This is a genomic window from Nonomuraea sp. NPDC003560, from assembly GCF_042878785.1.
In the GTDB taxonomy this organism is placed as follows: Bacteria; Actinomycetota; Actinomycetes; order Streptosporangiales; family Streptosporangiaceae; genus Nonomuraea.
Genome location: NZ_JBIAOF010000001.1, coordinates 569,641 through 679,961 on the forward strand (window position 1 = coordinate 569,641; position 110,321 = coordinate 679,961).

Below are 110,321 nucleotides of genomic sequence, written 5' to 3' on the forward strand. Positions count from 1 at the left end.
GGGCGGGGTCACAGGAGGCTCCGGGCGTGGCGGGCGGCCTCGGCGTTGGAGACGAACACGGCCGCCCCGGCCTCGCGCAGCGCCGCCGCCTGCCGGTGCAGGTCCTGGGGGTCGCCCGCGCTGCCGACCAGCGCCACCACGACGGTGGCCGGCGTACGGGCGACGGCCGGCGCGAGCGAGGCCGCCGGGTCGGGGTCGGCGGCGTGGCCGAGGACGACGTCCATGAGCACCACCTCGTCCGCCCGGACCCGCGACAGGGCCTCCAGGCGCAGCGTCGGATCGATCATCGGATGCGCCCGTCCCCTGGTGTAGGCGTCGTCCCCGAAGTCGGTGAACTCGCCGGGCCCGGCCAGGACGGCGGCCTCCGCGCACAGCGTGCCGCCCGCGTACAGCCCCCTGACACTGCGCGGCTCCCCGCGCAGCGCCCCCGGCCAGGACGGCCATCCGGGCACGCCGCGGCCCAGCGCCCGCAGCGCCCGCCCGGCGGCCTCGGTGAGGTCGGTCTCCGGCAGCACCGCCTCCACCACCGGCGTGCGCAGCCCGGCCGCCACCTCCCGGACGGCCCCTGCCACGCCGGGTCCGGGCGGCTTGCCGACCAGCACGATCAGCTCGGTGGCCGGATCGTCGTCGAGCAGTCGCAGGGCGCGCATCGTGGCCAGCCCGCCGACCTCGGCCGACAGGTCCCTGCCGCCCACGCCGAGGATGTGGCTGATCCCGGCCTCCGCCCAGTCGAGCAGGCAGGACACCTGCTGGGCGCCCGTGCCGGAGGCGGCGACCAGGCCGACCGGCCCCGGCCGCAGCACGTTGGCGAAGCCGAGCCCGACGCCCGCGATCGAGGCGGTGCCGCAGTCGGGCCCCATGACCAGGACGCCGCGCTCCTCGGCCAGCTCCTTGAGCCACCGCTCCTGGGCCGGCGGCACGCCGTCGCTGAAGATCATCACCGGCAGTCCGGCCTCGACGGCGTCGCGGGCCTCGCAGAAGGCGTGCTCGCCGGGCACGGACACCAGGACCAGATCGGCCGGCGTCCTGGCGGCCGAAAAGGTCGTGCGCGGCGGCTGCTCCCCGGACTCTGTGGCGGCCCTGGTGGTGGCGGCGGTGGCGGCGGTGGTGGCGGCCCGCGCGGTCAGCCGGGCGTCCAGCTCCTCGACGGCCCGTGCGGGGTCGGCGCCGCGCAGGGCGATGAGCAGGTCGCCGGGGCCCGCGGGCGGGGGCTCGAAGCCGAGGTCGCGGACGATGGCGAGGTTGAGCTCGGTGGCCATGGCCACCATCGCCACCTCCACGCCCGGCATTTCGGTCAGCGCACGACTTATTCGCATCAAGGTGACGGAGTCGTGGTACGTCCCTTTTCTCAGCTGGATCAGGTCGTCGCTCACGGGCGCCCGCTCAACGCCCGGACCGAGGCGAGCCCGATCGAGATGCCCTGGGCGAGGTCGGCGCCCGAGGTGTGGCCGAGTCGGTGCAAGCGCCGCAGCGCCGGTTCGAGCGCCTGCCTGCCCGCGATGCCGCGCAGCACGCCGGTCACCTCAGGGCTGGCCTCGCCCCTGGCCGCGCAGTGCAGCAACGTCGCCGAGATCGGCGTCGTACGGGTGCGCGCGTCGTAGGTGACGGTCGCCGCCAGCCAGTCGGCCAGCCAGACCGCCCGCCGCGTGCCGGTCGCCGTGCCGAGGTGCCTCAGCGTCACCAGCAGCCCGGCCAGCACGTCGTCGCCGCTCGGGGTGAGCCCGGGACCGAGCCCCACGAGCCGTTCCGCCGCCGTCACCGCGCCCAGCAGCCGGGCCTGCGCGCAACTGCGCGCCAGCAGCTCGACCGCGTCGTTGCCGGCCAGGCCGGGCCGTCCGGGGCCGTCCAGGACGACGTCGGCCAGGCTCAGCGGGTCGATCGGGCCCAGCGCCGGAGCCGGGTCCCACCAGCGGCGCACGCCGAGGCTCAGCGAGCCCAGCTCGATGCCGCGGTCGCCGACGGAGGCGTCGTCACCCACCGTGACTTTCGGCAGCGGCGTGGCCAGCAACACCGAGTTGGGCAGCCGGGCCGCCTCGCCGGTGATGAGGGCGATCACCGAAGGCTCGCAGTCGGTCCTGACCTCCAGGTATATCCCCGCGGAGAACGCCGCGAGCACCCGGGCCGGGCTGCGCGGGGCCTCCAGCACGGGGCGCACGGCGGTGCTGGCCGCGCCCGTCACGCGGACCCGGGCACGCCGCGCATGAGTACTGACGGTCACCGAACCTCCCATCGGACCCTGGTCCTGACCGTAGAACGGCCGGAGAACCCTCCGTACGGAGAAATTTGCCAACAGTCAGCGGGAAGGTTGGCTCTTCCTGACAGACCATCCGGGGAGTCACAATCACCACATGGAGCCCCCCGTGCGTCTGGCCAGCACCGGAACGATCATCCATGGCGTCTCGGTCGGGGAGGTGCTCGGCGTCTCGACGCTGGCCGAGGCCAGGCTGATCGCGGGGGAGAGCGGGCTCGGGCGCATCGTGCAGCGGCTCAACGTCATGGAGGTGCCCGACATCCTGGCCTGGGTCAAGCCGCACGAGCTGCTGCTGACCACCGGCTACCCGCTGCGCAACACGCCGCAGTCGCTCGGCCGCCTGGTCGCCGACCTGGACGAACGCGGCCTGGCCGCCTTGGCGATCAAGCTCGGCCGGTACGTGGACGAGCTGCCCGCCGAGATGACCGAGCAGGCCGACCGGCTCGGCTTCCCGCTGATCCTGCTGCCCAACGACGTCGGCTTCGACGACATCCTCAACCAGGTGCTCACCGACATACTCAACCGCCAGGCCGCCGTGCTGGCCCGCGCCGAGGAGGCGCACCGGGCGCTGGTCCACGTGGTGCTGGCCGGCGGCGGGCTCAACGAGGTCGCCGCCGAGGTGGCCCAGCTCCTCGACGTGGCCGTGGCCGCCGTGGACGGCTCCGGCCGGGTCCTGGCCACCGCCGGGGCGGCCGAGCACGTCGCCGCCCTGCGCGAGTCGATCTCCCGTGAGGGCCCGCCGCCCGCGCGGTCCGCCGACACGCCGGGCCGCGGCAGGGCGTTCGCCTCGGCCCCCGTGCTGGCCGGCGGCCACCACCACGGCCGGATCGTCGCCTACAGCGCCACCGGCGCGATCCGGGACAGCGACATCGGCATCCTGGAACGCGCCGCCACCGTCGCCGCGCTGGTCGTGACCCGGCAGGAGGCGGTCAACGCGGTCGAGAGCAAGTACCGGGCCGACTTCCTGCGCGACGTGCTCACCGGCCGGGCCGGCACGCCCGAGCGGGTCGACGCCAGGGCCAGGGCGTTCGGCTGGGACCTGGCGCGGCCGGTGACCGTGCTGGTGGCCGAGCTCGACCCCGACGGCGACGAGCGCAGCGCCCAGGACCGGCTGGTGTCCTGCTGGACGGCGGCCGTGCGGCGGCACGACCCGCGCGGCGCGGTGGCCGGGTTCTCGCACGAGGTCGTCGCCGTCGTGGACGCCTCGCTCGACGCCGCCAGGGTGGCCAAGGACGCCGCCTCGGCGTTCGCCGACGTGCCGCCCGCGACGTTCTCGACCGGCACCTCGCGGCCGAGCCCGGGGGCCGGGACGCTGCCGGAGGCGTACGCGCAGGCGATGAAGGCGGCCCGGGTGGGCCGGCAGCTGCACGGGCCGGGCGCGGTCGCGCACTTCGACCAGCTCGGCGTCTACCGGCTGCTGTCGCTGGTGAACGACACCGGCGAGCTGCACGCGTTCGTCCGCGAGACGCTGGGCCCGCTGGCCTGGGACGAGGACGCCGAGAACGCCGACCTGCGGCGCACGCTGCAGGTGCTCCTGGAGACCAACCTCAACGTCGCCGAGACCGCCCGCCGGCTGCACTTCCACTACAACACGCTGCGCTACCGGATCGGGAAGCTGGAACGCCTGCTCGGCAACTTCACCGACGACCCCCACCTGCGGCTCAACCTGACCCTGGCCCTGCACGTGCTGCGCATGCGCGGCATCTAGGCTTGGGGCTCGTGGATCTGGATTTCGAACTGCGTTCCGAGTACATCCCGCTGTGCGACCTGCTGAAGTACTGCGGGGTCACCGAGACCGGCGGCATGGCCAAACACCTCATCGCCGAGGGCCTGGTCCAGGTCGACGGCGAGGTCGAGCTGCGGAAGACGGCGAAGATCCGTACCGGCCAGGTGGTGAGCGGCGACGGGTTCACGATCCACGTGCAATAACGGCCCGCCGTATCCGGATGGTCGCGACACCCCTTATTGTGCTCTCCGACATACTTCGGAAGACGTCGCCGCTGGTCAGGCGGAAGATTGAGGTGGGTTCGCGGTGTTCGGGTGGAAGCTGCACGGCGACGGGAAGCATCTGACGCCGGGAGAGGTCGTCAAGCCTGACGAGCGGCTCTCCTGGCCCCGGATGGTCGGCATCGGCGCCCAGCACGTCATCGCCATGTTCGGCGCGACGTTCGTGTTCCCGCTGGTCATGGGGCTCGACGCGAACCTGGCCGTGATGATGTCCGGCGTCGCGACGATCCTGTTCCTGCTCATCGTCAAGGGCAAGATCCCCAGCTACGTCGGGTCGAGCGCGTCCTTCGTGGGGGCCGTGGTGGCGATCAGGGCGGCCGGGGGCGGCGACGCGACCGTCACCGGCGCGCTGCTGGCCGTCGGCGTCGTGCTGGCCGGCTGCGGGCTGGCCATCCACCTGCTCGGCGTGCGGATCATCCACCGCGTCTTCCCGCCGATCGTCACCGGCGGCGTGGTGATGCTGATCGGCTTCGGCATGGCCTACGTCGCGGCCGACGTCTACTGGCCCAAGGACCCGTGGGTGGCGCTGCTCACGATGGCGGCCACGTTCGTGTTCATCGGGGTCTTCAAGGGCTTCCTCGGCCGTATCGGCGTGCTGCTCGGCCTGGTCTTCGGGTTCGTGCTGTCGTGGGTCTGGGACGTGGTGGGCGGCAAGATCCTGGCCCCCGACGCCACCGGCAAGGTGACCGAGCACTTCCGCGTCAACCTCCAGGGCGTCGCCGACGCCGACTGGATCGGCCTGCCGTCGCTGCACGGGCCGGTGTTCGAGGTGTCGGCGATCGTGCTGGTGCTGCCGGTCGTGATCGCGCTCATCGCCGAGAACGTCGGCCACGTCAAGGCCGTCGGCGAGATGACCGGCGCGGACGTCGACGGCTACATGGGCCGCGCCATCATGGCCGACGGCGTCGGCACCGTGGTCGCCACCTCGGTCGGCGGCCCGGCCACCACCACGTACGCCGAGAACATCGGCGTCATGGCGGCCACCAAGGTCTACTCCACGGCCGCCTACTACATCGCCGCGGTCATCGCGATCCTGTTCGGCCTGTGCCCCAAGTTCGGCGCGCTCGTGGCCGCGACCCCCGACGGCGTGCTCGGCGGCGTCACCACCATCCTGTACGGCATGATCGGCCTGCTCGGCGCCCGCATCTGGATCGAGAACAAGGTGAACCTGTCCGACCCGGTCAACCTGGTCCCGGTGGGCGCGGGCATCATCATCGCCATCGGGCCGGTCGCGTTCCCGATCACCAGCACGTTCTCCCTCAGCGGCATCGCGCTCGGCACGATCGTGCTGCTCGTCGGCTACCACCTGCTGCGCGCCACGCGCCGCGAACCGGTGCCCGAAACAGGCCGATAACCCCCTCTCTGACCGGCCGGCGACTTCTCCGTACGGAGGTTCGCTCTGGTGACCGCGGGATATTTGGCAGATCATGCCCGTGTAGCCGCATCCCAGCGGTCCTAATGTGCCCGCAAAGGCACGGTCGCCGGCCCGGAAGAGAGGGCGCAGATGGTTTTCGGATGGACCAGACACGGTGACGGCAGGCATCTGGCGCCCGGCGAGGTGGTCAGGCCCGACGAGCGGCTGAGCTGGCCGCGCATGGTCGGCTTCGGCGCCCAGCACGTGATCGCCATGTTCGGCGCCACGTTCGTGTTCCCGCTGGTGATGGGGCTCGACCCGAACGTCGCCGTGATGATGTCCGGCGTCGCGACGATCATGTTCCTGCTGATCGTGAAGGGCAAGGTGCCCAGCTACCTGGGCACCAGCGCGTCGTTCGTCGGCGGCGTGTTCGCCATCAGGGCCGCCGTCGGCACCGACCAGAGCGTCGCCGACGCCATCGTGACCGGCTCGATCCTGGTCGCCGGGCTCGTGCTGGCGCTGGCGGGGCTGGCCGTGCACGTGCTCGGGGTGCAGATCATCCACCGGGTCTTCCCGCCCGTCGTCACCGGCGCGGTGGTGATGCTCATCGGGTTCGGGCTGGCGTACGTGGTCGCGGACGTCTACTGGGGGCAGGACCAGTGGGTGGCGCTGATCACGATGCTGGTGACGTTCGTGGTGATCGTGGCGTTCAAGGGGTTCGCCGGGCGCGTCGGGGTGCTCATCGGACTGGTCACCGGGTTCGCGCTGTCCTGGGTGCTGGACCGGGTGGCGGGGCCGGTCACCTCCGTGCTGCCCGGCCAGAACCTGCGCGACGCGGCCGGCGCCGCCTGCCCGGCCGAGGGCACGTACTGCGTGGCCACGGCCTTCCCGCACGACCGGGTCAGCTTCGACGCCGTCGCCAAGGCCGACTGGTTCGGGCTGCCGGACTTCCACGCGCCCGACTTCCGGTTCTCCGCCGTGCTGCTCGTGCTGCCCGCGGTGATCGCGCTCATCGCCGAGAACGTCGGCCACGTCAAGGCCGTCGGCGAGATGACCGGCACCGACGTCGACCCCTACATCGGCCGGGCGATCATCGCCGACGGCGCCGCCACCGTCGTCACCAGCGCCGTCGGCGGCTCGCCCACCACCACCTACGCCGAGAACATCGGCGTCATGGCGGCCACCAAGGTCTACTCCACGGCCGCCTACTACATCGCCGGCCTGATCGCGATCCTGTTCGGCCTGTGCCCGAAGTTCGGGGCGCTGGTCGCCGCCACGCCGGGCGGCGTGCTCGGCGGCGTCACCGTCATCCTGTACGGCATGATCGGACTACTCGGCGCCAAGATCTGGATCGAGAACCGGGTGGATTTCGCCGACCCGGTGAACATGGTCCCGATCGGCGCGGGCATCATCCTGGCGATCGGACCGGTGACGCACATGATCGGCGGAGACTTCTCCCTGGAGGGCATCGCGCTCGGCACCGTCGTGGTGGTGGGCGGCTACCACCTGCTGCGCGTCATAGCCGGGCGCTCACCGGGACCGGCCCGGAGACCGGCCCCGGGCGAGGCCGGGTGAAGCCGCCGCCGTTCACCCACCACGCCCCCCGCGACCTGGAGGCGGCGCTGCGGACGCTCGCCGAGGTGCCCGGCAAGGTGCTGGCCGGCGGCCAGAGCCTGATCCCCATGCTGAACATGCGGCTGGCCGCGCCCGAGCACATCGTCGACATCAACCGCCTGACCGTCCTGGACACGGTGGAGGCGGGCGGCGACGGGGTGCGGGTGGGCGCGCTGGCCCGGCACTCGCGGGTGGCCCGGTCCGGCGCGCACCCGCTGCTGACGAAGGCGCTGCGGCTGGTCGCCCACCCCGTGATCCGCAACCGGGGCACGGTCGTCGGGAGCCTGGTGCACGCCGATCCCGCCGCCGAGCTGCCCGCGGTGCTGGCCGTCCTGGGCGGCTCGGTGCGGCTGGCCCGCTGGACCGCCGCCGGCGTCGCCGAGCGGGACGTGCCGGCGCGGGAGTTCTTCGTCGGGCCCATGGAGTCCGGCGTCCGGCCGGACGAGCTGGCCGTGTCGGCCTACTTCCCGGCGCTCGGCGGGCGCGCCGGGACGGCGTTCGAGGAGGTGTCCCGGCGGCACGGCGACTACGCCCTGGCCGGCGTCTGCGCCGTGGTCACGCTCGACGACGACCTGCGCGTCGCCGCGGCCAGGGTCGCCTGCGTCGGCGTGGGCCCGGTCCCCGTCCTGATGGACGTGACCGGAGCGTGCGGCCACCGGCCGGCCGCGAACGTCGACTGGCCGGCCGTCGCGCGGACCGTGCGGGACGGGACCGACCCCGAAGGGGACATCCACGCCACCGCCGCCTACCGGCGGCACCTGGTGGGCGTGCTGGCCGAACGAGCCCTGCGCGAGGCGGCACGGGAGGGGACGGCGACCGGTGGAACATGAGATCACGCTGACCGTGAACGGCACGGCGAGGCGGGTCAGCGTCCCCGGACGCCGCCTGCTGTCCGACTGCCTGCGCCACGACCTCGGCCTGACCGGCACGCACGTCGGCTGCGAGCACGGCGTCTGCGGCTGCTGCACGGTGCTGCTCGACGGCGAGCCGGTCCGGTCGTGCCTGACCTTCGCGGTCACCGTGGACGGGCACGAGATCACCACCGTCGAGGGCCTGGCCGGCCCGGACGGGCTCTCACCGGTGCAGCGGGCCTTCGCCGAGTGCCACGGCCTCCAGTGCGGCTTCTGCACCCCGGGCTTCCTGTGCACGGTGACCGCCCTGCTGGCCGACAACCCGGCGCCCACCCACGAGGAGGTGCTCGAAGGCGTGTCCGGCAACCTGTGCCGGTGCACCGGCTACCAGAACATCGTCAAGGCCGTCCACCGCGCCGCCGAGCTGCTGGCGGAGGAGTCGTGAGCGGCGCGCGGGCCGGCGGGCCGCGACGGGAGGGACCGTGACGACCAGGATGTTCGGCGAGCCGGTGCGGCGGCGGGAGGACCCGAGGCTGCTCACCGGCCAGGGCCGCTTCCTCGACGACCTGGGCCGCGACGCGCTCGCCGCCGCGTTCGTCCGGTCACCCCACGCCCACGCCCGCGTCGGCGACATCGACGTGTCCGCCGCGCTCGACGTGCCGGGCCTGGTCGCGATCTACACCTGGGAGGACCTGCCCGAGCGGGTGGGCCGGCCGCTGCCGCTGCTGATCCCGCACCCGGCGCTCACCCACGGGCGCACGGCGTACCCGCTGGCCAGGGAGGTCGTCCGGCACGTCGGCGAGCCCGTGGTCATGGTCGTGGCCGCCGACCGGTACGCCGCCGAGGACGCCTGCGCGCTCATCGAGGTCGCCTACGAGCCGCTCAAGCCGGTCGTCGGCCTGGCCGAGGCGGTGCAGGGCGCCCAGCTCGTGCACGAGGACGTGCCGGGGAACGTGGGGGCGCACCTCGTCCAGGAGGTGCCGGGGGCCGACGGCAGGGGGGCGCGCGAGGCCGTCGAGAGCGCGCCGCACACGCTGGCCTTCCGGCTCGACATCGAGCGCAGCGCCAGCATGCCGCTGGAGGGCCGCGGCGTGCACGCCCGCTGGGACGGCCGCGACCTGCGCGTCCACTCCAGCACCCAGACCTCCACCAGCGTGCGCATGGCCGTCGCCGCCGCGCTCGGGCTGCCGCTGCCGCAGGTCGAGGTGATCGCCCCGGACGTCGGCGGCGGCTTCGGCGTGAAGATCGTGCACCCGTGGCCGGAGGAGATCCTGGTGCCGTGGGCCGCGATGACGCTCGGCCGCGAGATCAAGTGGACCGAGGACCGCAGGGAGCACTTCATCTCCTCCGCGCACGAACGCGCCCAGATCCACCACGTGCGCGTCGGCTTCGACGACGACGGCCGCGTCCTGGGCCTGGACGTGACGATCCTGCACGACCACGGCGCCTACACGCCGTACGGGATCATCGTGCCCATCGTCACCTCCACGCAGTTGCTGGGGCCGTACAAGCCGGGGGCCTACCGGGTCGAGTTCACCGCGGTCTACACCAACACCGTGCAGGTCACGCCGTACCGGGGGGCCGGCCGGCCGCAGGGCGTGTTCTGCATGGAGCGGACCATGGACAAGATCGCCCGCTACCTGGGCAAGGACCGCACGCAGGTGCGCGCGGCCAACTTCATCCGGCCCGACGAGTTCCCCTACGACCAGGGAATGACGTTCCAGGACGGCCGCCCGCTCATCTACGACAGCGGGAACTACCCGGAGATGCTCCGCATGATCAAGGAGCTGATCGGCTGGGACTCCTTCGAGCGGCGTCCGGGCCGGGGGATCGGCATCGGCTGCTACGTCGAGGGCACGGGCGTGGGCCCGTACGAGGGCGGGCACGTGCAGATCACCTCCGACGGCCGGGTGCACGTCTCGACCGGCCTGACCTCCCAGGGGCAGGGGCACGAGACCGCCTTCGCCCAGATCGCCGCCGCCGAGCTGGGCGTGCCCATCGAACGCGTCAGCGTGGTCACCGGCGACACCCGCAGGTTCGGGTACGCGGTGGGCACCTTCGCCTCCCGCGCGGCCGTCATGAGCGGCAACGCCATCGCCCTGGCCTGCCGGAAGGTCAAGGAGAAGGCGCTGCGCATCGCGGCCGACGCCCTGGAGGCCGACCCGGCCGACCTGGAGATCGACGACGGCCTGGTGCACGTCGTGGGCGCGCCGACCGCCGCGATCCCGCTCTCGACGGTGGCGGTGCTGGCCAACCCGCTGCGGTACGCCTTCGACGAGGAGACGGCCAGGGCGACCCAGTTCTCCGGCGCGGCCGACCCGGCCCGCCCGCCGGTGGCCGAGGGCGACGAGCCGGGCCTGGAGGGGCGGGAGTTCTACTCGCCGATCCGGTCCACGTTCGCCTCCGGCATGCACGCGGCCGTCGTCGAGACCGACCCGGACACCGCCGAGATCAGGGTCGTCAGGTACGCCGTCGTGCACGACTGCGGCCGGCTGATCAACCCGATGATCGTGGAGGGCCAGATCCACGGGGGAGTGGCCCAGGGCATCGGCGGCGCCCTGTACGAGCGCATGGAGTACGACGTCCACGGCCAGCTCGTCAACGCCTCGTTCATGGACTTCCTCATGCCGTACGCCACCGAGATCCCCCCGATCGAGACCGCCCACCTGGAGACGCCCTCGCCGCTCAACCCGCTCGGCATCAAGGGCGCGGGCGAGGCCGGCGTGATCCCGGTGTCGGCGGTCATCGCCTCGGCGATCGAGGACGCCGAGGGCATCGAGATCGACCGCATGCCCATCTCGCCGTCCGACCTGTTCGGGCTGCGTATGCGATGATCGGCGCCATGCTCGCTCCCGGCGCCGGCCTGACCCGCTTCCCCGACGTGCCCGACGACGTGCGCACGATCGACCTGGCCTGGAACGAGATCACGCACGTGCCCGCCCGGGTGGCCGGGCTGGCCGGGCTGGAGGAGCTGCGGCTCGACGGCAACCGGCTGCGCGAGCTGCCTCGCCTGTCCGGCCTGACCGCGCTGCGCGCCCTGCACCTCGACGGCAACGAGCTGAGCGAGGTCCCCGACTGCCCGCCCGGCCTGGAGACCCTCTTCCTCTACGGCAACCGGATCGAGCGCCTGACCGGCGACCTCGGCCCGCGCCTGCGCCACCTCGCGCTCGGCGGCAACCGGCTGACCTCCGTGCCCGCCGGGCTGTGGAAGCTGACCGGGCTGGAATCACTCAACCTCGCCGAGAACGCCCTCACCGAGATCCCCGCGGCCATCGGCGGCCTGACCCGGCTGCGCATGCTCGACCTCGGCCACAACCGGCTCGCCTCGATCCCGCCCGAGGTCGGCGACCTGCCGCTCACCGACTACCTCTACCTGAGCGACAACGGGTTCACCGACGTCCCGGCCGCGCTCGGCCGCCTCGACCGGCTGGCCTACCTCAACCTCACCGACAACCGGCTGACCAGGCTCCCGGACACGCTCGGGTCGATGGCGTCGCTGGTGGAGCTGCGCCTGTACAACAACCGGCTGGAGGCGCTGCCGGAGACCGTCGGCGGGCTCGGCCGGCTGCGCGAGCTGCACCTGCAGGGCAACCGGCTGACCCGGCTGCCCGCCGCCCTCGCGGCGCTGACCGAGCTGCGCGTGCTCGACCTGCGCGACAACCAGCTGAGCGAGCTGCCCGCGCTGCCGTCCGGCCTCACCCATCTCGACCTGCGCGACAACCGGCTGCGCGAGCTGCCCGCCGCGGTCGCCGAGCTGACCGGCCTGCGCAAGCTCGACCTGCGCTGGAACAAGCTCTACGACGACCCGCCGGTGCTCGATCTGCTGCGCGCCCGGGGCTGCGTCGTCCTGCGCTGAACCGGCGCGGGGGGCCGTGCGTATCTCCGCACATGACGACACTTCCACGTCTGGCCGTCCTCGCGCTGCTGGCCGGGCTGGTCGCCGCCTGCTCCGCCGGCGGCGGCTCCGGCGCTCCGGCGGCGGCCGGCCGGAACGCCCCGCGGGCGGCGGCGCCCCAGACGGTCGAGCAGCTCGCCGCCAAGGTCGGCTGCAAGCCGCGCATGCAGGTCGACGCCGCCGAGATCCGTACGGGCTACTGCCGGACCGCCGACGGCCAGTTCTTCGTCACGACGTTCGCCAGCCAGTCCGGCAAGGACGCCTGGATGGACGCCGCCCCCGAGTACAACCCGCACCTGGTCGGCAACCTGTGGACCGTGCTGTCCAGCCGCAAGGTGCTGGAGCTGCTGAAGGAGCGGCTCGGCGGCGACCTCCACCTGAAGGACCACCGCACGAACCAGATGCGCACGGTCGGCTGAGGCGCCCTACGCCGCCGCGAGCATGACCCGCTTGCGGAACACCCAGTACGTCCAGCCCTGGTAGACCAGCACGAACGGCAGCGTGATCAGCCCGATCCAGCTCAGCATCGTCAGCGTGTACGGTCCCGAGGCGGCCGCCGCCAGGGTCAGCCCGGGCAGCGGCGCGACGCGCAGCTCCATGAAGACCGCCAGCGTGGCCAGCACGATGCCCGCGGCGGTCGCGCCGAACGCCCAGCCCTCCCTGCGCCGCCAGATCAGCGCCGCCGCGGCGGCCAGCGCGGCCATGGCGGCCAGGGCGGGCAGCGAGCCCAGGTTCGACAGGGTCAGCACGGCCACCGGGATGGCCACCGCCGCCGCGGCCATGGCGGCGGTCCTGGCCCGGCGGCGCACCGGGCCGGTGGTGCGCAGCGCGAGGAAGACCGCGCCGTGCAGCACGCAGAGCGTCAGCGTGAACGCGCCGCCGAGCAGGGCCGCCGGGCCGCTGTCGAACAGCACGTCGGCGAAGATCGCGCCCCACAGGAACGCCGGGAGGCCGCTGCCGACCAGGATGCCGAGGTCGCACCAGATCGGGTTGGCGACCTTGCCGCGCCACTCCAGCCCGACGCCGCGCACGATCAGGCCGACCAGGATGAGCGTGACGGGCAGGTAGAACGCGCTGAACAGGCCGGAGTACCAGGCGGGGAAGGCGGCGAACATGGCGCCGACGGCCGTGATCAGCCACACCTCGTTGCCGTCCCAGACCGGGCCGATGGTCTGCAGGCTCTGGCGCTGCTCGGCGGCGTTCCTGCTCAGGAGCGGCGCCAGCAGGCCGACGCCGAAGTCGAAGCCTTCGAGGACGAAGTACCCGGTCCAGAGGAAGGCGATGATGACGAACCACAGGTTGATCATGGTCTGGTCCCTCTAGTACATCAGCGACGGTTCGAGCGGCTGCGCCTCGGGAGCGGGCTGCCGCTCCTCGACGCCCTTGCGCACGTGCTTGGCCAGCAGGACGACCTCGGCCACGGCCAGGCCGCCGTACAGGAGTGTGAAGACGGTCAGCGAGATGGCGACCTCGGCCAGGGTCACGCCGGGCGAGACGCTTGAGGCGGTCAGCAGCTCGCCGGCGACCGTCCAGGGCTGCCGGCCGATCTCGCTCAGCAGCCAGCCCGCGATCACCGCCGCGAACGGCAGCGGCAGCGCCGGCAGCAGCGCCCGCGCCAGCCAGGACGGCACCTCGCGCCTGCGCCGGGTCAGCCAGAGGCCGAGCAGCGCGAGCCCCGCGGTGGCCATGCCGAACACGATCATCACGCGGAACGACCAGAACACGATCGTCGGGTCGGGCCGGTAGTCGCCGGGGCCGAACTGCTGCTCGAAGCGCTTCTGCAGGTCCTCGGTGCCCTGGACGGTGGCGTCGGGGTCGTTGGTGGCCAGGAAGCTGAGCACCTTGGGGATCTCGATGCCGGGCGCGAGGGAGAAGGCCGCGCCCGCGGTGTCGCGCTCCAGGCCCTCGGCCGCGGCCAGCTTCATGGGCTGCTGCTCGTACATCAGCTTGGCCGACATGTCGCCGGTGCCCGCGACGACCGCCCCCGCGATCGCCGTCATGACCAGCGCGCCGCGCGCGGCGCTGCGCCACATCGGCGCGCGCGTCCGCAGCAGCCAGTAGCCGCTGACCGCCAGCACGAACCCGCCCGCCACGATGAACGCGGCCCCGATGACGTGCGGCACCTGCGCGACCGCCGTGGAGTTGGTCAGCACCGCCCACAGGTCGGTCATCCTGGCCTTGCCGTCCACGACCTCGTAGCCGACCGGGTGCTTCATCCAGGCGTTGGCCGCGAGGATGAAGTAGGCCGACAGGTTGGAGCCGATCGCGGCGGCCCAGATGCTGGCCAGGTGCGCCTTCTTCGGCAGCCGGTCCCAGCCGAAGATCCACAGGCCGAGGAACGTGGACTCCATGAAGAAGGCCAGCAGCGCCTCCATGGCCAGCGGCGCGCCGAAGACGTCACCGACGAACGTGGAGTACTCACTCCAGTTCATGCCGAACTGGAATTCCTGCACGATGCCGGTCACCACGCCCATGGCGAAGTTGATCAGGAACAGCTTCCCGAAGAACTTCGTGAGCTTGAGGTAGTGCTCCTTGCCCGTGCGGTGCCAGGCCGTCTGGAGGCCCGCGACGAAGATGCCCAGACCGATGGTCAGGGGCACGAACAAGAAGTGGTACACGGTGGTGACCCCGAACTGCCACCGTGCCAGGTCAAGCGCGTCCATCAATCCCCACCCGCTCATAGCTCTACAAGCTGTAGTACTTCTACCTGTAGTAGTACTACAGGCCGTAGAGCATCGCGATGCGACGTTGGTCACATCCCCCGGTTCTGCCTACTTTTCGAGGATCCCGTACGGGTACGTCCCGGCGCGTCACCCGCCGGGCGGATTGCGCACTACCCCGCCCGGCGGACCCCGCCCGCGGCGTCGAGGTAGGCCTGCAGATTGCCCAGCTCGAAGCCGCGCCGCTTGATCTTGTCGATCAGCACCCGGAAGTCGGCCGCCAGGTTGGGCCGGAAGTGCAGGAGCAGGATGTCGCCCGGACGCAGGCGCTTGTCGGGCACCTGGTAGGCGATCTTGCCGCCCGGCTGCACGGTGGCGGTCCACAGCAGCACGGCCTTCACCCCGCACCGCCGGGCGGCCCGCAGCGTGTCGGTGTTGTAGCTGCCGAACGGCGGCCGGAACAACACCGGCCGGGTCCCGATCTCCTTGCCGACCACCTGGGCCGCGCCGCAGATCTCGCGGCGCTGCCCGTCGAGGGCCAGGCGGCGCAGGTCGGGATGGGTGAGGGTGTGGTTCTCGACGGGCACGTGGACGTCGCGGAGCTGCCGGAAGTACCCCCACTTGCCGGCGCCCACGTAGCGGCCGGGGCCGCCGGCCGGGTCGGGGCTGCCCTTGGCCTCGACCGCGTCGCGCATGGCGAAGGCGGTGATGGGGACGCGCCGGTCGCGTACCAGCTTGACGAAGCCCGGGTCCTGCTCCCAGCCGTCGTCGATGGTCAGGAAGACGACCTTGCGCTTGGTGGGGATCGAGCTGATCACCGGGGGCAGGCCGTGCTCGCCCCTGATCGGGCCCACCTCGCCGGCCCGCGGCAGCGCCCCCGGCGGGCCCTGCGAAGTGGGCCGGGACGTGGGGACGCCGGTCGCGGACGGCTTCGCCGACGGCCCGGTCACGACCCCGCCGGTGCCGCCATCGGTGCCGCCGGTGGCACACCCGGCGGCCAGCGCCACCAGCACCCCGGCGAGCACGGCCGGCCCCAGCCCGCCACGCCCGGCCCCGCCCCTGACCGTTCCACGCCCCCAGCACATGGAGCACCATCTTGCCAGCCCTGATCAGCACGACGCGTCGCCCGACTGGCAGGTCTTGCCCTTAACCAGCCGGTCACCGGTGCCTAGAGTGGCCGCATGAAGGTGGCGGGCAGCGCCGTGATCGGCGTACAGCGAGATCGAGTGTGGGCCGCGCTCCAGGATCCGGCGGTGCTCGTGCGCACCATCCCGGGCTGCGAGCGCCTGGAGGAGACCGGGCCGGACACCTACAGGATGACGGTCAACGCGGGCGTGGCGTCCATCAAGGGCGTCTACCAGGGGGAGGTCGCGCTGGCCGAGCCGCGCGCGCCCGAGAGCTTCACGCTGCGGGCGCGCGGCCAGGGCGCGCCGGGCACGGTCGAGGCGACCGTCCTGGTACGGCTGAGCGAGATCGACGGCGGCACCCGGGTGGACTACGACGCCGACGCGGTGATCGGCGGGATGATCGGCGGCGTCGGGCAGCGCATGCTCGGCTCGGTCGCGAAACGCACGGCGGGCGAGTTCTTCTCCGCCGTCGAGGGCCACCTCAGCGCCTCGCCCCCGATCCCGGCGGCCCAGACCGCACCGGAGGCCGCACCGCAGACCACACCGGCCGCCCCGGCGGTCTACGAACGGCCGCCCGCGCGGCCCGCCGAGCCCCGCCCGTGGGCGCTGCTGGCCGCCTTCGGCATGGGCGCGGCCGCCGCGCTCGCCGGCGTCGCGGTGGGCCGGCTGCTCGGCCGCGACACAAGTGGCCGGCGCGGCTGAGGGACGCGCCACGACGACCCTCGCGGAAAAGGATCTCCCGGCGTAGCGTGGCGGTATGCGGCAGGCACACGCTGAAGACGCACGGAACGAAGCCAGGCGCATCGTACGCAACCTGCTGGGGGAGGAGCGCCCCACCGCCGAGTCGCTGGTCGCCGAGGTGCGGCCGGTGTTCGGCGACCAGCGGACCGACCGCGCGCTCGGGCTCGCGCTCGGCGCGTCGCTCACCCGCCGATCGGCCGAACTGGCCGCCATCGCCGCGCTCCTCGTCGGCGCCCGCGAGCTGGGCGCCGGCTGGTGGACGCGGCCCAGGGGCGGCAAGCTGCCGCCGCCCGACGAGGTGCTGCGCACGGCCGTCGCGATCGAGCCGTGGACCGACCTGACCGCGCTGGAGATGCTGGCCGCCTGGATCGCCGACGACGCCGCCGACCAGGTCTGGGGCCGGCCCGTCGCCGAGGTCGACCTCAACTCCTGGCAGGCCGAGGACCGCTTCGAGCTGCCGCCGGGGGTCCGGCCGGGTCAGCGGCTCGTGGTGCACTTCGACGCGGGCGGCCGGCTCGACGCGGTCGTCGCCCGCCGTCCCGACGACGCGCTGGGGTCCAACCTCGACTTCCAGTCGCTGCGCTACTCCAGGCCCGCCGAGGCCCAGTGGAGCTGGGGGGTGGCCGCCGGGCTCGGGCCCCACCGGCTGCCCGGCGAGAAGCCCGACCCGTACGCCCGCGAGATCCCGGCCGCCGCCGCGGGCGTGCTGCGGGCCTGGGCCGTCCGCCACGGCGTCACCCGCGAGGAGCTGGGCGAGCGGTGGGGGACCGTCGGCGACGTGGTGGCCGCCATCGAGCGGGTCGACTGGATGTGGCGCAGCGGCGAGTGGTTCGGCTGGTGGCGCGGCGCGTCCGCGCTGGTGGACGACTCGGCCTACCTGCCGTACCGGCTGGAGGAGCTGGCCGCCGGGTGACCCGCGGCCGGCGGAATCGTCGTGCGGGCCGCGTGGTTGTCGATGGGGTGAAAGTCGAGATCTTCTCCGATGTCGTGTGCCCCTGGTGTTACATCGGGCACGTCAGGTTCGCCCGCGCCGCCGAGCGTTTCCGTGCCAAGGGCGGCACGATCGAGGTGACCATGCGCCCGTTCCAGCTCAACCCCGACGCCCCCGTCGAAGGCGAGCCGCTGATCCCGGCCCTTGAGCGCAAGTTCGGGCCGGGCGCGCGGCAGATGACCGAGCGGGTCAAGGCCGTCGCCGTCGAAGAGGGCCTGGAGATGGACTACGAGCGGGCCGTCAACGCCAACACCTTCGAGGCCCACCGGCTCATCGAGGCCGCCACCGCCCAGGGGCTCGGCAAGGAGATGGCCGACCGGCTGTTCCGGGCGTACTTCGGCGAGGGCGCGAACGTCGGCGACCCCGCCGTGCTGAGCCGCCTGGCCGGCGAGGTCGGCGTCCAGGACACCGGCGAGGGCGCCGAGCAGGTGCGCGAACACCTGGCCAGGGCCGGCGCGCTGGGTGTCAGCGGGGTGCCGCTGTTCCTGTTCGAGGGCAAGTACGCGGTGTCGGGCGCGCAGCCCGAGGACGCCTTCGCGGCGGCGATCGACGAGGTCGCCGAGCGTACCGGCCAGACGCCGATCACCCAGCTCGCCCCGCCGGCCGACGGCTGCGACGACGACGGCTACTGCGCGGTCTGAACGGCCCCGCCCGCGGCGGTGCGACAATCGGAAGGTGTCGAGCCGCCGCCTTGGTTACCTGCTCAAGCATGCCGCGCTGCGCCTGGCCGAGTTCACCGGCCCGGCGCTCGCGCCCTACGGGATCGACGGGCGGGAGCTCGGGGTGCTGTCGGTGATCGACGCCCCCGAGCCGCTGTCGCAGCAGGAGGCGGCCCAGCGGCTCGGCATCGACCGCACGACGATGGTCGCCATGGTCGACGCGCTGGAGGGCAAGCGGCTGGTGGCGCGGCGGCCGCATCCGGGCGACCGCCGCAAGAACGCGGTGGAGCTGACCGAGCACGGCCGCGAGACCATGCGCCTCGCGGTGCCGGCCGTGGAGGAGGCGGAGCGCGCCTTCCTGTCCGCCCTGCCGGAGGACGAACGCCGCCTGTTCCACGCCGCCCTCGACCGGCTGGTGTGAGCCACGCGGCTCAAGCCGGGGCCAGGCACGCGGCTCAGGCCGGGGCGCCGCCCTCGCCGAGCTGGCCGGAGCGGTGGTGGCGGCGGCAGAGCACCTGGTAGCGCACCGGCGAGGCGTCGGTGTCGCCGATCACGACCTGCTCGCCCGTCCGCGCCAGCACCCCGCCCACCACGCGCGCGTTGAGCTGCCCGGGGCGTCCGCACCAGCACAACACCTCGACCTGCAGCCGGCACACCTCGTCGGCCAGCTCGAACAGCCGCTGCGCGCCGGGGAACATGACCGATCTGAAGTCGGAGGCCAGCCCGAAGGCGTAGACGTCGATGCCGTGCTCGTCCACCAGGTCGGCGAGCTGCTCGATCTGCTCGACCGTGTAGAAGCAGGCCTCGTCGCAGATCAGGTAGTCGATGCGCTCGTGCGAGGTGACCAGGCCGACGAGGTCGAGGGAGTCCTCCACCTCGATCGCCTCAAGGCCCAGCCCGATCCGGCTGGTGACCTTCGGTCCGCCGGAGCGGTCGTGCTTGGTCAGGACCAGCCCGCGCCGCCCCTGGCGGCCGTGGTTGTAGTTCATCTGGAGCGCCAGAGTGGACTTCCCGCAGTCCATGGGGCCGAAGTAGAACTTCAGCACGGCGTCCCGGGCTCCGGATGGCACGGCTGACAAGGCAGACAGTTCGGTCACAGGAGGCCAGCTTAGCGGCTTGGCTTGTTCCATGACCTCGTGGGACATTTCTCCCCTGGACTATCAGGAGGAACTGTGGTCACCGACAATCCACCGACGCTCGACGCGATGCTGACACAGGACGACGTGACGGCCGCCCAGGCCGACGCCACCCGATGGCGGTACGGTTTCCTGGTCGTCGTGGCGGGCATCGTCGCGATCCTGATCGCCTTCGGCGCCGCGGTGTTCGCCACCAAGGAGTTCGCCGCGCTGTTCGCGGGCGTGGCCGGGGTGGTGGGCACGATCATGGGCGCCTATTTCGGCGTGCAGGCCGGCCAGTCGGGGAAGGCCAGAGTCGAGGCCGAACTGGCAAAATCCCAAGAGCTGGTGGTGCGCCTGGCGGCCTACGTCGGCACCCAGAACGCGCCCCGGGTCATCGACGAAGTTCTCGGCCGTCGCCGAAGCTGAGGAGCCATGCGTAGCGTCCGAATCGGAGTGGACACCGGGGGCACGTTCACCGACGTCGTGGCGGTGGACGAGCAGACCGGTGAGATCGTCACCACCAAGACCCCCTCGACGCCCGCGAACCCGGCCGACGGGTTCGTCGCGGGCATCGGGAAGCTGGGCGAGCTCGACGTCGCCTCCATCGTCCACGGCACCACCGTCGCGACGAACCAGCTGCTCGAAGACCGCATCGGCAACCTCGGCTTCATCACCACCGAGGGCTTCGAGTTCATCCTGGAGATCGCCAGGCAGAGTGTGCCGGACGGCTACGGCAACTCCTACTTCTGGGTCAAACCGCCGCGGATCGTCCCCGTGCACCTCGTCAGGACGGTCGGCGGCCGGCTCGACCACCTCGGCAACGAGGTGCGGCCGTTCTCCGAGGAGCAGGCCGTCGAGGCGGCGCGCTGGCTCAGGTCGAAGGGGATCACCGCGGTCGGCGTGTGCTTCCTGCACTCCTACGCCAACCCCGAGCACGAGCGCCGCATGCGCGAGATCCTCTGGCGCGAGCACCCGGAGGCGGTGATCTCGCTCTCCAGCGACGTGCTGCGCGAGTACCGCGAGTACGAGCGCTCGATAACCACCCTGGTGGACGCCGCGGTCAAGCCCGCCGTGCGCGGCTACATCGCCGGACTGTCCAACCGGCTCGGCATGCCGTTCTCGGTGATGAAGTCCAACGGCGGCGTGCTGTCGGCGCGCGAGGTCGTCAACCAGCCGATCACCACCGTGCTGTCGGGCCCGGCGGCGGGCGCGCTCGGCGCGGCGCTGATCGCCTCCACGGCCGGGCACCCGTCGGTGATCACCCTCGACGGCGGCGGCACCTCGACCGACGTGGCCGTGGTGATCGACGGCGAGCCGTCCCTGACCACCGAGGGCACGGTCGGCCGGTACCCGTGCAAGATCCCGATGATCGACATCGTCACGGTCGGCGCGGGCGGCGGCTCGGTGGCCTGGATCTCGCCCGAGGGCACGCTGAAGGTCGGCCCCCGCTCGGCCGGCGCCGATCCGGGGCCCCTGTGCTACGGCAAGGGCGGCTCGGAGGTCACGGTCACCGACGCGCACGTGTTCCTCGGCCGCATCCCGCCCCACCTGCTGGGCGGCGAGATCCCGCTCGACGCCGACGCCGCCCGCCAGGGCGTCGAGGCGCTGGCCGACAAACTCGGGCTCAGCCCCGAGCGCACCGCGACCGGCATCCTGGAGATCAGCGCGTTCAACCAGAGCAACGCGATCCGGCAGCTCACCGTCAAGCGCGGCCTCGACGTACGGGACTTCCCGCTGGTGACGTTCGGCGGGTCCGGGCCGCTGCTGGCCTGCCGCCTGATCGACATCCTGGGCCTGCCCGCCGTCGTCGTGCCGCGCGACCCGGGCAACGTCTCGGCGTTCGGCCTGCTCACCGTCGACGTCAAGAACGACTACGTGCGCACGTACGTCACCCGCGACCTCGCGCTCAAGACCGCCGCGCAGATCTTCCAGGAGCTGGAGGGCCAGGCCGCCGAGGCGCTCGACCGCGAAGGCTTCGACGACCCGGTCCACGTGCGCAGCGCCGACCTGCGCTACTACGGGCAGGCGTTCGAGGTGCGCGTCGCGGCTCCGGCGGGCCCGCTCGACGACGACTGGAAGCGCACGGTGATCGACGCCTTCCACGACGCCCACGAGAAGCTGTACGGGTACGCCTACCGCGACGACCCGCGCCACGGCGTCGAATGGGTCAACCTGCGCGTCTCGGGCATCGGTCCCATCACCCGTCCGGCGATCCGGCGGCTCGGCAAGCCGGGGGAGGGGGCCACCTCGGTCCGTCCCGTGCACTTCGATGAGACCCGCGACACGCCGATCCACCAGCGGGCCGCGCTCGGGCCGGGCGCCACCGTCCAGGGCCCGGCGGTCATCGAGGAGTACGGATCGACGATCCCCGTGCACCCGGGCTTCACCGCGAAGGTGGATGAATACGGAAATGTGGAGATCCGACGTGATTGATCCGATCCTGGTGGAGATCGTCGAGGGCACGCTGGCCTCCGTCGAGCGGGAGGTCGAGACGGCCATCGCCCGCACGGCCCGCTCCCCGATGATCCGCGACGCGCACGACTTCCGCGCCGGCATCCACGACGCCCGGCTGCGCAAGCTCACCGGCCGCTCCTACAGCGCGCTCGTCCAGCCGATCGTGCGCGACTTCCCGATCGAGACGATGAAGCCCGGCGACGTCTACTTCCACAACGACGTCTACCTGTCCGAGGGCGGCATCGGCCACCTGCCCGACCTGTGCGTCACCGTGCCGGTCTTCCACGACGGGGCCGTGGTGGCGTTCGTGCAGGCGTTCGGCCACCACGACGACATCGGCGGCGCGGTGCCCGGCTCGATGCCCTCGCACGCCCGCTCGGTGTACGAGGAGGGCCTGATGATCCCGCCGATCAAGCTGTGGGACCAGGGCGTGCCGAACGACACCGCGCTGCGCATCATGACCCGCAACTCCCGCATGCCCGACTCCCTGGCCGGCGACCTCGACGCCGAGTGCTCGGCCTGCCTCATGGGCGCCCGCCGCCTCGGCGAGCTGTTCGACCGGTACGGCAGGCAGGCCGTCGAGGACTGCTTCGACGCGATCGTCTCCAAGACCACCGAGACCTTCCGCAGGGAGCTGCTCGCCAAGATCCCCGAAGGCACGTACGTCTGGGAGGACTACGCCGAGCACGACGGCGTCGACGAGCCCCGCCTGCACGCCCAGCGCATCACGCTCACCGTCGACCACGCCGCCGACGCGCCGCTCACCATCGACTTCACCGGCACCTCGCCCCAGGCCAAGGGCCCGATCAACCACGCGGGCGACTACGCCGACGGCGTCTTCCTGAAGAAGTGGCTGGCGCCGGTGCTGCGCAACCTCGCCGACACGCCAGAGCGCATGGCCGAGCTCGACGTCAACGAGGGCGTCGTGCCGCTGATCAGGATGGTCTTCCCGGAGAAGGGCACGCTGCTCACCCCGGTCTTCCCGGCGCCCACCAACGCCCGCACGTTCGTCATCCTGCGCCTGCTCGGCGTGCTGGCCGGGGTGCTGGCCAAGGCCACCGGCGGACGCATGCCCGCCGACCAGGAGACCATCCGCTACACCGGCGTCTACGGCAGCGACGCCGACGGCACGCCGTACCTGATGCGCGAGGTCCTGGGCGGCGGCTCGGGCGGCCGCTGGTACGCCGACGGCGAGGACACCATCCACATCGTCCCCGACTCGCGCAACATCCCGGTCGAGTTCGCCGAGGCGCGCTGGCCGTTCCGGGTGGAGCGGCTGGGGCTGGCCTGCGACTCGGGCGGCCCCGGCATGTTCCGCGGCGGCCTGGGCTACGACAAGCACATCAGGATGCTCAGGGACGCGTCGTACATGTCGATCGCCGACCGGTCGATCCTGTCGTGCTGGGGCGTCAACGGCGGCCTGGCCGGGCGTCCGTTCCGGGTGGAGATCGCCGGCAAGGAGATGGACGGCCTGGTGGACGACCACCCCGTCCAGGCCGGCGACCTGATCCGCATCCGCACCACGGGCGGCGGCGGCTGGGGCTCCCCCTACGACCGCGACCCGCGGGCGGTGGCGGCCGACGTCCGCGACGGCAAGGTCTCGATCGCCGGCGCCCTGGGCGACTACGGCGTGGTCCTGGACGGCGACCGCATCGACGAACGCGGCACCGCCGAGCTCCGCGCCCGCCTCCGCCCGCCTGCTGACCGCTTCTTCGACCGCGGCCCCGGCTACCCGAGGCTGTCCGGCGGCAGGACGTTCGCGGAGGTGGACGAACTGTAGGGAACCGGCGAGGGCTACTCCTCGTCGAAGCTGGCGAAGTAGGTGGCCACCATGTCCTGGTCGCCGTGCCCCTGCGCCTCGGCGCGGCGCAGGCGCTCGCCGGCCGCCGCCACCATGTCCAGCCGCACCCCGGCCGACTCGCCCGCCTCGGTGATCAGCCGGGTGTCCTTCTCGGCGTTGTGCACGGTGAAGGACGGCTCCAGGTCGCCCTCCAGGATGGCCTTCGACTTGGCCTGGAAGTAGACGTTGTCCAGCGGGCCGCCGGTGATCACCTCGCGGACCAGGCCGGGGTCGACGCCGAGCCCCTTGGCCAGGGCCAGGGCCTCGGCCACGATGCCGGTCATCGAGATGGCGTAGCTGACGGCGGCCATCTTGAGCCGGGTGCCGGTGCCCTGGGCGCCGTCCTCGCCGAGCCACAGGGTGCGCGCGCCGACGGCGTCGAACACCGGGGCGAGCGCCTGCCTGGCCGGCTCGGGGGCGGCCGCCAGGATGAGCAGCGTGCCCTGTTCGGCCGGCTGCCTGGTGCCCTGGACGGGCGCGTCGGCGAAGGTCAGCCCGTGCTCGGCGGCCAGGGCGGCCAGGCGGCCGACCGCCGCCACGCCGACCGTGCTCATCTGCGCCCACACCTGGCCGGGGCGCAGCGCGGGCGCGGCGGCGGTCATCGCGTCGTGCACGGCGTCGCCGTCGCTGAGCATCGTGACGATCACGTCGGCGCCCTCGACCGCCTCGGCGGGGGAGCCGGCCACGACGGCGCCGTCGGCCGCCAGCGGCTCGGCCTTGTCCCGCGTGCGGTTCCACACCCTGACCGGCAGGCCGGCCTTGAGCAGGTTGCGGGCCATGGGAGCGCCCATGAGCCCGGTCCCGAGCAATGCGACTTCAGTCATGAGGATCACCCTACGACGGCCCGCTCCGGCGGCTTCGGCGAGGTACGGCGTCCGGATGCGAGGATGGCGGCCATGGGACCTTCGCGGATCGTCGCCGTACGCCACGGGGAGAGCCAGGCGAACCTGGCGCACGCGCAGGCCGGCGACCGGCCACTGGTCTACGAGCGGGGCGACCACGAGGTGACGCTGACCGACCTCGGCCTGCTCCAGGCGCGGGCGCTCGGCCGGATGCTGGCCGGGCTGCCCGCCGGCGAGGCGCCCGAGGAGGTGTGGTGCTCCCCCTACCTGCGGGCCCTCGACACCTGGAAGGCCGCCCAGGAGACCTGGGGCGCCGGCGCGCTGCCGGTGACCGTGGACGAGCGGCTCAGAGACCAGGAGTCGGGCGATTTCGCCCGGTTCAACCTGGCCGCCATCGGCGAGCGGTTCCCCGGCGAGGTGCGGCGGATGCGGGCCGAGGGCCCCTACGCCTACCGCCCGCCCGGCGGCGAGTCGCTGGCCGACGTGGTGGCCCGGCTGAAGGACTTCCTGCACGGGCTGCGCGCGGCGGCGGACGGGCGGCGGGTGCTGATCGTCGCCCACGACTCGGTGGTGCTGGGCCTGCGGCACGTCATGGCCGGGCGGGACGACGCCGACCTGGCCGACGTCCTGCGCTTCGCGCCGGTGCCGAACGCGTCGGTGTCGGTCTGGCGGGCCGCGGGCGGAGGGTTCGAGGTGGTGGCGTTCAACGACGTCACCCACCTAGATCCCGCTTGAGCCGCAGCAGCCGCGCCCGCCGCGCGTGGGCCTGCCCGGTCAGCACGGCGCTCGCCGCCACGAACGCCAGCCCGAGCGCCAGCGCGCCGGTGGCCACGGCGGCGACGAGCGCGGTGGTGAGCAGGGCCGCCGCCAGGGCGATCCAGCCGGCGATCACCCGGTCGCGGGCGAACAGCGGCGTTCTGCGCGTGCTCAGCCAGCCGCCGTAGCAGGCCCAGGCCAGGCAGAACGCGGTGAGGGCGGCGAAGGCCAGGTGGGTGCGGCCGGGCAGCGGGCCGGGCTCGGTCCACCACAGGGCGCAGACGAAGACCGTCCCTGCGGCCCCGGCGAGCAGGGCGGTCAGCGCGCGCACGCGCCGCCACGGCGACAGCGACGGTTCGAGGCGCTCGATGATCTGGTCGGCGGTCAGGCGCGGCTCATCGGTCATGGTCGGTCTCCTTCAGGTGGTCGCGCAGGAGGCGGCGGGCGCGGCTGAGTCTGGACTTGACGGTTCCGGCGGGGATGCCGCAGATCTGGGCGCACTCCTCGACCGGCAGGTCCTCCAGGTAGTGCAGGACGAGGATCTCCCGCTCGGGAGGGGGCAGGGCGGACAGGGCGGCGAGCAGGCCGGCGCGGTCGACGACGGCCTCGGCGGGGTCCTCGGTCACCGGTTCCGGCTCGGCCGCGCCCTCCGCCCTGGCGTACTCCTCGCGCAGGCGGTCGGTGACCGCCCGGCGGGCGATGGTGAACAGCCAGGGCGCGAACCGTCCGGGCGCGCGCAGCCGGGGCAGGCCGCGCACGACGGCCGCCCAGATCTCCTGGGCGACGTCGTCGGCCCGCTCGGCGTCCAGCATGCGCCGGACGTAGGTCCAGACCGGGGTGTGCCAGCGGCGTACGAGTTCGGCGATCGCCGCGCGCTCGCCCAGCTGGGCGCGTACGACGAGCAGCTCATCTGTCATGTCGTCCTTCCGTCACCCTGCTCAGTCGGGCGGGAGGGCGACCCGGTTCACGTCTCGACGACGAGATCGGCGCGCTCGCGGGTGCGGTCGGCGGCGAACCAGGCCCGTTCGGCGGCGAACCACTGCCGCCACCGGGGTTCGAGCTCGGGGCCGTCGCGGTCGAGGACGCGCCGCAGCCGCACGGCCTCGGGGGCCTCCACCCAGACGGCGAAGGCCAGCAGGCGGGCGGCCGACCGGCGGGCGGTGCCGACGCCCTCGACGACCAGCACGGGCGCGGGCGGCACGGAGACCTGGTCGGCGTAGCGTTCGCGCACCCAGTCGTACCGGCGGAAACCGGCCGGGCGGCCGTGCCGCAGCGGTTGCAGGACCTGCTCGTCCAGCAGCCGGAACCAGGCGCCGGGGCCGTCGTCCCAGTGGACGGGGAAGTCGTCGCTGTGGATCACCTGGCAGCCGAGCGCCGCGCCGAGCCGGCCGGCGAACGTGGTCTTGCCCGAGCCCGCCGGGCCGTCGACGGCCACCAGGCGGACGGGCCCGCAGGAGGGCGGCAGGGCCTGGATGCGGCGGGCCAGGGACTTCACCGGACCAGGGTAGGCGATGGTGGACGGCCGCCTGAGAGAATATTCTTCCGGCCCAACGCAAGCTGGAGGTTGACCTTGCTCGGACCCCTCGGCGACGTCGTCGTCCTCGATCTGTCCAGGGCCCTGGCGGGGCCGCACGCCGCGCAGATGCTCGGCGACCTGGGCGCCCGGGTGATCAAGGTGGAGCACCCGGACGGAGGTGACGACTCGCGCGGATGGGGGCCGCCCTTCGTCGGGCCCGACCACGACATCTCGACCTACTTCCTGGCGGCCAACCGCAACAAGCAGTCCATCGCGGTCGATCTCAAGTCCGCCGAGGGCAGGCAGCTCATCGAGCGGCTCGTCCGCCAGAGCGACGTGCTGATCGAGAACTTCCGCACCGGCGTGCTCGACCGGCTCGGCTTCCCCGTTGAGCGCCTGCACGAGCTCAACCCGCGCCTGGTCGTCCTGTCGATCACCGGGTTCGGCCACGACGGGCCCGAGGGCGGCCGGCCGGGCTACGACGTGATCGCCCAGGGCGAGGCGGGGCTGATGTCGCTGACCGGGCCCTCGCGCGAGGAGCCGTACCGGGTGGGCGCCTCGATCGCCGACCTGCTGGCCGGCATCCACGGCGCGTACGGCGTGGCGGCGGCCCTGTACGAGCGCGAGCGCACCGGCCGGGGCCGGGTGGTGCGCACGTCCCTGCTGGCCGCGGTCACCGGCGTCCACTCCTACCACGGCACGGCCTGGACGGTCGGCGGCCAGGTCCCCGGCGCCAACGGCAACCACCACGCCTCCATCGCCCCCTACGGCGCCTTCCGCTGCGCCGACGGCATGCTGCAGATCGCCGTGGCGAACGACGGCCAGTGGAAGAAGGTCGCCAAGCTACTCGACATCGACCCTGATGTGGCGAAATATGCGACCAACAGGCAGAGATTCGCACACCGGGACGAGCTGATCGCCGACATGGAGAAGGCCCTGGCCGACCACGACCGCGCCCACTGGCTGGCCAGGCTGGGCGAGGCCGGCGTGCCCGCGGGCGCGATCAGGTCGATCGACGAGGTCTACGCCTGGGAGCAGACCCGCTCCCAGGGGCTCCTGGTCCAGGTGGACCATCCCGTGCTCGGCCCGATCGAGCTTCCCGGGCCGCCGCTGCGCTTCGACGGCCTGCCCGCGGCCGAGCACACCGCGCCCCCCGCGCTCGGCCAGGACGGCGAGGCCGTGCTCGCCTGGCTCGAAGAGCGGGAGGGATGATCGGCAATTCCCGGCTCCGGCATGTACCCTCGTGCGTCACCATGGCATCATCGGTTGATCGTTAGGAGCGATAGTGAGCCGTCCGGACGCGCGCACACTGATCGAAGCGGTCCTCGACAGGGGGTCGTGGAAGTCGTGGGACGCGCCGCCCGCCGATCCGGCGGAGCCCGGCTCCTCCTATGCCGAGGAGCTGGCCGCGGCCCGCGTGAAGTCCGGCTACGACGAGTCGGTGATCACTGGCGAGGGGCTGCTCGACGGCCGCAGGGTCGCCGTCGTGGTCTGCGAGTTCTCCTTCATGGCGGGGTCGGTCGGGGTCGCCGCGGCCACCCGCATCGCGGCCGCGGTCGAGCGCGCCACGCGTGAGCGGCTGCCGCTGCTGGCCGCCCCGGCCTCGGGCGGCACCCGGATGCAGGAGGGGGCGCTGGCGTTCGTCCAGATGGTCCGGATCACCGTCGCGGTGCAGGAGCACCGCGCGGCCGGGCTGCCGTACGTCGTCTACCTGCGCCACCCGACGACGGGCGGCGTGCTGGCCTCCTGGGGCTCGCTCGGGCACGTCACGGCGGCCGAGCCGGGGGCGCTGATCGGGTTCCTCGGGCCGCGGGTGTTCGAGGCGCTGCACGGCTACCCCTTTCCCGAGGGCGTCCAGGTGGCCGAGAACTTCTACGAGCACGGCCTGGTCGACGCCGTCGTGTCGGCCGACGACGCCCGCAGGGTCGCGATCCGGGCCCTTTCCGTGCTGTGCGCCGCGCGTACCGGCGTCGAGGCGGGCGAGCCGCCCGCGGAGGACCTGCGGCCGGTGGAGGCGTGGGAGGCGATCACCCGCTCGCGCCGCGACGATCGTCCGGGCGTGCGCACGCTGCTCAAGCTCGCCGCCACCGACGTGACGCCGCTCAGCGGCAGCGGCGCCGGCGAGAACGAGCCGGGGCTCGTGCTGGCGCTGGCCAGGTTCGGGTCGGCGCCCGCCGTGGTGCTCGGCCAGGACCGGCGAAGACAGCGCCGGCGCTCGCCGCTCGGCCCGGCCGGGCTCAGGGTGGCCAGGCGCGGCATGCGCCTGGCGGCCGAGCTGGGGCTGCCGCTGGTCACCGTGGTCGACACCGCCGGGGCCGACCTGTCGAAGTCGGCCGAGGAGGGCGGGCTGGCCGCCGAGATCGCCCGCTGCCTGGCCGAGCTGGTCACCCTCGACGCGCCGACCGTGTGCCTGCTGCTCGGCGAGGGCGCGGGCGGGGCGGCGCTGGCGCTGCTGCCGGCCGACCGGGTGTTGTGCGCGCAGCACGCCTGGTTGTCGCCGCTGCCGCCGGAGGGCGCCTCGGCCATCCTCTACCGGTCGGTCGACTTCGCCCCCGAGATCGCCCAGGCCCAGCACATCCGGGCCACCGACCTGCGGCGCGACGGCATCGTCGACCGGGTGATCCCCGAGCTGCCGGACGCCGCCTACGAGCCCAGGCAGTTCTGTGAGCGCGTGGGGCGGGCGCTGGAGCACGAGATCGCCAAGCTGCTGGAGGTGCCCCCGGCCGACCGCCTGGCGGCTCGCCTGGCCCGCTACCGCGCCCTGGGCTGACCGCCTACGGCACGGGGATGCGTTCGACGCGGATGGAGAAGACCTCCTCGCGCGGCACGACCACCTCGTACGCGCCGTGGTCGACCATCCAGTAGCCGAGCGCCTCGGCCTTCATGCCGCTGTGGCCGGTGTAGGCGATGTGCAGGCCGTCGTCGTCCTCGTCGAGGACGATGCACGGCTCGCCGCCGAAGGCGCCGACGGTGCGGACGAGCACCAGCCACTCCAGCCGCGATCTGGCCACCACCCGCCGCCAGTAGCCCGAGGCGGGCTCGAAGCCGTCGAGCTCCACCTCGCTGAACAGCACCACCTGGTCGTTGTCGGGGCCGAGCGCGGCCGGCAGCGTACGCTCGCCGAACCGGGCCACGAAGCCGGAGGCGACCGGCGTGATCTCCTCGCTCATGCGGCGGGCCGCCAGGTCAGGCCGTCGTAGCCGGCGAAGGGCCGCTCGCCCTCGCCGGTGACGTGGACGATCTCCGCCCCCGCCGGGATCGGCATCGGGACGGTGTGGAACTGCGGCACCACGTGGTCGGGCGAGGTGGTGAACCCGTTGCCGGCGAACGGCGGCACGTCGCTCCAGTCGCCTCCCATGTGCGGGCCGTAGGGCACCGCGTAGGTGTCGACGTCGCGGGCGTGCCAGCGCATCAGGTAGAGCTCGGGCACCTCGGGGAACAGCTCCGAGCCGTCGAAGGACAGGTCGAGGCCGTAGTAGAGGGCCGCCGGCGTGGTCAGCCTGACGCAGTCCTGGACCCGGTAGACGTAGCCGGAGATCACCGTGCGCTTGCCCGACAGGTACGGCACGAGCAGACGCGGCGGCACGACCTTCTGCATCTGCGTTCCGCTCATGGCTCTACTTTACGGTCGGTTGACCCTTGAGCACCCGGTGATCCAGACACGGGAGCATGGCCCTGGCGGTGGCCGTCCATTCGGTGTCGAGGCGGACGAGCTGGACCCCCGGACCGGTGCCGAGGTCGGCCCGGACCACTCCGAGCGGGTCGACCAGCATGCTGCGGCCCACGCCGAACCCGTCCTTCGACTCCTCCGGGTTGGGCGCCTGGCCGACGGCGGCCGTCCACATCGTGTTCTCCAGGGCCCGTGCGCGGACCAGCGTGACCCAATGGTCCTCCTTCAGCGGGCCCGACCCCCAGGCGGCGATCACCGCGAACAGGTCGGCGCCCTTGTCGACCAGCGCCCTGGTCAGCTCGGGGAAGCGGATGTCGTAGCAGGTGACCAGCCCGACGCGCAGCCCGGCGAGCTCGACCACGGCCGGCTCGGTGCCCGGCGCCACCAGGTCGGACTCCTTGGAGCCGAAGGAGTCGAACAGGTGGATCTTCCGGTAGGCGGCCTTGATCCCGCCGTCGGGGCCGATCGCCACGGCCGTGTTGTGCACCTTGGCGCCGGCCGGGCCCTCGCCCGGCTCGAACACGCCGGCGATCACCGCCAGGCCGTGGGTGCGGGCCGCCTCCGCCAGTCCCGACACGAACGGCCCGTCGAGCGGCTCGGCCAGCTCGGTGACGCGCCTGCCGTAACGGGTGAGCGTGGCCTCGGGGAAGATCGCCAGGTCGGCCCCCTCGGCGCGGGCGAGCGCCTCCCTGGCCCTCTTGAGGTTGGTGGCCGGGTCAGGAGAGACCGGAATCTGGCAGAGGGCGATTGTGGTCACGGCCCGACTCTAACCGGTTGGGCACCAGTCGAAACCAGGTCAGGCACCGCCAGATCCACTCAAGTGGGCCGTACCGAAATCTGGTGAGCCACCAGCCGCTGAACAACGTCTGCGCCACCACGGTGGTCAGCGCCACCGCGAGCACCGGCCAGCGGGTGTCGCCGGTCTTCAGCGGGACCGTGCACAGCGCGATCACCGCCGTGCCGGTGACGTAGTTCGTCAGCGCCATCCGGCCCAGCGGCTCCAGCAGGGCCGACGACCATGGCCGCAGCGCCAGCAGCAGCCCACTGGCGTACGCCGCCGCCCCCGACAGCGCGGCCACGCTGTAGACGGTCCAGTCGCCGGCCCCCGGCACGTCCGCGACGCCCGCCCAGCTGACCGTCAGCACCAGGGAGGTCAGCGCCGAGGCCGCGAACACGGGGGCCAGCAGGCTCCGCGGCGGGCGCAGCCGCATCAGCCCCATGCCGACCAGGAACAGCCCGGGGATGAGCGACGGGCCCGCGCCGTGCCAGGTGGCCCAGACGGTCGCCACGACGCCGAGCGCCAGCACCGGCAGGCCGCCCGGCAGGAACGAGGCCGGCAGCAGCACCACCAGGCCGTAGAGGGCGTAGTCGGTCAGCACCTCGCCCTCGTAGAAGGTGTGCTGGAGCAGGCCGAAGCAGGCCAGCCAGGCCAGCCGGCGGGCCAGCGCCCAGCGGCTTCCCGAACGGTCGAGGAACAGCACGAAGCTGATGCCGAACAGCAGCGAGAAGATCGGGTAGAAGCGGCTCTGGAACAGCGCCTCGATCGTGCGGTCGATGCCGGTGTAGGGCTCGTGGCTGGCGTGCTGCCAGGTGTTGACCAGCATGATGCCGCCCACCGCGAAGCCGCGGAGGGCGTCCAGCTCACGGATGCGCGTCACAGGAACCAGGTGAACCACCATACGAGGAATCCGGCGCCGGCGACCGCCGCCACGATGTGCGGCCACCGCCGATCGTGGAACAGGGCCGCGACGCTCAGCACGGCCGAGGCCACCGCGATCCACGTGTACAGGCCGCCGACCGGGGCGGGGACGCCGACGGCCAGGGCCGTCTCGTTCCTGCTCGCCATGCCGTAGACGGCCTGGCCGGTCAGCCCGGCGAACGCCACGCCGGCCAGCCCCGCGAAGGCGGTCACCGACCTGCCGCGCAGCGCGCCCGCGGCGAGCTGGACGAGCGAGACGAGCGCGAACAGCGCGAAGGGCGCGGCCAGCCAGGGCGCCTGCGAGATCCGGTACGGCGCGCCGGTGACGTGCGTGTCGGCGAGCCGGAGCGTGGGCGGCAGACCCGGGTCGGGCTCGCACGGCTTCGGCGACACGCGGTCCGGGGCCTCGACGAACTCGGCGATGTGCCTCCTGGCGCACGCGCTGGTGAGGAAGACGGCGTGGCTGCCGCGGAACGTCTCGAACCGGGCGCCGGGGATGGCTTCGGCGGCGGGCCCGGCCGTCCTGGCGGGGGTGGTGGGGTCCCGGTCGCCGCCGACGACGTAGACGGGGGCCTTGGGGACGGCGTTCACGGGGGCGGATTTGGGAAGTTGCCACGCATCACACACCGCTTTATCCGCGTTTACCGTGAAAAGTCGGGATTTGGTGGTGAAGGTGTTGAACGGCACCTCGTCCTGGCACTGCACCGCGTGGTACAGCCCGAACTCGTGCGACACCAGCCCCTCGCCCACCGCGTCAGCCAGCGGTCGCAGCAGCTCGTCGTGCCCCTCGGCCAGCCCGCCGACCAGCGCGGGCGCCACGGCCGACACGTCCGCCTCGTGCAGCGCCTCGGCCAGCACGGTGGCCACGTCGTCACCGGACATCGTCGCCGTGAACGGCCGGCCGAGCAGCGGATCGGTGGTCGGCACCCGGGCGGGGGAGCGGTTGAGCCCGGCCACCACCCGGTCGAAGGCGTCGCCCACGCCGAGCGCGGCCACGGTGTCGCGCAGGTTGCGGTCGGCGTCGTCGTACCAGGCCACGGACTCGGGCAGGAACGAGTCCAGCACGACCGACCGCACGCCCTGCGGATCGGCCGCGGCGACGTCGGCCATGACCCGGGTGGAGTAGCTGACGCCGAACAGGTTCCAGGAGGGGAATCCGAGCGCCTGGCGCAGGGCGACCACGTCGGCGGCGATCTCCTTGGTGTTGTAGCCGCGCAGGTCGACGCCCTGCTCCTGGAGGCGGGCGCGGCAGCGCCCGGCCGCCGCGCCCACGTCGGCGGGCGGCCTGCGCAGCCGTCCGAGCAGCGCCTCGGCCGTCTCGGGGCAGCCCAGCACCGGACGGGAGTACTTCCCGCCGCGCTGCTCGATCGTCACCACGTCGCGGTCGGGGAACATCTGGCTCAGGAACCCGGTGAGCTGCAGCGACGACGACGCCGGCCCGCCGCCCATGTAGACGATCGGGTCAGGTTTGCGGCCGGCGGCCGTCGAGGTGTGCACGGCGTACCCGACCTTGATGGTCCGGCCCGGCGTGTCGCGGCGCTCGGGGACCAGCAGGAACCCGCAGACGGTGTGCTCCGGCACGGCGACCGGGCAGGGCGCGGACTCCACGGGAGGAGGCGTGGCAGGCGTGACGAGGGGAACGCTCAGGGCGAGGGCTAGCACGACCCGGATGATCACGAGACGAGACTAATAGTGTGGGGGCGTGACCGAACCACTTGTTTCCAGGATGCGCGCCTTCGGCACGACGATTTTCGCCGAGATGAGCGCGCTCGCCGTGCAGACCGGGGCCATCAACCTCGGACAGGGCTTCCCTGACACCGACGGCCCGGCCGCCATGCTCGACCGCGCCGTGCAGGCGATCACCTCGGGCGCCAACCAGTACCCGCCGGGGCCTGGGGTGCTGGAGCTCCGGCAGGCGGTCTCGGAGCACCGGATGGCCCACTACCGGCTCGACTACGACCCGGCGGGCGAGGTGCTGGTCACCGTGGGCGCCACCGAGGCCATCGCGGCGAGCGTGCTGGCGCTGTGCGAGCCGGGCGACGAGGTGATCGCGTTCGAGCCGTACTACGACTCCTACGCGGCCTCGATCGCGCTGGCCCAGGCCAGGCTCGCGGCGGTGACGCTGCGCCCGGTGGACGGCCGCTTCACCTTCGACCCCGACGAGCTGCGCGCCGCCGTCACGCCGCGTACCCGGGCGATCCTGGTCAACTCACCGCACAACCCCACGGGGACGGTCTTCACCAGGGACGAGCTGACGGTCATCGCCGAGCTGTGCCATGAGCACGGCCTGATCGCGATCACCGACGAGGTCTACGAGCACCTCACCTTCGACGGCGTCGAGCACGTCCCGCTGGCCACGCTGCCCGGCATGCGCGAGCGCACGGTCATGATCTCCTCGGCGGGCAAGACGTTCTCGGTCACGGGCTGGAAGACCGGCTGGGTGTGCGCGCCGCCCGAGCTGGTGCGGGCGGTCTCGACGGTCAAGCAGTTCCTCACCTTCACCGCGAGCGCGCCCTGGCAGCTCGCGGTGGCGTACGGGCTGCGCACCGAGCTGGAATGGGTGGCCGCGCTGCGCGCCGGGCTCCAGGACAAGCGCGACCGGCTGATGGACGGGCTGGCGGCGGCGGGCTTCGAGGTGTTCGGGCCGGCGGGCACGTACTTCGTGCAGACCGACATCCGGCCGCTGGGCTTCACCGACGGCCTGGAGCTCACCCGCCGCCTGCCCGAGCTGGCCGGGGTGGTGGCCATCCCCACGCAGGTCTTCTACGAGCACCCCGAACGCGGCTGGCACTTCGTCCGCTTCGCGTTCTGCAAGAAGGACGAGGTCATCGACGAGGCGGTGACCCGGCTCAAGCGCCTGTCGCAGGGGTAGCCCGGCGCAGGCCGTCGAACAGCACGGCCAGGGCCCTGGCCCGCAGGTCGTCGCTCCAGTTGTGGTGCAGCGCCGCCAGGCAGGCGGCGCTGAGCAGGGCGAGCAACTCCGCCATGCCCACGTCGTCGCGCACCGCCCCCGCCCGCTGCGCCCGCTCCAGCAGCGCGCCGATCGCGCCCCTGATGTCGGGCGCGCCCGCCTTGGCGTCGATGCCGGCGCTGGCCAGGGCGTCCACCAGGATCTTCTTGACCGTCGAGTAGGCCACGATGCGGTCGAAGAACTCGAAGAAGGCCGCTCCGGCGTCGGCGGCGCCGGCCAGCTCTTCGGCCATCTCGGCCAGCCGCTCCTGCCGGTCGGCCACGATCGCCGCGTACAGGGCCTCCTTGGTGGGGAACTGGCGGTAGATCGTCCCCACGCCCACGCCGGCCAGCGCGGCGATCTCGCGCATCGAGGCGTCGAGCCCGTCGCGGGCCAGCACGACCTCGGCCGCCTCCAGCACACGGGCGCGGTTGCGCCGGGCGTCGGCACGCATGGGCCCTCCTTGCGTTGACATCCTCGCGTTGACATCCGGAACCGTTGTTCCGTATCGTTCCCCGCATCCAAGCGGAACAGTCATTCCGATTCTAGGGGTATCTTCGTGCACTTCCAGACCATGGGACGTTCCGGGCTGCGCGTCTCCCGCGCCTGCCTCGGCACCATGAACTTCGGCACCGAGCACGGGCTGGCCGCGGGCGACGCCGCCGAGGCGGGCCGCGTCATCGACGCCTACCTCGACGCGGGCGGCAACTTCATCGACACCGCCGACCTCTACCACCGGGGCGAGACCGAGGAGATCGTCGGCCGGGCGCTGCGCGGCAGGCGCGAGTGGGTCGTGCTGGCCACCAAGGGCGCCATGCCGGTCGGCCCGGAGGGGCGGGGCCTGTCCAGACGGCACCTCACCCGCGCCCTGGAGGCCAGCCTGCGCCGCCTCGGCACCGACTACATCGACCTCTACCAGTGCCACCAGTGGGACCCGGGCACGCCGATCGAGGAGACGATGGCCACCCTCGACGGCTTCCTCCGTTCGGGCAAGGTGCGCTACCTCGGCTGCTCCAACTTCACCGCCGCGCAGATCGTCGAGGCGCAGTGGGCCGCCGAGCGGGTGGGCGGCACGCCGTTCGTGAGCCTGCAACCGCAGTACTCGCTGCTCCAGCGGGTCGTCGAGGCCGAGATCCTGCCCGCCTGTGCCCGGTTCGGCCTCGGCACGGTGGTGTACGGCGCGCTCGGCGGCGGCGTCCTGACCGGCCGCTACCGGCGCGGCGAGATCCCCGACCCGGACAGCCGCATGGGCCGCCTGCTCGGCGCCGCGATGCCCGGCGCGGCCCGCTGGGCGCAGTCGCTGCTCAACGACCGCAACCTGGCCGTCGCCGAGGGGCTGGCCGAGGTCGCGGCCGAGCTGGGGGCCGACCCGGCCGCGGTCGCCCTGGCCTGGGTCGCCGGACGTCCCGGCGTCACGTCGGTGCTGCTCGGGCCGCGCTCGGTGCGGCAGTTGCGGGAGAACCTGGCCGCCTTCGACCTCACCCTCCCGCCGGAGGCGGCCACCCGCCTGGACGACCTCTCCGACCCCGCCCACACCCCCGCCGACGGCTCCTTCTTCCACCTCGTCCCCCGCTGACCCCGTTCACGAGGTGAGCTTGACCGGGAGGCGGCGTTGGCGGATGGCGGTGCGGACGGCCTTGGCGAGCTGGTCGTACTCGGCCGCGCGGGCCGAGGAGGCGCGGTAGGCCAGGCCGATCGTGCGGCCGGGGGCGGGGGCGGCGAAGCGGCGCAGCGCCAGGCGTACCCGCTTGCCGGTCTCCACCGGCACGGCCGACTCCGGCAGCAGCGTCACGCCGAGGCCGCCCGCCACGAGCTGCACCAGCGTCGGCAGGCTGGTCGCGTACGTGGTCGCGGTGGCCCGCGCGCCCACCTCGCGGCACACGTCTATGGCCTGTTCGCGCAGGCAGTGGCCCTGGTTGAGGAGCACGATGTCCAGGCCCTTGAGCGCGTCGCGGTCGAGCGGCGCGGGATCGGCGGCCAGGGGGTGGTCGTGGGGGAGCGCCAGCAGGAAGTCCTCGTCGTAGAGCGGCGTCTCCACCAGGCCGCCCACGTCCGTCGGCAGGGCGAGCAGGACCAGGTCGAGCCGCCCCTCGCGGACCTCCTCCAGGATCGTCTCCGTCTTGGCCTCGTGGACGGTCAGCTTGAGCTGCGGGAAGCGCTGGGCGAACATGGGCAGCAGCGCGGGCAGCACGTACGGCGCCACGGTGGGGATCACGCCGAGGTGGGCCGGGCCGCTGAAGGGCTCGCGGTTCTGGGCGGCCTCGCCCATCAGATCCTCCACGGCGGCCAGCACTCGCCAGGCGTGCTCGGCCACGCGCTCGCCGGCGGAGGTGAGCAGCACCTTGCGGGTGGTCCGCTCCAGCAGCTGTGTGTCCAATATCTCCTCCAATGAGGCGATATTTCCGGACAGGGTGGGTTGGCTCATCTTCAGTGCCGTCGCCGCCTCCCTGAAGTGGAGATGCTCGGCCACGGCGAGGAAGGAACGCAGCTGAGCGAGGGTGGGCATGGGCTCACTGATAGGAATCACCTCTCAGATTGGTCCAACTACTCGATTTCTCGAATCAATGCTAGGTGCGGCAACGTAGGTGCCCTGACCCGCACTTCCTCCGAAGGAGTAGGAACTTGCTCACCGTCGGTGACCGCTTCCCCGAGTACGAACTCACGGCCTGTGTCGACCTCGACCCCGACAAGGCGTTCGCTGAGATCAACCACAAGACCTACGAGGGCAAGTGGCGCGTGGTGTTCTTCTGGCCGAAGGACTTCACGTTCGTCTGCCCGACCGAGATCGCCGAGTTCGGCCGTCTCAACGGCGAGTTCGCCGACCGTGACGCCCAGGTGCTCGGCGTCTCGATCGACTCCGAGTTCGTGCACCACGCCTGGCGCAAGAACCACGAGGACCTGCGCGACCTGCCCTTCCCGATGCTGAGCGACATCAAGCGCGAGCTGTCGCAGGCCTGCGGCGTGCTCGGCCAGGACGGCGTCGCCCAGCGCGCCACGTTCATCGTCGACCAGAACAACGAGATCCAGTTCTCGATGGTGACCGCCGGTTCCGTGGGCCGCAACGTCAAGGAGGTCCTGCGGGTCCTCGACGCCCTGCAGTCCGACGAGCTGTGCCCGTGCAACTGGAACAAGGGCGAGGCCGGCCTCGACGCCCAGAAGCTGCTGGCCCAGTGAGCGTCGACACCCTGAAGTCGCTCCTGCCCGACTACGCCAAGGACACCAGGCTCAACCTGGGCTCGGTCACGACCACCTCGTCGCTGACCGACCAGCAGCTCTGGGGCACCGTCCTGGCGTGCGCCCTGGCCACCAGGTCGGCGCGGGTCATCGCCGAACTCTCGCAGGACGCCGCCGACCACCTGTCGGCCGAGGCGTTCACCGCCGCCAAGGCGGCCGCGTCGATCATGGCGATGAACAACGTCTACTACCGCGCCACCCACCTGATCGGCGACGAGACGTACGCGACGCTGCCGGCCAGGCTCCGGATGACCGTGATCGGCAACCCGGGCGTGGACAAGACGGACTTCGAGCTGTGGTGCCTGGCGGTCTCCGCGATCAACGGCTGCGGCCGCTGCCTGGAGTCGCACGAGCAGGTGCTGCGGGGCGCGGGGCTGCCGCGTGAGCAGGTCCAGGAGGCGCTGCGGGTGGCCGCCGTGATCAACGCCACCGCCGCCACCCTGGAGGCCGAGGCCGCGCTCCAGACGGTCTGACCTCCCCGCGGAACCGCGTAACCGCGAAAGCGTGAAAGCGTGAACCGCCCTGCGGAACCCGAAAACGCGAACCGCGTAACCGCAGGACCGCGAAGGCGGGCGCCCGTACGGGTGCCCGCCTTCGGCGTGTGCGGGGTGCTAGCTGCTCTGGGGTTCGTCGAGCGGGGTGAGCGCCTGGCTGGCCTGCTCGTGCTCCAGGCCCGTGGCCTGCAACAGGTCCACCGCGATCGACCGCAGCTGCGCGATGATGACGTGCGCCGAGAAGCCCAGCCGCTCGGGCCGTTCCCGGCCGGCCACCGCGAGCAGCGCCTGCCGCGCCAGCAGGGGATCGCGTCCGGCGGCCAGCTCCAGCTGCAGCAGCAGCGCCGCCTCCGAGACCTCCCGCATCGCCTCGGCCAGCGCCGTGGGCGGCGGGCTCGCCTCGCCCAACGCGGCCAGCGTGCGGCGGACCATCACCCGGGCGTTGCGCAGGGCCAGGTCGACGGGGACGGCGGCGGTCTCGTACCGGGCCAGGGCGGCCCGGCGATGCCAGTGCAGCGGCGAGATCATGGTGATCTCCTTGCTGGTCTCCAGCGCCATCGCGAACTCCTCGACGGCGGCCTGCGTCGTCCGCGCCTCCTCCAGCGCCTCGGCGGCCAGGTCGACGTCCCGCTTCTCGATCGCCTCCGCCGCCTGCTCCAGGACGGTGGACAGCGCGTCCAGCACCCCCGACAGGTGTTTGGCCGCGATCGTGAACGGGCTGGCGGGCATCAGCGCGACCGCCGCCACGCCGATGACGCCGCCGGTGAGGGCGTCGGCCATGCGGTCGAGGCCGCCGGCGTTCTCGCCCGGCAGCAGCGTGGCCACCAGCACCGCCGACGAGCCCGCCTGCGCCACGAACAGCGCCCCGCCGTTGAGCAGCAGCGCGACGGCCATGGCCAGCCCGACGACCAGCGCGAGCTGCCAGGGACCCGAGCCGATCCAGGACACCAGCAGGTCGCCGACGCCGACGCCGAGGCTCACGCCGACCACCAGCTCGGCGACGCGCCGCAGCCGCTGGCCGAGCCCCACGCCGACGCAGATCAGCACGGAGATCGGCGCGAAGAACGGCCGGGCGTGCCCGAGCAGGTCGACGGCGACGATCCAGGCCAGCGCCGCGCCCACCGCGCACTGCACGATCGAGGGCGCCATGAGACCGAACGTGCCCAGTCGTTCCCTTACGTGATCGCTGAGCCTCGTTCGCACCTTTTCACCTTGGCGGATCTTTGTGACATTGAGGTCACGTTTGCCCCGTGACATCCGGCTGAACCGCGCCGGGGGCGAGCCGCCTGCGGACGAGCACGATGATCGCGACCACGACCGGCGTGGCCATCCACAGGAACGTGGAGTCCTCGCCGACGCCGAACGCCAGGACCGCGCTGACCGCCCACAACACCCCGCAGCCCCAGTACACCCAGGCCGAGGTGGCCATGCGCCGCCTGCTCGCGTGGGCGTTGAGCAGCCCCTGCGACAGGGCCAGCGTGAACAGCGCGCCCTGGCAGAACATCAGGAGCGCCTCGGTCCCCGCGAACAGCGCCAGCGCCAGGCCCTTGGACGCCTGCACGTCGATGTCGGCCGCCGACATCTCGCTCCACAGGTTCATCGTGTACGGCAGGAACGCCGAGCACAGCAGCAGCGGCACGTGCAGCAGCAGGACCGGCTGGGAGACCCGGTGGAGCTGGTCGAAGAGCGTGTGGTGGGCCCGCCAGCTGAACCACAACATGAGGAAGGCCAGCGCGAACGCCGCGAACGAGCCCTGGTGATGGCTCAGGAAGCCCGCGAGGTCACGGAAGTCGTCCTCCGCCGGGCGGGGGATCTCCAGGACGAGCAGCGTGATCGCGATCGCGAAGACCGCGTCGCTGAACATCCCGACCCGCTCCGGGGTCATGCCGGGACGGGGGGCCGGTGGGGGGCTGGACACAGCGGGTCTCCGTGAATCGTGGGGGGACGACCAGCATAGAGGTCATGGCCTGCCTGGGCTCACCTGTCCAGGAAGGCGTCCACCGCGGCCAGGAAGGCGGCCCGTTCGGTGGCGTGGACGAGGTGCCCGGCCTCGATCGTGACCAGCTCGGCGCCGGGGATCAGGCGGGCCAGCCCGGGGGCGTCGAAGGGGCTCAGCCGTCCGCCGGACAACACCAGCGTGGGCGCCGTGATCTTCCCCAGCTCGGCGGCCAGCGCCGGGTCGGGATCGACGATGTACGGCTCGGTCTGGTGCATCATCCGCCAGTCGAAGCCGGTGGAGTCGTCCTCCACGAGCGGCTGCCGTCCCTCGATCGGGTACGGCGCCGTGACGTCCTCCAGCACCAGCCGCTCGACCCGCTCGGGGTGGCGCATGGCCACGTGGTAGGAGACCATGCCGCCGAGCGAGTGCCCGACCAGCCGGACGCGGTCGAGGCCCAGGTGGTCGAGGAGCGCCACGACGTCCTCGGCCATCGTGTCCACCGCGTACTCGCCCGGACGGTCGCTGGCCCCGTGGCCGCGCAGGTCGGGGGCGAGGACGTGGTGACGGGCGGCGAAGTGCTGGGTGATGCCGTTCCAGTCGTTGTGGTTCGCGGTCCTGCCGTGGAGGAGGACCAGCGGCGGAGCGGCGGGGTCGCCCTCCTCGCGGTAGACGAGCTTGATGCCGTTGACGTGGGCTTCGCGAATCACATCCGGGAACACTACCTTCGCTCCTTTTGTGCGCTTCGAGGTTCCGCCGAGAGCTTGACCGGCCAGCGCACCTTGACATCGCCGCGGCCGTTCATGGGCAGACATTGCCCATGAACCCCGCCGGGCCGCTCGGCTAGCGTCGCGACGGTGGGGAAGCCGGTACTGGAGAAGGGGCAACGCATGCCGGACCCGATTGAAGTGCGCAAGGTGCCGATCGAGAGCGTGACCGACGCCTCCGGGCTGTCCCGGCTCATCGAGGACGGGGTGATCGAGGCGCGCCGGGTGCTCGCGGTGATCGGCAAGACCGAGGGCAACGGCGGCGTCAACGACTACACGCGCATCCTGGCCGACCGGGCATTCCGCGAGGTCCTGGCCGAGCACGGCCACCCGTCCCCGGAAAGCGTGCCGCTGGTGTGGTCGGGCGGCACCGACGGCGTCCTCAGCCCGCACGCCACCGTCTTCGCCACCACGGCGGACGCGCCGATCAGCGACGAGCCGCGCCTGTCGGTGGGCGTGGCGATGAGCGAGGTGATCCTGCCCGAGGACATCGGCCGTCCGGCGATGGTGGAGAAGGTGGCCGCCGGGGTGCGGGAGGCCATGAAGATCGCCGGCATCGACGACCCGCGCGACGTGCACTACGTGCAGACCAAGACGCCGCTGCTCACCCTGGCCACCATCACCGAGGCCAAAAGCCGCGGCCAGGACACCGCCATCGAGGAGACCGGCCCGTCGATGGACCTGTCCAACTCCACCACCGCGCTCGGCATCGCCGTCGCGCTCGGCGAGATCGACATGCCGCGGGCCGACCAGATCCACAAGGACCTGTCGCTGTACTCGTCGGTGGCGTCGTGCTCGTCGGGGGTGGAACTGGACCGGGCGCAGATCGTGCTGGTGGGGAACGTGCGCGGCATCGGCGGGCGCTACCGCATCGGGCACAGCGTCATGCGGGACGCGCTCGACGCCGACGGCATCTGGGCGGCCATCAGGGACTCCGGGCTGCCGCTGCCGGACCGTCCCCACCCTTCCGACCTCGGCGGGCGGCTGGTCAACGTGTTCATGAAGTGCGAGGCCGACCCGTCGGGGCGGGTGCGCGGGCGGCGCAACATCATGCTGGACGACTCCGACGTGCACTGGCACCGGCAGATCAAGGCGGCCGTCGGCGGGGTGGCGGCCTCGGTCACCGGCGACCCCGCGGTGTTCGTCTCGGTGGCCGCCGTGCACCAGGGGCCGTCGGGCGGCGGACCGGTCGCCGCCATCGCCGACCTCGGCTGACCGGTCAGCCCGGTTGACCGGCAGGCCCTGGCTCGCACCAGGGCAGCACGGTCAGCTCGGGCCAGGCTTCGGCGCAGCGCGCCGCCTTGGCCTCGTAGACCTCGCGCGGCGCCTGCCGGGGGTTGGGCCGCAGCACGAGGTTGAAGGCGTCGGCCACGCCGTAGGGGGCGTAGACCCGCCAGGCCCCCGACGGGGTGAGCCGGACGCCGATCGCGCTCGTGGTGCTGGGGAAGGAGTCGATCGCGGCCTCGGAGCTGTCGTAGGGCGGGCACGGCACGCCGAAGCGGCGCTCGTACCACAGATGGACGCGGGCCTCGTTGCGGATCTCCACCGGCACGTCGCCGAACAGCTCGCGCCCGGCCCTGATCGCGCGGTCCTCCGCCTCCCACGACAGGTCGGACGGATCGTGATAGATCAGGTCGTAGTCTTTGACGCCGTAGCCCGCCGGACGTCCGGTCACGTGGTTCCAGATCGCCTGGACGACCGCGCCCGCCGCCAGCCACCAGCCGGGCAGGCCGAGCGAGCGGGCTCCGACGAGCACCCGCACCAGCACCGGGTCGGTCTCCAGCACGGCCCGCACGGCCGCAGTCTGCTCGTCGAGGGGGAGCCGAGAGATCCGCACCGCACCTGTCTAGCAGCCCACCCCGACAGAACACCGCCGGAACGCCGCCGGAACCCGGACAGAACACCGACGAGCATCCCAGGAACGCTGACGAGCATCGCGGGAACGCCTCCAGGGCGCCTCCAGGAACGGGGGCGGTGGCGCTCGCGGGTAGTCTCGTTCGTTGTGCCGACCATCCCACAGCCACTCGACCCCGACGACGACGGCAGCGCCGCCCCCGCCGTGGCCGCCGCCCTGGCCGCCTACGAGTCGGGCGCGTGCGGCCCCGCCGACGTGCTGGCCGCCCTGAGCGGCGCGCGGCTGCTGGTGCCGGTGGTCGCCCTGCTGACCGAGTCCGAGGTCGGTGAGCACGGGCTGCGCCAGGAGAAGGAGAGCGAGATGGCGCTGCCCAAGCTCGTCGGCCAGGACGGCAGGCACGCGGTGCTCGCCTTCACCGGCACCGACGCGCTGACCAGATGGCGCAAGGACGCCCGCCCCATCCAGACCGGCACGCTCCAGGTCTGCCGGGCGGCCGTGCACGAGGAGGCCGCCGCGGTCGTGGTCGACGTGGCCGGGCCGGTGCAGTTCGTGATCGAGGGCGAGGTGCTGAAGGCGCTGGCCGCGGTCGAGTCCGGCACCGTCGACCAGCTCGGCGGCGTCACCGTCGCCAGGATGGAGCCCGCCCCGCCCCGCCGCCGCTGGTTCTCCCGCCGAAACAGCTGAACACCGCTCCTCCCGCAGATACGGCTGAACACCGCTTCTCCCGCGAGCCGGACAAGCCGACGCCCCCGGCCGGTGTCGTCACCGGCCGGGGGCGCTCGCCGGACGTCCTCAGGAGCGGACGTCGTCAGGAGACGGTCAGGTAGAACCCGGTGTCGGCCGCCACGCCGTCGGCGAGCTGGCTGTAGACCGCGACCGCCCGGTAGTGGCCGCCGCAGATCGCCGCCCCGCGCTGCACCGACAGCGAGCGCGGGTAGCTGGACCGGCCCGTCGGCGTCACGTGGATCGCCAGGTCGCCGTCGTAGTCGACGTCGTCGCTGAGGATCACGCAGTACGTCCCGCGGAACATGCGCCTGACCTCCTCGACGTTCTTGCTGGCGGTCACCACGCCGTCCGCCCTGACGGTGGCCGAGGCCTGGGCGTAGGGCGTGTCCGCGTACGCCGCCGCGGGCGTCAGGACGGCCGCCGCGACGAGCGCGACGCCGGCGGCGCGCCGGATGATGTTCATATGGGTGCTCCCTCGGTTCTCGGTCAGGAGATGGTCAGGTCGAAGCCGCCGTCGGCGAGCCGGCCGGTGCTGGTGTCGTAGACGCCGACGGTGATCGTGTTGGACTCGTGGCAGGTCGCCGACGAGTTCCGGTAGGCGATGAACGGCAGGCGGCGGGGCGCCCGCGGGGTGATCTGGATCACCGCGGCGGACGTGGTGACGTGCCTGTCGACCATCACGCAGTAGCGGCCGGTCGAGGCCCGCCACGTCTTGAGGATGTTCTTGCCGTTGTTCAGCTCGCCGTCCGCGTCGACGATCGCCGCGGCCCGCGCGTAAGGGGCCTGCAGGTCGGCGTACGCGGCGGGGCCGGTCATGATGAGGCTTGCGGCGCTCAGCGCGAGGCCGCCGGCCAGGATGCCACGGAACATGGGTCTTCCTCTCGGTCACTCTTCCGGGGGGCCACGACAGAAAGTAGGTTCCTGACCACCCCCGGAGCCGCGTGCCACCCCGTCCCGGACGATCAAAGTTCCTTGGGGGATCGCCCCCGAACCCATGACCGCCGGCGTGCGTCGCGGCCCTCCGCCCGGGGCGCGAATGCCCGCCGGGACGCGGGTTCGCTCTTGGCCCACGCCATACCCGGGCCGCCCGCCGCGATCCCGGGACGGCCGCCGGGCCGCCGCATTAGGGTCTGCTCGTGGTCGCACTGATGGCGCTGCTCGGTCTGGTCGCCGGACACCGGGTCAGGGCGCTGGCCGACGCCTACGACGACCTCGCGTCCCCGCCACCCTGGCCGCCGGGCGTGGAACTGCTGACCGCCGCCGTGACGGCGCTGACCGCCTGGCTCGCCGGGCCGCCGTACACGGGTCTCGCGCTGGCCGGCACGGCGCTGGCGGTCATCGACTGGCGTACCACCCTGCTGCCCGACGCGATCACGCTGCCCGCGTACCCGATCATCGCACTGACCCTGCTCCCCACCGGGGAGCTGCCGCGCGCGCTGCTCGGCGCGGCGGCGCTGGCGGCCGTCTACGGCCTGTTGTGGTTCGCCAGGCCGGCCGCGATGGGCCTCGGCGACGTCAAGCTGGCCGGGCTCATCGGCATGGCGGCGGCGGCGATGAGCTGGCAGACGTGGGTGGCCGCGGCGTTCGCCGGGCAGGTGCTCGGCGCGCTGTACGCGGTCGCGCTGCTGCTCACCGGGCGGGGCGACCGGCACACCCAGTTCCCCTTCGGGCCGTTCATGCTGCTCGGTGCTTTCGTGGCGCTCTGTCTCGGCTGGTGAACGACGGACATCCCACCCGGCCGCACGTGGAAGACTTGGAGTCATGTTGCGCTGGTTGACGGCCGGAGAGTCCCACGGCCCCGAACTCGTTGCCATCCTCGAAGGACTGCCCGCCGGGGTCGAGGTGACCACGGCCGCGATCGACGAGGCCCTGCGCCGCCGCAGGCTCGGCTACGGCCGCGGCGCGCGGATGAAGTTCGAGCAGGACCAGGTGACGATCGTCGGCGGCGTGCGCCACGGCCGCACCATGGGCAGCCCGGTCGCCGTCCGCGTGGGCAACACCGAGTGGCCCAAGTGGGAGAAGGTCATGTCGGCCGACCCGGTCGACCCGGCCGAGCTGGAGGGCCTGGCCCGCAACGCGCCGCGGTCCCGCCCCCGCCCGGGCCACGCCGACCTGGCCGGCATGCAGAAGTACGGCTTCGACGACGCCCGTCAGGTTCTCGACCGGGCCAGCGCCCGCGAGACCGCGGCCCGCGTCGCGCTCGGCGAGGTCGCCAGGCGCTTCCTGAAGCAGGCGCTCGGCGTCGACATCGTCAGCCACGTCACCTCCATCGGCGGCGCGCAGACCCCGACCGAGGTGCTGCCCGGCCCCGGCGACCTGGCCAGGATCGACGAAGACCCGGTCCGCTGCTCCGACCCCGAGGGCAGCGCCGCCATGGTCGCCGTGATCGACCAGGCGCACAAGGAGGGCGACACGCTCGGCGGCGTCGTCGAGGTGCTGGCCTACGGCCTGCCGCCCGGCCTGGGCAGCTACACCCACTGGGACCGCAGGCTCGACTCCCGGCTCGCCGCGGCCCTCATGGGCATCCAGGCGATCAAGGGCGTCGCGGTCGGCGACGGCTTCGAGACCGCCCGCCGGCCCGGCTCGCGCGCCCACGACGAGATCGAGTACACCGCCGAGAACGGCGTCAAGCGCGTCACCAACCGCGCGGGCGGCGTCGAGGGCGGCATGACCAACGGCGAGGTCCTGCGGGTCAGCGCCGCCATGAAGCCCATCTCCACCGTGCCGAGGGCCCTGGCCACGATCGACGTCAAGACCGGCGAGGCGGCCAAGGCCCACCACGAGCGCTCCGACGTGTGCGCCGTCCCGGCCGCGGGCATCGTGGCCGAGGCCATGGTCGCGCTGGTGCTGGCCGACGCGGCCCTGGAGAAGTTCGGCGGCGACTCGGTGGAGGAGGTCGCCCGCAACCTGTCCGGCTACCTCTCCTCGATGGTGATCAAGTGACGGCCGCGCGGAGCGAACGAGAAGGGGTGAGCGACCAGTGACCAGAGCCGTGCTCATCGGCCCGCCCGGATCCGGCAAGACCACGATCGGGCAGCTGCTGGCCGAGCGGCTCGGCGTCGCCTTCCGCGACACCGACGCCGACGTCGAGGCCGTGGCCGGCAAGCCGGTCTCCGACATCTTCGTCGAGGACGGCGAGGCCCGCTTCCGCGAGCTGGAACACCAGGCCGTGCGCCGCGCGCTGGCCGAGCACGACGGCGTGCTGTCGCTCGGCGGCGGCGCCGTGCTCAACGAGGACACCCAGGCCCTGCTCGCCGGCCACCACGTGGTCTACCTGCAGGTGGGCCTGGCCGACGCGGTCCAGCGGGTCGGGCTCGGCTCGGCCAGGCCGCTGCTGGTGCTCAACCCGCGCAGCCAGCTCAAGAAGCTGATGGAGGAGCGGCGGCCGGTCTACGAGCGGCTGGCCGTGGTCACGCTCGCCACCGACAAGCGCGACCCCGGCGAGCTCGCCGACGAGATCCTGGAGGGCCTGCCGGCATGACCGCGACGCGGATCCCCGTATCCGGCGACAGCCCGTACGACGTCGTGGTGGGCAGCGGCGTGCAGGCCGAGCTGCCGGGCCTGCTGCGGCCGGGCGTGCGCACGGTCGCCGTCGTCCGCCCGCAGGGCCTGCCCGAGCTGTCCCGCCCGGTCCTCGCGGCGCTGGCCGAGGCCGGTTACGAGGTGGCCGACCTGCCCGTCCCCGACGGCGAGGCGTGCAAGACGCCCGAGGTGGCCGCCGGCCTGTGGTCCGCGCTCGGCCGCCGTGGCCTGACCCGCTCCGACGCCGTCGTGGGCGTGGGCGGCGGCGCGACGACCGACCTGGCCGGCTTCGTGGCCGGCACCTGGCTGCGCGGCGTGCAGGTCGTGCTCGTGCCGACGACGCTGCTGGCCATGGTCGACGCCGCCGTCGGCGGCAAGAACGGCATCGACACCCCCGAGGGCAAGAACCTGGTGGGCACGTTCCTGCCGCCCGCCGGGGTGCTCTGCGATCTGGCCGTGCTGCCCGGCATGCCGAAGGCCGACTACGTGGCGGGGCTCGCCGAGATCATCAAGGGCGGCTTCATCGCCGACCCGCAGATCCTCGCGCTGGTCGAGTCCGACCCCGAGGGGGCCACCAGGCCCGACGGCCCGCACACCCGCGAGCTGATCGAGCGCAAGATCCGCGTCAAGGCCCACGTCGTGGGCGCCGACCTGCGTGAGCAGGGCCTGCGCGAGATCCTCAACTACGGACACACGCTCGCCCACGCCATCGAGCGCGACGAGCACTACACGATCCGCCACGGCGAGGCGGTCGCCATCGGCATGGTCTACGCCGCCGAGCTGTCCCGGCTGTCCGGCCGCGCCGACCTGACCGCCCGCACCCGCGCGATCCTCACCTCCGTGGGCCTGCCGGTCTCCTACCACGCCGGCGCCTGGCCGCGGCTGCGCGACCACATGCGGCTGGACAAGAAGAACCGGGGCGCCAAGCAGCGCTTCGTCGTCCTCGACGACCTGGCCAGGCCCGGGCGGCTCGAAGACCCCGCCGAAGAGCTGCTCGAAGCCGCCTACAAGGAGATCGCGCGATGATCCTCGTGCTCAACGGCCCCAACCTGAGCCGGCTCGGCACCCGCGAGCCCGACGTCTACGGGGCCGAGACGCTGGAGGACCTCGCCGAGCTGTGCCGCGAGACCGGCCGCAAGCTCGGCGAGCAGGTCGAGGTGCGCCAGACCGACGACGAGGCCGAGCTGATCGGCTGGCTGCACGAGGCCGCCGACGGCCGCATCCCCGTCGTGCTCAACCCGGCCGCCTTCACCCACTACTCCTACGCCGTGCGCGACGCCATCGCCCAGCGCACCGCCCCGCTCGTCGAGGTGCACATCAGCAACCCCGCGGCGAGGGAAGAGTTTCGCCACACCTCGGTCGTCGCCGGGGTGGCGACGGGCACCATCGCCGGATTCGGACTACAGTCCTACGTCCTGGCGCTACACGCTATCGCGGAGATGAACAGCAGCTCATGAGGCAATACAAGTCCTTCGTCGCACTCGGGGACAGTTTCACCGAAGGACTGAACGATCCAGGCCCCGACGGGCATTACCGCGGCTGGGCCGACCGGGTGGCCGAACGGCTCGCCGCCGACGACCCGGCGTTCCGCTACGCGAACCTGGCCGTCCGCGGCAAGCTGCTCGACCAGATCGTCACCGAGCAGGTGCCGCGGGCCATCGAGATGGGCCCCGACCTGGTCAGCTTCTGCGCGGGCGGCAACGACCTGCTGCGGCCGGGCAGCGACCCCGACGTGATGGCCAAGCGCCTGGCCCGCGCGGTGCGCGACCTGCGGGCCGGAGGCGCGGACGTGCTGCTGTTCACCGGGGTCGATCCGCGCGACACGCCGCTGATGCGGCGGCTGCGCGGCCGTTTCGCCATCTTCTACCTGCACATCCGCTCCATCGCCGACCTCTACGGCTGCCGGCTGGTCGACCAGTGGTCGATGCAGGGGCTGCGCGACTGGCGGGCCTGGAGCACCGACCGCCTGCACATGAACGAGGACGGCCACCGGCTGGTGGCGGCCCGCGTGCTCGACGTGCTCGGGGTGCCGTTCGACGACTGGCGCAAGGACTGGCCGGAGCGGCTGGTCGACCCGCGGGCGCGGCGCCGCGAGGACGCCCAGTGGATCCGCGAGCACCTGGTGCCGTGGATGTCCCGCCGCCTGCGCGGCACCTCCTCCGGCGACGGCCTCACCCCCAAGCGCCCCGACCTCACCCCGTTCTAGCCGCTCCCGCAGGACCGCCCCGGATCAGGCCCGCTGAGGGTTCCGCCGCGGGCTTGCGGGGCCACGGAGTGGGGTAGGGCGGGCTCGCGTGACGGCGGCCCGCCGGTGAAGGGTCAGCGGGCGTTTCCTGGAAGGCCACCGGCCCCGTACGGCGGGTGGCCTGACCCGGCGAAGCCGTAAGGAAAAAGGCCGTTGCCCGAAGTCAGTCCCTGAAGATCAGCGGGTCAGGACTCGGTGGACAGGCGCTTGAGCGCGGCACGGGGGACGGCCGGGTCGGTGGTGCGCCAGAACGGCGGCAACGACCCCAGCAGGAAACCGCTGTACCGCGCCGTGGCCAGGCGCGGGTCGAGGACCGCGATGACGCCCTTGTCGTCCTGCGCGCGCAGCAACCGGCCGGTGCCCTGGGCCAGCAGCAGGGCCGCGTGGTTGGCCGCCACCGCCATGAACCCGTTGCCGCCGCGCGCCGCGACGTGCCGCTGACGGGCCGAGGTGAGCGGATCGTCGGGACGCGGGAACGGCACCCGGTCGATGATGACCAGCCGCAGCGACGGCCCGGGGACGTCGACCCCCTGCCACAGCGACAACGTGCCGAACAGGCAGGTCGGCTCGTCCTCGGCGAACTGCTTGACCAGCAGCATGGTCGAGTCGTCGCCCTGGCACAGCAGCGGGACGTCGAGCCGGTCGCGCAGCGCCTCCGTGGCGGCCTTGGCGGCGCGCATCGAGGAGAACAGCCCCAGCGTGCGCCCGCCGGCCGCCTCGATGAGCTCGGTGATCTCGTCGAGATACTGCTGCGGCAGCCCGTCGCGGCCCGGCTGGGGGAGGTGCTTGGCGACGTAGAGGATGCCGGCGCGCGGGTGGTCGAACGGCGAGCCGACGTCGATGCCCTGCCAGCGCTTGCTGTCACCCAGCCCCCACTGCGCGGCCAGCCCGTCGAACGTGCCGCCGAGGGCGAGCGTGGCGGAGGTGAGCACCACCGTGCGCTCGCCGAACAGCCGGTCGCGCAGCATGCCGCTCACGCTCAGCGGCGCGACCCGCAACATGGGCGGACGGCGGTCGGTGGCGCCGTCGAGCCAGACCACCTCGGCGCGGTCGGCCTCGGAGGCGTGGCCGTAGGCGTCGAGCATGCGGACGGCGGTGTCGTGCACCTCGTCGAGCGCGGTGAAGGCGGCCTTGCGCTGGCCGGCCTTGTCGGGGTCGTCCTTGTCGGCGTTGCGCGGGCCCATGGCGGTGATGCAGCGCCAGGCCGTGTCGCGGATGAGCTGCAAGGTGAGGCCGAGCACCTGCGGCAGCTCGTCGATGCGGCCGGGCGGGGCGGCGGCCAGCAGCGCCTTGAGGTCTTCGCCCGCCTCCATGAGCTGGTCGGCGAGCGGCTGCTCGATCAGCCGGCCGACGCGGCGCACGGCCAGCATCACCGAGGCCTCCGACAGCTCGCTGGTGACCACCGAGGTCACCCGGTCGACCAGCTCGTGGGCCTCGTCGACGACCACGACCTCGTGCTCGGGCAGCACCGGCAGGTCGCCCATGGCGTCGATGGCCAGCAGCGCGTGGTTGGTCACCACGACGTCGACCTCGCCCGCGCGCGCCCTGGCCAGCTCGGCGAAGCACTCGGGGCCGCTCGGGCAGCGGGTGGCGCCCAGGCACTCCTGCGCGCTCACCGAGAACTGCCGCCAGGCCTGCTCGCTGACGCCGGGCACCAGCTCGTCGCGGTCGCCCGTCTCGGTCTCGTCGGCCCACTCCTGGATGCGCTGGACCATGCGGCCGGTCGCGCTCACCTCACGCGGGTCGAAGAGCTGGTCCTGCTCGTCCTCCTCGGGCCAGCCCGCCGTCGCCTTGTAGCGGCACAGGTAGTTGCGCCGGCCCTTGAGTATGGCGAACGTCGGCTCGTGCGGCAGCTCCTTGCCCAGCGCCTCGGCCAGCCGGGGCAGGTCGCGGTCGACGAGCTGGCGCTGCAGCGCGATGGTGGCCGTGGAGATGACGACGGGGGTGTCGCTGTCCATGGCGTGCCGGATCGAGGGCACCAGGTACGCCAGCGACTTGCCGGTGCCCGTGCCCGCCTGGACGGCCAGGTGCTCCTCGTCGTCGATGGCCTTCTGGACGGCCTTGACCATGGTGACCTGGCCCTGCCGTTCGCTCCCTCCGAGAGCGCCGACCGCGATGCTGAGCAGTTCGTCCACTGACGGGAGATGGGAGTCCGGCACGGTCGTCAACGGTACCCGCAATCCCGGGCCGACGCGCCGGGACGCCCTGTGTCCGGTCATGCGCATCCCGGCGTTCCCGGGCTGCCCGCGGGACTCGCGTGGCACACTGTCGAGCGGAACTCCAACTGGTCAGGAAGATCTTGCTGGTGTGATCGATGGGGTTCACGGTCTCGATGGTGAGAGCGGTTAGGTAGGGTTTTCCGGGGTTGAGTGGACGAATAAAGGCTGGTTAAAGCAGTATGTCTGCCATGTCGGAAGTTGTCCCGTTGCCGTCGTTCGGCGAAGTCTTCTTCGATGCACGAGGTCAGGAGCGGTGCCTCCGGGTCACGTGGCATGAGGGCACACTGGTCCTCAGCCTGTGGCGAGGGGAGATGTGCACAGCGAGCTTCCGCATGCCGATGGAGGACGTCGGCAGGCTGCTCGACACGCTCGACGACGGCTACGCCGAGGCCACGGGCGAGCAGCCCGCGGTGCCCGCGGCCGATCCGGGCACCGAGGTCATGCCGGGCACCGGCACGTACCACCGGCCGCCTCAGCACGCCCAGCAGCCTCCGCCGCCCGCGCTCGACGAGCGGCCCACCGCGTCGCTGTCGCCCAACGACGTGCTGGTCGCGCGCGGCCCCGCGCCGCAGGACAAACTGGTGGCCTCCTACAGCGAGACCACCGGCCCCCGGGAGACGCCGTCGTACGGCGAGCGCAGCCCCTTCACCGGCCCCCAGTACGTCGAGCAGCCCGCCGCCCAGTACCCCGGCGACCCGCACAGCGGCCCCCAGTACACCGGTGACCCGTTCAGCGGCCCGCAGTACACGGGCGACCCGCTGAGCGGCCCGCAGTACACGGGTGACGCCTTCAGCGGCCCCCAGTACACCGGCGACCCGCTGAGCGGCCCCCAGTACACCGGCGACCCCTTCACCGGCCCCCAGTACGTCGAGAGCAGCGAGCCCGTCTACCAGCTGCCCGCCGACCAGCGCCGACCGGCGCCGCTGAGCACCGACCCGCTCGGTTTCCCGTCGCAGGCCGCCGACCCCTACCCGCCGGCCCAGCAGTACTCTCCCGACCCGTACGGCTCCTACCAGCAGCCGCCGTCCCAGCCCCAGCCCCAGCAGCCTCCGGCACAGCCGCAGAGCACGGCCGGGCTCGGCACGCCCATGCACGGCATCCCCGGCGCGGGCCGCAGGCACAACCCCGCGCCCGCCCAGGACTCCTACCGCGCGGCCGACACCTACCAGGGCTACCAGCAGCCCGCGCAGCCCAACCCGGTGGACCCGCTGCTGGCGCTCGGCCGTCAGGAGTACCCGCCGCAGTCGTCCGACCCGAACATGGGCCGTCCGTACGTGACGGACCCCCTGTTCTCGACCGGCGAACGCCTGCGCCCCGACCAGCAGCAGGACTACGGCGACGGGCGCGACCGCCGGGAGTGGTGACGACCTCCTTCCGCCCGCCGGGTACGCTCTCGGCATCCACCCGGGCGAGCTGGAGGAACGTCGTTGAACCCGACCATGGGCCTGCAACTGCTGCTGATGGCCGGTGGCGCGGTCGCGGTCGCGGCGGTGGCGCGGCGGCGGGGCTGGCCGGCCCCGCTGTTGCTGGTCGCGGCCGGCCTGCTGGTCTCGCCGCTGGTCCCGGCGGTGCCGTTGCAGCCCGAGCTGGTGCTGTTCGTGTTCCTGCCGCCGCTGCTCTACTCGGCCGCGCTCGACAGCTCCTACCTGCGCCTGCGTGACGTCAAGCGGGCCGTGGCGCTGCTGTCGATCGGCCTGGTGCTGTTCACCACGGCCGTGGTGGGGCTGGTCGTCCACCTGCTGCTGCCGCAGCTCCCGCTGGCCGCAGCCTTCGCGCTCGGCGCGATCATCGCGCCGCCCGACGCCGTGGCGGCCGTCGCCGTGGGCCGGCGGCTCGGGCTGCCGCGCAAGTCGCTGACGATCCTCATCGGCGAGAGCCTGTTCAACGACGCCACGGCGCTGACGGCCTACCGGGTGGCCATCGGGGCGGCCGTGGGCGGCAGCATCGACCTGTTCCAGGGCGTGGCGCAGTTCCTGTTCGCGGCGCTCGGCGGGGTGGCGATCGGGCTGGCGCTGGCGTTCGTGTTCGCCTGGGTGTTCCAGCACACCCGCGACTCGCTGGTCGAGAACACGCTGATGCTGCTGATCCCGTTCGCGGCCTATCTCGCGGCCGAGTCCGTGCACGTCTCCGGGCTCGGGCCCGAGCCGGTGCACGCCTCGGGCGTGATCTCCGTCGTGGTCGTCGGCCTCTACCTGGGCAACCGCATGCACCAGCGGGGGTTCGGCACCCGGCTGGTGTCCGACGCGGTGTGGAAGGTCACCGACTTCTTCCTGGAGTCGATCGTCTTCGCGCTCATCGGGCTGCAGCTCGTGACCGTGATCAAGGGCATCACCGGCTACGGCCCCTGGCAGGTCGCCGGCTACGCGCTGGCGGTGCTCGCGGTGACGATCGTGTCCAGGTTCGTGTGGGTGTTCGCGTTCACCCCGCTGGTCAAGCTCGTCCGGCGGGGCCCGGCGCCCAGCCCGCAGCAGACGGTGATCCTGGGCTGGGCCGGCATGCGGGGCGTGGTGTCGCTCGCGGCGGCGTTCTCCATCCCGCCGGAGATCCCGGCCCGCGACCGGGCCATGCTGCTGTTCCTGACGTTCACCACGGTGATCGGCACCCTGCTGATCCAGGGCATGACGTTCCCCGCGCTGATCAGGAAGCTGCGCGTGTCGAGCGAGCAGGAGCGCTACGAGGACACGCTGGCCGAGGCGGCCGCCCAGCAGGCCGCGCTGGAGGCGGGCCTGGCCGAGCTCGAACGGCTGGTCGAGCAGGAGGGCGAGCCCGACGAGATCAAGAAGCAGGTCATCGACCAGCTCAGGGAGAAGTCGTGGCGGCGGTCGCTGACCGCGTGGGAACGCCTGGGCGGCGGCACCGCGCAGGGCGGCGCCGAGACCCCCAGCAGCATCTACCGGCGGTTGCGCCGTGACATGCTCACGGCCGAGCGCGAGGTGTTCGTCCGCCTGCGCGACGAGCGCCGCCTCGACGACGAGGTGCTGCGCGAGGTGATGGCCCAGCTCGACTTCGAGGAGGCCATCCTCGAACGCTGACCCCGACGGGCGCCGCCCGCGCAGGGCAGGTCAGCCCATCTGGTTGTCCACGAAGCACCAGCGCCAGCTCTCGCCCGGTTCGAACGACTGGATCACCGGGTGCGTGGTCGCGTGGAAGTGCTTGGTCGCGTGCTTGTTGGGCGAGGAGTCGCAGCAGCCGATGTGGCCGCACTCCAGGCAGCGCCGCAGGTGCACCCATCGGCTGCCGCTGGCCAGGCACTCCTCGCAGCCCTCTGGGGTCTTCGCCGCCGGGTCGTCGGCCTGGGAAAGATGCTCGCACATTGCCATGGATCCGATCCTAGGACCCGGCCGCCGATGCCCTCCGCGCAGACCTCCTGTCCGGGCCCTCACCTGCGAGAAGGCCGTGCGTCCCGGGCCTTCGGCGAAGGGAGTTCCGCGCGGCCGGCGGGGTGGTCGATCAGACTCTTCTCAGGGGGTCCGCGCTCAGGGGAGTGAGAAGGCATGGCCGATGTGTTCGCGAAGTGTCGTCTGCCCGGGTACCAGCCGGTCAAGGAGCTGGGCGTCTATCCGTACTACCACCCGATCCAGGAGCGGCCGGGCGACGGGGAGGTGGTGGTCGGCGGGCGGGTGCTGGTGCAGGCCGGGTCCAACGACTATCTCGGGCTCTCGGGGGATCCCCGCGTCAAGGAGGCCGCCGTCGCGGCGATCCGGCGGCTCGGGGCGGGCAGCGGCGGTTCGCGGCTGACGAACGGCTCCCTCGCGCTGCACGAGGAGCTGGAGGCGCGGCTCGCGGAGTTCCTCGGGCGTCCGGCGGTCATGGTGACCAGCGCCGGCTACCTGGCCAACCTCGCGCTGGGCGCGCTGCTGGGGCCCGGCGACGTGGTGATCGGCGACCGGCTGGTGCACGCGTGCCTCATCGACGCCGTACGGCTGGGCGGAGCCCGGTTACGTCGCTACCGGCACAACGACATGGACCACCTGGAACGGCTGCTGGCCGCGGGCGATCCGGGCGCCGCCCGGATGATCGTGACCGAGGGCATGTTCTCCACCTCGGGCAACGTGTGCGACCTGCCGGGAATCGCCAAGCTCGCCCGCGCGTACGGAGCCCGCGTCGTGATGGACAGCGCGCACGACGCCGGCCTGCTCGGGGACGCCGGTCGCGGCGCCGCCGAGGCGCACGGCCTGGAGGAGGCGGTGGACGTGCAGACCATCACCTTCTCCAAGTCGTTCGGCACGATCGGCGGCGCGGTCGCCGGACCGGAGGAGATCATCCTCTACCTGCGCCACCACGCGCGGTCCATGGTGTTCACCGCCGCGCTGTCACCGGCCTGCGCCGCCGCCGCGCTGGCCGCCCTGGAGATCGTCGTCGCCGAGCCCGAGCGGCGGCGCCGGTTGCGGACCGCGGCCGGGCGGCTGAGCGGCGAGCTGGCCGGGCTGGGGTACGCCGTCGTGCCGTCGGACCGTCCGGTCATCGCCGTGCCGGTGGGGGAGGACCTGCGCTGCTTCCGGTTGTGGCGGGAGCTGTTCGACGAAGGGGTGTTCACCACGGCCATGATCTCGCCCGGGGTGCCGCCGGGGCAGGCGCTCATCCGGGTCAGCCTCACCGCCACCCACACCGACGCCCAGCTCGACCGGATCGCGGCCGCCTTCGCCGCCGCCGGCCGTCGAACGGGGCTTCTTCACTGATCGCGCGCCGCCGCGGGCGCGGGGCGCTGGGTAAGGTCGAGGTATGCGACTCATCAAGAGCCGGTTCGTGCCCCTGGCGCTCTTCGCCGTCTGCGTCCTGGCCGCCGGGTGCGGCGAGGTCAACGACACGATCGACAAGGCCCAGGCGTGCCTGGAGGCGCCGAAGATCGTCACCGACCTGGCCGCCAAGGTCAAGGACCTCACCGACGACCCCAAGGCCATGGAGAAGGCGCTCGACGACGCCGCGGGCAAGCTCAACGACGTGGCCGACAAGGCCGCCAACACCACGCTCAAGCAGGCCAGCGAAGACCTTGCCAAGACTTTGGGCGGGATCGACGTCCAGAACGTGAACGACGCCGTCGACGCGGCCCAGAAGGTGGGCAGCGAGGCGGTCGACTACGCCCAGCAGGTCGCCAAGGCGTGCAGCTGAAATCCCGTCTTCTCTAGGGGAAAAGGGGACGAATTACCATATAAGGCATGGAGCCCGACCCGCGTTTCACCTTGGCCAACGAACGCACCTTTCTCACGTGGCTGAGTACGGCGCTGGCGCTCAGCGCGGGCGGGGTGGCCATGGCGGCGGTGCCCTCCGACGTGTTCGTCCCGTGGGTCCGCACGGTGCTGGCCGTCATGCTGGTGTCGTTGTCCGCGCTGGCCGCGGGCATGGCCTATCCGCGCTGGCGCAACATCCAGCGCGCCCTGCGCAACCAGGCGCCGCTCCCGCCGCCCGCCCTCGCGGCGGTCTTCGGGTACGGCGTCGCCACCGTGGCCGTCGTCGCCCTCGTGCTCATCATCCTGTCGGTGTAGATGTCACAGGAGATCTGGGACGAGGGCCTGCAGAGCGAGCGCACCCGGCTCGCCTGGGTCCGCACCGCCGTGGCGCTGGCCACGGGCGGGCTCGGCGCGGCCGGGCTCGCGGTGCGCCACGGCCTGCCCGCCGTGGCCGTCGCCGGGTTCGCGCTGGCCGCGCTGTGCGGCGCGGTCCTGCTGATCAGGACGGGGGTGCGCTTCCGCCGGGTCCAGGAGGCCCTGCACGGCGGACGGCCCATCGACGCGGGCCTCGACGCGCTGTTCGCCTGGCTCGGCACCCTCAGCGTCGTGCTCGGCGCGGTCACCTTCGTGCTCACGGTCCGGTGACCCCCGGCTTGCGATGTTCCGGAGGGGAGGCGGACACTCGTAGTGAGGGGGTGACCTCAGTGGAGGAAGAACGCAGGACCCTGCCCTTCGAGTGCCGCGGTTGCTGGCACGTCTGGGAAGAGGACTACCTCGTCCGGCACGTCGACGACGAGCACGGGAACGCCGCCGAGATCTGGCTCAGGGACGGGCTCGTGGTGCCGCCGCCGTCGTACGGGGTGATCTGCCCGCATTGCGGCTGTCAGCAGACCACCACGTTCCCGGCCGGCTATCTCGCCCGGCATCCGGAGCTGTTCCGGTCGGACGAGCCGGTCGTGCCGGACGCGACGCCGCTGCTCAGTCCGGTTCCGCCGCGGCGTCCGTACTGACGGGAGACGCGACGGCGGGCGGGCAAGTGCCGAAAAACGGCGCTAAACCATGACACTTGGTAAGCGTTTCGTAGCTTGAAGTGTCATAAGGTGCGTCTTGCGCAAGCGCGGGGCCAGGCGCAGACTCAGGTCTAGACCACTGAATCCCCAGCCGGGGGTGATCCTCGTGCGCGACGGGTTCGAGACCCGCGAGACCTGGCCCTTCGAGTGCCTGCGCTGTCTGCGCGTCTGGGAGGAGGAATTCGTCGTCCGGCATTTCGCCGACGACCACGGCAATCAGGTCGAGATCTGGCTCAGCTCCGGCGTTGCCGTGCAACCTCCCTCGTCGGGCACGTGCTGCCCGGGATGCGGCGCCTACCACGTGACGTCGTTCCCGAACGGATACCTGGCCAGGCACCCCGAGCTGCGGCCGGATCCCGAGGTGCGGCCCCGACTCGTGCCCGAGCTCGGCGCCGTGTCGGGTCCGGCGCTGGAGGAGCCGAAGGCGCCCCTGGCGGGGGCGCCGCTGGCCGGTCGGCTGCTCGTCGCGATCGGGGTGCCCGTCGCCCTGTTCGTCGGGTACGAGCTGTACCGCGGCCTCGTGGCCGTCGCGCCCGTCCACCACTAGCGCGCCGGCCCGCCGCTCGCGCGGTGGGCCGACGGCGTCGTGGTCACTGGCTCAGGCTCTCCAGCCAGGCCCGGTGCAGCCCGGCGAAGCGGCCCGAGGCGGCGATGAGCCGGTCGGGCGGCCCGTCCTCGACGACCTGGCCGGCCTCCATCACCAGCACCCGGTCGGCGATCTCCACGGTCGAGAGCCGGTGGGCGATGATCAGCGCGGTGCGGTCGGCGAGGATCGTGCGCAGCGCCCGCTGCACCAGCCGCTCGCTCGGCACGTCGAGGCTGGAGGTGGCCTCGTCGAGGATGAGCACCGCGGGGTCGGCGAGGAACGCCCTGGCGAACGCGATGAGCTGCCGCTGGCCCGCCGACATGCGCCCGCCGCGCTTGCCGACCTCGGTGTCGTAGCCGTCGGGCAGCCCGGCGACGAACTCGTGCGCGCCGATCGCCTTGGCCGCCTCGCGGACCTGCCGGTCGGTGGCGTCCGGCCGGCCGAACCTGATGTTGTCCGCCACCGTGCCGCTGAACAGGAAGTTCTCCTGCGTCACCATGACGACGGCCTGGCGCAGCGTCGTCTCGTCCAGGTCGCGCAGATCGACCCCGTCGAGCAGCACGCGGCCCGCGGTCGGGTCGTAGAAGCGGGAGATCAGCTTGGCCAGCGTCGTCTTGCCCGCGCCGGTCGCGCCGACCAGCGCCACGCTCTGCCCGCCGGGGATCGTCAGGTCGAGGCCGGGCAGGATCGGCATCTCCTCGACGTAGGCGAAGCGCACGTCCTCGAAGCGGACCATGCCGCGGGCCTGCTGGGGCAGCGGCTCGGGCCGGCGCGGCTCCGGCACGCCCGGCTCCTCCTCCAGCACGCCCGACAGCTTCTCCAGGGCCGCGCCCGCCGACTGCAGCGTGTTGTAGAACTGGCTGAGCTCCTGCATCGGCTCGTAGAACTGCCGCAGGTACAGCAGGAACGCGGCCAGCACGCCGACCGTGACCTCGCCCTGGATCGCCAGGTAGCCGCCGTAGAGCAGCACCCCGCCCACGGTCAGGTTGCCGATCAGCTTGATGCCGAACATGAACTCCGCGCCCAGGACCATGCTGCGCGCGTTGGCGTCCCGGTAGTCGTCGTTGAGCTGGGCGAAGATCTCCTGGTTGCGCGGCTCCCTGCGGAACGCCTGCACCGCGCGGATGCCGGTCATCGACTCCACGAAGTGCACGATCACCAGGGCGACCGTCTCCCGCGTCCGCCGGTAGACGATCACGGACTGCCGCCGGAACCACCGCGTGAACAGCAGCAGCAGCGGCAGCGGGACCAGCGCCACCAGGCCGAGGTGCACGTCGAGGACGAGCAGCAGCGCGGCCGTGCCGAACATCGTCAGCACCGCCTTGACCAGCCCGTCGAAGCCCGACTGGAGCAGCTCGGAGATGGCCTCGATGTCGGAGGTCAGCCGGGAGATGACCCGGCCCGAGGTGTACTTCTCGTGGAAGCTCAGCGACAGCCGCTGGAAGTGGTCGAACACCCGCCTGCGCAGCTCCAGCAGCACGCTCTGGCCGACCTTCCCCGACAGGCGCAGGAACGCCTGCCGGGTGAGCGCCTGCGTGACGGCCGCGACCAGGATCACGCCGACCACGATCAGCAGGATCGACGGCCCCGACCCGCGGGTCATCGGCGGGATGCCGTCGTCGATCCCCACCTTGACCAGGTACGGGATCGCCAGCGCCGCGGCGTTCGAGACAACGATGATCGCGGTGAGCAGCGCGATGGCCTTGCGGTAGGGACGCAGCAGGTCGCCGAGCAGCCGGCGGGAGCGCTCCCGCAGCAGCACCGACACCTTCTCCGGCAGTTCGTCCTGCTCCTCGGAGGCGACGCCGCGCCAGGAGGAGACGGGGGCGGCGGTCATCGCAGGGCTCCTTCCGAGGGGTCGAAGTCGGCGTCCTGGGCCAGCAGCTCGCGGTACTCGGGCACGTCGGCCAGCAGCTCGTGGTGGCGGCCGACGTGGGTGATGGTGCCGTCGCGCAGCAGCGCCACCTTGTCGGCCAGCAGCACGGTCGAGGCGCGGTGGGCGACCACGATGCCGGTCGCCTCGCGCAGGACGTGCCGCAGCGCCTCCTCCACCAGCGCCTCGGTCTCCACGTCGAGCGCCGACAGGGTGTCGTCGAGGACGAGCACCCGCGGCCTGCTCAGCACCGCCCGCGCCAGGGCGAGCCGCTGCCGCTGCCCGCCCGACAGCGACAGGCCCTGCTCGCCGATGCGGGTGTCGAGGCCCCAGGGCAGGTCGTACACGAAACCGGCCTGGGCGGTGGCGATCGCGGCGGCCAGCTCCTCCTCGGTGGCGTCGAGCCGGCCGAGCATGAGGTTCTCGCGCACGCTCATCGAGAACAGCGTCGGCTCCTCGAACGCCGTGGCCACCAGCGAGCGCAGCGTGGTCAGGTCGAGGTCGCGCACGTCCTCGCCGTCGATGGTCACGCGGCCCGTGGTGGCGTCGAGCAGCCGGGGCACCAGCGCGGTCAGCGTGGTCTTGCCCGCGCCGGTCGCGCCCACGATCGCGACCGTCTCGCCGGGGTGCACGTCCAGCCAGACGTCGCGCAGCACCGGCTCGTCCGCGCCGGGGAAGGCGAACCCGACGCCCTCGAAGCGCAGGTGGCCCCGGGGCAGCTCGATCGTGCGGCTGCCGCTCTCGATCGCCGGGACGGTGTCCATGACCTCCATGACCCGGTCGGCGGAGGTCATCGCCTCCTGGGCCATGGCCAGGATGTAGCCGAGGCTGGCGATCGGCCAGACGAGCTGGAGCATCAGGGTGGTGAAGGCGACCAGCGTGCCCAGCGTCATCGAGCCGGAGCCCACCGCGAGCGCGCCGAGCAGCAGCACCAGGGCGAGGGTGACGTTGGGGATCACTTCGAGGAAGGCGAAGAACCGGGCCGACAGGGTGGCCTTGTCGACCGAGCTGCCGTACACCTTGCGGGCCGCCTCGTCGTAGCGGTCGTAGACGTGGTGGCGGCGGCCGAACGCCTTGATCGTACGGATGCCGATGGCCGACTCCTCGACGAGCGTGGCGAGGTCGCCCTGCTCGTCCTGGACCCGGCGGGAGATCTTGATGTACCGCTTCTCGAACCTCAGGGACGTCCACACGATCGGCACGGCCGAGGCCAGCACCAGCAGCCCGAGCGGCCAGTACTTGTTCAGCAGGAGCACGGTCACCGTGATGAGCTGGAGGATGTTCATCACCAGGAAGAGCATGCCGAAGCCGAGAAAGCGGCGGATCGTGGACAGGTCCGTCGTGGCCCGCGACAGCAGCTGGCCCGACTGCCAGTCGCCGTGGAAGCCCATCGGCAGGCGCTGCAGGTGCTCGTAGAGGTCGTCGCGGATCGCGGTCTCCAGCCCGAGGACGGGTTTGACCTGGGTCCAGCGCCGCAGGAAGATCAGCCCGGCCTCCACGACGCCCACGCCCAGGGCGATGAGACCGAGCGGGAGCAGCCCGTCGGAGTCGCCCAGGGTCACGGGACCGTCGATGACCTTCTCACTGATCAGGGGGAGCGCGATGCTCGCGGCGATGCTGAGGATCGCGGCCAGCCAGATGAGCACCAGTCTGGCGGCGTACGGGCGGAGGTAGGACTTCATCCGCCACAGGGAGTTGGAGGAGAGCAGGGGACGGCGAGGTGTGTCAGTATCGGGAGGCATCCCATCCAGATTAATACGTGGGATCAACCCATTTTTTGCGGTAAATGTGGGGGTTTCTGCAGGTTGCGGGCAGAAACGAGACCCTCACGGCGCGTCCGGCGACCCCGCGCCCGCCGTCGTCCGGACGGCCGGGCACACTGCCACCTGCGGCTCGGGCGCGGCCCGGGCCAAGGCGGAGCTGTCCTTTCCGCTCACCATTCTCACCGGACGGGAAGTCGCGATGATCGACGAGAGTGAACTGCCGTACCTGCGGCGCTGTGTCGAGCTGGCCACCGAGGCGCTGGAGTCGGGCGACGAGCCCTTCGGGTCCGTGCTGGTCGCCGCGGACGGCGCCGTGCTGGCCGAGGACCACAACCGGGTGGCCGGGGGCGACCGCACCCGGCATCCGGAGTTCGAGCTGGCGCGGTGGGCGGCGGCCAACCTGACCCCCCAGGAGCGGGCGGCGGCCACCGTCTACACCTCCGGCGAGCACTGCCCGATGTGCGCGGCGGCCCACGCCTGGGTGGGCCTCGGGCGCATCGTCTATGTGGCGTCGTCGGAGCAGCTCGGCGGCTGGCTGGCGGAGCTGGGCGTGCCGGCGCCGCCGGTGAGCACGCTGCCGGTCAACGCCGTCGCGCCGGGCGTCCCGGTGGACGGGCCCGTCCCGGAGCTGGCCGGGCAGGTGCGCGAGCTGCACCGCCGCTTCCACGGCGGACGCTGAGGACGCCGCCCGGCCGGGCGGGCCGGTCAGGGGGTGGACGTGCCGAGGGCGATCGTGTCGGCGACCTCGGCGTGCCGCTCGGCCTCCTCGGCGGCGAAGCGGGCGGCGTCCAGCTTGTCGGCGATGTCCTCGTCCTGCTTCATGAGGGCGTCGAGCGACTGGCCGGCCATCTCCAGCACGCCCATGTCGGCGTACGCCTGCTGCAGCCGCGGGCTCCACAGCCCGATGTCCTTGACGCACGGCACGATCCTGCTGAACAGCAGCGAGCGGAACAGCCGCAGGTACTCCGACTGGTCGGTGGCCCGCATGACCTCGTCGGTCTCGGCCCTGGACAGGCCCAGGTGCTCCCAGGACTCCGCGCCGCGCAGCCGGTCGCGCATGAGGTAGCAGCCCTCGATGACGAAGTCCTCGCGCTCGCGCAACTCGGACTCCGACAGGTTCTTGTAGTAGTCGCGCAGCGCCATCCGGCCGAAGGCGACGTGCCGGGCCTCGTCCTGCATCACGTACGCGAGGATCTGCTTGGGCAACGGCTTGGTGGTGATGTCGCGCATGACGCCGAACGCGGCCAGGGCCAGGCCCTCGATGAGCACCTGCATGCCGAGGTAGGGCATGTCCCAGCGGGAGTCGCTGAGCGTGCTCTCCAGCAGCGCCTTGAGGTGCTCGTTGATCGGGTACGCCAGGCCCACCTTCTCCTGGAGGAAGCGGGCGTAGGTCTCGGCGTGGCGGGCCTCGTCCATGGTCTGGGTGGCGGCGTAGAACTTGGAGTCCAGGTCGGGCACCGACTCCACGATCCGGGCCGAGCAGATCATCGCGCCCTGCTCGCCGTGCAGGAACTGGGAGAACTGCCAGGCCGCGCCGTGCAGCCGCACGTCCTGGCGCTGCTGGGGGCCGAGCCGGTGCCACAGCGGGGTGTCGTGGATGGCGATCGTGTTGTCGGGGATCCCGAGCACGTTGTACGGGTCCACCTCCAGGTCCCAGTCGATGCGCTTGGCCGAGTCCCACTGCTTGTCCTTGCCCTTCTGGTACAAGGCCAGCATGCGGTCGCGGCCCTCGTCGTACTCCCAGGTGAACCGGCTGGCGCCGGCCATGCCGACGTCCCAGGTGGAGAGCTCGGCGGGGAGGGTGTAGAGATCGTGCGTCGACATGGGGGACCTCCGCGAGGGGGATTACGTACGGTGTACGTCCACGGCTCGACCCTTGCACGTACGGTGTACGTGCGTCAATAGAATGAGCTATGACCACCGAGCCCCTGTCCAGGCCCCGCATCGTGGCCGCGGCCATCGACCTCATCGAGCGCGAGGGCGCCGACGCGGTCTCCATGCGCCGCATCGCGGCCGAGCTCGGCGTCGGCGTGATGTCCCTCTACAACCACGTGCCGAACAAGGACGCCCTGCTCAACGGCGTGGCCGAGAGCGTGCTGAGCGGCATCGAGTTCACCGACGACCCCGACGCCCACTGGACCGACCGGGTGCGGGCGCAGGCGCGGGCCTTCCGGCAGATCGCCCATCACCATCCGCGCTCGACCATGGTGGTGGTCAGCCGCCAGCTCCACTCCCACGCCGGGCTGCTGCCGGTCGAGCGGGCGCTGGCCACGCTGCGCGGCGCGGGCTTCGACGGGCCCGACGCCGTCCGGATGTTGCGCATGTTCATCGCCTTCATCGTGGGCTCGCTGCTGCGCGAGGTCGGCGTGACGCCCACCTTCGCGCCCGTCCACAGCCGCACGGTCGAGGCCGCCGTCGTCGATCCGGCGTTGTTCCCCGAGGTGAGCGCGCTGGCGCCGCTGCTGGCCGAGTGCGACCACGAGGCGGAGTTCGAGTTCGGGGTCGAACTGCTCATCCAGGCCATCGCGGTGCACGCGGGTCAGTAGGAGGGCACCCGGGCGGGCCCGGATGCCCTCCGGCACGCGAGATCAGTACCAGTTGTGCGACTGCCAGTGCCCCCAGGCGCCGCAGGGCCTGCCGTACCTTCCCTTGATGTAGGCCAGGCCCCAGCGGATCTGCGTCTCGGGGTTGGACCGCCAGTCCTTGCCCGCGCCGCTCATCTTGCCCGCGGGCAGCGCCTGCGGGATCCCGTAGGCGCCCGACGACCGGTTGAGCGCGTGGTGGTTCCAATTGCTCTCCCTGGTCCACAGGTTGTCCAGGCAGCGGAACTCCCGGTAGTTCCACGCGCGCTGGACGACCTGTCCCAGGGCGATCTTCTTGTTTCTTCCGGCGGGCCGTACGGCCGCGATCTTCGGTTGCGCTGACGTTGTCCAGGTCCGCATCTTGATCACCGGAGGCCGGGACTCCGCCCAGGCCGGGCCGGTGCTGACGCCGAACGCGCTGATAGTGAGAAGAGTGCCGCTGAGCACGCGTTTGCTGTCCAAGGCGATCCTTGCTTTCGGGTCGCGTGCGGACGGGCGCCCCCTCGGGAGCGCCCTGCCGGTCCGCGTCCGTGGCTCGGACGCGGAGGGTCCGCGCGGCCTCCCGGGATCCTGTACCGCCCGATCGTGCTGGACGGCCCGGAAGGCGCCACGACGTGTCCTCAAGCACGATTCCTATTACGGGCCGTGACCGCGGGCCGCGATCTCGACACGCGAAGGACAGGTGTTTGCGCGCTCAATTCGGATAAAGGGCGATCTCGCTGGGCCAGGATTGCCCGGCCCGTCGCCTATATGGCATGTCCTTGAGTAAAAACGCGGACGTACCTGGGGTTTGGCTCAGTACCAACTGTGGGATTGGAAGTGCGCCCACGCGCGACACGGCGAGCCGTACCGCTGCTTGATGTAGCCCAGACCCCACCGGATCTGGGTGCGCGGGTTCGTGCGCCAGTCGGCGCCCGAGGAGGCCATCTTGTGGCCCGGAAGCGCCTGCGGGATGCCGTAGGCGCCCGACCGGTTGCCGGCCCTGTGGTTCCAGCCGCTCTCTCTGGCCCAGAGCCTGACCAGGCAGCCGTAGCTCGCGGCGCCCCAGCCGCGCTGGGCGACCAGGGACTTGGCGATGGCTTTGTTCCTGCCACTGCTCTGGGAGCTCTGCGCCTGTGCGGCCGTGGTGCCGGTCACCGTCGCGAGCGTTGCGGCGAGGACCAGGACACCGGTACGGCGGAGCATGGGCATGCGGATTCCCTTTCGAAGGGGACGGGGACCGCGTCACCCTGCCTGACAAACGCCCACATTTCCTAATTGACCATGAAAAATCAGGCTCAATTCCAAGATCGCGACATATTGATATTCAGGGGTTTCGTGGGAAAAATGAGGAATAGGTCACAATCTGCGGCGGGCGTCGTTCTGTAAGCTTCAGATCATGAGCCTTCGCGACATCCCGCTCCGCACCCTCGCCGACGACCCCACCACGCTCGGCGACCTCGCCGGCGACAAGGCCGTGCTGCTGGTCAACGTGGCCTCCCGCTGCGGCCTGACCCCGCAGTACGCCGGCCTGGTCCAGCTCCAGCAGGACTTCGGCCCGCGCGGCTTCAGCGTGGTCGGCGTGCCCTGCAACCAGTTCGCCGGCCAGGAGCCCGGCACGGCGGAGGAGATCCAGGAGTTCTGCTCGGCGACCTACGGCGTCGACTTCCCGCTGCTGGCCAAGGTCGACGTCAACGGCCCCGGCCGCCACCCGCTCTACGCCGAGCTCACCGAGACGGCCGACGAGGAGGGCGCGGCGGGCGACGTCCAGTGGAACTTCGAGAAGTTCCTGCTCGACCGCGAGGGCAACGTCGTGGCCCGCTTCCGTCCCCGCACCGCCCCCGACGACCCGGCCGTCGTCGCGGCCATCGAGAAGCTGCTCTAGCGGGGCCGCCGGCGCTCGTAGGCGTGGAAGGCGGCGCAGCACACCAGCAGCGCCACCGCGAACGCCGGCAGCCAGGCCAGCCGGGCCGCCACCCACCCGAGCTCCTCGGGCGGGGTGTGCAGGCCGGGCAGCGCCCGGCTCTCCAGGAGCGCCCGGCTCGCCAGCAGGCCGAGCTCGGTCACCGCGATCAGCGCGGTCTGGTGCCAGAGGAAGATCGTCATCGCGGCCAGGTTCGCCACGGCCACGGACGCCCAGACGGCGGGGCGGCGCAGCAGCCGGCGCAGCGGGCCGAGCAGCAGCAGCGCCGCGCCGCACTGGGCGAGCCCGAAGCTGACGGCCGCGAGCGAGGGCGGGTCCAGATTGGAGACCGGGGCGCCCGGCACCCCGACCATGGTCGCCGGGTAGCCGCCCCACACCACCAGCGCCAGGGCCGTGGCCGCGCCGCCGGTCAGCAGCGTCCAGCCGGTGGCCCGGCTCCGCAGCCGCCCGCCGGCCCAGGCCGCGCCCAGGCAGTACGGCACCAGCCACCCGGCCGCCAGGTTCACCCACCACAACCACTCCGGGCCGCCGGGCCCGAACCGCACCGCGTCGCAGGCCGCCACCGCCGCGAGCGGCCAGGCCGGGTGCAGCCGGGCGGCCAGCGGCGTGGCGGCCGTCAGCGCGGCGAACACCAGCAGGAACCACATCGGCGCCGCCGCCATCCTGACCAGCAGCCGCACGTCCTCCAGCGGCACCCCGGAGGCGAGCATCGCGACCGCCGCCACGGCCCACACCGCCGCGACGACCGCCACCGGGCGGAACAGCCGCCCCAACCGGCCGCGCAGCCACGGGACGTAGCCGATGCCGGCCGCCCGCGCCGACCGGTGGCCCTTCGCCCCGACCAGGCCGCCCACCAGGAAGAAGATCGCCAGCATCTGGAACGCCCACGACATCGGGGCGAGCTGCGGCAGGTACTTGAGCGGGCTGGTGACGCGCAGGCTGCCGCTGTCGCTGACCACGGCGGTCACCAGCCAGTGCCCGGCCACCACCCCGAGGATGGCCAGGGCCCGCAGCGCGTCCAGGGCCCGGTCGCGCTCCGGCGGCGTCCCGGCCTCGATGCGGGCGGCGAGCCCGCGCGGCCCGGAGCGGGTGCGGAGGGAGGAGTCAGACATTGCGGGCGGCCTCTCCGGAGACGACGCGGGGGGAGGAGTCAGACATCGCTGGCGGCCTCTCCGGAGACGATGCGGGCTACGGCCGTCAGGGCGGGGGAGCCGGGCCGCAGGTAGTCGCTGTGGCCGCCGTCGCCCGCCGCGAAGACGCGGGCGCCGAACCCGGGCGAGACCGGGTCGGCCCCCAGCCCGACCGTGACGAACGGCAGCTCGACCAGCGCGTGGGGCACGCCGGCGATCCAGTCGGCGGCGCCGCGCCCGGCCCACACGACCGCGCGGGTGCGCATGGCGGCGACGTCGGGGACGCCCGCGCCGGGGCTGCCCATCAGGACGATGTCGGCCACGTCCAGGCCGGGCGCGGCCCGTCCGCACACCACCGAGCCGTAGGAGTGGCACACGAGCGACAGCCGGGCGCCGGGTTTGAGCGCACGCAGCTCCCGGACGAACGCGCGCAGCCCGGGCACGGCCTCGTCGGCCCGCGCGGGCGTCAGCACGTCCAGGCTGAGCGTGCCGGGAGTGCGGTACCCGGCCCAGGCGATGACCGCCGAGCCGTCGCCGAGCGCCTCGCGCAGCCGCGTCGCGCCGGCGTGCAGGCGGCCGTACCGGTCGAGGTTCGTGTCGGAGCCGGGCACCAGGACGGCGATCCGCCGGGCCGTCGCCAGGTCGCCGAAGACCTCCACGGTGCGGCCGCCGTCGCGCCCGTCGAAGGACAGGAACGTGCGCGACGGGCCGGCCATGGCCCGCAGCGCCGCCGCCCGCAGGCGGTGCCCCCGCGCGGCGGCGGTGCGCTCGGCGGCCAGCACGGTGGCGCGCCCGGCGGCGTACCGCTCGGTCAGCTCGGCGGCCAGCGCGGCGGGGGCCGCGGCGCGCAGCGGCGCCACGGCGGCGGGAACGGGCGCGGGCACCCCCGCGGACCCGCCGGCGCCGGACGCGGGCACCGCCACCGAAGCGGTGACGAGCGCGGCGAGCAGGCGGTTCCTGAGCGATGCCATGGCGGGTGGTCCCCTTCCGTGCCGGTTCTTCCTTCCGGCACCGAAGGTAGGGATCACGCCTTGTAGTCGGCTTCCCGCTGGGGGATGCACCTTTCGCGTAGCTCTGAGGTACTACGGGGCTGAGGAGGCGTACAGTGGCCGCACTGAGGAGGCGCCATGCTCACGGTGACATCCGCCGACGGGACCGACGTCCGGGTGGTCGAGGAGGGGCAGGGACCGGCCGTCCTCGTCCTGCACGCGGGGCTCGACGACGGCACCCAGTGGGCCAAGGTCGCGGCGCTGCTCGCGCCGCGGTTCCGCGTGGTGCGCGTCCGGCGCCGCCAGTACCGGCCGGACCTGGCCGGGCCCGCCACCATGGCGCAGGAGGCCGCCGACGCGGTGGCGGTGGCGGCCGCGCTCGGCGGGCCCGTCCTGCTCGTCGGGCATTCCTCCGGCGCGGTGGCCGCGCTGGAGTCCCTGCTCCTCGCGCCGGACGCCTTCGCGGGCGCGGTCCTGTACGAGCCGCCCGTCGCCCTCGGACCCTCGCTCGGCGGCGCGGCCGGCCAGGCGGCCGCGGCCGCAGTGGCGGCGGGCCGGCCGGGCCGGGCGATGCGGATCTTCTTCAGGGACGTGGTGGGCCTGTCGCCGGCGATCTCCTGGCTGACCTCCGTGGCGGTGGCCTGCCATCGGCCGACGCGGCTGCGCGCGCCCCGCCAGATCGACGACCTGCTGGCGATCGACGCCCTGGGCGACCGGCGGGCGGCGTACGCGGCGATCCGCACGCCGGTGGTGCTGCTCGGCGGCGACCGCAGCCCCGCCCATCTCGGCGCGCGGCTCGACGCCCTGCGGGAGACGATCCCCGGCGCCCGGCGCGTCACGCTGCACGGGCAGGGGCACGGCGCGCACCTGAGAGCGCCTCAGGAAGTGGCCCAGGTGATCGAGGCGCACGCGCGGGACGTCCTCGGCGAGAGCTGAGCGCGTGCCGCCCGCCGGTCACCTGCGGGGGCCGCAGCTCCCGCGGATGATCAGCTCGGTGGGCAGCACCACCGTGCGCGCCCGCCGGGTGCCCTCGCGCAGCACCAGCTCGCAGGCCCGGTACCCCATGTCCCGGCCGGGCTGGGCGATCACGGTCAGCGGCGGGGCGCACAGCTCGGCCCAGGGCACGTCGTCGTACATCACCAGCGACACGTCCTTCGGCACCCGCAGGTCGAGCTCGCGGGCGGCCAGCACGGCCGCCTCGCCCAGGACGTTCCCGCCCGCGACGACGGCCGACAGGTCGGGACGGCTCTGGAACAGGCCGGAGGCGGCGGCGTACGCCGAGTCGCGGCTGCCGGTGCCGAACACCACCAGCTCCTCGTCCACCGGCGCGCCCACGGCCTCGCGGAAGGCGGCGGCCCGCCGGTCGTGGCCGGGGCCGCCGAGGAAGGCGACGCGCCGGTGGCCGAGGCCCCGCAGGTAGCGCACGGCCGTACGGATGCCGGCGCGGTCGTCGGCCAGCACGGCGGGCACGTCGAGCGGACGCGCGGCGCCCTCGGGGACGCGCCCGCGCGGGGCCACGCCGTCGAGGAGCATGAGATCGTCGAGGGCGCTCTCGGCGGGGTCGCGGTCGCCGTCGCGCCCGGCCTCGGGCGGCAGGCGGTCGGCGAAGACCACCGTCATGCCCGCCCTGAGCGCGGGGGCCCAGGTCTCGGCGTCGCCGGAGGGCACCGCGATCACCCGGTCGACGCTCTGTTCGAGCAGCATGCCGATCAGCTCCGCCTCCTGCTCGGGGTCGCCGCCCGTCGAGCCCAGCACGACCGGCTCGCCCGCCGACCGGGCGCAGGCGAGCACGCCCTCGCAGAGCTGCCCGTAGAAGGTGTCGGTGAGGTCGGGCACCAGCAGGCCCAGGCCGCCGGTGCGGCGCTGGCGCAGGTTGCGGCCGAGCGCGCTGGGCCGGTAGTCGAGCTGGGCGGCGACGGCCAGCACCCGTTCCCTGGTGCTGGGGCTGGCCGAGCCGCCCGACAGCACCCGGGACACGGTCGCGACGCCGACGCCCGCCGCCTCGGCCACATCCTTGATCGTCGCCCGCTTCTCCATGGAAACGATTCCATCATGGATTCCAGGTCACCGGAAGACCATCGGTCCTACAAAGGCTGGTCACGCGGTACCCCTTGACACCGATGTCCGTTTCGGGTGAGATACGTGAAAACGTATCCACGGGAACCGAGAACCAACGTCCGGGCCGATCGCCCTGGAGCGCGAAGGAATGTCATGGCATCCATCGTTCTGACGAACGTCGACAAGATCTACGCCGGTGGCGTGAAGGCCGTGAACGGGCTGAACCTTGAGATCAAGGACGGCGAGTTCATGGTGCTGGTGGGCCCATCGGGTTGCGGTAAGTCGACCGCGCTCCGGATGATCGCCGGCCTTGAGGACATCAGCGGCGGCGAGATCGCCATCGGCGACAAGGTGGTCAACCACCTTCCGCCGAAGGACCGCGACATCGCGATGGTCTTCCAGAACTACGCGCTCTACCCGCACATGACGGTCGAGGAGAACCTCGCCTTCGGCCTCAAGCTCCGCAAGATGCCCAAGCCGGAGATCCAGAAGCGGGTCAACGAGGCCGCCAAGATGCTCGGCCTGGAGACCTACCTCAAGCGCAAGCCGGCCGCTCTGTCCGGTGGTCAGCGCCAGCGTGTCGCCATGGGCCGCGCCATCGTCCGCGAGCCGCAGGCCTTCCTCATGGACGAGCCGCTGTCGAACCTCGACGCCAAGCTCCGCGTCTCCATGCGCGCCTCGCTCAACACCCTGCACGAGCGCCTCGGCGTCACCACCGTGTACGTCACCCACGACCAGGTCGAGGCCATGACCCTCGGCGACCGGGTCTGCGTCCTGCGCGACGGTCTGCTCCAGCAGGTCGACACCCCGCAGAACCTGTTCGACAAGCCGGTCAACCTGTTCGTCGCCGGCTTCATGGGCTCGCCCTCGATGAACTTCGTCACCGCCGAGCTGGCCCGCGACAACGGCGCGGTCGTGCGCTTCGCCGACATCAGCCTGCCGATCCCCGACTCGGCCTTCGCCGACAAGCCGGGCCTCGACCAGTACATCGGCAAGAAGGTCATCCTCGGCATCCGCCCGTCGGACTTCGAGGACGCCAACTCGGCCGGCAACCACGCCAACGGCTGGGCCACCCTGCCCGTCAAGGCGGAGGTCACCGAGGAGCTGGGCTCCGAGATCAACGTGCTGTTCCTGATCGACGCCCCGCCGGTCGAGCACAAGGACACCGTCGCCGCCGCCGACACGGGCGACGACGAGGAGGCGGCGCTGCCGCTCGTGGGCGACAAGTCCCTGTGGACCGCCCGCGTCAACGCCCGCAGCCACGTGCGCCCCGGCCAGCGCATCGACCTGGTCCTGGACACGCACAACCTGCACTTCTTCGACCCGACGAGCGGCCTGGCCATCGGCCACGAGGCCAACCGCTAGCAGAGCCCGCCGGATCTTCCGGTTCCCGGCCGTGAGTCACTCACGGCCGTCCCGGGCCCCCACCGCGACCCCCTCCCGCGGCGGGGGCCCACCTTGTTGTGGTACGCGCCGAGGTCAGCGGCGGCCGAGCCTGGCCGAGACGCGCCCGGCCAGGTTGTGCGGCACCAGCTTGCCGATCGCCACGATGGCCTTGTAGCGCAGGTCGGGCACCGAGACCCGCTTGCCGAGCGCGAGGTCGCGCATGGCGTCCCTGACCACGTTGTCGGCCTTCAGCCACAGGAACCCCGGGATGCCCGAGGTGTCCATGGACGCCCGCTGGTGGAACTCGGTGCGCACGAAACCCGGGCACAGCGCCATGATCTTGATCCGCGGGTTGCGCACGTCGTTGGCCGCCGACTCGCTGAAGTTGACCACCCACGCCTTCGAGGCGCTGTAGGTGCCGCGGGAGAAGAACGCCGCGACCGACGCCACGTTGATCACCGCGCCCCGGTCGCGCTTGCGCATCGCGGGCAGCGCCGCCAGGGTGAGCCGCAGCACGGCCTCGCAGTGGACCTTCAGCATGCGCAGCTCGTCCTCGACCGGCACCTTCAGGAAGTCGCCGGGGTGGCCGAAACCGGCGTTGTTCACCAGCAGGTCGACGCCGTCGCGGAGCCTCGACTCGACCCTGGCCAGGCCCTCCTCGGTGGCCAGGTCGGCGGGCAGCACCTCGACGTCCACGCCGTACCTGAGCCTGAGCTGGTCGGCGACCTGGACGAGCCGCTGCTCGTCGCGCGCGACCAGGACGAGCGAGCAGGCGTCGGCGGCCAGGCGGCGGGCGAACGCGGCGCCGATGCCGGCGGTGGCGCCCGTGATCAATGCGGTAGGCATGTCCTGAACCTTAACGTCCCCGGTCGGGCGTGCGAGTATGGACGGCGTGCGCCCCCTCGCGGCCGTGCTCCTCCTAGCCCTCACCGCCTGCTCGGCCGCCTCGTCCCCGCCCGGCCCGGCCACCGTGTCCGCCGCCCCGCCGGCCTCCACCCGGCCTTCTCCGCCGGCGAGCCCCGAGCCGAAGAGCGCTCCCCGGCAGGTGCGCTTCCGCGAGCTCGGCCGGTTCGAACGGCCGGTCGCCCTCGCCGCGCGCAAGGGCGAGGCCCGGCTCTACGTCGCCGAGCAGGGCGGCCGGCTGCGCGCCACGGACGGCGACGTCATCGTCGACCTGTCGGGCGAGGTGAGCGGCGGCAACGAGCAGGGCCTGCTCGGCGTGGCCTTCCATCCCTCCGGCCGCTGGCTCTACCTCGACTGGACCGACACCCGCGGCGCCACCCACGTCACCGAATGGGCCTTCGACGGCCGGCGCGCCACCGGCCGGCGCGACGTGCTCACCCAGGAGCAGCCGTACGCCAACCACAACGGCGGCCAGCTCGCCTTCGGCCCTGACGGCCATCTCTACGTCGGGCTCGGCGACGGCGGCAGCGCGGGCGACCCGCAGGGCAACGGCCAGGACCTCGGCACGCTGCTGGGCAAGATCCTGCGCATCGACCCGCGCGGCAGGCCGTACAAGGTGCCGCGGGACAACCCGTTCGCCGGACAGGACGGCGCGCGGCCCGAGATCTGGGCCTACGGCCTGCGCAACCCCTGGCGGTTCGGCTTCGACCGGCACAGCGGCGACCTGTGGATCGGCGACGTCGGCCAGGACGAGGTGGAGGAGGTCGACCGCCAGCCGGCCGCCTCCAAGGGCGGCGAGAACTACGGCTGGAACCTGCGCGAGGGCGGGCGGCCCTTCCGCGGCGGCACGGGCCGCGGCCTGACCGAGCCGGTCATCACCTACCCCCTGCACAAGGACGGCAGCTGCTCGGTGATCGCCGGGTACGTCTACCGCGGCGCCGCGCTGCCCTGGCTGCGCGGCAGCTTCCTGTACGGGGACTTCTGCGCCGGCTGGGTCAGGGCCGCGCCCGCGGCCGAGCCGTCGAAGGCGGCCGAGATCGGCCGGGTCGAGCAGCTCTCCTCCTTCGGGGAGGGGCTCGACGGCGAGCTGTACGCGCTCAGCCTGCGGGGTCCGCTCTACCGGATCGAGCCTGCCTGACCCGCTCGATCAGCTCCTCGACCTGGTCGTTGAGCCGCGATCCGCGGGTCCAGCCGGCGTAGTGGGTCAGGAAGACCACCACCTCGCGCAGCTCGCTCTCGCTCAGGTCGCCCGCCCGCAGCGCGACGTCGAGCTGCACGGCGGTCAGCTCGTCGAGCCCCTGTCCGACGAGCAGCCCGAGCAGCAGCAGCCGGCGCTCCTTGACCGACAGGGCGGTCCTCGACCACAGGTCGGCGAACTGCCGCTCAGCCGTCATGCCGAAGGAGTCGACGGTCTCCATCGCGGGTTCTTTCATGGTGCGCTCCGAGGCTCGGGATGGGCGTCCTCATATCCTTTGCTACTTCCTGTGGTCTACCAATGGGGGTTGCACGAACGTTGTATCCCGGGCGACCGTAGAGTGTGGCGACCTGGCTCATACCACCATTTGGTGATCTGTAACAAGTAAAGCCAATCAATGGCCAAGATTTGGTCAAGATTTCTCATCGTGCATCCGGCCTCATTCCGCATGAAAGCGGGCACAACAACTGCGTTGGTCCGTAAAGCGGAGGTAAGCCCTGGTGAAAAGGACACGGGCTTGGATCGCGCTCATGGTCGCGGTTTTCGTGCTGCCGGCGTGCGGGCAGCCGGAGTTCACCTACGTACGGGACAGGGAAGGCACCACCTATTTCAAGGTGCCCGCCTCGTTCACGCAGCTCAACGCCAATCCGATCGAACTGTATCTGACGGGTGACCGACCCGGTTCGCTGGCGGCGGCGACACGCGCGCAGCGGGTCTGGTCCACGGCCTTCGACCAGTCGGCCGAGCCGTCGGTCAACCATCTGCTGAGCTCGTCCGACCCGTTCGTGTACGCCACCGTGCACAAGCTCACCGAGCAGCAGCGGGACGCGATCTCGCTCAACCGGCTGCGCGACTTCGTGCTGCCCGTGACGGACCCGATGCGCGAGCTGTACGAGCAGCAGGCCATGACCACCGGCCGGCCGCCGATGTTCGCCAAGTTCGAGCTCCTCAGCGATGACGTCCTCGCCCTGGAGAACGGCGCCAGAGGCGTACGGGTGCGCTTCAACTACCAGATCGGCGCCGACGTCCAGACGTTCGACCAGACCGCGATCCTCGACGAGAGGGGCGCGACGGTCTCGGTCATGCTCATCGGCTGCCGGGCGACCTGCTATCGCGAGCGCGGCGCCGAGTTCGACAAGATCGCGGGTTCGTTCAAGCTGCTCCGGCTGCCCGGATGAGGGGACGTCAGTGACCACCACCGTTCAGCACGAAGGGCTGCGCGCCCCCGGCAGCGGGCCCTCCGACCCCGACTCCGTGACCAGGAAGAAGATGCAGTTCTGGGACCGGAGCAAGTTCCTCGTCGCGCTGGTCCTGGCCTACCTGATCCTCACCTGGAAGGTGATGGCCGACTGGACGGGCGTCGTGACCTTCCCCGAGGCGGCCTGGAAGATCGGCTACGAGTACCAGTGGATCTTCTGGCTGCTCGGCGCCGAGGCCCTGCGGCAACTGCACTTCCTGGTCAGCGAGCACTGGTCGGGCTACCACCGGTTCTGGAGCCAGAAGGTCTTCGGCGGGTTCGAGCGGTGGACGCACCGGCGCTTCGACGACTGGACCAGGTACCGCATCTCCAGAGCCCTGAAGATCGCCTTCTTCGTCACGCTGACCGCGCTCGTGGCGGGGGCGGTGCTGGACGTCAGCCCGTTCGTCGCCCTGTTGCAGGCGCCGACGCTGATCTGGCAGGCGCTGCCGTTCCTGCTGCAGATCGTCTTCCTGTTCTTCTTCGTCATCATCCAGTTCGTCGGCCTGTTCTGGTTCCTGTCCAGGGGCGGCGTGGAGACGTACTTCCCCGACGACATCAAGACCCGCTTCGCCGACGTCTGGGGACAGGACCACGTGGTCGAGCGGGTCCAGGAGAACATCGTCTTCCTGGAGAGGCCCGACGAGATCGAGCGGCGCGGCGGGTACGTGCCCAGCGGCCTGCTGCTGTGGGGCCCGCCGGGCACCGGCAAGACGCTGATGGCCGAGGCCGTGGCCGGCGAGACCGGCAAGCCGTACGTGTTCGTGGATCCGGGAGCCTTCACGAACATGTTCATGGGCGTCGGCATCCTGAAGGTGAAGGGCCTGTTCAGGAAGCTGCGCAAGCTGGCGCTGCGGTACGGCGGCGTGATCGTCTTCTTCGACGAGGCCGACTCGCTCGGCAAGCGCGGCAAGCTGGCCCAGCAGGGTCCGCCCGGGCAGGGCGGCTTCTCGGCGCACACCGGCTTGTCCGGGCACTCAGGCTTGTCCGGGCACTCCGGCTTCACTGCGCACTCCGGCTGCCACGGGATGACGTACCTGTCGGAGGAGAGCCGCTCGGTGCTGGCCTACAAGGGCCGGCGGGAGGCCGCCGACCCGCCGGGCACCTGGCGCGAGCGCTTCTTCGCCGGCGGCGGCATGATGAACAGCGGCGACCCCGGCACCCTCCAGGCGCTGCTCACCGAGCTGTCCGGGCTCAAGAAGCCGCGCGGCTTCTTCAACCGGCTGGTCAGGCGGCTGCTCGGGATGCGGCCCAAGCCGCCGCCCAAATACCGCATCCTCGTCATGATGGCCACCAACCGGCCCGACGCGCTGGACGAGGCGCTGCTGCGGCCGGGCCGCATCGACCGCATCTACAAGGTCGGCTACCCGTCCAAGGCCGGGCGGGTGCGGACGTACCAGGGCTATTTCGACAAGGTCGAGCACGAGCTCACCGGGGAGCAGATCGACAAGCTGGCCACGATCACGCCGTACGCGACCGGGGCCACGATCAAGGACCTGGTCAACGAGTCGCTGATCACCGCCATCCGCGACGGCCGGGAGGTCATCACCTGGTCGGACGTGCTGCGCGCCAAGCGGCTCAAGCAGCTCGGCCCGCCCGAGGACGTCGAGTACATCGAGCGCGAGCGGCACGCCGTGGCCGTGCACGAGGCGTGCCACGCCGTGGTGGCGTACGTGACCCGGTTCCATCTGGAGATCGACATCGCCACCATCGAGAAGGGCGCCGACTACCTGGGCATGGTCGCCTCGATCAAGCCCGAGGACCAGTTCACCCGCTGGAAGTCCGAGTACGAGGCCGACATCATGGTCTCCCTGGCCTCGCTGGCCGGCGAGCGCATGTTCTTCGGCGAGGACAACTCCTCCGGCGTCTCCGGCGACCTGCACGCGGCCACGTTCCTCACCGCGCTCATGGAGTCGTACTGGGGGATGGGCTCCGGCGTCACGTCGCTGCCCGCGCTCCAGGAGCTGGAGATCCACGGCGGCAAGGCCATGCGCGGCCGGGGCGGCGGGGGAGGCGGCATCGGCATCACCGAGCGCGAGCCGGTGCGCGCCGCGCCCGACCTGACCCCCGACGTGCTGGGCGAGCGCATCGAGTTCAACCTGGTGCGGCTGCTGGAGAAGACCGAGCGGCTGCTGGAGGAGCACCGCAGGCAGGTGCTGTGCCTGGCGCACGCTCTGGAGACGCACAAGACGCTCAACGGCGACGACGTGGTGGCCGTCATCCGCGGCGAGCGCGGACCGCTCGTGGACGGCACGATCTACGCCTCCGACGAGCTCTACGAGCAGCTGGAGGACTACCACCACGACGCGGCCAGGGCGCACAAGGAGCACAGCCGCATCGAGCGCGAGCTGCCCGGCCCGGTGGAGGAGGAGGCCGCGCCCCGGGCGGTCGCCTTCGCCGCCCCGGCCGCGGGCGCCGGCCCGGCCGTGGCGCAGGTGATCACGGCCGAGGTCACCCGGATCGACCAGGGCGTCGGGCAGGGCGTCGGGCAGGGCGTCGGGCAGGGTGTCGGGCAGGGTGTCGGGCAGGGTGTCGGGCAGGGCGTCGAACAGGGCGGTGATCGGCCCGAGTTCGTGCCGTGGGCGCCAGGCCCGCGGGCCGCCGCAATCCCGTCAGCAGTCCCATCAGCGGGCCCGTCAGTGGTCCAGGCGGTCCCGGCGGGGATTCCGGCCGCCGGCCCGCACGCGGGCTTCGGGCCCGTCCCCGGGGCGGTCGCCGAGGCCCGGCCGCGGCGGCGCGCCGGACGGGCCTGGCTGGTCGTGGCCAGCCTGCTCGGGCTGATCGCGCTGGCCCTGATCGCGGCGCTGGCGGTGACCGGCGCGGTGCCCGGCGCGGGCGCCGACGTCGCGGCGGCTCCCGCGCTCGCCTCGCCGGCCCTGCTGCTCCTGCTGTTCGTCGTGGTCGTCGGGGTGGTCGTGGGCGCCGGGCTCGCGTTCGTGGTGGTCAGGGGCGTACGGACGGCGCAGGCCAAGGCGGAACGCGAGCGCGATGAGGCCCACCGGCGGGCCCAGCTGCTGGCCGCGGCCATGGACCCGGACACCGCCATGCGGCTGCTCGGCTACGACGGCACCGGCAACGGCAACGGCAACGGGACCCGGGCCGATGGGTGATCATGTGATCACTTAGAGTAAGGACGTATGAGCAAGGACGGCGTCGTACGCAGCCTGGTCCCCGCCCGCATGGACCGCCTGCCGTGGGCGCCGTTCCACACCCGGCTGGTGATCGCGCTCGGCGTGGCCTGGGTGCTCGACGGGCTGGAGATCACCATCGCCAGCAACGTCGGGGCGTTCCTGCAGCGCCCCGACACGCTCGGCTTCACCTCCGCCGAGGTGGGCCTGTCGGCCACCGTCTACCTGATCGGCCAGGTGGCCGGCGCGCTCTACTTCGGCTGGCTGTCCGACCGGCTCGGCCGCCGGAAGCTGTTCATCCTCACGCTCGGCATCTACCTGGTCGCCAGCGGCCTGACCGCCCTGTCGTGGGACCTGTGGAGCTTCCTGGTGCTGCGTTTCGTGGCGGGGGCGGGCATCGGCGGCGAGTACGCGGCCGTCAACTCCGCCATCGACGAGATGATCCCCTCCCACTACCGGGGCCACGTCGACCTGGCCATCAACGGCACCTACTGGCTGGGCTCGCTGCTGGCCACCTCGGCCACGTTCCTGCTGCTGCACCCAGGCGGGCCGCTGGACCCCGACTGGGCCTGGCGGCTCGGGTTCGCGGTCGGGCCGGTGATCGGCCTGGCCATCTGGGGGCTGCGCCGGCATCTGCCGGAGAGCCCGCGCTGGCTGATGACGCACGGCCGCGAGGAGGAGGCCGAGCTGGTCGTCGCCCGCATCGAGCGGGAGGTCGAGCGGGAGGACCGGGTCAGGCTGGAGCCGGTGCCGCAGGAGCAGGCGCTGGAGATCGTCCCCGAGCATCACGCGCCGCTGTCGCAGGTCGCCAGGACGTTGTTCCGCACGTACCCGGAACGCTCGGTGCTGGGGGCGACGCTGATGATCTGCCAGTCGTTCCTCTACAACGCCGTGTTCTTCACCTACTCGCTGGTCCTGACGCACTTCTACGGCGTCCCGGCGGGCTCGGTGCCGCAGTACATGTTCGCCTTCGCGGCCGGGAACCTGCTCGGGCCGCTGCTGCTCGGCAGGCTGTTCGACACCGTCGGGCGCAGACAGATGATCTCGGCCACGTACATCACCTCGGGGCTGCTGCTGGCGGTGACCGGGTGGCTGTTCAAGGAGGGGATGCTGACGGCGGTCACGCAGACCGTGCTCTGGTCGGTGATCTTCTTCATCGCCTCGGCGGCGGCCAGCTCGGCGTACCTGACCGTGAGCGAGATCTTCCCGATCGAGCTGCGGGCCCAGGCCATCGCCATCTTCTTCGCGCTCGGGCAGGTCGCGGGCGCGTTCGGGCCGACGGTCTTCGCCTCGCTCATCGGCGACCAGCGCAACCCCGACCCCACCCGGCTGTTCTACGGCTACTGCTTCGGCGCCGGGATGATGGTGGCGGCCGGACTGGTGGAGATCGTCTTCGGGGTGAAGGCCGAGCGCACGCCGCTGGAGCACATCGCGGCCCCGCTGACCTCCCGCCAGGCCACCCCTACCTAGCCGGGCCCTGCCCGCCCTGGGGCCCGCCCTGGTGCCCGGCCTGGTGCCCGGCCTGGTGCTCGGCGTGCGCCCGCGCCACCAGGGCGGCCAGCCGCTCGTCCCGGGCGACGCCGGCGCGCTGCCGCTCCGGCAGCTCGCCCAGCCGCGCCTCGGCCGCGAGCAGGTCGTGGTAGACCTCCTCGCGCCGCGCCGGGTCCTTCTCCACGTCCAGGTAGTCCTGGGCGTGCCGGCGGACGGCCGACACCACGTTCTGCGCCCGGCCGCGGGGGCTGGCCAGCGAGGCGGCCACGGTGACCAGCAGCACGCCGACGATCACCGACAGGGACAGCCCGGTGCTGATCTCGGTGACGTTCACCGGCTCGCCGTCGTTGATGAACGGCACGTTGTTCTCGTGCAGCGCGTGCAGCCCGAGCTTGACGCCGATGAAGGCCAGGATGACCGCCAGCCCGTAGGCGAGGTAGATGAGCCGGTCGAGCAGGCCGTCGATGAGGAAGTAGAGCTGCCGCAGCCCCAGCAGGGAGAAGGCGGTGGCGGTGAAGACGAGGTAGACGTTCTGGGTGAGGCCGAAGATGGCCGGGATGGAGTCGAGAGCGAACAGCACGTCGGTGCCGGCCAGGGCGATCATGACCAGCAACATCGGCGTCATCACCCGGCGGCCGTCCACCACCGTGAACAGCCGGTCGCCGTCGTAGCTGTCGGTGGCGCGGAACAGCCCGCGGGCCAGGCGGACCATGACGTTGTCGGTGTGGCCCTCGCCGCCCTCGGGCCGCAGCAGGTTGCCCGCCGTGAGCAGCAGGATCAGGCTGAAGACGTAGAACACCCAGGCGAACGTCTCGATCATCGCGGCGCCGAGGAGGATGAACCCGGTCCTGGCGATCAGCGAGAAGACGATGCCGAACAGCAGGGCCTTCTGCTGGTCGGCGCGCGGCACCCGGAAGCTCGCCATGATGACGAGGAAGACGAACAGGTTGTCGACCGACAGCGCCTTCTCCGTCACGTACCCGGCGAAGTACTCCGCGCCCGGCTCGGCGCCGCCGAACGCCCACACGCCCACGCCGAACAGCAGGGCGACCCCGACGTACAGGGCCGACCAGACGGCCGCCTCGCGCAGCGCGGGGACGTGCGCCTGCCGTACGTGGAAGAAGAAGTCGAACAGCAGCAGGCCGGCGATCCCCAGGATCGTCAGCCACCACACGGGCGCGGACACGTCCACGAACGCTCCTCGGGCTAGAGGCGGATCTCCAGGCGGCCGACCGGCTCGGCCAGTTCCGCCTCCTCGTAGGCGAAGTGCGAGGCCAGGGCCTGCGAGAGCCGTTCGACGCCGGCCCGGACCCGGTCGATCCTGGCCGGGTCGGCGATCATCTCCGCGCACGCCCGGTCCAGGCGGTCCAGCAGCTCGGCGATGACCTCGTGCTCCTGTTCCAGCTTCTTGACCACCGGCTCCAGGGCGGGGTCGCGCTCGGTGAGGGCGGGGAAGGTGCTGCCGTGCTCGACGTCGTGGTGCACGGTCAGCAGGCGGCGGAAGGTCGCGCAGAACACGCCGAGCGTCCAGTGGTTCTGGCGCAGCGCGAGCCGGTCGCCGTCCTGGCGCGGGGCCGCGGTCTCGGCGGCGACCTGCTCGACCGCGTCCCTGACCTGGCGGAGCTGGGCGCGGTAGCCGTCGTGCACGTCCACCAGACGGCGGCCGAGCCGGGCCTGGTCGGCGGTCAGGGGCGCGGGGTCGCCGCCGGCCGTCCTGGGCCGGCCGGGCTCGTCCAGGTCGGGGATCGTCAGCGGCCGGCGGACCGGCTCGGGCGCGGGCCGGCCGCGCTCCCTGGCCACGGCCGCCCGTACGGCGGGCGCGACCTCCTCGGCGAACACCCGCAGATCACGCTCGGCCTCCACCCCCGGGGCCAGCACGAACCCGCTCATGCCCGCCTCGAACACCAGCTCCGTGAGCTGCTCGGCCCACAGGGCGGCGGGCCCGTCGAGGAAGCCCGCGCCGGGCAGCGGCGACAGGCTGCCGCCGAGGTTGTAGACCTTGCGGATCGCCGCCGGGTCGCGCCCGGCGTCCGCGGCGGCCGCGTCGAGGATCCTGGCCTGCGCGGTCACCGCCTCGGGCGGACTGTGGAAGGACGAGGTCAGCCAGCCGTCGCCCGTGCGGCCGGTCAGCTCCAGCATCCGCCGCCCGGTCGCGCCGATCCAGATCCCGATCGGGTGCGGCGGGAACGGGCCGGGCCGCGCGCCCGCCAGCCGGTGGTGGCCGCCGGAGAAGGTCACCGGGTCGCCCGGCGTCCACAGCGCCCGGATGACGGTGATCGCCTCGGCCAGCGCCTCGATCGACTCGCCGGGGGAGAGCCGGGGGCCGCCCATGGCGGCGATGGCGTCCCACAGCGCGCCCGCGCCGAGCCCCAGCTCCACGCGGCCGCCACTGAGGATGTCCAGCGAGGCGGCGGCCCTGGCCAGCACGGCGGGCGGTCGCAGCGGCAGGTTCGCCACGTCGGGCACCAGCCGGACGCGCTCGGTGCGCTGCGCGATGGTGGCCAGCAGGGTCCAGGAGTCGAGGAATCCCGCCTGGTAGGGGTGGTCCTGGACGCCGACCAGGTCCAGGCCGAGCCGGTCGGCGAGCTCGGCGTGCCGCAGGACCCGGTCGCCGTCCGCCGCCTCGGGCGCGAGCAGCGCGCCGAACCAGACATCCTCCATGATCATCATCCCCCGGCCTCGATCGTCGCACGGCCGCCGTCCCCCGGACGGCCGACCTGCCCCAGCTAACCGCCTTTATTGGATTTACCCCCTAATAGCGGAACGGGTGGCGGCACGATTAACACGGCGTTCACATTCGGGCAAAAACCGGGAAATGGCCATCCATAAGACTCGGCGTGGCTGAGAGAAATCCCGAAAGGATCACCGTGAGCTACAAGGCTGAGTACATCTGGATCGACGGCACCGAGCCCACCGCTCTGCTGCGCTCGAAGACGAAGATCCTGGCCGACGGTGCCGAGCCTCCGGTCTGGGGCTTCGACGGCTCCAGCACCAACCAGGCCCAGGGCCACGCCTCCGACCGCGTGCTCCGCCCGGTGTTCACCTGCCCCGACCCGATCCGCGGCGGCGACAACGTGCTCGTGCTGTGCGAGGTCGAGGAGATCGACGGGACGCCCCACTCCAGCAACACCCGCGCCCTGCTGCGCCCGATCGCCGAGCGGTACGCCGACCAGGAGTCCTGGTTCGGCATCGAGCAGGAGTACACCTTCTTCAAGGGCAGCCGCCCGCTCGGCTTCCCCGAGGGCGGCTTCCCCGCCCCGCAGGGCCACTACTACTGCGGCGTGGGCGCCGAGGCCGTGTTCGGCCGCGACATCGTCGAGCTGCACCTCGACCGCTGCCTGGCGGCCGGCCTGGCCGTCTCCGGCATCAACGCCGAGGTCATGCCCGGCCAGTGGGAGTTCCAGATCGGCCCGGCCGGCCCCCTTGAGGTCTCCGACCACATGTGGGTCGCCCGCTACCTGCTCTACCGGACGGCCGAGGAGTTCGGCGTCGAGGCCACCCTCGACGCCAAGCCCGCCCGCGGCGACTGGAACGGCGCCGGCGCGCACACCAACTTCTCCACCAAGGCGATGCGCGAGAGCTACGACGCCATCATCACCGCCTGCGAGGCGCTCGGCGAGGGCGACAAGCCCATGGAGCACGTCTCCCAGTACGGCGCCGACATCGAGCTGCGCCTGACCGGCCACCACGAGACCGCCCCGTGGAACAAGTACACCTACGGCGTGTCCAACCGCGGCGCGTCCGTGCGCATCCCGTGGCAGGTCGAGGTGGACAAGAAGGGCTACATCGAGGACCGTCGCCCGAACGCCAACGTGGACCCGTACGTGGTCACCCGCCTGCTGGTGAACACCTGCTGCGAGGCCCTGGAGAAGGCCGGCCAGGTCTGATCCGCCCGCACACCTGAGAAGCCGCCCCCGGCCGGGGGCGGCTTCTTGCGTCTCAGATCCGGAACTCCAGGTCCGGGACGATCTCCGCCACGTCCATCTGGGCCTTCTGCAGCCGGCCCGAGAAGTCCCAGTTCATCGCCTGCCAGCGGGTGAACTGGTCGAGCACCCACATGCCCGACTGGCGGCTGCCGTTGCCCGACTTGCCGTTGCCGCCGAAGGGCAGGTGGGCCTCGGCGCCGGAGGTGGAGTTGTTGACGCTGACCATGCCGGCCGAGATGCCCTCGCGGAAGCGGAAGGCGTGCTTGGGGTTGGTCGTGTAGATCGAGCTCGACAGGCCGTAACCGGGGCGGTTGGCCAGCTCGACGGCCTCGTCCAGGGTGGAGAAGGTGGTCACGCCGACGATCGGGCCGAACGTCTCCTCCAGGAACAGCCGGTCGCCGGGCCGCACGCCGTCGACGATGACCGGGTGGTAGTAGAGGCCGCCGTCGCCGTCGAAGTCGCCGCGCGGGTTGTCCTCGGTGATCCTGCCCGTGCTGCCCGAGACGACCTCGTGGTGGGGCTGGATCCAGGTCAGGTACTCCTCGTACCGGTCGGCGAACTTCTGGTCGAGCAGCGGGCCGGCCAGCACGTCCTGCTCGGGGTCGCCGATCCTGGCCGCCGCGGCCGCCCGCGCGAACCGCTCGACGAACTCGTCGTGCACGCTCTCGTGCACGATGACCGTGCCCAGGCTGGTGCAGCGCTGGCCGGCGGTGCCGAAGCCGGAGAACAGCGCGCCCTCGACGGCCAGGTCGAGGTCGGCGTCCGGCATGATCACCATCGGGTTCTTGCCGCCGAGCTCCAGGCACGCCGACTGCAGGTGGCGCCCGGCCAGTTCGCCGACCTTCCTGCCGACCTCGCTCGACCCGGTGAAGCCGACCTTGTGCACGCTGCCCTCCTCCAGGGCCAGCTCCAGCCCCGCGAAGGTCTGCGCGCCGTCGGCGAAGACCACGTTGAGCACCCCGTCGGGCAGCCCCGAGGCGGCGAACAGCCGGTACATGGCCTCGGCGGAGGCGGCGGCGTACTCGGCGGGCTTCCATACCACGGCGTTGCCGCACAGCAGCGCGGGCACGAGGTACCAGGACGGCACGGCCACGGGGAAGTTGCCCGCCGTGATCACCGCGGCGACCCCGACCGGGTTGCGGAAGGTGAACAGGTTCTTGTCCGGCATCTCCGACGGAACGGTCTGCCCGTAGAGCCGGCGGCCCTCGCCCAGGAAGAAGTCACAGGTGTCGACGATCTCCCGCACCTCGCCCAGCGCCTCGGCGTACGGCTTGCCGATCTCCCGGGTGACCAGGCGGGCCAGGCTCTCGGCGTTGGCCTCGACCAGCCGCCCGATGGAGGCGATCACCCGGCCGCGCACCGGCGGCGGCACCTTGGCCCACTCGCGCTGGGCCTCCTTGGCGGTGCGGCAGGCGGCGGCGAACGCGGCGGCGTCGGCCAGGCCGACCCGGGCCACGACCTCGCCGGGGCGGGCGGGATTGGTCGACTCGTACACGCTCTCGCCGGTGGTGTCCTTCCCACCCACGATTGACACGATCTGACGGCTCACCGGTGGCCTCCTCGTAGTTCCTCCGGACAGACAATCATCTCGCCGGAAAAAACCCAAGAATCCCGTCAGCGTGCGGTTCAGCGCGGGCTGCCGAGCACCTCGCGGATCACGTGCCGGGCGTTGGCCGCCATGGCCGGGTTGGTGTCCTTGTAGTAGGGGAGCTGGATGAGCGCCATGGACAGGGCCCGGCCGCGGCCGCGTGCCCAGGTGGCGTCGTCGGCGCCGAGCGCGGCCCGGAAGACCTCGCGGGCGGCGGGCGGCAGCAGGTTCCAGGCCGGGATCAGGTCGCAGGCCGGGTCGCCCGCGCCGGCCGTGCCCCAGTCGATGACCCCGCTCAGCCGGCCGTCGCGAACCAGCAGGTTGCCCGGCATCAGGTCGGCGTGCACCCAGACGGGCCCGCCCTGCCATGCGGGCGCGCTCAGCGCGTCCTTCCAGGCGGCCGTGGCGGCGGCGGTGTCGATCATGCCGTCGAGCTCGCCGATCGCGGCCCGGGTGGCCTCGTCGAGGCGGGACAGCGGGCCGCCCCGGTAGGCGCCGGGCGCTCCGGCGGGCTCGACCTCGCGCAGCGCGGCGACGAACGCCGCCAGATCGGCGGCCAGCGCCTCGCCGTCCCCGGAGAGCGCCCCGGCCTCCGGGTTGTCGCCGTCCAGCCACCGGCACACCGACCACGGCCAGGGGAACCCCTCACCCGGCAGGCCCTGGCCGAGCACCGCGGGGATCGGGACGGGCAGCGCGGGGGCCAGCAGCGGCAGCCACCGCCCCTCCCTGGCGACGTCGCCGACGCCCTGCTTGACGCGCGGCAGGCGGACGGCCAGGTCGTCGCCGAGCCGGAAGACCGCGTTGACGGTGCCGGAGGAGGGGAAACGGCGCAGCGGGAGACCGGCCCACCGCGGGAACTGCGCGGCCAGCAGCCGCCGGACGAGGGCCTCGTCGATGTCGGCCTCGTCCGCGTGCATCCTGCCGCCCATGCGCGTCCCCTCCGGTCCGTACGATCCGCGGGGGCCATGTCAGCGGACCGGGGGCGGGCGCGTCAAGTCGATATCGCGGCCCTCACCACGACCTGGTCGGCACCGGGCCGCCGTCGCCGAGCTCGTGCCGGGCGTCGCTGGACAGCCGGCCGGCCAGGTCGGCCAGCGCCCGCGCGACGGCCAGCTCGTCCCCGACCTCGGGCATGGACGGGTCGGCCGGGTTGCGGCGGGCGTGGCCCGACCCTTCGACCCGCGTGCCGTCCGGGACGGTCAGGACCGCCCGCGCCGAGGTGTCGTCGCCGTCCTCGGCCAGGCTGATCCGGACCGTCCACTCCTTGGCTTCCATGGCTCGCCTCCTCCCGCGTACGGCTGCCCGGACACACGGCGGTAAACCGCATGACCCGGCTACGGGCGGCGCGGGCGGCGCCAGCGGTCGTTGGCGCGGATCCAGGCCGCGTCCCAGTCGGCGTACCTGCGCCGGTCCAGCAGCCGGCGCAGCGCCGCGACGGCCCCCAGCACCAGCAGGAAGGCCAGCACCTGGACGAACGCCGCCATGCCCACGCCACGCAGGACCACGTCCGTGCGGCTCGGCGGCGGCGTCGTGGGGTCGCCCTCGCCGTCGATCCACAGGGGGACGGTCTGGCCCACCCGCGTGCCGGCCGGCACCTGCACCTGCCCGGTCCTGGCCACGCCCGCCGGGGTGGTCCAGCTCGCCGGGACCATGGTGGTCGCCGCCTCGCCGAACGACGGCCGCACGGGCCGCGGCTCCCGCAGCGTCGTCGCGGTCACCTGTTGCCGGAAGCCGGGGCCCACGCGCGCCTCGCGCAGGCCGCCCTCGTAGGTGACCCGGCCGGCCAGCACGGCCGGCCAGACGCTCAGCAGGACGAGGAGCACCGCCACCGCCAGCCCGGCGCTCTCCAGCCGGTCGGAGCGGCGGCGCAACGGGTTGCGGTCCGGCCGGTGCCTGCGGATCCGCAACATCGCGGCGTTCATGACGGCCCTCATCGCGCACCTCCCACGGTCACCTTTCCTCCTTCCCGCAGAAACGGCCGGTAGCCCGCCCGCGGGCCGCCGCCGCGCAGGTCAGCTCCAGGGCGCCGTCGGGTACCAGATGAGGTCGCGGCGGGCCAGGATCCGGACGTCCCAGTACAGAAGGGTGAAGACCCCGGCCACGACGAGCGCCGCGCCGGTGACGAGGGCCAGGCGGGTCGGGGTGGCGGTCAGCCAGCGGTGCGCGCGGCCCCCGGTGGCCAGGGCGAGCAGCACGAACAGGACCGACATGACGACGATGTTGCCGGCCGACTGCAGCATGAACGCCAGCGCGCCGTACAGGGGGTTGTGGCTCTCGGCGGCGTCCCTGAAGAGCTGGCGGAACAGCGGGAACGGGCGGCCGATCAGGAAGCCGCCGATGAGCGCGCCCATGACGGCCATGCGGGCCCTCGGGTGGCGGGCCAGCGGGTCGGGCAGGTAGCCGAGCGCGGCCAGGCCCAGGTAGAGGAAGGCCAGCCCGATCAGCCCGAAGGTGACCATCGCCTGGATCAGGCCGGGGGACAGGGTGCCCGGCGCGGGCCTGGCCGTGGCGAACTGCGGCATGGCGGTGCCCACGATCCCCACCACGACCCCGTACGCGCCGGACACGGCCAGCGCGCCGGCCGCCAGCCAGCCGAGCGGGCGCAGCGTCCCGCGGATCCGTTCGCCGACCGACGGCCTGGCCCCGACCAGGGGCGCGACCGCGCCGAGCGCGGCGATGTTGCAGGCGGTGAACGAGCCCGCCAGGCCGGAGGCGAAGGCGAACACGATGCCGGAGAGCGTCCCGGCGATGGGGGTGGCGTCGGCGTCGCGGCCGAGCATCGTGTCGGCGACCGTCGAGCCGATCGTCTGGTCCACGAACTCGGCCGACCACACCACGGTCAGCAGGAATCCCGCCAGGGCGCTGAGCAGCAGCACGAGTCCGCGGCGGCGGGCGGGGGCGGAGTCGACGGCGGGGGTCGCGGCGAGGGGCAGGGTCATGGTGGTTCCCCTTCTCGTCCAGCGGGAGGCGGCGCCCGCGCACGGGCGGACGCCGGGCGTCCCGGGGGGTGAACGTGTACACGCCGTGCAAGTTCTGTGACGACGGCCTGGACGTGATCAGGGCAGGGCGCCAGGCCGGACAAGGCCGGTTGGTGGGACCTCCGAACGGGATATTGCCACGTTTAGCACGAAATTCCGGGTAGTTAAAGGCGCCGCCCACCCCTGCCGGGACGTCACACCCTCCTGATCCGCACGCCGTCCCCGTTGACGACCCGCTGCGTGTGCCCCAGATGGACGGTGAGCCCAGGCATCCCGGCCAGCGGGCTCACGTCGAGGTCGGGACGCGAGAGGAACAGGCTCAGGCTGCGGAGCCGAGGGAGCGCGGCGAGCGGCGACAGGTCGGTCACGCCGGGGCACAGGGCCAGGGTCAGGGAGGAGAGCCGCGTCTGCCCGCGCAGCGGGCTGAGATCCGTCAGGGTCGGGCAGTGGCGCAGGCGCAGGCGGGTCAGGGAGAACCCGGCGAGCGGCGCGAGGTCGAGCCCGCCGACCCCGTCGAGGGACACCTCCGTGACGGCCTGGCAGGTCCGGGCGGCGGCGTCGAGGCAGGCGCCGGCCTCCGCGACGCCGTCCAGCCACAACCGCTGCAGCGCCCGCATCCCGGACAGCACCGAGCCGGGCAGCGGCAGGCCCTCGCGCCTGACGTGCAGCGACTCCAGCTCGTCCTGCCGGGCGAGCGGCGCGTGCCAGGAGTCCCGATCGTCGTCGAGCAGGTCGATGAGGAGATCGTTCAGGCGGGGCAGCCGGTCGAGGAAGGCCGGATCGTCGAGCCGGACGCCCCACAGCCGCAGGGTGCGCAGATGCCGCGACTTGTCCAGGCAGGCGACGTCCACGGCCCGCGGCTCGTTGTAGAAGTACAGGCCGAGGTGGGTCAGCCGGGGGAGCGACTCCACCCCGTCCAGGGAGCGGATCTGGGCGTCCTGCAGGCTCAGCGACTCCGTCTGCGGCAGGTCGCGGAGGAACCGCAGGTCGGCGAGGGGAGTGGGCACGGTGACGCGCACGTCCGCCGCCTTCAGCAGGCAGGCGCTGCGCAGATGGCGGGCGCTGGAGAAGGTGACGTCCTCCATGTCGGCCAGGACGCGACGGGCGTAGACGTCGGCGTCGAAGTACTCCCAGCCCTGGCGGAGCTGCTCCCGTACCTGCCAGCGCGGGTCGGCGGCGTAGCCGGCCAGGCGGTCCAGGGCCTCCGGGCCGTTGATCAGGAACGTCGTGCGGACCGTCCACGCCGCGCGCCGCACCGGCAGGGCCGTCAGGTCGCGGGGCAGGCGGCGCAGGATCTCCTCGCCCGCCGCCGCCAGCAGGGTCGCCTCCTCCTCCGTACGCGGCGGGATCACCTCCGCCAGGCACGCCTCCACCCGGTCGCGCAGCCCCGCCGGGATCTCCTGGACGGTCTCCAGGCACGCGGCCACCAGCAGCCGCAGCCGGCGGGCGTGCTTGCCGCCCTGGTCGGCCCGGTCCAGCAGGCCGCGCAGCAGCTCACCGCGCAGCCGGCCGTTCGCGTGCCCGGCGGCCATCACCACGACCTCGCGCCACTGGTCCAGGTGGGCCCGCTCGACCGCGGCCTCGACGTCCTCGTCCTCCACGAGCTGCCCGGCGGCCAGGTACTCCTGCACGGTCCGGTGCGCGAAGTCGATCCGGCCGGGCACCGGCTCGCGCAGCACGCCGCTCCTGCGCAGCAGGTGTTCCAGCACGTCGGAGGCGGTGTGCGAGACGCGGGTCATCGAGGCGAGCTTCTGCTCGACCCGGCGCAGCGCGGTCGACTTCGACAGCTCGGAACGGCCCATCGACACCAGCCGCCAGGCCAGGTCGCGCAGGATCCACACCTTCTGGTCGGGGTCGAGGGACACGTCGTCGTCGATCCGCCGCTCGGCGTCGCGGCGTTCCAGCAGCAGGCTGAGCACGGCGTCGTAGAAGCCCATCCGGCTGCGCGGCAGCTGGGTGCGGCGGTCGAGGTTGAGCGCGCACAGCATGGCGGCCAGCAGCGGGGTCGAGGCGACCACGCCCAGGTGCGGATTGGACTCCATGCGGGCCAGCAGGGCGACCTCGTAGCCCTCCAGCTCGCCGGGCTCGCACGGCAGGCTCGGGCAGTCGCGCATGGCGACGTGCCACTGGCGGATCAGCTCCCGCTGGTCGTCGGGCGTCATCGGCTCCAGCGTGGACGCCGCGAACCCCTCGTCGGCCAGCCAGCGGGCGTCGGCGGCGGTCGGGCGCGACGTCACCACGACCCGCAGGCCCGGATAGGCCGCCAGCAGCCGCGACAACCACTCCCGCACGGCCGGCCGGTGCCGGACGAGCAGCTCGTCCACCCCGTCGACCAGCAGCAGGCCGCGGCCGGAGTCCAGCACGCGCTCCACCCAGCCGCGCGGCATGCGCCCGGCGACCTCCCGCGCGACGTCGTCGAGGAAGGCGGCGGGCGCGGGCAGCCGTCCCGACGAATGGCTCCTCAGCTTGATCATCAGCGGCACGCAGCCGTTCCAGGAGGCCAGGTCGCCCGAGAAACCGCCGCGCGCGGCGGTCACCGCGAGCCAGCGCAGCAACGTGCTCTTGCCCGACCCCGCGTCGCCGCGCAGCAGCGTGAGCCGGGCGCGGCCGAGCGCCGACTCGATGCGCTCGGCGCCGCGCTCGGCGGGATGGCCGCCGGTGAGCGCGGCGATCGACAGCCGCTCCGGCGCACGCGGCCCGCGCTCGCCGGAGGAGACGTTGAGGCTGATGTAGGCCATGCTCAGCGACGTGCGCGGGCGGTAGGACTCCACCCGGACGCCGAAAAGCTCGACCTCGTCGAGGGTGCGGCTGGCGAAGCCGAGGTAGAGGCGTTCGAACGCGGCGTCGTCCTGGGTGCCCTCGGGGGCCTCCAGCGTGCGCTGCGGCAGCCTGGCGAGCAGCCGTTCCACGCCCTCGGCCAGGCCGCTCAGCCTGCCCAGCGTCTCGGTGGCGGCGCGCGGCACGTACTGGGGGAGCTGCCGCATCAGGCCGACCAGGCAGTCGACGGACTCGGCGAGCAGCACGGCGTACAGGCGGTCCTCGGCCTCCCCGAGGCGCGGTTCCGGGAGGGCGGCCAGGACGCGCTCGGCGAGCTTGGCGGGGTCGGCGTCGGACTCGAACAGCGCCTCGTCCGACAGGTCGGCTGCGCGCAGCGCGGCCACCGTCTCCAGCAGGACGGCGGCCCGCGCGGACTCGTCCAGCCCGCGGAACTCCTGCTCGATGAGGCGCGACAGCCGCCCCTCGACGGCCAGCGCGATGCCCTGGAGCTGGTTGTCGATCTTGCGAGGCGCCAGCCGGTCGCGAAAGCCGCTCTGGACCAGGTCCTTCAGCTCACTCGTCCGGTCTTTGCGCGCGGCCCGGACGGCCAGCCATTCGCGCATGGCGCGCTCCGCGACGCTCTTCCCAGCGGCGGTCAGGGCCGCCTCGATGCCCGGCATGCCTTCTATATAAGACGATCTTTACGATCACGCGGTGAAATCGGCGAAGTCGAACCCCGGCGACACGACGCAACTCACCAGCACCGCCTCGTCACCCGCCGGGCGCGCGGACTGCCACACGCCGCCGGGCACGACCGCCTGCGGCACCTGCCCCCGCTCGACCAGCGGGCCCAGGACGACGTCGCGGTCCCCCACGGTCAGGCTCAGCGGGCCGCCCCGGTGCCACAACCACACCTCGTCGGACCTGACGACGTGCGGGACGGACTCCTCGCCCGGCTGGAGCAGGAAGTAGATGCCGGTGGCGCTCGCGCGCGGCCCCGGATAGCCGTCGGGCCGGACCGTGACGGGCGAGCGCCAGGTCTCGCGGTACCAGCCGCCCTCCGGATGGGGGAGCAGGTCGAGCGCGGCGGCCACGGGCGGCCGCTCGGCGAAGGCGACGGGCGCGCCGGTGACGTCGCGCCGCAGGAAACGGGTGCCGTCGAGGACGGCCTGGCCGTCGAGCGCGGCGGCCAGCGCCAGGGCGGCGGCCTCGTCGGCGACCTCGGTGGGCGCGCCGTCGGGATAGATCCTCAGCTCCACATGGCCGATCTTACGAGGGCCCGGGGCGCGCGCGGACCGCGTCCGGCGGACGGGCCGCCCGCCGCGCGAACTGTCGGTCGGCCTGGCTAGTCTGCGGCAGGTGATCGAACGGTGGAGCCTTGATCAGGTGCTCGCCCTCGCCCCCGACGCGTCGTCCAGGAAGGCGGCTCAGGGGGTGGCCGCGGCGGGCAAGTGGTCCTCGCGCGGCACGACGGGCAGCGTCCTCTACGGCGAGTGCGCGGGCAGCGGGTCCAAGCCCTACCTGGCGTGCGTCGACCTGACCGAGCCCGCCTACCGGTGCAGCTGCCCCAGCCGCAAGTTCCCCTGCAAACACGCGCTGGGCCTGCTGCTGCTGTGGTCGGCCGACGGCGTGCCCGCCGAGGAGGCCGCGCCGCAGTGGGTCACCGAGTGGCTCGACGGCCGCGCCGAGCGCGCCGCCAGGTCCGCGGCCCGCGCCGAGACCACGCGCGACGATGCCGCGACCGGGGCCGGCACTGGCGCCGGGGCGGGGAAGGCGGAGTCGGTGCGGCAGGCGCGGGTGGGGGCCGGGCTGGCGGAGCTGGAGCGCTGGCTGGCCGACCAGATCCGCCAGGGCCTCGCGTCCTCCGCCGAGCACGACTGGGACGGCCTGGCCAAGCGCCTCATCGATGCCCAGGCCCCCGGCGTCGCCGGCCTGGTGTCCCGGCTGACCCAGGTGCGCGCGGAGGACGACTGGCCCGGCCGGCTCCTGGAGGAGTACGCGCTGATCAACCTGCTCGCCGTCGCCCACCGCCGCCGCGCCGAGCTGCCCGCCGCCCTGGCCGAGACCGTCCGCATCCGCACCGGTTTCCCGGTCACCCGGGAAGAGGTGCTGGCCGGGCCGGCGGTGCGCGACCACTGGCACGTGCTCGGCCGCCGCGACGACGAGCACGACCGGCTGACCGCCCGCCGCGTCTGGCTCAAGGGCCGCGCCACCGGCCGGGCGGCGCTGATCCTCTCCTTCGCCCCGCCCGGCCAGGCCCTCGACGCCTCGCTGGTCACGGGCACCACGATCGACGCCGACCTCGCCTTCTACCCCGGCGCCGCGCCCCTGCGCGCCCTCGTCGCCGCCCGCCACGACACCGACCCCCTTCCCGGTGAGGGCGCTTCGCCGGCCGGAGTGCCGGCCGGCGAGGCGCTGGAGGAGGTGGCGCGGGTGCTGGCCGACGATCCCTGGACCGAGTCGTGGCCGCTCGTGCTGGCCGGCGTCGTCCCCGGCCGCACGGCGGTCGGCGGGCTGCCGCTGCATCCCCGGGCCCGCGACCCCTGGCGGCTGATCGCCGTCTCGGGCGGCCGTCCCGTCACGCTGGCCGCCGAATGGACCCCGCAGGGCCTGCGCCCGCTCACCACCTACGACGACGACGGAACGGCGGTGCTCCTGTGACCTGGGACGACCTGGCCTCGACGGCCCTGGTGGGCACCGACCGCAGGCCGTACCGGGGAGACCTGCTGGCGGACGCAGCCGTCGAGACGGCCCGGCGGCGCGCGGGCCGCGGCCCGGTCGAGGCCGCGCCGCCGCCACCCGCCCCCGACGAGGAGCTGCCCGCCGTGGGCAGGCGCGCGGCCGAGCGGCTGGTCCGGATCATGGGCGGCGACTACGACCGCCTGCTGCCCGAATGGCTGGCCGCGGCCGCCGCGACCGGCCGCAGGGTGCCCTGCGACGTGCTGCCCGACCTGCTCGAACGGGGCCGGCGCGACCGCTCGATCCGCGCCCACCTGGGCGTCCTGGCCGGGCGGCGCGGCCGCTGGCTGGCCGGCCTCAACCCGGCGTGGGGCTACCTGCTGGAGGAGCCCACCGGCGAGACCTGGGAGCTCGGCGGCCCCGCCGACCGCCGCGCCCACCTGCGCGCCCTGCGCGCCGCCGACCCCGCCGCGGCCAGGGAGCTGCTGGAGAGCACCTGGGAGCGGGAGACGCCCGACGACCGGGCCGAGTTCGTCGAGCTGCTGGCCGACGGGCTCGCCATGGGCGACGAGCCGTTCCTGGAGGCCGCGCTCGACGACCGCCGCCGGGAGGTCCGCCAGGCCGCCGCCAACCTGCTGACCCGGCTGCCCGGCTCCCGCCTGTCCAGGCGCATGGCCGAGCGGGCCCGCGCCTGCGTGTCGATCTCCGGCTCGGCCATCGCCGTCGAGGCGCCCCTGGAGTGCGACCGGGCGATGGAGCGCGACGGCGTGCGTCCCAAGCCGCCGCGCGGCATCGGCGAGCGGGCCTGGTGGCTGCAGCAGATCCTGGCCCGCGCCCCGCTGGGCTTCTGGGGCCGGCCGCCGTCCGCGCTGCTGAAGATGCGCATCCCCGACTGGGACGCCGAGGTGAAGGCCGCCTGGGTCCGGGCCGCGGTGCTGCAGAAGGACCCCGAGTGGGCGCGCGCGATGTTCGGCTGGGACCCGATCGCCGACCTGCTCGAAGCGCTCCCGCCCGCCGAGCAGCAGGAGCTCGCCGCGGGCTTCGTCCAGAAGCACGACCTCGACAGCCAGTTGATCATGGTGCTCGGCGGCGTCTCGTCCCATTGGCGGGAGGGCCTGGCCACGGCCGTCCTGCACAAGATCGTCAAGGTGGCGGCCGTCCAGCCGTGGAACCTCGGCGAGCTGGTCAAGCTGGCGGGCGAGCACATCGACCCCGCGCTGTTCCCGCTGGCCGAGAGCTACTCGCCGGTGGCGCCGATCCAGCAGGTCGCCGCCCTCCTGCGTTTCCGTGCCGACATGTACAAGGAGCTCGCATGACCGTCCTGCGTCCCCACGCCGAAGACCAGTACGCCGAGGAACTGGCCTACCTGGCCAAGGACGACGACCGCCCCCGGCCCCCCGGCTGGAAGTTGTCGCCGTGGGCGGTGACCCGCTACATCCTGGGCGACGACGACCGCGTCACCCCCAAATACGTCGGCGCCCGCCGCATCGTCGAGGTCGCCGTGGCCACGCTCGCGACCGACCGCGCGCTGCTGCTGCTCGGCGTGCCCGGCACGGCCAAGACGTGGTTGTCGGAGCATCTGGCCGCCGCCGTCAGCGGCGACTCGACGCTGCTCGTCCAGGGCACCGCGGGCACTGCCGAGGAGGCCGTCCGGTACGGCTGGAACTACGCCAGGCTGCTGGCCGAGGGCCCCTCGTTCGAGGCGCTGACCCCCTCGCCGGTGATGCGGGCCATGGCCGAGGGGCGGGTCGCCCGCGTCGAGGAGCTGACCCGCATGCCCTCCGACGTCCAGGACGCGCTGATCACCGTCCTGTCGGAGAAGACGCTGCCGATCCCCGAGCTCAACCGCGAGGTCCAGGCCGAGCGCGGCTTCAACGTCATCGCCACCGCCAACGACCGCGACCGGGGCGTCAACGAGCTGTCCAGCGCCCTGCGCCGCCGGTTCAACACCGTCGTGCTGCCCGTGCCCGCCAGCGCCGAGGAGGAGGTGCACATCGTCGCCCGCCGCGTCACCCAGCTCGGCCGCTCGCTGGAGCTGCCGGAGACCTCCACCGGCCTGGCCGAGATCAGGCGCGTGGTGACCGTCTTCCGCGAGCTGCGCGCCGGCGTCACCGAGGACGGCCGCACCAAGGTCAAGTCGCCGAGCGGCACCCTGTCCACGGCCGAGGCGATCTCGGTGCTCACCAGCGGCATCGCGCTGGCCGCCCACTTCGGCGACGGCGTGCTGCGGCCCTCCGACGTCGCGGCCGGGATCGTCGGCGCGGTGGTGCAGGAGCCGGTCTCCGACCGGGTGGTGTGGCGCGAGTACCTGGAGACCGTGGTGCGCGAGCGTCCCGACTGGCGCGACTTCTACCGCGCCTGCCGCGAGGTGTCATGAGCGCCGTCTCCGTGCTGGGCGTGCGCCACCACGGCCCCGGCTCGGCCCGCGCGCTGCGGCGCGAGCTCGAACGCCTGCGCCCCGACGCGATCCTCGTCGAGGGGCCGCCGGAGGCCGACGCGATCGTGGCGCTCGCCCCCGACCTGGAGCCGCCGGTCGCGCTGCTCGCGCACGTGCCCGGCGCGCCGGCCAGGGCCGCGTTCTGGCCGTTCGCGCAGTTCTCGCCCGAATGGCAGGCGATCCTGTACGGCGTCGCGGCCGGCGTCCCGGTGCGCTTCTGCGACCTGCCCGCCGCCCACTCCCTGGCCGACGACGATGAACACGACGATGAACACGACGAGACCGGCGACGGGCTGCGGGCCGACCCGATCGGCGCGCTGGCCGCCGCGGCCGGGCACGACGACCCGGAACGCTGGTGGGAGGACGTCGTCGAGCACCGCGGCGACACCCCCTTCGAGGTGATCGCCGAGGCCATGGCCGCCGTGCGCGAGGGCCACGTGCCGGCCGGCCGGGAGGCCAGGCGCGAGGCGTACATGCGCAAGGCGCTGCGGGCCGCGATCAAGGAGGGGTTCGGCACGATCGCGGTGGTCTGCGGCGCCTGGCACGTGCCCGCGCTCGCCGGGCCGCTGCCCCCGGCCGCCGCCGACAACGCGCTGCTGCGCGGCCTGCCGAAGGTGAAGGCCGAGCTGACGTGGGTGCCCTGGACGTACGGGCGGCTGGCCTCCTGGAGCGGCTACGGCGCGGGCATCACCTCGCCGGGCTGGTACCACCACCTGTTCACCGCCCCCGACCGGCCGGTCGAGCGCTGGCTCACCGAGGCCGCCGCCGTGCTGCGCGAGGAAGGGCTGCCGGTCTCCTCCGCGCACGTCATCGAGTCCGTCCGCCTGGCCGACACCCTGGCCGGGCTGCGCGGCAGGCCGCTGGCCGGGCTGGGCGAGGTGACCGAGGCGGCCAGGGCAGTGCTGTGCGAGGGCGACGACCTGGCCGTCGAGCTGATCCAGCGGCGGATGGTGGTCGGCGACCGGCTCGGCCACGTCACCGACGGCACCCCGATGGTCCCGCTCCAGCGCGACCTGCGCGAGCAGCGGCGGCGGCTGAAGCTGCGGCCCGAGGCCCTCGACCGGGAGCTCGACCTCGACCTGCGCAAGCCGCTCGACCTGGAGCGCAGCCACCTGCTGCACCGGCTGCGGCTGCTGGAGGTGGGCTGGGGCACGCCGGGGCAGGCGCGTGGCAAGGGCACGTTCCGCGAGTCCTGGACGTTGCAGTGGCGGCCCGAGCACGACCTCGCGCTCATCGAGCACGCCGCCCTCGGCACCACCGTCGCCGCCGCGGCCGCGCGGCGCGCCCACGACCTGGCCGGGGCCGCGTCGGCGGCGCTCGCCGACCTGACCGCGCTGGTGGAGCAGTGCCTGCTGGCCGACCTGCCGCAGGCGCTGCCCGGCGTGCTGGCCGCGCTGTCGGCCAAGGCGGCGCTGGACACCGACGTCACCCAGCTGATGGCGGCGCTGCCCGCGATGGTCCGCGCCCACCGGTACGGCGACGTGCGCGGCACCTCGGCCGAGGGGCTGGCGGTGATCGTGCGCTCGATGCTCGACCGGATCTGCGTCGGGCTGCCGGTCGCGGTCACCGCGCTCGACGACGACGCGGCGGCCGAGCTGCTCAAACACGTCGACGCCGTGCACGCCGCCGTCGCCCTGCTCACCGAACCCCCCACCGCCCCGCCGCCCATGGCGGCCGACGCGGCCGACGGGGCCGGGGCCGACGCGGCCGGGGTGGACGGCGGCGGCGACGCGGCGGACGCGGACGGCGGCGGTGGCGCGGGGGAGGCGGACGGCGCGGGCGGGGCGGGCGGTTCGCCGCGGGCCCGGTGGCTGGGCACCTTGCGGGGCATCGCCGACCGGCAGGACCTGCACGGGCTCATCGAGGGCCGGCTCACCCGCGTCCTGCTCGACTGCGGCGAGCTCGCCGATGCGGGCGACCGCATGTCCAGGGCCATGTCCCGGGGGCAGACCCCGGTCAGGGCGGCGGCCTGGGTCGAGGGGTTCCTGTCCGGCGGCGGCCTGCTCCTGGTGCACGACCCGCGCCTGCTGGGCCTGGTCGACGCCTGGCTGACCGCGCTGCCCGCCGACCAGTTCACCGACGTGCTGCCGCTGCTGCGCCGCACGTTCGGCGGCTTCGCCGTGCCGGAGCGGCGGGCCGTCGGCGAGCGGGTGAGCGCGGCGGGCCGCGCAGGCGGCACCGGCGGCACCGGCGACGGGAACGAGCCGGGCATCGACGAGCGGCGCGCGGCGGGAGCCGTGGCGACCGTGCTGGCGATCATCGGGAGAGACCGTGGATGAGCGCATGCGCAGGTGGCGGCTGGTGCTCGGGGGCGGCGACGCCGACGGCACCGGCTGCGCCCTGCAGGGTGCCGACGCGCAGATGGACGCGGCCCTGGCCGCCGTCTACGACCACGACGGCCGCGAGGGGCAGAGCCGGCGCGAGGGCGGCCTCGGGGCGTCCGCGCCGCGGGTGGCCCGCTGGCTGGGCGACATCCGCACGTACTTCCCGTCCACGGTCGTCCAGGTCATGCAGAAGGACGCGATCGAGCGGCTGAACCTCACCCGGCTGCTGCTCGAACCGGAGATGCTGGAGGCCGTGGAGCCCGACGTGCACCTGGTCGGCACGCTGCTGGCGCTCAACCGGGTGATGCCCGCGCAGGCCCGCGAGTCGGCCAGGGCGGTGGTGCGGAAGGTCGTCGAAGAGCTCGAACGCCGGCTGGCCGACCGCACCCGGGCGGCGGTGACGGGCGCGCTCGACCGTTCGGCGCGCACCCACCGGCCCAGGCGGGTGGCCGACATCGACTGGGACCGGACGATCCGGGCGAACCTCAAGAACTACCTGCCCGATCGGAACACGGTCGTCCCGTCGCGGCTCGTCGGCTACGCGCGCCGGCAGCGGTCGGTGCAGCGCGAGGTGGTGCTCTGCATCGACCAGAGCGGCTCGATGGCGGCCTCGGTGGTGTATTCCAGCGTGTTCGGGGCGGTCCTGGCCTCGATGCGGTCGCTGAAGACGTCGCTGGTGGTGTTCGACACGGCGGTGGTCGACCTGACCGAGCAGTTGCACGACCCGGTCGAGCTGCTGTTCGGCACCCAGCTCGGCGGCGGCACCGACATCAACCGGGCGATCGCCTACTGCCAGGGCCTCGTCACCCGCCCGGCCGACTCCGTCTTCGTCCTGGTCAGCGACCTGTACGAGGGCGGCGTGCGCGAGGAGATGCTGCGCCGGGTGGCGGCGATGACCCAGGCCGGGGTGCAGGTGATCGTGCTGCTCGCGCTCTCCGACGAGGGCGCGCCCTTCTACGACCACGACAACGCCGCCGCGCTGGCCGCGATGGGCGTGCCCGCGTTCGCCTGCACCCCCGACGCCTTCCCCGACCTGATGGCCGCCGCCATCGAACGCCGCGACATCGCGCGCTGGGCCGAACGCCACATCGGCACCTGAGCGGGGGCGCGCGGACGGCCGCGGCTCCACCCCCGCAGGGGAGCCGCGGCCGGGCCGGCGCTCAGTGGCCGGCCTGTTCGGGGCGGGCCTTGCGCGGCATGAGGAACGACAGGGCGAACGTCACGGCCAGCAGCCCGACCTCGACCCAGACGGTCACCTGCATCGCCGAGCCGAAGCTCCACTCCTGCTTGAGCAGGTTGAAGAAGAGCGTGCCGAGCACGGCGGTGCCGAGCGCGCCGCCGAGCTGCTGGACGGCGGTCATCGTGCCCGAGGCCGACCCCGACTCGTGCGGCTCGACGCCGGCCAGCACGATGTCGAAGAACGGCGCCATGGTCAGGCCCATGCCGATGCCGACCAGCGCCAGCCCGGGGGCGAGCTGCCAGACGCCGACGTCGGTGCCGGCCAGCTGGATGGTCACCCCGAGCACGGCCGCGCCGGCGGCCATGACGACCACGCCGATCTGCAGCAGCCCGCGGCCCAGCTTCTCCTGGAGCCCGGACATGGCCAGGCCGAAGCCGAGCACGCCGCCGACCGCCTGGGGAAGGCTGGCCAGGCCCGCCTTGAGCGGGCTGAAGTGCAGGCCGGCCTGCATGTAGATGCTGAAGACCAGGCTGAGGCCGATCATGCCGGAGAAGAACGCCAGACCGGCCACCAGGCCGCCGGAGAAGGCCCGCTTGCGGAACAGGCTGGGCGTGACCAGCGGGTCCTTGCCGGACGCGGCGCGGCGCGACTCGTACCGGCCGAACACGGCGAAGACGACCAGCGAGGCGGCCATCGAGACGAACGTCCAGGCGGGCCAGTCGAGCTCGCGGCCCTGGATCAGCGGGTAGATCAGCAGGAACCCGGCCACCGAGACCAGGCCGACGCCGACCAGGTCGAGCCTGGTGGCGTTCGAGAGGCGGTACTCGGGCAGGAATCGGATGCCGGCGACCGCGGCGGCCAGGCCGATCGGCAGGTTGATCAGGAAGATCATGCGCCAGCCGGTGCCGAAGAAGTCGGCGTCGACCAGCCAGCCGGCCAGCACGGGACCGCCGACCGACGAGATCGTCATGACGGGCCCGAACATGCCGAACGCCTTGCCCATCTCCTGCGGCGGGAACATCTCCTTGATCAGCCCCAGCCCCTGCGGCAACATCACGGCGCCGAACAGGCCCTGCAGCACGCGGCTGGCGATGAGCATCTCGGGGCTGCCCGCCACTCCGCACAGCAGCGAGGCGGCGGTGAAGCCGAAGGCGCCGATGAGGAACATGCGCTTGCGGCCGAACAGGTCGCCGAGCCGCCCGCCGGTGACCAGGCCGACGGCCATGGCCAGGGTGTAACCGGCGCCCAGCCACTGCACGAGGCTGTCGCTGCCGCCCAGGTCGGCGCGGATGGTGGGGGCGGCGATCGTGGTGATCAGCGCGTCGAGCAGGTCCATCACCTCGGCGGCCAGGATCACGAAAAGGGCGGCCCAGCGCCACCGGTAGGGCGCGACGGCCTCCGTGGCCTGCCCCGCATTGGTCACTGTCACAGGAACTCCTTCAGAACGCCGTTCTTAAGTACGAACACTGTTCGTTTACGAACACCGTTTTAGTGGCGAACACCGTTCGTGTCAAGTACAGTGTTCGCCATGGGGAGCAAGGAAGAAGCCGTGCCGGTGCCGCCGTGGCGCAAGTCCCGCAAGCAACCGCAGATCAGGCGGCAGCTCAGCCAGGACCTCATCGTCGAGACCGGGCTGCGCGTCCTCGACGCCGAAGGGCTCGACGCGCTCAGCATGAGACGCGTCGCCCAGGAGCTCGACACCGGCCCCGCCTCGCTGTACGCGCACGTGGCCAACAAGGAGGAGCTGCTCGAACTGGTCTACGACCGGGTGCTCGGCGAGATCCGGCTGCCCGAGCGCGACCCCGGCCAGTGGAAGGACCAGCTCAGGTCGTACGCGCTGGAGGTCTACCGGGTGCTGAACAGGCACGCCGACGTCGCCAGGGCGGCCCTGGCGAACATCCCCTCGGGCGGCAACTCGCTGCGCACCGGCGAGTTCGTCTACGGGCTGCTGGTGGAGGCCGGCATGCCGCCGCGCGAGGCCGCCCTGTGCCTCGACCGCCTGTCCCTCTACCTCATCGGCGACGCCTACGAGGGCTCGGTGCACATCAGCCGGATGCGCGCCGCCGGCGTGTCCTCGCAGGAGGAGTACTTCGCCTCCTTCGTCAGCCAGGTCGCCGACTACTACCGCGCCCTGCCCCGCGACCGCTTCCCCTACCTGGTCGAGCACATCGACGACCTGGTCGCCGCCGGCGGCGAGGAACGTTTCCGCTACGGCTTGGAACTGCTGCTCGACGGCATCGAGTCGCGCATGCCTTAGGCCCAATTGCCTAGGCCCCGCGCCCGATGTGCCGGTCCGGGCTTCCTCGTAGCTTTACCGTCATGACTACGACTGTTGATCCGATCGAGGACGTCGCCCCGGCCGGGGTGTTGTCCGCGCGGTACCGGGCGCTCAGCGTCGGCCTGGTCGCGCTCGTCATGCTGGTGGCCTTCGAGGCGATGGCGGTGGCGACCGCGATGCCGATCGTGGCCCGCGACCTTGACGGCATGCCCCTGTACAACCTGGCCTTCAGCGCCACCCTCGCGGCCAGCGTGATCGCGACCGTGCTCGGCGGCAGGTGGAGCGACGCGCGGGGGCCGGTGCAGCCGATCGCCGTCGGCGTGGTCGCCTTCGTGGCCGGGCTGCTGGTCGCCGGGTTCGCGCCCACGATGGAGGTGCTGGTCGCCGGACGGTTCGTCCAGGGGCTCGGCGCCGGGTTGATCCAGGTGTCCCTGTACGTGCTGGTCGCCCGGGTCTTCCCGGGGGCCATGCATCCCAAGGTGTTCGCGTTGTTCTCGGCCGCCTGGGTGGTGCCCTCCATGATCGGCCCGGCCATCGCCGGGTTCGTCGTGGAGAACGTGAGCTGGCGTTGGATCTTCCTCGGCGTCTCCGCGCTGGTCATCCCCGCGGCGCTGCTGCTGTGGCGCGGCACCGCGGGCCGCTCGGCCGAGCGCGGCTCCGCCGAACCCGCCCCCGGCATCGGCCGCAAGCTCGTCTGGGCCACGCTGACCGCCGTCGCCGCCGCCCTCATCCAGTACGGCAGCGCCGCGAAGCTGGACGGCCTGCCGCTGCTCGTGGCCGGCGTCGTCCTGCTGGCCGTGGCCCTGCCCAAGCTGCTGCTGCCCGGCTCGCTGCGCGCCGCCCGCGGCCTGCCGTCCGCCCCCGTGCTGCGCGGCCTGGCCTACGGCTCGCTCATGGCCGCCGAGGTGCTCATCCCGCTCATGCTGATGAAGGAGCGCGGCCTGACCGCCACCGGCGCGGGCGTCGTCCTCACGGTGGGGGCGCTCGGCTGGTCCACCGGCTCCTGGATCAAGGGCCGCGGCACGATCAGCCACATGGCCGCCATCCGCGGCGGCGCCGCGATGATCGCCGTCGGCATCGCGCTGGTGTCGCTCGTGCTCGTCGACTCCCTGCCCATCGCGATCGCCTACGTCGCCATGGCCGTCTCCGGCCTCGGCATCGGCGCGCTGCACCCCACGGTGTCCGTGCTGGTGCTGGAGATGTCCAAGGAGGGCGAGGAAGGGCAGAACAGCGCGGCCGTGGGCGTCGGCGAGTCGGTGTTCACCGTCGTGGCCGTCGCCGTCAGCGGCGCCCTGTTCACCGCCACGGGCGAGAACTACGCCGTGGGGCTCGGATTCACCGTCGTGCTCGCCGTCCTGGCCGTCGTGCTGGCCCCCCGTTTTGTGCAGTCCGCCAAGGCAGGCACTATGGAAGGGACCGCGTCATAGTGATGAGAACGTCATAGTGCTGAGAACGCTGCCAAACGCATCGGCGTGGATGGCCTTCACCAGGCGCGACGACTCTCTCGTCATGGCTTAAGGGGGGTTCATGCCGCGAGTGCGGGAGCTGGAGGTCTTCCGGCTGGTCCTGCCGTACGGCGCGAGGTCGGAGAGCCTGCTCGTCAAGCTCACCGACCACGGCGGCATGACCGGCTGGGGCGAGGCCGTCTCGCCGGAGCCCAAGGCCTGGTCGCGGCTGGAGGAGTCGCTGGCCGCGCTGCTGATCGGCGTCGACTGGGAACACCCCGACGCCGTGCCGAGCGGCGATCCGGCCGTCGACATGGCCTGCTGGGACCTGTGGACCAGGATGCGCGGCGTGCCGCTCGCGCACGCGATCGGCGGCACCCGAACCTCGGTGATGGCCACTGTGCGCCTGGCGCCCGACCCGTCCGTCGAGAGCCTGGTCGCCCGCGTCAACCAGCAGGTCTGCGCCGGTTACGGGCACGTCACCCTCGACATCAGGCCCGGCTGGGACGTCGAGCCCGTCCGCGCGGTCCGGCGCGCCTACCCCGCCCTGACCCTGGCCGTCGACGGCGGCAACGCCTACACCGACCTCGGCCAGCTCGTCGCCCTCGACTCCTACGGCCTGGAGGTCATCGAGCGGCCCTTCCCGCTCGGCGACGTGCACGCGCACGCCGCGCTCCAGGACGACGTGGCCGCCTCGGTCGCCGTCGAGGTGCGCTCGACCGCCGAGCTGGACGACTACCTGACCCTGCGCGCCGCCAGGGTGCTCCTGCTGCGCCCCACCGCCTTCCCGTCGTTGTCGGAGGCCCGGCGGGCGCACGACCGGGCCGCCGCCGCCGGCTGGGACATCCAGTGCGCGGGCGGCCAGGGAGCCGGCCTGGCCAGGGCGGCCACGGTGGCGGTCGCCAGCCTGCCCGGCTGCACGCTGCCGTGCGACGTCACCCAGCCGCCGAAGCAGAACCAGATCGTCACGCCGCTGGTGGGCGCGAACGCGGGCGTCGTCGCCGTCCCGCTCACCCAGCCCGGCCTGGGCCACACCATCGACGAGACCCGCCTCGGCCGCCTGGCCAAGGAGTCCTTCCACGCATGACCGGCCCGCACGACCGACCCGGAGAGCCGATGACCGAGCGCGACCCCGACGCCGACGCCAGGCGGCTGGCCGCCCGATCGCTGGCCGCCGACGACCCGACCGGCTGGTTCGAGCACCTCTACGCCGAGTCGGCGACCGGCGACGCGATCGTGCCCTGGGACTCGCGCACCCCGCACTTCCTGCTCGTGGAGTGGACCGCCGGACGCGGCCCCGGCGGCGGACGGGCGCTCGTGGTGGGCGCGGGCCTGGGCGACGACGCCGAGCACGTGGCGGCCCTCGGTCACGCGACGATCGCCTTCGACGTGAGCGCGTCGGCCGTGCGCCTGGCCCGCGAGCGGTTCCCGGACAGCCCGGTCGACTACGTCACCGCCGACCTGCTCGACCCGCCCGCCGCCTGGCGGCACGCCTTCGACCTGGTGGTGGAGATCATGACCGTGCAGGCCCTCCCGGAGGAGCTGCACGCCCGCGCCACCGAGAGCGTCGCCGGGTTCGTCCGCCCCGGCGGCACGCTGCTGGTGATCGCGTCCGGCCGCGAGGACGGCGGGCCGGTCGGCGCCCCGCCGTGGCCGCTGACGGCGTCGGAGATCGCGGCGTTCGCGACCGGCGGGCTGACGGCTGAGCGGATCGAGGACCTGCGCGACGGCGGACGCCACCGCTGGCGCGCCACCTTCCGCCGTCCCCGCCGTCCCCGCTGACCCCACCGGTCCCGCTCCCGCTACGCCGCCTCGTACAGCGTCTCCATGGCCAGCCGCTCGCGCACGGCCAGGTCGTACAGCAGCGTCCCCGCCTGGTCGAGCGGCTGTTGCCGGCCGGTCTCCCCGGCCTGGGCCAGCAGGTCGGCCACCTCGCTCCACTTGGGCGCCAGCGCCATGTACGCCTGGCAGGCCGTCTCCAGGGCCTTGCCGGGCGCGATCATCTGGGCCTCGGCCAGGAACTCGGTGTAGAGGTTGCGGAAGAACGCGCCGCCCGTGCCGCCCCGCTCCATGAGGTTGGCCGTACGCGTGAGCTGCGCGGTCGGCCCGCGCTCCAGCCAGGTGGGGATGAGCGCGGCGGCCTGCTCGATGCCCCGGTAGCCGACGTTCCTCATCGCCGGGTTGAGGAAGGCGGCGGCGGTGGACCGGACGGCCGTCCTGACGGCCTGCGGCAGGTCGGGCTCGGCGCACGGCCCCAGCGTGTACGACAGGTTGTGCGCCGTCATCGGCCCGGTCGCCGCGCGGGCCCGTTCGAGCGAGTCGAGCGGGACCCGGTTGCGGGTGCCCTGCTGGGCGGTGTCCACGAGGTGGGCGTGACCCTCGTCGTAACCGACCATCGCCACGTAATGGCCGCCGAAGTGGTAGGGCGTCCTGATGTAGTCGAGGTGATAGCAGTCGAGCCGGATCCCGACGGGGGTGCCCTCGTCGAGGTGCCGGCGGACGTTGGACCAGGCCGTGATGGGGGAGGAGGTCTCCTGCGTGTCCAGCGTGAACCCGAGCGCGGCGGCCAGCTTCTCGGTGAGCGCGTGCGGCTTGACCCGTCCGCCGATCAGCGGGACGTCCAGCGAGCCGCTGTCCCAGTAGATGAAGCTCAGCCCTTCGCCCAGCCCGAACAGCATCGCCTCAGACAGCTCCACGCCCGCGTGCCGCAGCAGCGTGCCGGCGGTGGTCGTCTCACAGTGACGCCCTTCGAAGGGCGGAACGAGATCGATGAGCACAAGCCCAGTGTGCAGGATGACCTGCGGATTCACCTGCCGGGCGGCCCGGCGTGCCACGGAAAACCGGTGGAAGCACCCCGAGGTGCGCACGGGATGATGGGCGCATGAACACCTTGGTCGCACCTCCTGCCCGCACGGGCGCCGAACGGCTGCCCGATGGCCGCCTCCTGGGCTGGGCCGAGTGGGGGCCGCCGGACGGGAGGCCGGTCCTGCTCTCCCCGGGGGCCGCCACCAGCCGCCGGCTCGGCATGGGCGCGGCGGCGCCCGACGACCTGGGCGTGCGGCTGATCTCCCTGGACCGGCCCGGACTGGGCGCCTCCACCCCCGCGCCGGGCCGCACGTTCGCCGGCTTCGCCGCCGACGTCGAGGTCTTCGGCGGGCTGCGCGGCCTCGGGCGTCCGGCCATGGTGGGCAACTCGCAGGGCGCGCCGTTCGCGCTCGCCTGCGCCGCCGCCGGCGTGACCGGCGCGCTGGCCCTGGTCTCGGCCGCCGACGAGGTGGCCGACCCGCGCTTCGCCGGCGCGCTGCCCGCCGAGCTGCGGCAGCTGACGGACCTGTCCACGCACGACCCGGAGGCCGCCGAGCGGATCTTCGCGGGCTTCACCCCGCAGGCGATGTGGGACCTGGTGATGGGCGGCAGCCCGGCCTGCGACCTGGCCGTCTACCAGCGGCCCGAGTTCGCCGCCGGATATCGCGAGGCGCTGGCGGAGGCGTTCGCGCAGGGGCCGGCCGGTTACGCCCGCGACACCGTCCTGGCGATGGGCCGCTGGGACGTCGACCTGTCGTCGATCACGGCGCCGGTCGACGTCTGGTACGGCGAGCACGACGCCACCCACTCGCCCGACCTGGGGGAGGGCCTGACCGCCCGCATCCCGGGAGCCGTGCGGCACGTCGTGCCCGGCGCCGGCGGCGCGCTGCTCTGGACGCACCCCCACCGGATCCTGCGCGCCCTGCTTGACCGCAGTGCGGCCTCAGCCCACCGGTGAGTCCTGGGCGAAGGTGATCACCATGTACCGGCCGTTGGAGTAGCTGACCACCGGCCGGCCGAGCAGCTCGCCCACCTTGCGGGCGACCCCCTGGAACACCTCCACCAGCTCGGCGCTGTCGGCGCTCACCCTGAACCGGCCGTTCTCGGCCAGGTGCTGGGCCACGAGGGGGACGAAGCCGGCCTCGGCCCGCACTCTCTCCTCGGCGTCGAGAGGGGTGCGCCGGACGGCGGGCGAGCTGCCGAGGGGGTGGGACATCGCGAATCTCCTCCAGGTTTGCCGGGTCCCCCAGCATGCCATCCGTGACCGGGGTCGTCAGGGCGTCCGGCTCAACCCGCGCCACATCCCTCGGTGAGCCCCTTGGTCGGCGGCGCGGAGGGCTGGGTGGACTTCCTGGGCGAGGGGCCGCCCGTGGCCGACGGCGTGGCCGACGGGCTCGCCGACGGGGTCGCCGAGGCGGCGACGGCGGACGTGGTCGCGGCCGAGTCGCGCACGGCCTTGGCGGTCAGCCGGCGGATCTTGTCCCAGTCGGGGTAGCCGGTGCGGATCAGCGGCGGCACGAACTGCAGGCTCGTCACCTTCGCGTTCTTGACCTTGAGCGCCAGCGGCACCAGGTTCGTCAGCATCGAGCGCGGGATGTCGGTCCTGATCAGCTCCTTGGCGGCCAGCGCGATCCGGTTGAACCGGACCAGCACGGTCGCCGGGTCGGCCTGGTCCAGCAGCGCGCCGAGCACGCAGCGTTGCCGCCGCATCCTGGTGTAGTCGTCGCTGAAGGTGCGGGAGCGGGCGTACCACATCGCGTCGGCGCCCTTGAGCTTCCTGGTGCCGGCCTTGACCAGGCCCTCGTTGTACTTGCCGAACACCACGTCCTGCTCGACGGTGAGCGTGATGCCGCCGATGGCGTCGATGAGCCGGGCGAAGCCCCACATGTTGACCAGGGCGTACCAGTCGATCTTCAGGTCGAGGGTGTAGCCGATGGTGTCCATGAGCACCTGCGGGCCCTGCTGCCGGCGGCCCCCGAAGATCTCCGGGTGGGCGTCGGCGTACTCCCAGACGCTGTTGAGCAGGTCGCTGCGGCCGCCGCCGGGGTCGGGCGGCAGGCGGAAGCCGTCGGGGAATCGCTGGGCCATGGGCGTGCCGGGACGGAAGCGCACGTTCTCCAGGTTGCGCGGCAGGCTGACCAGCACGGTGTTGCCGGACTTCACGTCGATGCTGGCCACGTTCATGCTGTCGGTGCGCACGCCGGTGCGGTTGTCGTCGGCGTCGCCGCCGAGGAGCAGGATGTTGACCCGGTCACGACCGGCCCACGGGTCCCGCGGCGGCTCCTGCCCGGCCGGGACGGCGGGTTGGGCCGGCTCGGGGCCGGTGAAGATGTCGTCGAGGGTCTGCTGGGACGTCCACACGTTCTGCGCGACCAGCCCGAACGGCACCACCACGGCGACGGCGAGCAGCCCCGCGAGGGTGCCGGCCAGGATCTGGCCGTTCTGCGGCAGCCGCCCGGGACGCAGCACCACGAAGGAGTGCACGATCACCGTGAACCAGGCGACGCCCAGCGCCGCGGCTCCGACGACGATCGCGGTCAGCCACGAGTCCTGGGTCAGCGAGCCCAGCAGGTTGTCGGTCGTCAGCGCGAGCGCCAGCAGCGTCAGCAGGCCGGCGAAGTAGCACGACAGCAGGATCAGGCCGGTCGTGCGCCGGCCGGCACGCAGATGGGCGGCCCCGGGCGCCAGCGCCGAGAGCGCCAGCCAGCCGAGGACCGCTCCCGCGCTCACCGGTTCCTTACCCTGCACGGCATCCCCGTTCCCCGAACTCCACCGTAACCCGCAGGCACGGACAGCGCGGGCAGCCTACGCATTGGATGCGAAATATGTCTTTATCGGAGGGTGAACATCGGTAACCGAATAAGATTCGGGTCATGGCCTTCTCCGAGATCGAGTACCACGTGGCCGATCGCGTCGCCACCATCACGCTGTCTCGCCCCGAGCGGCTCAACGCCTTCACCCTGACCATGCGCGCCGAGCTGATCAGCGCGTTCGACCTCGCCGACGCCGACGACGACGTGCGCGCGGTGGTCGTCACGGGAGCCGGGCGGGCCTTCTGCGCGGGGGCCGACCTGGGCGGCGGCGGGGGCACGTTCGGCCACCGGGCGGAGGCCGAGTCGGCCGAGCTGGTCGAGGGCGCGCCGCGCGACGGCGGCGGCACGGTCGCGCTGCGGATCGCCGCCTCGCTCAAGCCCGTCATCGCCGCGATCAACGGGCCCGCGGTGGGCGTGGGCGTCACGATGACGCTGCCCATGGACGTCCGGCTGGCCGCCGAGAGCGCCAGATTCGGGTTCGTGTTCGCCCGGCGCGGCATCGTCACGGAGGCGGCGTCGAGCTGGTTCCTGCCCCGGGTGGTCGGCATCTCCCGGGCCATGGAGTGGGCGGTGACCGGCCGGGTCTTCTCCGCCGCCGAGGCGCTGGAGGGCCGCCTGGTCTCGCGGGTGCTGCCGGACGAGGAGCTGCTGCCCGC

General features: G+C 72.8%; 108 protein-coding genes (1 of these 108 running past the window's edge). 60 read left to right on the plus strand and 48 right to left on the minus strand.

Annotated elements, in window-relative coordinates; translation table 11 throughout:
- Positions 1 to 8: 8 nt before the first annotated feature.
- Both ACFYUV_RS02735 and ACFYUV_RS02740 read right to left on the minus strand, forming a co-directional pair.
- Positions 9 to 1,373 carry an FdrA family protein gene (locus tag ACFYUV_RS02735; RefSeq protein WP_387664164.1) on the minus strand — a complete coding sequence of 455 codons (1,365 nt, stop codon included), beginning with the start codon at positions 1,371 to 1,373 and terminating at the stop codon, positions 9 to 11.
- On the minus strand, positions 1,370 to 2,218 hold the full coding sequence (locus ACFYUV_RS02740) for a DUF2877 domain-containing protein (RefSeq protein WP_387664166.1): 849 nt from the start codon (positions 2,216 to 2,218) through the stop codon (positions 1,370 to 1,372). The genes ACFYUV_RS02735 and ACFYUV_RS02740 overlap by 4 nt, the downstream gene beginning before the upstream one ends.
- 130 nt (positions 2,219 to 2,348) lie before the next feature.
- Between ACFYUV_RS02740 and ACFYUV_RS02745 the strand changes: the two genes are divergently transcribed.
- The 9 genes from ACFYUV_RS02745 to ACFYUV_RS02785 all read left to right on the plus strand — a co-directional run bounded on the left by ACFYUV_RS02745 (position 2,349) and on the right by ACFYUV_RS02785 (position 12,391).
- Complete coding sequence (locus ACFYUV_RS02745) at positions 2,349 to 3,959, plus strand: PucR family transcriptional regulator (RefSeq protein WP_387664168.1); 1,611 nt, start codon at positions 2,349 to 2,351, stop codon at positions 3,957 to 3,959.
- Positions 3,960 to 3,970: 11 nt separating this feature from the next.
- Positions 3,971 to 4,180, plus strand: a complete 210-nt coding sequence (locus tag ACFYUV_RS02750) for an RNA-binding S4 domain-containing protein (RefSeq protein ID WP_352363868.1) — start codon at positions 3,971 to 3,973, stop codon at positions 4,178 to 4,180.
- A 103-nt stretch (positions 4,181 to 4,283) separates the two neighbouring features.
- The gene (locus ACFYUV_RS02755; protein ID WP_358284878.1) at positions 4,284 to 5,612 is read left to right on the plus strand and encodes a solute carrier family 23 protein; all 1,329 of its coding nucleotides are present in this window, start codon (positions 4,284 to 4,286) and stop codon (positions 5,610 to 5,612) included.
- A gap of 150 nt (positions 5,613 to 5,762) precedes the next feature.
- Complete coding sequence (locus ACFYUV_RS02760; protein WP_387664171.1) at positions 5,763 to 7,187, plus strand: uracil-xanthine permease family protein; 1,425 nt, start codon at positions 5,763 to 5,765, stop codon at positions 7,185 to 7,187.
- Complete coding sequence (locus ACFYUV_RS02765) at positions 7,184 to 8,056, plus strand: FAD binding domain-containing protein (protein ID WP_387664173.1); 873 nt, start codon at positions 7,184 to 7,186, stop codon at positions 8,054 to 8,056. The genes ACFYUV_RS02760 and ACFYUV_RS02765 overlap by 4 nt, the downstream gene beginning before the upstream one ends.
- Positions 8,046 to 8,522 carry a (2Fe-2S)-binding protein gene (locus ACFYUV_RS02770; RefSeq protein ID WP_357964812.1) on the plus strand — a complete coding sequence of 159 codons (477 nt, stop codon included), beginning with the start codon at positions 8,046 to 8,048 and terminating at the stop codon, positions 8,520 to 8,522. The genes ACFYUV_RS02765 and ACFYUV_RS02770 overlap by 11 nt, the downstream gene beginning before the upstream one ends.
- Before the next feature lie 37 nt (positions 8,523 to 8,559).
- Entirely contained in the window at positions 8,560 to 10,911 is a 2,352-nt protein-coding gene (gene cutA, locus ACFYUV_RS02775; protein ID WP_387664176.1) for an aerobic carbon-monoxide dehydrogenase large subunit, read from the plus strand.
- A gap of 8 nt (positions 10,912 to 10,919) precedes the next feature.
- Complete coding sequence (locus ACFYUV_RS02780) at positions 10,920 to 11,933, plus strand: leucine-rich repeat domain-containing protein (RefSeq protein ID WP_387664178.1); 1,014 nt, start codon at positions 10,920 to 10,922, stop codon at positions 11,931 to 11,933.
- A 32-nt stretch (positions 11,934 to 11,965) separates the two neighbouring features.
- Complete coding sequence (locus tag ACFYUV_RS02785; RefSeq protein WP_387664180.1) at positions 11,966 to 12,391, plus strand: hypothetical protein; 426 nt, start codon at positions 11,966 to 11,968, stop codon at positions 12,389 to 12,391.
- Between the two features lie 6 nt (positions 12,392 to 12,397).
- Here ACFYUV_RS02785 and cydB read toward each other — a convergent pair whose 3' ends face one another.
- From cydB to ACFYUV_RS02800, 3 genes are all read right to left on the minus strand, one after another.
- Entirely contained in the window at positions 12,398 to 13,279 is an 882-nt protein-coding gene (gene cydB, locus ACFYUV_RS02790) for a cytochrome d ubiquinol oxidase subunit II (protein ID WP_387664182.1), read from the minus strand.
- A gap of 12 nt (positions 13,280 to 13,291) precedes the next feature.
- On the minus strand, positions 13,292 to 14,635 hold the full coding sequence (locus ACFYUV_RS02795) for a cytochrome ubiquinol oxidase subunit I (RefSeq protein WP_387664184.1): 1,344 nt from the start codon (positions 14,633 to 14,635) through the stop codon (positions 13,292 to 13,294).
- Between the two features lie 170 nt (positions 14,636 to 14,805).
- Positions 14,806 to 15,717 (minus strand): polysaccharide deacetylase family protein, encoded by a 912-nt coding sequence (locus ACFYUV_RS02800; RefSeq protein WP_387664186.1) that lies wholly within the window; start codon positions 15,715 to 15,717, stop codon positions 14,806 to 14,808.
- 96 nt (positions 15,718 to 15,813) lie between these two features.
- Here ACFYUV_RS02800 and ACFYUV_RS02805 point away from each other — a divergent pair, with 96 nt between their 5' ends.
- From ACFYUV_RS02805 to ACFYUV_RS02820, 4 genes are read left to right on the plus strand one after another with little or no spacing between them, the layout of a single operon-like run.
- On the plus strand, positions 15,814 to 16,461 hold the full coding sequence (locus ACFYUV_RS02805) for a carbon monoxide dehydrogenase subunit G (protein WP_387664188.1): 648 nt from the start codon (positions 15,814 to 15,816) through the stop codon (positions 16,459 to 16,461).
- A 55-nt stretch (positions 16,462 to 16,516) separates the two neighbouring features.
- Positions 16,517 to 17,413: a hypothetical protein gene (locus tag ACFYUV_RS02810; RefSeq protein WP_387664190.1), complete on the plus strand. Its 897-nt coding sequence runs from the start codon at positions 16,517 to 16,519 to the stop codon at positions 17,411 to 17,413.
- Positions 17,414 to 17,460: 47 nt separating this feature from the next.
- Positions 17,461 to 18,132: a DsbA family protein gene (locus tag ACFYUV_RS02815; RefSeq protein WP_387664192.1), complete on the plus strand. Its 672-nt coding sequence runs from the start codon at positions 17,461 to 17,463 to the stop codon at positions 18,130 to 18,132.
- A 34-nt stretch (positions 18,133 to 18,166) separates the two neighbouring features.
- Entirely contained in the window at positions 18,167 to 18,571 is a 405-nt protein-coding gene (locus ACFYUV_RS02820) for a MarR family winged helix-turn-helix transcriptional regulator (protein ID WP_387664194.1), read from the plus strand.
- 34 nt (positions 18,572 to 18,605) lie between these two features.
- On the opposite strand, the gene ACFYUV_RS02825 is transcribed toward ACFYUV_RS02820, so the two are convergent.
- Positions 18,606 to 19,220, minus strand: coding sequence for a thymidine kinase (locus ACFYUV_RS02825; RefSeq protein ID WP_352322400.1), 615 nt, complete (start codon positions 19,218 to 19,220; stop codon positions 18,606 to 18,608).
- Positions 19,221 to 19,322: 102 nt separating this feature from the next.
- On the opposite strand from ACFYUV_RS02825, the gene ACFYUV_RS02830 reads away from it, so the two are divergent.
- Genes ACFYUV_RS02830 through ACFYUV_RS02840 form a run of 3 tightly spaced genes read left to right on the plus strand, consistent with a single transcriptional unit; the run spans position 19,323 to position 23,502 of the window.
- The gene (locus ACFYUV_RS02830) at positions 19,323 to 19,694 is read left to right on the plus strand and encodes a hypothetical protein (RefSeq protein ID WP_357992394.1); all 372 of its coding nucleotides are present in this window, start codon (positions 19,323 to 19,325) and stop codon (positions 19,692 to 19,694) included.
- 6 nt (positions 19,695 to 19,700) lie between these two features.
- Positions 19,701 to 21,701, plus strand: a complete 2,001-nt coding sequence (locus ACFYUV_RS02835) for a hydantoinase/oxoprolinase family protein (RefSeq protein ID WP_387664196.1) — start codon at positions 19,701 to 19,703, stop codon at positions 21,699 to 21,701.
- The gene (locus ACFYUV_RS02840) at positions 21,694 to 23,502 is read left to right on the plus strand and encodes a hydantoinase B/oxoprolinase family protein (RefSeq protein ID WP_387664198.1); all 1,809 of its coding nucleotides are present in this window, start codon (positions 21,694 to 21,696) and stop codon (positions 23,500 to 23,502) included. The genes ACFYUV_RS02835 and ACFYUV_RS02840 overlap by 8 nt, the downstream gene beginning before the upstream one ends.
- 14 nt (positions 23,503 to 23,516) lie before the next feature.
- Here ACFYUV_RS02840 and ACFYUV_RS02845 read toward each other — a convergent pair whose 3' ends face one another.
- On the minus strand, positions 23,517 to 24,386 hold the full coding sequence (locus ACFYUV_RS02845; protein WP_387664200.1) for an NAD(P)-dependent oxidoreductase: 870 nt from the start codon (positions 24,384 to 24,386) through the stop codon (positions 23,517 to 23,519).
- A 72-nt stretch (positions 24,387 to 24,458) separates the two neighbouring features.
- Between ACFYUV_RS02845 and ACFYUV_RS02850 the strand changes: the two genes are divergently transcribed.
- Complete coding sequence (locus tag ACFYUV_RS02850; RefSeq protein ID WP_387664202.1) at positions 24,459 to 25,139, plus strand: histidine phosphatase family protein; 681 nt, start codon at positions 24,459 to 24,461, stop codon at positions 25,137 to 25,139.
- Here the strand turns inward: ACFYUV_RS02850 and ACFYUV_RS02855 are convergent.
- From ACFYUV_RS02855 to ACFYUV_RS02865, 3 genes are read right to left on the minus strand one after another with little or no spacing between them, the layout of a single operon-like run.
- Positions 25,117 to 25,566: a hypothetical protein gene (locus tag ACFYUV_RS02855; protein WP_387664204.1), complete on the minus strand. Its 450-nt coding sequence runs from the start codon at positions 25,564 to 25,566 to the stop codon at positions 25,117 to 25,119. The two genes, ACFYUV_RS02850 and ACFYUV_RS02855, sit on opposite strands and share 23 nt — an antisense overlap.
- Positions 25,556 to 26,077, minus strand: a complete 522-nt coding sequence (locus ACFYUV_RS02860; protein WP_387664206.1) for an RNA polymerase sigma factor — start codon at positions 26,075 to 26,077, stop codon at positions 25,556 to 25,558. Before ACFYUV_RS02860 ends, ACFYUV_RS02855 begins: the two co-directional genes overlap by 11 nt.
- Positions 26,078 to 26,124: 47 nt before the next feature.
- Positions 26,125 to 26,655, minus strand: a complete 531-nt coding sequence (locus ACFYUV_RS02865) for a uridine kinase (protein ID WP_387664208.1) — start codon at positions 26,653 to 26,655, stop codon at positions 26,125 to 26,127.
- Between the two features lie 75 nt (positions 26,656 to 26,730).
- On the opposite strand from ACFYUV_RS02865, the gene ACFYUV_RS02870 reads away from it, so the two are divergent.
- Positions 26,731 to 27,888 carry a CoA transferase gene (locus ACFYUV_RS02870; protein WP_358284925.1) on the plus strand — a complete coding sequence of 386 codons (1,158 nt, stop codon included), beginning with the start codon at positions 26,731 to 26,733 and terminating at the stop codon, positions 27,886 to 27,888.
- Positions 27,889 to 27,961: 73 nt separating this feature from the next.
- Positions 27,962 to 29,446: a carboxyl transferase domain-containing protein gene (locus ACFYUV_RS02875; RefSeq protein WP_364328282.1), complete on the plus strand. Its 1,485-nt coding sequence runs from the start codon at positions 27,962 to 27,964 to the stop codon at positions 29,444 to 29,446.
- A 4-nt stretch (positions 29,447 to 29,450) separates the two neighbouring features.
- Here ACFYUV_RS02875 and ACFYUV_RS02880 read toward each other — a convergent pair whose 3' ends face one another.
- From ACFYUV_RS02880 to ACFYUV_RS02900, 5 genes are read right to left on the minus strand one after another with little or no spacing between them, the layout of a single operon-like run.
- Positions 29,451 to 29,846 (minus strand): hypothetical protein, encoded by a 396-nt coding sequence (locus ACFYUV_RS02880; protein WP_352363918.1) that lies wholly within the window; start codon positions 29,844 to 29,846, stop codon positions 29,451 to 29,453.
- A complete protein-coding gene (locus ACFYUV_RS02885) occupies positions 29,843 to 30,289 on the minus strand; it encodes a hypothetical protein (protein ID WP_352322420.1) in 447 nt (148 codons plus the stop codon). The genes ACFYUV_RS02880 and ACFYUV_RS02885 overlap by 4 nt, the downstream gene beginning before the upstream one ends.
- A gap of 4 nt (positions 30,290 to 30,293) precedes the next feature.
- Entirely contained in the window at positions 30,294 to 31,103 is an 810-nt protein-coding gene (locus tag ACFYUV_RS02890) for a carbon-nitrogen hydrolase family protein (RefSeq protein WP_387664211.1), read from the minus strand.
- Complete coding sequence (locus tag ACFYUV_RS02895; protein ID WP_387664213.1) at positions 31,063 to 32,004, minus strand: DUF418 domain-containing protein; 942 nt, start codon at positions 32,002 to 32,004, stop codon at positions 31,063 to 31,065. Before ACFYUV_RS02895 ends, ACFYUV_RS02890 begins: the two co-directional genes overlap by 41 nt.
- Positions 32,001 to 33,722, minus strand: a complete 1,722-nt coding sequence (locus ACFYUV_RS02900) for an alpha/beta fold hydrolase (RefSeq protein ID WP_387664215.1) — start codon at positions 33,720 to 33,722, stop codon at positions 32,001 to 32,003. The genes ACFYUV_RS02895 and ACFYUV_RS02900 overlap by 4 nt, the downstream gene beginning before the upstream one ends.
- Positions 33,723 to 33,747: 25 nt before the next feature.
- On the opposite strand from ACFYUV_RS02900, the gene ACFYUV_RS02905 reads away from it, so the two are divergent.
- Positions 33,748 to 34,917, plus strand: a complete 1,170-nt coding sequence (locus ACFYUV_RS02905) for a pyridoxal phosphate-dependent aminotransferase (protein WP_387664217.1) — start codon at positions 33,748 to 33,750, stop codon at positions 34,915 to 34,917.
- Here ACFYUV_RS02905 and ACFYUV_RS02910 read toward each other — a convergent pair.
- Positions 34,895 to 35,449, minus strand: coding sequence for a helix-turn-helix domain-containing protein (locus ACFYUV_RS02910; RefSeq protein WP_387664219.1), 555 nt, complete (start codon positions 35,447 to 35,449; stop codon positions 34,895 to 34,897). The two genes, ACFYUV_RS02905 and ACFYUV_RS02910, sit on opposite strands and share 23 nt — an antisense overlap.
- 105 nt (positions 35,450 to 35,554) lie before the next feature.
- Here ACFYUV_RS02910 and ACFYUV_RS02915 point away from each other — a divergent pair, with 105 nt between their 5' ends.
- Positions 35,555 to 36,571 (plus strand): aldo/keto reductase, encoded by a 1,017-nt coding sequence (locus ACFYUV_RS02915; RefSeq protein ID WP_387664221.1) that lies wholly within the window; start codon positions 35,555 to 35,557, stop codon positions 36,569 to 36,571.
- 6 nt (positions 36,572 to 36,577) lie between these two features.
- Here ACFYUV_RS02915 and ACFYUV_RS02920 read toward each other — a convergent pair whose 3' ends face one another.
- Entirely contained in the window at positions 36,578 to 37,501 is a 924-nt protein-coding gene (locus ACFYUV_RS02920) for a LysR substrate-binding domain-containing protein (RefSeq protein ID WP_387664223.1), read from the minus strand.
- 116 nt (positions 37,502 to 37,617) lie between these two features.
- Here ACFYUV_RS02920 and ACFYUV_RS02925 point away from each other — a divergent pair, with 116 nt between their 5' ends.
- Positions 37,618 to 38,169 (plus strand): peroxiredoxin, encoded by a 552-nt coding sequence (locus ACFYUV_RS02925; protein ID WP_357964755.1) that lies wholly within the window; start codon positions 37,618 to 37,620, stop codon positions 38,167 to 38,169.
- The gene (locus tag ACFYUV_RS02930; RefSeq protein ID WP_387664225.1) at positions 38,166 to 38,702 is read left to right on the plus strand and encodes a carboxymuconolactone decarboxylase family protein; all 537 of its coding nucleotides are present in this window, start codon (positions 38,166 to 38,168) and stop codon (positions 38,700 to 38,702) included. Before ACFYUV_RS02925 ends, ACFYUV_RS02930 begins: the two co-directional genes overlap by 4 nt.
- A gap of 138 nt (positions 38,703 to 38,840) precedes the next feature.
- On the opposite strand, the gene ACFYUV_RS02935 is transcribed toward ACFYUV_RS02930, so the two are convergent.
- From ACFYUV_RS02935 to ACFYUV_RS02945, 3 genes are all read right to left on the minus strand, one after another.
- A complete protein-coding gene (locus ACFYUV_RS02935; protein ID WP_358284948.1) occupies positions 38,841 to 39,872 on the minus strand; it encodes an FUSC family protein in 1,032 nt (343 codons plus the stop codon).
- 88 nt (positions 39,873 to 39,960) lie between these two features.
- On the minus strand, positions 39,961 to 40,641 hold the full coding sequence (locus tag ACFYUV_RS02940) for a TMEM175 family protein (RefSeq protein WP_387664227.1): 681 nt from the start codon (positions 40,639 to 40,641) through the stop codon (positions 39,961 to 39,963).
- Between the two features lie 59 nt (positions 40,642 to 40,700).
- A complete protein-coding gene (locus tag ACFYUV_RS02945; RefSeq protein WP_387664229.1) occupies positions 40,701 to 41,369 on the minus strand; it encodes an alpha/beta fold hydrolase in 669 nt (222 codons plus the stop codon).
- Between the two features lie 180 nt (positions 41,370 to 41,549).
- On the opposite strand from ACFYUV_RS02945, the gene ACFYUV_RS02950 reads away from it, so the two are divergent.
- Positions 41,550 to 42,641: a ring-opening amidohydrolase gene (locus ACFYUV_RS02950; RefSeq protein ID WP_387664231.1), complete on the plus strand. Its 1,092-nt coding sequence runs from the start codon at positions 41,550 to 41,552 to the stop codon at positions 42,639 to 42,641.
- A 4-nt stretch (positions 42,642 to 42,645) separates the two neighbouring features.
- On the opposite strand, the gene ACFYUV_RS02955 is transcribed toward ACFYUV_RS02950, so the two are convergent.
- Positions 42,646 to 43,263, minus strand: a complete 618-nt coding sequence (locus tag ACFYUV_RS02955; protein ID WP_387664233.1) for a nucleotidyltransferase family protein — start codon at positions 43,261 to 43,263, stop codon at positions 42,646 to 42,648.
- A gap of 165 nt (positions 43,264 to 43,428) precedes the next feature.
- Between ACFYUV_RS02955 and ACFYUV_RS02960 the strand changes: the two genes are divergently transcribed.
- The gene (locus ACFYUV_RS02960; protein WP_387664235.1) at positions 43,429 to 43,965 is read left to right on the plus strand and encodes an SseB family protein; all 537 of its coding nucleotides are present in this window, start codon (positions 43,429 to 43,431) and stop codon (positions 43,963 to 43,965) included.
- A gap of 124 nt (positions 43,966 to 44,089) precedes the next feature.
- Here the strand turns inward: ACFYUV_RS02960 and ACFYUV_RS02965 are convergent, their stop codons facing one another.
- On the minus strand, positions 44,090 to 44,470 hold the full coding sequence (locus ACFYUV_RS02965) for a hypothetical protein (RefSeq protein WP_358284960.1): 381 nt from the start codon (positions 44,468 to 44,470) through the stop codon (positions 44,090 to 44,092).
- 23 nt (positions 44,471 to 44,493) lie between these two features.
- On the minus strand, positions 44,494 to 44,877 hold the full coding sequence (locus ACFYUV_RS02970; protein WP_352363953.1) for a hypothetical protein: 384 nt from the start codon (positions 44,875 to 44,877) through the stop codon (positions 44,494 to 44,496).
- 266 nt (positions 44,878 to 45,143) lie between these two features.
- On the opposite strand from ACFYUV_RS02970, the gene ACFYUV_RS02975 reads away from it, so the two are divergent.
- Genes ACFYUV_RS02975 through ACFYUV_RS03000 form a run of 6 tightly spaced genes read left to right on the plus strand, consistent with a single transcriptional unit; the run spans position 45,144 to position 49,735 of the window.
- The gene (locus ACFYUV_RS02975) at positions 45,144 to 45,725 is read left to right on the plus strand and encodes a prepilin peptidase (protein WP_387664238.1); all 582 of its coding nucleotides are present in this window, start codon (positions 45,144 to 45,146) and stop codon (positions 45,723 to 45,725) included.
- 43 nt (positions 45,726 to 45,768) lie between these two features.
- On the plus strand, positions 45,769 to 46,950 hold the full coding sequence (gene aroC, locus ACFYUV_RS02980; protein WP_358284964.1) for a chorismate synthase: 1,182 nt from the start codon (positions 45,769 to 45,771) through the stop codon (positions 46,948 to 46,950).
- A 37-nt stretch (positions 46,951 to 46,987) separates the two neighbouring features.
- Positions 46,988 to 47,488 carry a shikimate kinase gene (locus tag ACFYUV_RS02985; RefSeq protein WP_358284966.1) on the plus strand — a complete coding sequence of 167 codons (501 nt, stop codon included), beginning with the start codon at positions 46,988 to 46,990 and terminating at the stop codon, positions 47,486 to 47,488.
- On the plus strand, positions 47,485 to 48,555 hold the full coding sequence (gene aroB / locus ACFYUV_RS02990) for a 3-dehydroquinate synthase (RefSeq protein ID WP_387664240.1): 1,071 nt from the start codon (positions 47,485 to 47,487) through the stop codon (positions 48,553 to 48,555). Before ACFYUV_RS02985 ends, aroB begins: the two co-directional genes overlap by 4 nt.
- Complete coding sequence (aroQ, locus tag ACFYUV_RS02995) at positions 48,552 to 48,986, plus strand: type II 3-dehydroquinate dehydratase (RefSeq protein ID WP_352363963.1); 435 nt, start codon at positions 48,552 to 48,554, stop codon at positions 48,984 to 48,986. Before aroB ends, aroQ begins: the two co-directional genes overlap by 4 nt.
- On the plus strand, positions 48,983 to 49,735 hold the full coding sequence (locus tag ACFYUV_RS03000; protein WP_358284970.1) for an SGNH/GDSL hydrolase family protein: 753 nt from the start codon (positions 48,983 to 48,985) through the stop codon (positions 49,733 to 49,735). Before aroQ ends, ACFYUV_RS03000 begins: the two co-directional genes overlap by 4 nt.
- A gap of 224 nt (positions 49,736 to 49,959) precedes the next feature.
- Here ACFYUV_RS03000 and ACFYUV_RS03005 read toward each other — a convergent pair whose 3' ends face one another.
- Complete coding sequence (locus ACFYUV_RS03005; protein WP_387664243.1) at positions 49,960 to 51,933, minus strand: ATP-dependent DNA helicase; 1,974 nt, start codon at positions 51,931 to 51,933, stop codon at positions 49,960 to 49,962.
- A 392-nt stretch (positions 51,934 to 52,325) separates the two neighbouring features.
- Here ACFYUV_RS03005 and ACFYUV_RS03010 point away from each other — a divergent pair, with 392 nt between their 5' ends.
- Entirely contained in the window at positions 52,326 to 53,357 is a 1,032-nt protein-coding gene (locus ACFYUV_RS03010; RefSeq protein WP_387664245.1) for a hypothetical protein, read from the plus strand.
- A gap of 63 nt (positions 53,358 to 53,420) precedes the next feature.
- Positions 53,421 to 55,025: a Na+/H+ antiporter gene (locus ACFYUV_RS03015; protein ID WP_358284976.1), complete on the plus strand. Its 1,605-nt coding sequence runs from the start codon at positions 53,421 to 53,423 to the stop codon at positions 55,023 to 55,025.
- Positions 55,026 to 55,055: 30 nt separating this feature from the next.
- Here ACFYUV_RS03015 and ACFYUV_RS03020 read toward each other — a convergent pair whose 3' ends face one another.
- The gene (locus ACFYUV_RS03020) at positions 55,056 to 55,313 is read right to left on the minus strand and encodes a UBP-type zinc finger domain-containing protein (RefSeq protein ID WP_358284978.1); all 258 of its coding nucleotides are present in this window, start codon (positions 55,311 to 55,313) and stop codon (positions 55,056 to 55,058) included.
- 174 nt (positions 55,314 to 55,487) lie between these two features.
- Between ACFYUV_RS03020 and ACFYUV_RS03025 the strand changes: the two genes are divergently transcribed.
- The 6 genes from ACFYUV_RS03025 to ACFYUV_RS03050 all read left to right on the plus strand — a co-directional run bounded on the left by ACFYUV_RS03025 (position 55,488) and on the right by ACFYUV_RS03050 (position 58,778).
- Positions 55,488 to 56,672: an aminotransferase class I/II-fold pyridoxal phosphate-dependent enzyme gene (locus ACFYUV_RS03025; RefSeq protein ID WP_387664248.1), complete on the plus strand. Its 1,185-nt coding sequence runs from the start codon at positions 55,488 to 55,490 to the stop codon at positions 56,670 to 56,672.
- A gap of 43 nt (positions 56,673 to 56,715) precedes the next feature.
- Positions 56,716 to 57,102 (plus strand): hypothetical protein, encoded by a 387-nt coding sequence (locus ACFYUV_RS03030; RefSeq protein ID WP_352324105.1) that lies wholly within the window; start codon positions 56,716 to 56,718, stop codon positions 57,100 to 57,102.
- Between the two features lie 47 nt (positions 57,103 to 57,149).
- Positions 57,150 to 57,476 (plus strand): DUF202 domain-containing protein, encoded by a 327-nt coding sequence (locus ACFYUV_RS03035; protein WP_352363977.1) that lies wholly within the window; start codon positions 57,150 to 57,152, stop codon positions 57,474 to 57,476.
- The gene (locus tag ACFYUV_RS03040; RefSeq protein WP_357964720.1) at positions 57,477 to 57,806 is read left to right on the plus strand and encodes a DUF202 domain-containing protein; all 330 of its coding nucleotides are present in this window, start codon (positions 57,477 to 57,479) and stop codon (positions 57,804 to 57,806) included.
- A gap of 59 nt (positions 57,807 to 57,865) precedes the next feature.
- A complete protein-coding gene (locus tag ACFYUV_RS03045; protein WP_358284985.1) occupies positions 57,866 to 58,171 on the plus strand; it encodes a hypothetical protein in 306 nt (101 codons plus the stop codon).
- A 166-nt stretch (positions 58,172 to 58,337) separates the two neighbouring features.
- Entirely contained in the window at positions 58,338 to 58,778 is a 441-nt protein-coding gene (locus ACFYUV_RS03050; RefSeq protein WP_387664251.1) for a hypothetical protein, read from the plus strand.
- 43 nt (positions 58,779 to 58,821) lie between these two features.
- Here ACFYUV_RS03050 and ACFYUV_RS03055 read toward each other — a convergent pair whose 3' ends face one another.
- Together ACFYUV_RS03055 and ACFYUV_RS03060 are read right to left on the minus strand one after the other, a co-directional pair.
- On the minus strand, positions 58,822 to 60,654 hold the full coding sequence (locus tag ACFYUV_RS03055) for an ABC transporter ATP-binding protein (RefSeq protein WP_358284989.1): 1,833 nt from the start codon (positions 60,652 to 60,654) through the stop codon (positions 58,822 to 58,824).
- A complete protein-coding gene (locus ACFYUV_RS03060) occupies positions 60,651 to 62,432 on the minus strand; it encodes an ABC transporter ATP-binding protein (RefSeq protein WP_387664253.1) in 1,782 nt (593 codons plus the stop codon). Before ACFYUV_RS03060 ends, ACFYUV_RS03055 begins: the two co-directional genes overlap by 4 nt.
- A gap of 220 nt (positions 62,433 to 62,652) precedes the next feature.
- On the opposite strand from ACFYUV_RS03060, the gene ACFYUV_RS03065 reads away from it, so the two are divergent.
- Positions 62,653 to 63,132: a nucleoside deaminase gene (locus tag ACFYUV_RS03065; protein ID WP_364328201.1), complete on the plus strand. Its 480-nt coding sequence runs from the start codon at positions 62,653 to 62,655 to the stop codon at positions 63,130 to 63,132.
- Positions 63,133 to 63,158: 26 nt separating this feature from the next.
- Here the strand turns inward: ACFYUV_RS03065 and ACFYUV_RS03070 are convergent, their stop codons facing one another.
- A complete protein-coding gene (locus tag ACFYUV_RS03070; protein ID WP_387664255.1) occupies positions 63,159 to 64,277 on the minus strand; it encodes a ferritin-like domain-containing protein in 1,119 nt (372 codons plus the stop codon).
- Between the two features lie 89 nt (positions 64,278 to 64,366).
- Here ACFYUV_RS03070 and ACFYUV_RS03075 point away from each other — a divergent pair, with 89 nt between their 5' ends.
- Positions 64,367 to 64,999, plus strand: coding sequence for a TetR/AcrR family transcriptional regulator C-terminal domain-containing protein (locus ACFYUV_RS03075; RefSeq protein WP_352357184.1), 633 nt, complete (start codon positions 64,367 to 64,369; stop codon positions 64,997 to 64,999).
- Positions 65,000 to 65,041: 42 nt separating this feature from the next.
- Here the strand turns inward: ACFYUV_RS03075 and ACFYUV_RS03080 are convergent, their stop codons facing one another.
- Both ACFYUV_RS03080 and ACFYUV_RS03085 read right to left on the minus strand, forming a co-directional pair.
- Complete coding sequence (locus tag ACFYUV_RS03080) at positions 65,042 to 65,497, minus strand: transglycosylase SLT domain-containing protein (RefSeq protein ID WP_352324905.1); 456 nt, start codon at positions 65,495 to 65,497, stop codon at positions 65,042 to 65,044.
- Positions 65,498 to 65,830: 333 nt separating this feature from the next.
- Entirely contained in the window at positions 65,831 to 66,226 is a 396-nt protein-coding gene (locus ACFYUV_RS03085) for a transglycosylase SLT domain-containing protein (RefSeq protein WP_352324904.1), read from the minus strand.
- A 187-nt stretch (positions 66,227 to 66,413) separates the two neighbouring features.
- Here ACFYUV_RS03085 and ACFYUV_RS03090 point away from each other — a divergent pair, with 187 nt between their 5' ends.
- Entirely contained in the window at positions 66,414 to 66,899 is a 486-nt protein-coding gene (locus tag ACFYUV_RS03090; protein ID WP_387664258.1) for a glutathione peroxidase, read from the plus strand.
- On the opposite strand, the gene ACFYUV_RS03095 is transcribed toward ACFYUV_RS03090, so the two are convergent.
- Complete coding sequence (locus tag ACFYUV_RS03095; protein ID WP_387664260.1) at positions 66,896 to 68,050, minus strand: acyltransferase; 1,155 nt, start codon at positions 68,048 to 68,050, stop codon at positions 66,896 to 66,898. The two genes, ACFYUV_RS03090 and ACFYUV_RS03095, sit on opposite strands and share 4 nt — an antisense overlap.
- 38 nt (positions 68,051 to 68,088) lie before the next feature.
- Positions 68,089 to 69,039: an alpha/beta hydrolase gene (locus ACFYUV_RS03100; RefSeq protein WP_387664262.1), complete on the minus strand. Its 951-nt coding sequence runs from the start codon at positions 69,037 to 69,039 to the stop codon at positions 68,089 to 68,091.
- Positions 69,040 to 69,195: 156 nt separating this feature from the next.
- Here ACFYUV_RS03100 and ACFYUV_RS03105 point away from each other — a divergent pair, with 156 nt between their 5' ends.
- A complete protein-coding gene (locus tag ACFYUV_RS03105; protein ID WP_387664264.1) occupies positions 69,196 to 69,993 on the plus strand; it encodes an alpha/beta fold hydrolase in 798 nt (265 codons plus the stop codon).
- Between the two features lie 18 nt (positions 69,994 to 70,011).
- On the opposite strand, the gene ACFYUV_RS03110 is transcribed toward ACFYUV_RS03105, so the two are convergent.
- On the minus strand, positions 70,012 to 71,094 hold the full coding sequence (locus tag ACFYUV_RS03110; protein ID WP_387664266.1) for a LacI family DNA-binding transcriptional regulator: 1,083 nt from the start codon (positions 71,092 to 71,094) through the stop codon (positions 70,012 to 70,014).
- Between the two features lie 174 nt (positions 71,095 to 71,268).
- Between ACFYUV_RS03110 and ACFYUV_RS03115 the strand changes: the two genes are divergently transcribed.
- The gene (locus ACFYUV_RS03115; RefSeq protein WP_352357172.1) at positions 71,269 to 72,480 is read left to right on the plus strand and encodes a sn-glycerol-3-phosphate ABC transporter ATP-binding protein UgpC; all 1,212 of its coding nucleotides are present in this window, start codon (positions 71,269 to 71,271) and stop codon (positions 72,478 to 72,480) included.
- 114 nt (positions 72,481 to 72,594) lie between these two features.
- Here the strand turns inward: ACFYUV_RS03115 and ACFYUV_RS03120 are convergent, their stop codons facing one another.
- Positions 72,595 to 73,347, minus strand: coding sequence for an SDR family oxidoreductase (locus ACFYUV_RS03120; RefSeq protein ID WP_358285009.1), 753 nt, complete (start codon positions 73,345 to 73,347; stop codon positions 72,595 to 72,597).
- Between the two features lie 46 nt (positions 73,348 to 73,393).
- Here ACFYUV_RS03120 and ACFYUV_RS03125 point away from each other — a divergent pair, with 46 nt between their 5' ends.
- Entirely contained in the window at positions 73,394 to 74,542 is a 1,149-nt protein-coding gene (locus tag ACFYUV_RS03125; RefSeq protein WP_387664269.1) for a PQQ-dependent sugar dehydrogenase, read from the plus strand.
- On the opposite strand, the gene ACFYUV_RS03130 is transcribed toward ACFYUV_RS03125, so the two are convergent.
- Complete coding sequence (locus ACFYUV_RS03130; protein WP_352324894.1) at positions 74,502 to 74,837, minus strand: carboxymuconolactone decarboxylase family protein; 336 nt, start codon at positions 74,835 to 74,837, stop codon at positions 74,502 to 74,504. The genes ACFYUV_RS03125 and ACFYUV_RS03130 overlap by 41 nt on opposite strands.
- Before the next feature lie 292 nt (positions 74,838 to 75,129).
- Here ACFYUV_RS03130 and ACFYUV_RS03135 point away from each other — a divergent pair, with 292 nt between their 5' ends.
- The 3 genes from ACFYUV_RS03135 to ACFYUV_RS03145 are packed head-to-tail and all read left to right on the plus strand — an operon-like array spanning position 75,130 to position 80,434.
- The gene (locus ACFYUV_RS03135; protein ID WP_387664271.1) at positions 75,130 to 75,777 is read left to right on the plus strand and encodes a hypothetical protein; all 648 of its coding nucleotides are present in this window, start codon (positions 75,130 to 75,132) and stop codon (positions 75,775 to 75,777) included.
- Positions 75,778 to 75,787: 10 nt separating this feature from the next.
- Positions 75,788 to 78,946, plus strand: coding sequence for an AAA family ATPase (locus tag ACFYUV_RS03140; protein WP_387664273.1), 3,159 nt, complete (start codon positions 75,788 to 75,790; stop codon positions 78,944 to 78,946).
- A 27-nt stretch (positions 78,947 to 78,973) separates the two neighbouring features.
- A complete protein-coding gene (locus tag ACFYUV_RS03145; protein ID WP_358285027.1) occupies positions 78,974 to 80,434 on the plus strand; it encodes an MFS transporter in 1,461 nt (486 codons plus the stop codon).
- Here the strand turns inward: ACFYUV_RS03145 and ACFYUV_RS03150 are convergent.
- The gene (locus ACFYUV_RS03150; RefSeq protein ID WP_387664276.1) at positions 80,427 to 81,647 is read right to left on the minus strand and encodes a TerC family protein; all 1,221 of its coding nucleotides are present in this window, start codon (positions 81,645 to 81,647) and stop codon (positions 80,427 to 80,429) included. The genes ACFYUV_RS03145 and ACFYUV_RS03150 overlap by 8 nt on opposite strands.
- A gap of 14 nt (positions 81,648 to 81,661) precedes the next feature.
- Positions 81,662 to 83,116, minus strand: coding sequence for an LLM class flavin-dependent oxidoreductase (locus ACFYUV_RS03155; RefSeq protein WP_387664278.1), 1,455 nt, complete (start codon positions 83,114 to 83,116; stop codon positions 81,662 to 81,664).
- A gap of 206 nt (positions 83,117 to 83,322) precedes the next feature.
- Between ACFYUV_RS03155 and glnII the strand changes: the two genes are divergently transcribed.
- On the plus strand, positions 83,323 to 84,342 hold the full coding sequence (gene glnII, locus ACFYUV_RS03160; protein ID WP_352357156.1) for a glutamine synthetase: 1,020 nt from the start codon (positions 83,323 to 83,325) through the stop codon (positions 84,340 to 84,342).
- Positions 84,343 to 84,394: 52 nt separating this feature from the next.
- Here the strand turns inward: glnII and ACFYUV_RS03165 are convergent, their stop codons facing one another.
- The 7 genes from ACFYUV_RS03165 to ACFYUV_RS03195 form a co-directional block, all read right to left on the minus strand.
- Positions 84,395 to 85,930: an aldehyde dehydrogenase family protein gene (locus ACFYUV_RS03165; RefSeq protein ID WP_387664281.1), complete on the minus strand. Its 1,536-nt coding sequence runs from the start codon at positions 85,928 to 85,930 to the stop codon at positions 84,395 to 84,397.
- A gap of 77 nt (positions 85,931 to 86,007) precedes the next feature.
- On the minus strand, positions 86,008 to 86,898 hold the full coding sequence (locus ACFYUV_RS03170; protein ID WP_387664283.1) for an aminoglycoside phosphotransferase family protein: 891 nt from the start codon (positions 86,896 to 86,898) through the stop codon (positions 86,008 to 86,010).
- A gap of 82 nt (positions 86,899 to 86,980) precedes the next feature.
- Positions 86,981 to 87,244: a DUF1876 domain-containing protein gene (locus ACFYUV_RS03175; RefSeq protein WP_357964681.1), complete on the minus strand. Its 264-nt coding sequence runs from the start codon at positions 87,242 to 87,244 to the stop codon at positions 86,981 to 86,983.
- Between the two features lie 59 nt (positions 87,245 to 87,303).
- Positions 87,304 to 87,903, minus strand: a complete 600-nt coding sequence (locus tag ACFYUV_RS03180; RefSeq protein WP_364328144.1) for a hypothetical protein — start codon at positions 87,901 to 87,903, stop codon at positions 87,304 to 87,306.
- Between the two features lie 78 nt (positions 87,904 to 87,981).
- Complete coding sequence (locus tag ACFYUV_RS03185) at positions 87,982 to 88,908, minus strand: hypothetical protein (protein WP_387664286.1); 927 nt, start codon at positions 88,906 to 88,908, stop codon at positions 87,982 to 87,984.
- Positions 88,909 to 89,141: 233 nt separating this feature from the next.
- Positions 89,142 to 92,384: an NACHT domain-containing protein gene (locus ACFYUV_RS03190; RefSeq protein ID WP_387664288.1), complete on the minus strand. Its 3,243-nt coding sequence runs from the start codon at positions 92,382 to 92,384 to the stop codon at positions 89,142 to 89,144.
- A gap of 27 nt (positions 92,385 to 92,411) precedes the next feature.
- Positions 92,412 to 92,963, minus strand: coding sequence for a cupin domain-containing protein (locus ACFYUV_RS03195; RefSeq protein WP_358285045.1), 552 nt, complete (start codon positions 92,961 to 92,963; stop codon positions 92,412 to 92,414).
- A gap of 100 nt (positions 92,964 to 93,063) precedes the next feature.
- Between ACFYUV_RS03195 and ACFYUV_RS03200 the strand changes: the two genes are divergently transcribed.
- Genes ACFYUV_RS03200 through ACFYUV_RS03220 form a run of 5 tightly spaced genes read left to right on the plus strand, consistent with a single transcriptional unit; the run spans position 93,064 to position 100,243 of the window.
- Positions 93,064 to 94,365 (plus strand): SWIM zinc finger family protein, encoded by a 1,302-nt coding sequence (locus tag ACFYUV_RS03200; RefSeq protein WP_387664290.1) that lies wholly within the window; start codon positions 93,064 to 93,066, stop codon positions 94,363 to 94,365.
- Positions 94,362 to 95,699, plus strand: coding sequence for a DUF5691 domain-containing protein (locus ACFYUV_RS03205; protein ID WP_387664292.1), 1,338 nt, complete (start codon positions 94,362 to 94,364; stop codon positions 95,697 to 95,699). The genes ACFYUV_RS03200 and ACFYUV_RS03205 overlap by 4 nt, the downstream gene beginning before the upstream one ends.
- Positions 95,696 to 96,760 carry an AAA family ATPase gene (locus ACFYUV_RS03210; RefSeq protein ID WP_352323438.1) on the plus strand — a complete coding sequence of 355 codons (1,065 nt, stop codon included), beginning with the start codon at positions 95,696 to 95,698 and terminating at the stop codon, positions 96,758 to 96,760. The genes ACFYUV_RS03205 and ACFYUV_RS03210 overlap by 4 nt, the downstream gene beginning before the upstream one ends.
- The gene (locus ACFYUV_RS03215; RefSeq protein ID WP_387664294.1) at positions 96,757 to 99,099 is read left to right on the plus strand and encodes a DUF5682 family protein; all 2,343 of its coding nucleotides are present in this window, start codon (positions 96,757 to 96,759) and stop codon (positions 99,097 to 99,099) included. The genes ACFYUV_RS03210 and ACFYUV_RS03215 overlap by 4 nt, the downstream gene beginning before the upstream one ends.
- Before the next feature lie 4 nt (positions 99,100 to 99,103).
- Positions 99,104 to 100,243: a VWA domain-containing protein gene (locus tag ACFYUV_RS03220; RefSeq protein WP_387665292.1), complete on the plus strand. Its 1,140-nt coding sequence runs from the start codon at positions 99,104 to 99,106 to the stop codon at positions 100,241 to 100,243.
- 61 nt (positions 100,244 to 100,304) lie between these two features.
- Here the strand turns inward: ACFYUV_RS03220 and ACFYUV_RS03225 are convergent, their stop codons facing one another.
- Positions 100,305 to 101,753 (minus strand): DHA2 family efflux MFS transporter permease subunit, encoded by a 1,449-nt coding sequence (locus tag ACFYUV_RS03225; RefSeq protein WP_387664296.1) that lies wholly within the window; start codon positions 101,751 to 101,753, stop codon positions 100,305 to 100,307.
- 99 nt (positions 101,754 to 101,852) lie between these two features.
- Between ACFYUV_RS03225 and ACFYUV_RS03230 the strand changes: the two genes are divergently transcribed.
- The 4 genes from ACFYUV_RS03230 (at position 101,853) to ACFYUV_RS03245 (ending at position 105,829) form a co-directional block, all read left to right on the plus strand.
- Positions 101,853 to 102,581, plus strand: coding sequence for a TetR/AcrR family transcriptional regulator C-terminal domain-containing protein (locus ACFYUV_RS03230; protein WP_387664298.1), 729 nt, complete (start codon positions 101,853 to 101,855; stop codon positions 102,579 to 102,581).
- A 62-nt stretch (positions 102,582 to 102,643) separates the two neighbouring features.
- Positions 102,644 to 104,029 carry an MFS transporter gene (locus ACFYUV_RS03235; RefSeq protein ID WP_387664300.1) on the plus strand — a complete coding sequence of 462 codons (1,386 nt, stop codon included), beginning with the start codon at positions 102,644 to 102,646 and terminating at the stop codon, positions 104,027 to 104,029.
- A 100-nt stretch (positions 104,030 to 104,129) separates the two neighbouring features.
- Entirely contained in the window at positions 104,130 to 105,134 is a 1,005-nt protein-coding gene (locus ACFYUV_RS03240) for an enolase C-terminal domain-like protein (RefSeq protein ID WP_387664302.1), read from the plus strand.
- A complete protein-coding gene (locus ACFYUV_RS03245; protein WP_387664304.1) occupies positions 105,131 to 105,829 on the plus strand; it encodes a class I SAM-dependent methyltransferase in 699 nt (232 codons plus the stop codon). The genes ACFYUV_RS03240 and ACFYUV_RS03245 overlap by 4 nt, the downstream gene beginning before the upstream one ends.
- 20 nt (positions 105,830 to 105,849) lie before the next feature.
- On the opposite strand, the gene ACFYUV_RS03250 is transcribed toward ACFYUV_RS03245, so the two are convergent.
- Positions 105,850 to 106,824: a BtrH N-terminal domain-containing protein gene (locus ACFYUV_RS03250; RefSeq protein ID WP_387664306.1), complete on the minus strand. Its 975-nt coding sequence runs from the start codon at positions 106,822 to 106,824 to the stop codon at positions 105,850 to 105,852.
- A 104-nt stretch (positions 106,825 to 106,928) separates the two neighbouring features.
- Between ACFYUV_RS03250 and ACFYUV_RS03255 the strand changes: the two genes are divergently transcribed.
- Positions 106,929 to 107,810 (plus strand): alpha/beta fold hydrolase, encoded by an 882-nt coding sequence (locus ACFYUV_RS03255; RefSeq protein WP_387664308.1) that lies wholly within the window; start codon positions 106,929 to 106,931, stop codon positions 107,808 to 107,810.
- Here ACFYUV_RS03255 and ACFYUV_RS03260 read toward each other — a convergent pair.
- Both ACFYUV_RS03260 and ACFYUV_RS03265 read right to left on the minus strand, forming a co-directional pair.
- Positions 107,796 to 108,068, minus strand: coding sequence for a hypothetical protein (locus tag ACFYUV_RS03260; protein WP_387664310.1), 273 nt, complete (start codon positions 108,066 to 108,068; stop codon positions 107,796 to 107,798). The two genes, ACFYUV_RS03255 and ACFYUV_RS03260, sit on opposite strands and share 15 nt — an antisense overlap.
- 71 nt (positions 108,069 to 108,139) lie before the next feature.
- On the minus strand, positions 108,140 to 109,600 hold the full coding sequence (locus ACFYUV_RS03265; RefSeq protein WP_387664312.1) for an LCP family protein: 1,461 nt from the start codon (positions 109,598 to 109,600) through the stop codon (positions 108,140 to 108,142).
- 125 nt (positions 109,601 to 109,725) lie between these two features.
- On the opposite strand from ACFYUV_RS03265, the gene ACFYUV_RS03270 reads away from it, so the two are divergent.
- A protein-coding gene (locus ACFYUV_RS03270; protein ID WP_387664314.1) for an enoyl-CoA hydratase-related protein crosses the window boundary here: on the plus strand, positions 109,726 to 110,321 show its 5' portion. It continues 274 nt past the right edge of the window; the window shows 596 of its 870 coding nt (coding positions 1-596); it begins with the start codon at positions 109,726 to 109,728; the stop codon falls past the right edge of the window.

What these genes read in the sequence shown, in the direction of transcription:
- ACFYUV_RS02745 (WP_387664168.1), top strand. Translation starts at nt 2,349, where the DNA reads ATGGAGCCCCCCGTGCGTCTGGCCAGCACCGGAACGATCATCCATGGC.
- ACFYUV_RS02760 (WP_387664171.1), top strand. Translation starts at nt 5,763, where the DNA reads ATGGTTTTCGGATGGACCAGACACGGTGACGGCAGGCATCTGGCGCCC.
- ACFYUV_RS02780 (WP_387664178.1), top strand. Translation starts at nt 10,920, where the DNA reads ATGCTCGCTCCCGGCGCCGGCCTGACCCGCTTCCCCGACGTGCCCGAC.
- ACFYUV_RS02785 (WP_387664180.1), top strand. Translation starts at nt 11,966, where the DNA reads ATGACGACACTTCCACGTCTGGCCGTCCTCGCGCTGCTGGCCGGGCTG.
- cydB (WP_387664182.1), bottom strand. Translation starts at nt 13,279, where the DNA reads ATGATCAACCTGTGGTTCGTCATCATCGCCTTCCTCTGGACCGGGTAC.
- ACFYUV_RS02795 (WP_387664184.1), bottom strand. Translation starts at nt 14,635, where the DNA reads ATGGACGCGCTTGACCTGGCACGGTGGCAGTTCGGGGTCACCACCGTG.
- ACFYUV_RS02800 (WP_387664186.1), bottom strand. Translation starts at nt 15,717, where the DNA reads ATGTGCTGGGGGCGTGGAACGGTCAGGGGCGGGGCCGGGCGTGGCGGG.
- ACFYUV_RS02805 (WP_387664188.1), top strand. Translation starts at nt 15,814, where the DNA reads ATGAAGGTGGCGGGCAGCGCCGTGATCGGCGTACAGCGAGATCGAGTG.
- ACFYUV_RS02810 (WP_387664190.1), top strand. Translation starts at nt 16,517, where the DNA reads ATGCGGCAGGCACACGCTGAAGACGCACGGAACGAAGCCAGGCGCATC.
- ACFYUV_RS02835 (WP_387664196.1), top strand. Translation starts at nt 19,701, where the DNA reads ATGCGTAGCGTCCGAATCGGAGTGGACACCGGGGGCACGTTCACCGAC.
- ACFYUV_RS02845 (WP_387664200.1), bottom strand. Translation starts at nt 24,386, where the DNA reads ATGACTGAAGTCGCATTGCTCGGGACCGGGCTCATGGGCGCTCCCATG.
- ACFYUV_RS02850 (WP_387664202.1), top strand. Translation starts at nt 24,459, where the DNA reads ATGGGACCTTCGCGGATCGTCGCCGTACGCCACGGGGAGAGCCAGGCG.
- ACFYUV_RS02855 (WP_387664204.1), bottom strand. Translation starts at nt 25,566, where the DNA reads ATGACCGATGAGCCGCGCCTGACCGCCGACCAGATCATCGAGCGCCTC.
- ACFYUV_RS02860 (WP_387664206.1), bottom strand. Translation starts at nt 26,077, where the DNA reads ATGACAGATGAGCTGCTCGTCGTACGCGCCCAGCTGGGCGAGCGCGCG.
- ACFYUV_RS02880 (WP_352363918.1), bottom strand. Translation starts at nt 29,846, where the DNA reads ATGAGCGAGGAGATCACGCCGGTCGCCTCCGGCTTCGTGGCCCGGTTC.
- ACFYUV_RS02885 (WP_352322420.1), bottom strand. Translation starts at nt 30,289, where the DNA reads ATGAGCGGAACGCAGATGCAGAAGGTCGTGCCGCCGCGTCTGCTCGTG.
- ACFYUV_RS02910 (WP_387664219.1), bottom strand. Translation starts at nt 35,449, where the DNA reads ATGCGTGCCGACGCCCGGCGCAACCGCGCCCGTGTGCTGGAGGCGGCC.
- ACFYUV_RS02920 (WP_387664223.1), bottom strand. Translation starts at nt 37,501, where the DNA reads ATGCCCACCCTCGCTCAGCTGCGTTCCTTCCTCGCCGTGGCCGAGCAT.
- ACFYUV_RS02935 (WP_358284948.1), bottom strand. Translation starts at nt 39,872, where the DNA reads ATGGCGCCCTCGATCGTGCAGTGCGCGGTGGGCGCGGCGCTGGCCTGG.
- ACFYUV_RS02950 (WP_387664231.1), top strand. Translation starts at nt 41,550, where the DNA reads ATGCCGGACCCGATTGAAGTGCGCAAGGTGCCGATCGAGAGCGTGACC.
- ACFYUV_RS02965 (WP_358284960.1), bottom strand. Translation starts at nt 44,470, where the DNA reads ATGAACATCATCCGGCGCGCCGCCGGCGTCGCGCTCGTCGCGGCGGCC.
- ACFYUV_RS02970 (WP_352363953.1), bottom strand. Translation starts at nt 44,877, where the DNA reads ATGTTCCGTGGCATCCTGGCCGGCGGCCTCGCGCTGAGCGCCGCAAGC.
- aroC (WP_358284964.1), top strand. Translation starts at nt 45,769, where the DNA reads ATGTTGCGCTGGTTGACGGCCGGAGAGTCCCACGGCCCCGAACTCGTT.
- aroB (WP_387664240.1), top strand. Translation starts at nt 47,485, where the DNA reads ATGACCGCGACGCGGATCCCCGTATCCGGCGACAGCCCGTACGACGTC.
- aroQ (WP_352363963.1), top strand. Translation starts at nt 48,552, where the DNA reads ATGATCCTCGTGCTCAACGGCCCCAACCTGAGCCGGCTCGGCACCCGC.
- ACFYUV_RS03000 (WP_358284970.1), top strand. Translation starts at nt 48,983, where the DNA reads ATGAGGCAATACAAGTCCTTCGTCGCACTCGGGGACAGTTTCACCGAA.
- ACFYUV_RS03010 (WP_387664245.1), top strand. Translation starts at nt 52,326, where the DNA reads ATGCCGATGGAGGACGTCGGCAGGCTGCTCGACACGCTCGACGACGGC.
- ACFYUV_RS03020 (WP_358284978.1), bottom strand. Translation starts at nt 55,313, where the DNA reads ATGGCAATGTGCGAGCATCTTTCCCAGGCCGACGACCCGGCGGCGAAG.
- ACFYUV_RS03025 (WP_387664248.1), top strand. Translation starts at nt 55,488, where the DNA reads ATGGCCGATGTGTTCGCGAAGTGTCGTCTGCCCGGGTACCAGCCGGTC.
- ACFYUV_RS03030 (WP_352324105.1), top strand. Translation starts at nt 56,716, where the DNA reads ATGCGACTCATCAAGAGCCGGTTCGTGCCCCTGGCGCTCTTCGCCGTC.
- ACFYUV_RS03035 (WP_352363977.1), top strand. Translation starts at nt 57,150, where the DNA reads ATGGAGCCCGACCCGCGTTTCACCTTGGCCAACGAACGCACCTTTCTC.
- ACFYUV_RS03040 (WP_357964720.1), top strand. Translation starts at nt 57,477, where the DNA reads ATGTCACAGGAGATCTGGGACGAGGGCCTGCAGAGCGAGCGCACCCGG.
- ACFYUV_RS03055 (WP_358284989.1), bottom strand. Translation starts at nt 60,654, where the DNA reads ATGACCGCCGCCCCCGTCTCCTCCTGGCGCGGCGTCGCCTCCGAGGAG.
- ACFYUV_RS03060 (WP_387664253.1), bottom strand. Translation starts at nt 62,432, where the DNA reads ATGCCTCCCGATACTGACACACCTCGCCGTCCCCTGCTCTCCTCCAAC.
- ACFYUV_RS03065 (WP_364328201.1), top strand. Translation starts at nt 62,653, where the DNA reads ATGATCGACGAGAGTGAACTGCCGTACCTGCGGCGCTGTGTCGAGCTG.
- ACFYUV_RS03070 (WP_387664255.1), bottom strand. Translation starts at nt 64,277, where the DNA reads ATGTCGACGCACGATCTCTACACCCTCCCCGCCGAGCTCTCCACCTGG.
- ACFYUV_RS03075 (WP_352357184.1), top strand. Translation starts at nt 64,367, where the DNA reads ATGACCACCGAGCCCCTGTCCAGGCCCCGCATCGTGGCCGCGGCCATC.
- ACFYUV_RS03085 (WP_352324904.1), bottom strand. Translation starts at nt 66,226, where the DNA reads ATGCCCATGCTCCGCCGTACCGGTGTCCTGGTCCTCGCCGCAACGCTC.
- ACFYUV_RS03090 (WP_387664258.1), top strand. Translation starts at nt 66,414, where the DNA reads ATGAGCCTTCGCGACATCCCGCTCCGCACCCTCGCCGACGACCCCACC.
- ACFYUV_RS03095 (WP_387664260.1), bottom strand. Translation starts at nt 68,050, where the DNA reads ATGTCTGACTCCTCCCTCCGCACCCGCTCCGGGCCGCGCGGGCTCGCC.
- ACFYUV_RS03100 (WP_387664262.1), bottom strand. Translation starts at nt 69,039, where the DNA reads ATGGCATCGCTCAGGAACCGCCTGCTCGCCGCGCTCGTCACCGCTTCG.
- ACFYUV_RS03105 (WP_387664264.1), top strand. Translation starts at nt 69,196, where the DNA reads ATGCTCACGGTGACATCCGCCGACGGGACCGACGTCCGGGTGGTCGAG.
- ACFYUV_RS03110 (WP_387664266.1), bottom strand. Translation starts at nt 71,094, where the DNA reads ATGGAGAAGCGGGCGACGATCAAGGATGTGGCCGAGGCGGCGGGCGTC.
- ACFYUV_RS03115 (WP_352357172.1), top strand. Translation starts at nt 71,269, where the DNA reads ATGGCATCCATCGTTCTGACGAACGTCGACAAGATCTACGCCGGTGGC.
- ACFYUV_RS03120 (WP_358285009.1), bottom strand. Translation starts at nt 73,347, where the DNA reads ATGCCTACCGCATTGATCACGGGCGCCACCGCCGGCATCGGCGCCGCG.
- ACFYUV_RS03130 (WP_352324894.1), bottom strand. Translation starts at nt 74,837, where the DNA reads ATGAAAGAACCCGCGATGGAGACCGTCGACTCCTTCGGCATGACGGCT.
- ACFYUV_RS03135 (WP_387664271.1), top strand. Translation starts at nt 75,130, where the DNA reads ATGGTCGCGGTTTTCGTGCTGCCGGCGTGCGGGCAGCCGGAGTTCACC.
- ACFYUV_RS03145 (WP_358285027.1), top strand. Translation starts at nt 78,974, where the DNA reads ATGAGCAAGGACGGCGTCGTACGCAGCCTGGTCCCCGCCCGCATGGAC.
- ACFYUV_RS03155 (WP_387664278.1), bottom strand. Translation starts at nt 83,116, where the DNA reads ATGGAGGATGTCTGGTTCGGCGCGCTGCTCGCGCCCGAGGCGGCGGAC.
- ACFYUV_RS03170 (WP_387664283.1), bottom strand. Translation starts at nt 86,898, where the DNA reads ATGGGCGGCAGGATGCACGCGGACGAGGCCGACATCGACGAGGCCCTC.
- ACFYUV_RS03175 (WP_357964681.1), bottom strand. Translation starts at nt 87,244, where the DNA reads ATGGAAGCCAAGGAGTGGACGGTCCGGATCAGCCTGGCCGAGGACGGC.
- ACFYUV_RS03180 (WP_364328144.1), bottom strand. Translation starts at nt 87,903, where the DNA reads ATGAGGGCCGTCATGAACGCCGCGATGTTGCGGATCCGCAGGCACCGG.
- ACFYUV_RS03185 (WP_387664286.1), bottom strand. Translation starts at nt 88,908, where the DNA reads ATGACCCTGCCCCTCGCCGCGACCCCCGCCGTCGACTCCGCCCCCGCC.
- ACFYUV_RS03190 (WP_387664288.1), bottom strand. Translation starts at nt 92,384, where the DNA reads ATGCCGGGCATCGAGGCGGCCCTGACCGCCGCTGGGAAGAGCGTCGCG.
- ACFYUV_RS03210 (WP_352323438.1), top strand. Translation starts at nt 95,696, where the DNA reads ATGACCGTCCTGCGTCCCCACGCCGAAGACCAGTACGCCGAGGAACTG.
- ACFYUV_RS03215 (WP_387664294.1), top strand. Translation starts at nt 96,757, where the DNA reads ATGAGCGCCGTCTCCGTGCTGGGCGTGCGCCACCACGGCCCCGGCTCG.
- ACFYUV_RS03220 (WP_387665292.1), top strand. Translation starts at nt 99,104, where the DNA reads ATGCGCAGGTGGCGGCTGGTGCTCGGGGGCGGCGACGCCGACGGCACC.
- ACFYUV_RS03230 (WP_387664298.1), top strand. Translation starts at nt 101,853, where the DNA reads ATGGGGAGCAAGGAAGAAGCCGTGCCGGTGCCGCCGTGGCGCAAGTCC.
- ACFYUV_RS03235 (WP_387664300.1), top strand. Translation starts at nt 102,644, where the DNA reads ATGACTACGACTGTTGATCCGATCGAGGACGTCGCCCCGGCCGGGGTG.
- ACFYUV_RS03240 (WP_387664302.1), top strand. Translation starts at nt 104,130, where the DNA reads ATGCCGCGAGTGCGGGAGCTGGAGGTCTTCCGGCTGGTCCTGCCGTAC.
- ACFYUV_RS03245 (WP_387664304.1), top strand. Translation starts at nt 105,131, where the DNA reads ATGACCGGCCCGCACGACCGACCCGGAGAGCCGATGACCGAGCGCGAC.
- ACFYUV_RS03255 (WP_387664308.1), top strand. Translation starts at nt 106,929, where the DNA reads ATGAACACCTTGGTCGCACCTCCTGCCCGCACGGGCGCCGAACGGCTG.
- ACFYUV_RS03260 (WP_387664310.1), bottom strand. Translation starts at nt 108,068, where the DNA reads ATGTCCCACCCCCTCGGCAGCTCGCCCGCCGTCCGGCGCACCCCTCTC.